Here is a 113,925-nt window from a genome sequence, read left to right as displayed (position 1 = left end):
CATCTCGGCATCGGCCAGGATCGAAAACGCCAGCGTTTGCAGCGCATCGCCGGCCAGGATCGCGTTGGCTTCGCCGAATTTAATGTGGCAGGTCGGCTGGCCGCGGCGCAGATCGTCGTCGTCCATCGCCGGCAGATCGTCGTGGATCAGCGAGTAGGCGTGAATGCATTCCACCGCTGCCGCCGGCGCGTCCAGGTTGGTCAGCGACACGCCGAACATCTGGCCGGTGGTGTAGACCAGGAACGGGCGCAGGCGCTTGCCGCCCAGCAAGGCGCCGTGACGCATCGCCGCCACCATGTTGCCGTCGTTGAACGGCAGCGGGGCGATGAAATCCAGCAGCGCGCGATCGGCGCGCTGGCGGAACATCTGCAGTTGATCGGCAAAAGCGGCCGATGGGGCGATCTCAGACATGTCGGTTACTCGGCATCCGGTGTGAAAGGCGCCAGCGCCGCATCGTCGGCGCTGTCGTTAAGAAGTATCTGCACACGCTGTTCCGCCTGTTGCAGTTTCTGCTGGCCCTGACGCGCCAGCTGTACGCCGCGTTCGAACTCGTTCAGCGCGTCTTCCAGCGGCAATTCGCCTGACTCCAGGCGCGTCACGATGCTTTCCAGCTCGCCGAGGGCGCTTTCAAAGCTGGCAGTTTGCTCTGTACTGGCTGATTGTGCTGGTTTTTTCGGCATAATTTTCTTTTTACGTCATCATGTGAACCGTGGCGCCAGAGCCTATCCTAGCGGATCTTGATTAGCAAATCATGGCGCTCATGTGTGGTTTTGTGCGCAGAGCGCGGCGATATGGTGATATACTCCGCGCCGTAATTCTTATCTGACAACAAAGACCGCCATGAAGTTTATCATTAAATTGTTCCCGGAAATCACCATCAAGAGCCAATCTGTGCGCTTGCGCTTTATCAAGATTCTCTCGACCAATATTCGCAACGTCCTGAAGCAGTATGATGAAACGCTGGCGGTCGTCCGTCACTGGGATCATATCGAAGTTCGCGCCAAAGATGAAAACCAGCGGCCGATCATTGCCGACGCCCTGACGCGCATTCCCGGCATCCACCATATTCTGGAAGTGGAAGACCGCGCTTATACCGACATCCACCACATCTTCGAGCAGACGCTGGAAGCCTACCGCGCCCAGTTGGAAGGCAAAACCTTCTGCGTGCGCGTCAAGCGCCGCGGCAAGCAGGCGTTCAACTCGCAGGACGTGGAGCGTTACGTCGGCGGCGGCCTGAACCAGCATATCGAGAGCGCGCGCGTTAACCTTAGCCGCCCGCAGGTCACGGTAAACCTGGAGATTGAAGACGACAAGCTGATGTTGGTCAAACGCCGCCTCGAAGGCATCGGCGGTTACCCGGTCGGCACCCAGGAAGACGTACTGTCGCTGATTTCCGGCGGTTTCGACTCGGGCGTGTCCAGCTATATGCTGATGCGTCGCGGTTGCCGCGTGCATTTCTGCTTCTTCAACCTGGGCGGCGCCGCGCACGAGATTGGCGTGAAGCAGGTGGCGCACTACCTGTGGAACCGCTTCGCCAGCTCGCACAAGGTGCGCTTCGTCGCCATCGACTTCGAACCGGTGGTGGGCGAGATCCTGGAGAAGGTCGACGATGGCCAGATGGGCGTGGTGCTCAAGCGCATGATGGTGCGCGCCGCTTCGCAAGTGGCCGAACGCTACGGCGTGCAGGCGCTGGTGACCGGTGAGGCGCTGGGGCAGGTCTCCAGCCAGACGTTGACCAACCTGCGCTTGATCGACAATGCGTCCGATACCCTGATCCTGCGCCCGCTGATCTCACACGATAAAGAGCACATCATCAAGCTGGCGCGCGAGATCGGCACCGAAGACTTCGCCAAAACCATGCCGGAATACTGCGGCGTGATTTCGAAGAGCCCGACGGTGAAAGCGGTCAAGGCCAAGATTGAAGAGGAAGAGAGCCACTTCGATTTCAGCATTCTCGACCGGGTGGTGAGCGAAGCGAAGAACGTCGATATTCGCTCTATCGCCGAGCAGGCGCAGGAGCAGGTGACCGAGGTGGAAACCGTCGCGGCCTTCGGCGCCGACGAGGTGATCCTGGATATCCGCTCCAACGACGAGCAGGAAGAGAAGCCGCTGCAGCTGGAACAGGTTGAAGTGAAAGCGCTGCCGTTCTACAAGCTGAGCACCCAGTTTGGCGATCTGGATCAGAGCAAAACCTACCTGCTGTATTGCGAGCGCGGCGTGATGAGCCGCCTGCAGGCGCTGTACCTGCTGGAGCAAGGCTTCAGCAACGTGAAGGTTTATCGCCCGTAACGCACGGAGTGGCATAAACGACAAGGGCTGAACCGACGTTCAGCCCTTTTTTTATCGGCAAGCCGCTCAGTCGCGGAAGTCGTACATTCCCGGGATCAGCACCAGCTGCGCAGCGATCTCCGCCGCCTTGGCCTTACCCAGCAGCAGGTCTATCAGCTTCAGCGCGAACTCCATCGCGGTGCCCGGCCCCTGGCTGGTGAGCAGGTTGACGCGGGCATCGTATACCACGCGGCGCTCCATCCATTTATCCGCCGGGATCTGGTCTTTCAGGCCAGGGAAGCCGGTCATGTTGCCGACCGGGAACAGATCGTGGTGCTGCAGCACCAGCGCCGGCGCCGCGCAGATGGCGGCGACGATGTTGCCCTGCAGATGCATCTGCCGCACCTTCTCCACCAGCAGCGGGCTGTCGCGGAAGCATTCTGCGCCTTTCAGGCCGCCGGGCAGCACGATGGCGTCGAACGGCTCATCGACGATCGCCACCAGCGGCGCGTCGGCCAGCAGTTTGACGCCGCGCGAACAGACGATAGTCAGCTCGCCGTCGCCGGCAACGCTGGCGGTAGTGACGTTTACGCCCGCCCGCACCAGTAGGTCGATGGTGGTGACGGCTTCGGTTTCTTCGCTACCAGGTGCCAGGCAGACCAGCGCCGATACGCTCATATTCATTTTCCTTTCGTTTAATCAGTTCAAACAGCCGCGCATTCTCCGGCAGCGTGAGGCCGTGGCTGCGCGCGCGGCGCAGCAGGTAACCGGTGATGTAGTCGATCTCGGTGTGCCGCTGGCTGCGGATGTCCTGCAGCATCGACGAAACGTTGTCGGCGGTGCTGTGGATCACGTCCATCACGTATTGCATCAGGCCTTCACAGGAGGTGTGGTAGCCCTCCATCGCCATCACGCTGGCGACTTCACGGCACAGCGTTTCGATCTGTTCCGGGTAGCGCTGCAGATCGCCGTTACGGCAGCCGTACAGCGCCGTCAGCGGGTTGATCACGCAGTTGACCGCCAGTTTGCGCCAGTTGGCCGAGGCGATGTTGTTGTGCCAGGCAACGTCGGGCAGCGCCTGATGCAGCACTTCCGCCAGGTGGCTGAGGTGCTGGGCGGCCGGCGAGGTCGGGCCGATGTGGGTGATGCCGGTGGCGACGTGAATAATGGTGCTGCCTTCGTGGCGAGCGGCGTGGGTGGTGGTGCCCTGCAGGATCGGCTGGCCGTTCGGCGGCAGCTCCTCCTGGGTGCCCATGCCGTTGTGCAGCAGCAAAATGGCGCACTGGGGGTTCAGCTTCGGCAGCAGCGCACTGACCGCGCTGGACACCTGCCAGGCTTTCAGCGTCACCAGCAGCAGCTCGCTTTGCGCAAGATGCTCCGGATCGTTGGTGGGCAAGTTGCGATTGAACGAGACGCCTTCCGGCTCTATCACGTTCACCGCGCAAAAAGGCTGAGGCACTCTTAGCCATCCCTGTACATCGTGGCCCTGCTGATACAGCCGGGAGAGCCACAGTTGTCCGAGCGCGCCGCAACCAAGAATGGTTATTTTCATTCAGTCTCCTTGGAAACACGGGAATACCGCTCAATTACCGTGAATTAACTATAGGCTTTATGGCAGCCCGAAGCGCTATCCCTGCGTGCGTTCAGCAGATTTTGTCTGAGGCGGCAAAGCGGTTATCATGCTCGGCATCAAAATCGCCTAAGCTATTAGGCACTCATTCAGGAGGAAGAAGTATGCCATCTTTCGACATCGTTTCCGAAATTGATATGCAGGAAGTGCGTAACGCCGTTGAGAACGCCACCCGCGATCTCGGCACCCGCTGGGATTTTCGCAACGTGCCGGCCAGCTTTGAGCTAAACGAGAAAGACCAAAGCATCAAGGTTGCCACCGAGTCTGATTTCCAGGTGCAGCAGCTGCTCGACATTCTGCGCGAAAAGCTGAGCAAGCGCAGCATCGACGGCGCCGCGCTGGAGATCCCGGAAGAGTTTACCCACAGCGGTAAAACCTACAGCGTGGAAGCCAAGCTGAAGCAGGGGATTGAAACCTCTGTGGCGAAGAAAATCGTCAAGCTGATCAAAGACAGCAAGCTGAAAGTGCAGGCGCAGATCCAGGGCGAAGAAGTGCGGGTGACCGGCAAGTCACGCGACGATTTGCAGAGCGTGATGGCGCTGGTGCGCGGCGGCGATCTGGGGCAGCCGTTCCAGTTCAAGAACTTCCGCGATTAATCTCTACGGGGCCGGCATTGCCGGCCCCGTTTCTTTACAGCGAATTGACCAGCGCTTCCAGCTGACCGCGATTGGTCTGCTTGGTATCCACCTTGACGTAGGCGCTGCGCTCTTCCGGCACCACGATCGCCTCGGCCACGCCGGGCTGCGCGTTCAGGCGGCTTTCCAGCGCCGAATCCTTCACCGCCAGTTCCGACAGCGTAATGCGCAGGCTGCTGACATACGGCGGCTCTTTCATGGTGCTGCTGACCAGGAACCAGACTGCGGCCAGCACGGCGCCGGCGATAAACACCAAGCCCGCCCCCTGCAAACCGTAAAGCCAGCCGCCGAGGCTGCCGCCGATCGCCACGCCGATAAACTGGCTGGTGGAGTAGACCCCCATCGCGGTGCCCTTGTAGCCGGCAGGCGATTCTTTGCTGATCAGCGAAGGCAGAATGGCTTCCATCACGTTGAAGGCCATGAAGAACAGCTGCACGCCGGCGATAATGCCCCACAGGTGTGCGCCGGAGAGCCACAGCAGCACTTCGGCGCAGAACAGCACCGCCACGCAGCCCATAAAGACCTGCTTCATGCGGCGATATTTTTCGGCATAGATGATGAAAGGCACCACGGCGGCGAACGATACCAGCATGGTGACCAGGTAGACGATCCAGTGCTCGCTGGCCGCCAGCCCGGCTTTTTCCATCGCCAGCGGCAGCGCCACGAAGCTCGACATCAGCAGGATATGCAGGCACATGATGCCGAAGTTGAGCTTCAGCAGGCGCGAGTTGCTCAGCACCTTGCGGAAGCTGCCGCGCACGATGCTGGACTCGCGGTTCAGCAGATGCGTGTCGGCGGAAGGCACTACCGCCAGGGTGATGACAATGCCGGCCAGCGCCAGTACGGCGATCATCCAGAACAGCGCGTGCAGACCGAAAGCGTGGGTGATGATAGGGCCCAATACCATGGCGATGGCAAAGGTGATGCCGAAGCTGACGCCGATAAACGCCATCGCCTTGGTGCGGTTCTGCTCGCGGGTCAGATCGGAGAGCAGCGCCATTACCGCGGCGGCGATCGCGCCGGAGCCTTGCAGCGCGCGGCCGAGGATCACGCCCCAGATCGAATCGGTCGCGGCGGCGATCACGCTGCCGAGGGCAAAGATCAGCAGGCCGCCGACGATCAGCGGCTTGCGGCCGATGCGATCGGACACCAGGCCAAACGGGATTTGAAACACCGCCTGCGCCAGGCCGTAGATACCGATGGCGATGCCGATCAGCGCTTCGCTGGCGCCGTTAAGCGCCATGCCATAGGTGGTCAGCACCGGCAGTACCATAAACATGCCGAGCATGCGCAGGGAGAATACGGTGCCCAATCCCCAGGTGGCGCGGCGCTCCTGCGGGGTCATTGAATTATCGTTCACATCAAACCTCGGTAAAAACCATGCCATCAGACGTTGAAACAGCGCCTGATGGCATGACTTCTGTAAAGCTGCGTCATTTTAGTGTGCAGGGCAGGGGGGGTAAATCGAATGTTGTTTAACAGATATTACAGTTCGGCCGCTTTTCGGCGTGACAAATAAAATGGGCCGCAAAAGCGGCCCATTCACAGATGATTTGGCTTACCAAACGTAGGTCACCAGCGCTTCAGGCGCCGCCGTGGCGCTGAAGTCGATCGACATCATCACGCTCAGCGAGGTGATGGCGACGATGGAGAACACGAACAGTTTACGCGCCCAGACGCTGTCGTTTTCGGTCTTGTAACCGCGCAGCGCCATGCCGAGCCACCATACGCTCACCGCCGCAGCGACGATCAGGTACTTGTAGCCGGCATAACCTACCAGGGTCAGCATCAGCGTGGCGATCATAAATGCCAGGATGTAGACCGTGATGTGGTTCTTGGCGACGGAAATGCCTTTCACCACCGGCAGGACCGGAATGTTGGCCGCCTGGTAATCTTTAAAGCGGAAGATAGCGATCGCATAAGAATGCGGCATCTGCCACAGGCTAAAGATAGCCAGCAGGATCAACGCGCCGGCGTCGAACTCGTTGGTCACCGCGCAGTAGCCGATAACCGGCGGCGCGGCGCCCGACAGGCTGCCGATCAGCGTGCCGTAGACCGAGTGGCGTTTCATGTACAGGCTGTAAACGCCGACATAAACCACGAAGCCCATCACCGCCAGCCACATGGCCAGCGGGTTGGCCGCGATATACAGCAACGCGAAGCCCGCAATACCCAACACGGTCGCATAAACCAGGGTGACACTCGGCGCGATCAGGCCTTTTACCAGCACCCGATTCTTCGTTCTCTCCATTTTCTTGTCGATGTCGCGGTCGATGTAGTTGTTAAACACACAGCCCGACGCGACCACCAACGAGACACCCACCAGGGTGGCGAGAAACAGGGGATAGTCGATGCTCCCTTTGGAAGCGAGCAGGAATCCCCCAACGACAGAAATTAAATTGCCGAAAATAATTCCTGGTTTAGTGACTTGCAGGTATTGCTTAATCATCACGTGCAGCTCAGCTCTTAATCGACCATCATATTGATGTTGAGGTTGTACATAATCCAGAGTGAACCTACAACAACGATACCGATGATCATAGCGGTGAACAGCAATGCCACCAGGTTCCAGCGCTCTTCCGATGAGGTGTTCATGTGCAGGAAGTAAACCAGGTGAACAATCACCTGGATAACCGCCATACCGACAACAACCGCCAGGATGGTGGAATGAGAGGCAGTGCCGTTCATTACCATCGCAAATGGAATTACCGTCAGGATGATCGACAGGATAAAGCCGATCAGGTATGACTTCACGCTGCCGTGGCTTGCGCCGCCGTGAGAGGTTTCATGGGATGAATGGCTCATTACATAACCCCCAGCAGGTAGACAACGGTAAATACGCAGATCCAGACCACGTCCAGGAAGTGCCAGAACAGGCTCAGGCACATCAGGCGGGTTTTGTTGGCTGAGGTCAGGCCGAACTTGCTCACCTGAATCATCATCACGACGATCCAAATCAGACCGGAAGTTACGTGCAGACCGTGGGTGCCGACCAGCGCGAAGAAGCTGGACAGGAACGCGCTGCGATCCGGACCGAAACCTTCGGCGATCAGGTGATGGAATTCATAGATTTCCATCGCCACGAAGCCCAGACCAAACAGGAAGGTCAGGAACAACCAGGTGTTTACACCGCCAACTTTACCCTTGTTCATGGCGATCATCGCCATGCCGTAGGTGATGGAGCTGAACAACAGCAGGAAAGTTTCGACCAGGACAAACTTCAGGTCGAAGATGTCTTTGCCTGAGGGACCGCCCGCGGTCCCGTTCACCAGGACTGCATAAGTTGCGAACAAGCTCGCAAACAAAATACAGTCGCTCATCAGGTAGATCCAGAATCCGAAGACTTTGGTCTCACCCGCATCGTGGTGCCCATGCTCTGCATGGGCTGCGTTATGATTGGTCAGAGTTTCAGTTGACATGGTTCACGCCTGCTTTACGGATTTGTTCGTAGTGTTGGTTCTCAATGCGCTCGATTTCATCAACCTGCACATAGTAGTCAACATCGTGATCGAAGCTCTTGCCGATCCAGACAACGATCATACCGATGAAGCCGGCCAGAGCCATCCACCAGATTTCCCAAATCATTGCGAAACCGAAGACCAGGCTGAAGAAGGCGATGATAACGCCGGCGCCGGTGTTCTTAGGCATATGAATCGGTTCGTATTTAGCCGGTTTCTTATACGCTTCGCCTTTTTCTTTCATGTCCCAGAATTCATCACGGTCGTGAATCTGCGGCACTACGGCAAAGTTATAGAACGGCGGTGGAGACGAAGTTGACCACTCCAGAGTACGAGCACCCCATGGGTCACCGGTCAGATCGCGGTTCTGTTCGCGGTCACGGATACTGACGAAGATCTGGATCAGCTGGCACAGGATGCCGCAGGCGATCAGCGCCGCACCGCCGGCTGCAACCAGCAGCAGAGGGTGGAACTCAGGGTTGATGTTCTGGCTGATACGACGGGTCATGCCCATAAAGCCCAATGCGTACAGCGGCATGAAGGCGGTGAAGAAGCCGATGATCCAGAACCAGAACGCGCGGATGCCCCATTTTTCGTTCAGCGTGAAGCCGAAGGATTTCGGGAACCAGTAGGTCAGGCCCGCGAAGCAACCGAACACCACGCCGCCGATGATGACGTTGTGGAAGTGAGCGATCAGGAACAGGCTGTTGTGCAGCACGAAGTTCGCGCCCGGCACCGCCAGCAGAACGCCGGTCATACCACCCACGGAGAAGGTGATGATGAAGCCAACGGTCCACAGCATCGCGGAGTTGAGCTTGATACGGCCCTGATACATGGTGAACAGCCAGTTGAAGATTTTCACCCCGGTCGGGATGGAAATGATCATGGTGGCGATACCGAAGAAGGCGTTAACGTTCGCGCCGGACCCCATGGTGAAGAAGTGGTGCAGCCAGACGATGAACGACAGAACGGTGATCGCGATGGTTGCCCATACCAGTGAGGTATAGCCGAACAGGCGTTTTCTGGAGAAGGTCGCGGTGACTTCGGAGAACACGCCGAACACCGGCAGAACCAGGATATACACCTCTGGGTGACCCCAGGCCCAAATCAGGTTGATGTACATCATCATGTTGCCGCCCATATCATTGGTGAAGAAATGGGTGCCCAGATAGCGATCCAGGGTCAGCAGCGCGATGGTGACGGTCAGAATTGGGAAAGAAACGATGATCAGGACGTTAGTACACAGGGCCGCCCAGGTGAACACCGGCATCTTCATCATAGGCATGCCAGGGGCACGCATTTTCAGAATGGTGGCGAAGAAGTTCACGCCGGTCAGCAGGGTACCCAGACCGGAAATCTGCAGACTCCAGATCCAGTAATCGACCCCGACGCCAGGACTGTACTCTTTACCCGACAGCGGCGGATACGCCAGCCAACCGGTCTGAGCGAACTCACCGACCCCCAGGGAGATGTTGATCAGCACAACGCCCACCACGAAGAACCAGAAGCTCAGGGAGTTCAGGAACGGGAAGGCGACGTCGCGCGCACCGATTTGCAGCGGCACCACGACGTTCATCAGGCCGACCACGAAAGGCATCGCCATGAAGAAGATCATGATAACGCCGTGCGCGGTGAAGATCTGGTCGTAGTGGTGCGGCGGCAGGAACCCGGCTTCGCCGGCGGACGCCAACGCCTGCTGGCTACGCATCATGATGGCGTCGGCAAAGCCGCGCAGCAGCATGACCATGGCCACGACGATGTACATGATACCAATTTTTTTATGATCGACCGAAGTCAGCCATTCGCTCCACAGCCACTTCCATTTGCCGAAATATGTCAGCAGCGCCAGCACTGCCAGGCCCCCGACAATAATTGCGGCTACGGTGACCATGATGATCGGTTCGTGGTACGGAACCGCATCAAGTGTTAATTTTCCCAACATCAGTTATTCCTCGGCTCCGGCGTGAGCAGCATGTTCACCCATGTCCATACCTTGGCTCATGTCCATGCCTTCGTGCGCGCCAGCGCCCTTGTGCATATCCATGTCGCCCATGAATTTGGCAATTGTTTCTTTGAACAAATTCGGTTTGACAGCGGCAAAGTACTCAACCGGGTTGTTTTCACTCGGCTCTGCCAGTTTGTTAAAGTCGTCGGTGGTGTTCAGGTTTTTAGACGATGCCTTCACCTTGGCCACCCACTGATCGAAGTCGCCTTCGGTCGGGGTAACGATCGCGGTGAATTTCATACCGGAGAAGCCTGCGCCGCTGTAGCTGCTGGAGATGCCCTTGTAGGCACCGGCTTCGTTGCCGATCAGGTGCAGTTTGGTCTGCATGCCGGCCATCGCATAAATCTGTCCACCTAACTGCGGGATAAAGAACGAGTTCATTACCGAGTTAGAGGTGATCTTGAATTCGACTGGAACATCTTTCGGGAACGCCAGCTCATTAACCGTCGCAATGCCTTGTTCCGGGTAGATGAACAGCCATTTCCAGTCGAGCGACACCACTTCGATCGTCATCGGCTTCTTGTCAGTGACAATCGGCTTGAACGGGTCGAGCTCGTGGGTAGTCTTCCAGGTAATGGTGCCAAGGATGGCGATGATAATGATAGGAATGGTCCAGACGACCGCTTCGATCTTGTTGGAGTGGGCCCAGTTCGGACTGTACTTGGCGTCTTTGTTGGAAGAACGATACTTCCAGGCAAAGGCGAACGCCATGAAGATAACTGGCACCACCACGATCAACATCAACGCGATTGCAGTGATAATCAGTGTCCGTTGCTCAACACCAATTGCTCCTTTGGGATTCATCAAAACCATATCGCAACCACTGAGCAATACAGTGGCTGCGATTAATGACAGGATCCCAATACTTTTATTGTATTTCTTAAGTCTCATCTAACGACCTCAATAACAAAGGCTCAATTGTCGTTTCATGTGTGCGGGCATTTTACGGGAAGGTTGCAGTACTGTAAACATGCTTAAGGGAGTGTCAGCGGCTTGTTGACACTTTCTGTTAAGGGGGTCACAGATGTAACCCTGCGTGACAATTTACCAATGACAACAACGCGTTGGCACGCTGAATCGTGACGAGCAGCCCGTATGTTAAGGAAAACTAAAGGTATGATGAATTTGGCGAAGAAATGCGCGGCGGGGAAATACGCAGAAAAGGTTTATTTAATGTAAAATAATTGTGTCTTAAAGGTGAATTTAATTTTATTTCCGAGCGCCGCAGTCGGATAAAAAAATAATTTCCACGCCGATTATCTTTTTTTAGCGAAATAAATATACCTGCGGATCGCTTTTTTTTTCGGCCGGCGAAATCGCCGGCCGGTCAGATTATGCCAAACGGGTGCGGCGCAACGCCAGGTAATCCAGCGTGCTGCCCATCGCGACGCCGAGCAGGCTCAGCGCGGCGCCGACCTGCAGCAGCCGATCGGCCAACAGCGGTGCCTGCGTCCAGCCCAGCGCATTGGCGACCAGCAACAGCAACCACAGCCCCAACAGCGAACAGCCCAGCGTCAGCAAGCGCAGCGCCCAACGGTAAGATCCTGAAAACTCGGTGCGCGGCATAAAGTCGCCGTGCTGCTGGGTGTGTTCCAGCGTCTGGCGGCAGAGGCCGAGCAACAGCAAGCCGGGCAGGGCGGCGGCGATCGAGAACAGGTAGAACAGCGGCCAGCCGTGGGCTTCGACGAACCAGCCGGCGATCGGGCCGACATAAACTCGGCCCACGGCGGACAGCGCCGACAACAGCGCAAACTGGGTGGCGGAGAACGAACGGTTGCACAGCGTCATCAGCAGCGCCACGAAGGCCGCAGTGCCCATGCCGCCGCACAGATTTTCGAGGAAGATGGCGCTGCCCATGGTGAGCAGGCTCTTGTCGGTCACCGCCAGGATCCAATACCCGAGATTGGAGACCGCCTGCAGGATGCCGAACAGCATCAGGGCGCGGAACAGGCTGAGACGCTGCATCAGCACGCCGCCGAACAGGGCGCCGACGATGGTGGCGAACAGCCCGAGGGTTTTGTTCACCAGCCCGACCTCACCGGCGTCGAATCCCACGCCGCGGATCAGGAAGGTGGTGCTCAGGCTGCCGGCGAAGGCATCGCCCATTTTGTACATCACAATCAGCAGCAGGATCAGCCAGGCGTTGTTGCGGCCGAAGAAGTCGCGCAGCGGCGCGACCACTGCCTGTTCCATGGTGCGCGGCGCCGGGATGCTTTCATCCGGCTCCGGTGCCAGCAGCGTGGCGGCCACGCCGATCAGCATCAATCCGGCCATCAGCCAGTAGGTGGCTTGCCAGCCGAAATAGCGATCCGCCAGCCACAGCGCCAGGCCGCCGGAAACCAGCATCGCCAGCCGATAACCCAGTACCGATATCGCCGCACCCGTGCCGCGTTCTTCGGCTTTCAGCAGGTCGGTTTTATAAGCGTCGAACACGATATCTTGCGAGGCGGAGCAGAACGCCACCAGCACCGCCAACGCCGCCAGCCACCACAGGTGCTGCGCGGGTTGCATGAAGCCCATCGCCACGATCGCGACCACCAGCAGTAACTGGCTGATCAGCAGCCAACCGCGGCGCCGCCCAAGGAACGGCGGGGTATAGCGATCCATGAAGGGGGACCAGAGGAATTTGAAGACGTAGGCCTGGCCCACCAGCGAGAAAATGCCGATGGTCTTCAGATCGATGTTTTCGACGGTCATCCAGGCTTGCAGCGTGCCGGAGGTCAGTGCCAGCGGCAGACCCGACGCGAAGCCCAGCAGCAGCAGAATGGCGGAGTTACGCTGGGTGAAGATGTTCAGATAGTGTTTCGACATGAGTTCCCTGTCTGCGCCGCCCGATCCGCCGGGCGGCGCAAGGCGCGTCGATTAGCGCGCGTTTTGCTTGATAAAGTCGTTGACGCTGGTGTCCTGGGCCATGTCGGCGATCACGTCGCCCAGCACGGAGTTGACGGCGTCGGTGATCTTCTCGTTGGTGGCCGTGAAGGCGCCCTGCACGTTATAGGTTGAGCGGTAATTTTTCACCTGCTTGTTGCCGTTCTTCGCCTGGGCGATGATCGAGATGTCGGCTTTGGTGGTGATGTTGTAGCGCAGGTTGCCTTCGGAGACGTCCGCGTACAGGTTATTGACGACGATCTGCAGCGCCACCGGGCCGTCGGCGCCGATCATGTAGCCGCGTGCGCCCATTTGTTTCTCCAGCACTTCCTGCAACAGGAAACGCAGATCGCGCGATGGCGTCAGCGTAACCAGCTGACCGTCGCGGTTTACCTTGGCCAGCGCCTGATCGGTACGTTGATCCGCGCCGTTGATGCTGATGGTGATGCCCTGCAGGGTAGGATCCTGCTGCGGCAGAACGATTTTCGGCGTGACGTTCAGGGTGTTGCTGCTGGTCGCACAGCCGGCCAGCAGCAGGGCGGCCAGCAAAGGAAGACAAAGTTTCTTTAACATGTTTTCTGTCTCATTCTCGATGGATTTAGCAATAATCAGAGCGGGATAGCCGACAACAAATTGCCGACATCATAGCATCGCCGCCGTGCGGTGGAAGCGCGGAAGGCGCCTGAGTGACAAATTTTTACCTGCCGTTGATAAAAACACGCTTTTTTGGCCTGCTCAATCGGATAATCCCCCAAGCGGCGGGGATAACGCTCATCATCTGACCGCAGAAAAGAGAAATTTGTCCAGGCGATGGTCTAAACGGGGGAAAACCGGCTAATATTGAACTAGATGGGCACGGTCCTCTGCCGGTGTTGTAAGGAGATCCTATGATTCGCGAGCAAATAGAAGCAAAGTTAAGGGCGGCGTTTGAGCCCGCGTATCTGGAAGTCGTTGATGAAAGCTATCGTCATAACGTTCCGGCGGGTTCAGAAAGTCATTTCAAAGTGGTATTGGTCAGCGATCGCTTCGTCGGCGAACGGTTTTTGACGCGTCACCGCTCTATCTACGGCGTACTGTCGGAAGAACTGGCCGATGGCGTACACGCGCTGGCGCTGCACACCTATACGCTCAAAGAGTGGGAAGGATTGCAGGATACCGTGCCAGCCTCGCCGCCGTGCCGCGGCGCCGGGACGCTGGCCTGAGGGGGAAATTTTCAGGTATCAGTGGAACTTTGCCCTCGAATTAGGGTATTACTACTGACGAATTTTGAAACGGCCTGCGGGCCGTTTCTGTTTTTGACGACGACACGGCCGATGCGCAATATGGCCAACGTTCGGTCTGTTTTGGCGGCCTTTTGCCGATTGAATCGGCAAAAGTGTGAGTTTTAGCGCGCCTGCGCCGCCTAGCTTTCCTCGACTCGCCATGCATGCGCCGCTATAATGTCGCGTCTTATTTTTCCGGAATGGTTTCGGGACGCTTCTGTCATCAGGGAACTCGGTTCTTATTTGTAGCCGTCCTGGTTCTTGGAACGGAGTTGACCGAGCACTGTGATTTTTTTGAGGTAACAAGATGCAAGTTTCAGTAGAAACCACTCAAGGCCTTGGGCGCCGTCTCTCTATTACTGTACCGGCTGATACTATCAAGCAGGCGGTGAAGAAAGAGCTGATCAACGCAGCGAAAAGCGTGCGTATCGACGGCTTCCGCAAAGGCAAAGTGCCGATGAACATCGTGGAACAGCGTTACGGCGCTTCTGTTCGTCAGGACGTGCTGGGCGAAGCGATGCAGCGCAGCTTCGTTGACGCGATCATCAAAGAAAAGATTAATCCGGCCGGCGCACCAAACTACGTGCCGGGCGAGTACAAAGAAGGTGAAGACTTCACTTTCGCCGTTGAATTCGAAGTGTATCCAGAAGTTGAGCTGAAAGGCCTGGAAAACATCGCGGTTGAAAAACCGGTGGTTGAAGTGAACGACGAAGACGTCGACGCGATGCTGGACACCCTGCGCAAGCAGCAGGCTACCTGGAAAGAAACCGATCGCGCAGCGGAAGCTGAAGATCGCGTGACCGTTGACTTCACCGGTTCTATCGACGGTGAAGAGTTCGAAGGCGGCAAAGCGTCCGACTTCGTACTGGCAATGGGCCAGGGCCGCATGATCCCAGGCTTCGAAGAAGGTCTGGTCGGTCACAAAGCGGGCGAAGAGTTCTCCATCGACGTGAACTTCCCGGAAGATTACCACGCGGAAAACCTGAAGGGCAAAGCGGCCAAATTCGCTATCGTGCTGAAGAAAGTTGAAGAGCGCGAGCTGCCGGAACTGACCGAAGAGTTCATCAAGCGTTTCGGCGTGGCGGACGGTTCCGTTGCCGGCCTGCGCACCGAAGTTCGCAAGAACATGGAGCGCGAGCTGAAAGGCGCCGTGCGTAACCGCATCAAGTCTCAGGCGATCGACGGTCTGGTGAGCGCGAACGAAATCGACGTGCCTGCTGCCCTGATCGACGGCGAAATCGACGTGCTGCGTCGTCAGGCTGCACAGCGTTTCGGCGGCAACGAGAAGCAAGCGCTGGAACTGCCACGCGAGCTGTTCGAAGAGCAAGCGAAACGCCGCGTAGTGGTTGGCCTGCTGCTGGGCGAAGTGATCAGCACCAACGATCTGAAAGCTGACGAAGACCGCGTGAAGACGCTGATCGAAGAAATGGCTTCTGCCTACGAAGATCCGAGCGAAGTCATCGAGTTCTACAGCAAAAACAAAGAGCTGATGAACAACATGCGCAACGTGGCTCTGGAAGAGCAAGCGGTTGAAGCCCTGCTGGCAAAAGCGAAAGTGACTGAAAAAGCCACTACCTTCAGCGAGCTGATGAACCAGACTCAACAGGCGTAATGCCGGCGTGCCGGGCGCGATGAACGGCGCCCCCGGTTTCGCCTGGCGAACCGGCGCACGATGAAAAAGCCCGCAACCTCAGGTTGCGGGCTTTTCTTTTTGCCACGTTGCTGATTAATCTCAGGTTAAGCGGGGCAATATGCACTATATTTACCCTGTTGCCTGGGGAACTGGCTGGCATGATAACGGTCAGAATAACGGCATCGTTTCCGGCGCGCGGAGAAAATCGACTTCTGGGCTTGAAATCGTGCCGGGATCCCCCAATCTGTAAAGAATAATTCTGGGGCTGTTTGCCAAAGTGCGCGGGATGAAATAACCGTCGGGTACGTGTGGCGCGGGTCGAATGCTTGAGCATAGTCATCATGGCCGTTCTCAAGTAGAATCGGCGTATTAGGGTGACACCCTGGCCGCCAAGGCAATTTCTATTAGGAGACGGTAATGTCATACAGTGGCGAACGAGATCAATTTGCACCGAACATGGCGCTGGTGCCGATGGTGGTAGAGCAGACTTCACGCGGGGAGCGTTCTTACGACATCTATTCCCGCCTGCTGAAAGAGCGCATCATTTTCTTGACCGGCCAGGTGGAAGATCACATGGCCAACCTGATCGTGGCGCAAATGCTGTTCCTCGAAGCGGAAAGCCCGGAAAAAGACATTTACCTCTACATCAACTCGCCGGGTGGGGTAATTACCGCGGGCATGTCGATTTACGACACCATGAAGTTCATCAAGCCGGACGTCAGCACTATCTGTATGGGCCAGGCGTGCTCGATGGGCTCCTTCCTGCTGACCGCCGGCGCCAAAGGCAAGCGTTTCTGCCTGCCGAACTCGCGCGTGATGATTCACCAGCCGCTGGGCGGCTACCAGGGCCAGGCGACGGACATCGAAATCCACGCGCGTGAAATCCTCAAGGTGAAAGCGCGCATGAACGAACTGATGGCTGAGCATACCGGCCAGCCGCTGGAGCAGATCGAGCGTGACACCGAGCGCGATCGCTTTATGACCGCGGAAGAAGCCGTGGAATACGGCCTGGTTGACGGCATTCTGACACACCGCAGCTAGAACCACGCGGCGCCGATGGACTATAGTAATCAGAGTGGGCAGGGGCTCGCTCTGTTGTGACCCTCGGCGTTCCCGATATGAGTTTGGGCGCACTGCCGCCGTGATTTTCCTGCGGGACAAGACTAAAGAAGAGGTTTGACTGATGACAGATAAGCGCAAAGACGGTTCAGGAAAGCTGCTGTACTGCTCTTTTTGCGGCAAAAGCCAGCATGAAGTGCGTAAGCTGATTGCCGGGCCGTCAGTGTATATCTGCGATGAATGTGTCGATCTGTGTAACGACATTATTCGCGAAGAGATTAAAGAAGTTGCCCCGCATCGTGAGCGCAGTGCGCTGCCGACGCCGCACGAAATTCGCCACCACCTGGATGACTACGTCATCGGCCAGGAGCAGGCGAAGAAAGTGCTGGCGGTTGCGGTGTACAACCACTACAAACGCCTGCGCAACGGCGATACCAGCAACGGTATCGAGTTGGGCAAGAGCAACATCTTGCTGATCGGCCCGACCGGCAGCGGTAAAACTCTGCTGGCGGAAACGCTGGCGCGTTTCCTGGACGTGCCCTTCACCATGGCCGACGCCACCACGCTGACCGAAGCCGGTTACGTGGGTGAGGACGTGGAAAATATTATCCAGAAGCTGTTGCAAAAATGTGACTATGACGTGCAGAAAGCGCAGCGCGGCATCGTTTATATCGATGAAATCGATAAGATTTCCCGCAAGTCCGACAACCCATCGATCACGCGTGACGTCTCGGGTGAAGGCGTGCAGCAGGCGCTGCTGAAGCTGATTGAAGGCACCATTGCCGCGGTTCCGCCGCAGGGCGGCCGCAAGCATCCGCAACAGGAGTTCCTGCAGGTCGATACCTCCAAGATCCTGTTTATCTGCGGCGGCGCATTCGCCGGCTTGGATAAGGTGATCGGTCAGCGCGTCAACACCGGCTCCGGCATCGGTTTCGGCGCGACCGTCAAGGGCGAGTCCGAGAAGGCCACCGAAGGCGAACTGCTGCTGCAGGCTGAACCGGAAGACCTGATCAAATTCGGTCTGATCCCGGAGTTCATCGGCCGTCTGCCGGTGGTGGCGACCCTGAGCGAACTGAGCGAAGACGCGCTGATTCAAATCCTGAAAGAGCCGAAGAACGCCCTGACCAAGCAGTATCAGGCGCTGTTCAATCTGGAAGGCGTGGAGCTGGAGTTCCGCGACGAAGCGCTGAACGCCATCGCCAAGAAAGCCATGGCGCGTAAAACCGGTGCCCGCGGCCTGCGTTCCATCGTGGAAGGCGCGCTGCTCGACACCATGTACGATCTGCCGTCGATGGACAGCGTAGACAAAGTGGTGATCGATGAGTCGGTCATCGCCGGCCAATCCAAGCCGCTACTGATTTACGGCAAGCCGGAAGCCCAGGCATCTGGCGAATAATTAGCCAGTTAAACCAGAGCGTTATCAGCAAAATGGGGGATTTCATCCCCCATTTCTTTTTCCTGCATTCTTGCCGTTGAATGTAAGAGATTCATCCCCATATACTCATTAACCAGATTTTATGAAACGTTAGATGCTTGCGTCTCATGAGATTCCCCCTCAACCTGGCGGAAATTAAACTAAGAGAGAGCTCTATGAACCCTGAGCGTTCCGAACGCATTGAAATCCCCGTCCTGCCATTGCGCGACGTGGTGGTTTATCCGCACATGGTGATCCCGTTATTTGTTGGCCGGGAAAAATCGATTCGGTGCCTCGAAGCCGCAATGGATCACGATAAGAAGATCATGCTGGTGGCACAGAAAGAGGCCTCAACGGATGAACCTGGCATTAACGACTTGTTCTCGGTTGGCACCGTAGCGTCTATCTTGCAGATGCTGAAGCTGCCGGACGGCACGGTAAAAGTGCTGGTCGAGGGGCTGCAGCGCGCGCGTATCACTACGCTGTCCGACAGCGGTGAGCATTTTGCCGCGCAGGCGGAATACCTTGATTCGCCAGCGATCGACGAGCGCGAGCAGGAAGTGCTGGTGCGCACCGCGATCAATCAGTTTGAAGGTTATATCAAACTGAACAAAAAAATCCCGCCGGAGGTGCTGACTTCACTGAACAGCATCGATGACGCCGCGCGCCTGGCGGACACCATCGCTGCCCACATGCCGCTGAAACTCAGCGACAAGCAGTCGGTGCTCGAGATGTCCGACATCACCGAGCGTCTGGAATACCTGATGGCGATGATGGAGTCGGAGATCGACCTGTTGCAGGTCGAGAAACGCATCCGTAACCGCGTCAAGAAGCAGATGGAGAAGAGCCAGCGCGAGTACTATCTGAATGAGCAGATGAAGGCGATTCAGAAAGAACTGGGCGAGATGGACGAAGCGCCGGACGAGCACGAAGCGCTGAAGCGCAAAATCGATGCGGCGAAAATGCCGAAAGAGGCGCGCGAGAAAACCGAAGCGGAACTGCAGAAGCTGAAGATGATGTCGCCGATGTCGGCGGAAGCGACCGTGGTGCGCGGCTACATCGACTGGATGCTGCAGGTGCCGTGGAACGCGCGCAGCAAGGTGAAAAAAGACCTGGTCAAGGCGCAGGAAGTGCTCGATACCGATCACTACGGCCTGGAGCGCGTCAAGGATCGCATCCTCGAGTACCTCGCGGTACAGAGCCGCGTCAGCAAAATCAAAGGGCCGATCCTGTGTCTGGTAGGGCCGCCGGGCGTAGGTAAAACCTCTCTGGGGCAGTCGATCGCCAAAGCGACCGGGCGCCAGTACGTGCGCATGGCGTTGGGCGGCGTGCGTGACGAAGCGGAAATCCGCGGTCACCGCCGTACCTATATCGGTTCGATGCCGGGCAAACTGATCCAGAAAATGGCCAAGGTTGGGGTGAAGAACCCGCTGTTCCTGCTGGATGAGATCGACAAGATGTCGTCCGACATGCGCGGCGATCCGGCCTCCGCTCTGCTGGAGGTGCTGGATCCGGAACAGAACGTGGCGTTCAACGACCACTACCTGGAAGTGGATTACGATCTGTCCGACGTGATGTTCGTCGCCACCTCAAACTCGATGAACATCCCTGCGCCGCTGCTGGACCGTATGGAAGTGATCCGCCTGTCGGGTTACACCGAGGACGAGAAGCTCAACATCGCCAAGCAGCACCTGCTGCCGAAGCAGCTTGAGCGCAACGCGCTGAAAAAAGGCGAGCTGACGGTCGACGACAGCGCCATCATCGGCATCATTCGCTTCTACACCCGCGAAGCCGGGGTGCGCAGCCTGGAGCGTGAAATCTCCAAGCTGTGCCGTAAAGCGGTGAAAACGCTGCTGATGGACAAGAAGCTCAAGCATATCGAGATCAACGGCGACAACCTGAAAGATTACCTGGGCGTGCAGCGCGTCGATTACGGCCGTGCGGATACCGAAAACCGCGTGGGCGAAGTTACCGGGCTGGCGTGGACGGAAGTGGGCGGCGATCTGCTGACCATCGAAACCGCCTGCGTGCCGGGCAAAGGCAAGCTGACCTACACCGGTTCTCTGGGTGAAGTGATGCAGGAATCGATTCAGGCGGCGCTGACCGTGGTGCGTGCGCGCGCGGAGAAGTTGGGCATCAACGCCGATTTCTACGAGAAACGCGACATCCACGTGCACGTGCCGGAAGGGGCGACGCCGAAAGACGGCCCGAGCGCCGGTATCGCGATGTGCACCGCGCTGGTCTCCTGCCTGACCGGCAACCCGGTACGCGCCGATGTGGCGATGACCGGCGAGATCACGCTGCGCGGCCAGGTATTGCCGATCGGCGGCCTGAAAGAGAAGCTGCTGGCGGCGCATCGCGGCGGCATCAAAACCGTGCTGATCCCTTACGAGAACAAGCGCGATCTGGAAGAGATTCCAGACAATGTTATCGCCGATCTGGAGATTCATCCGGTGCAGCGAATCGATGAAGTTTTGAACATTGCGTTGCAAAACCCGGCCTTCGGCGCACTGCCGGTAGCGGCAAAATAGTGACGAATCGCAAAAACCATTGATAAAACTTATACTGGCAAGCCATTTCGGACTTGCCAGTATTTTTTTGTACCGCTAAGTTAGATCTCTGTCGGCCCGCGTTTTGCCACCCAGTCGGTGGCTTGCCAAGGTTCGATGGGATTGATATAACAGCTGCGCTGTCGCAACCGTAGGGATTTTTCGGTGCGACGATAGAATTCTAGAGGGGATGATAGAGTGAATAAGTCACAACTGATCGACAAGATTGCCGCAGGTGCTGATATTTCCAAAGCGGCAGCGGGACGTGCTTTAGACGCAGTAATCGCTTCCGTTACCGACTCTCTGAAAGCAGGGGATGACGTGGCTCTGGTAGGTTTCGGTTCCTTCACCGTGCGTGAACGTTCGGCTCGTACCGGCCGTAACCCGCAAACCGGTAAAGAAATCAAGATCGCGGCAGCCAAAGTACCGGCCTTCCGTGCAGGGAAAGCGCTGAAAGACGCTGTAAACTGATTTGGCGTCTAACCGTTTAGCGTAACAGGGTTTTGTAATAAACAATCACCTGACGCAGCGGTGCTGGTAAGGTAAGATACAAGGCGCATCGGACTGATGCGCTTTTTTTATTTTTGTCGCAGGGAACGCGCCTGCACAAGGGTTGTTAATCCACATCACAGCGGAGTGTTGTCACACTATGATGGACAATTTACGCGCGGCTGCTAATCACGTCGTGCTCAAAATCATCCTGGCCCTGATCATCCTGTCATTCGTTCTGACCGGGGTGGGTAACTACCTGATCGGCGGCTCCGGCGATTATGCTGCGAAAGTAAATGGTCAGGCGATCGAACGTGCTCAACTGGAGCAGGCGTTCCAAAGCGAACGCAGCCGTATGCAGCAGCAGCTGGGTGACCAGTTCTCTGCGCTGGCCGGCAACGAAGGCTACATGCAGCAGATGCGTCGTCAGGTGTTGTCCCAGTTGATCGACAACATGCTGCTCGACCAATACGCCAAGAAGCTGGGTCTGGCGGTCAGCGACGATCAGATCAAAGACGCCATCCGCAAGGCGCCTTATTTCCAGACCAACGGCCAGTTCGATAACGCCAAATACCTCGATTTGATCGGCCGTATGGGCTATACCGCCGACAACTTCGCGCAGTCGATGCGCCAGCAGCTGGTCAATCAGCAACTGATCCAGGCCTTCGGCGAATCCGGCTTCGTACTGCCGTCCGAATCGCAAGCTATGGCGGCGCTGGTGCTGCAAGAGCGCGACGTGCGCATGGCAACTATCGATCTGAAGGCGCTGCAGGCGAAACAGAACGCCGGCGACGACGAGCTGAAAGCGTATTACGATCAGAACAAGAACAGCTTCATCGCACCGGAGCAGGTGAAGGTGAGCTATATCCCGCTGGACGCCGCGTCCATGCAGGACAAGGTGAAAGTGAGCGAAGAAGACATCAGCGCTTACTACGACCAGCACAAGAGTAGCTACGGCCAGCCGGAGCGTAAAAACTACAGCGTGATCCAGCTGAAAACCGAGGCGGAAGCCAATGCGGCGTTGGACGAGCTGAAGAAGGGCGCCGATTTCGCCACCCTGGCGAAAGAAAAGTCCACCGACATCATCTCACGCCGCACCGGCGGTGAGCTGGGCTGGCTGGAGCCGGAAACCACCGCCGACGAGCTGAAGCAGGCTAACCTGACTGAGAAAGGGCAGCTGTCCGGCGTGGTGAAATCCTCTGTCGGCTTCCTGATCGTGCGTTTGAACGACATCGAACCTGAGAAACTGAAACCGCTGAGCGAAGTGCATGACGCTATCGCCAAGCAGGTGCAGCAGGAGAAAGCGGTAGACGCGTATTACGCGCTGCAGCAGAAGGTGAGCGAAGCGGCGACCAGCGACAACGAATCTCTGGCCTCGGCTGAAGAAGCGGCCGGCGTGAAAGCGGCGCAAAGCGACTGGTTCACCCGTGACAACATTCCTGCCGCGCTGAACTTCAAGCCGGTCGTGCAGGCGATCTTCGACGGCTCGCTGATCGGCGAGAATGGCGCGCCGGGCAGTAACTCCGACGTGATCACCGTCGATGGCGACCGCGCCTTCGTGGTGCGCGTGAGCGGCCATAAGCCGGAAGGTATTGAGCCTTTCGACCAGGTGAAAGACCGCGTGGCCGAGCTGGTGAAGCGTAACAAAGCGGTGCAGGAAGCGAAACTGCAGGGTGAGAAGCTGCTGGTTGAGCTGAAGCAGGGCAAGGGCGACGAAGCGATGAAAGCCGCCGGCCTGAGCTTTGGCGCCGTGCAGAAGATGGCGCGCGCGCCGGAAGACAGCCAGCTGGTGGAGAGCGTATTCGCGCTGCCGCACCCGCAGGACGGTAAACCGGTGTACGGCATGTCGCAGGATCGTCAGGACAACGTGGTGCTGATCGCGCTCGATGCGGTGAAACCAGGTACGCTGCCGGAAGACGAAATGAAAACCTTCGTCGGCAAGATGGAAGAGGGCGCGACCGGCGTTTCCTTCGATTCGCTGCTGGCGAGCCTGCGTAAAGAAGCCAAGATCAAAATGGGCGCCGCTGAGCAACAGCCTCAGTAATCGCCGCATTTTTCTGCAACGCAGTGCAACAAACAAAGGCCGCTTTCGCGGCCTTTTCCACATCTGATATCCGCCGATTGCTGAATATTCGCCGCCGCGGCAAGGTAGCCGTGCTGTCACACACAAGGAGGATACAGCATGCAACATACAGAGAAAAAATCAGCGTTATCAGGTTATCAGCATCACATTAAAGCTGCGCTGACCGCGCTGCTGTTGTGCCTGGCGGGGCCGGTCGCTGCGGTGGATAAAACCGAGGCACCGGCGCCGATGCTCTCAACACCGGCGAGCAATGGCGGGCAATCGGTGATGACCAAGGCAACCGAAGAGGCGGCGGTCAGCATCAATCAGGCCACCGCCGAACAGCTGGCCGCTGCCTTGAGTGGCGTCGGTCTGAAGAAGGCGGAAGGCATTGTGCGCTACCGCGAGCAGAATGGGCCGTTCACCCAGGTTGAGCAGTTGCAGGAGGTGCCGGGCATCGGGCCGGCGCTGTTTGAGAAGAACCGCACCCGGCTGAAAATGTGATCCCGGTCGCGGCTGCGTGGCAAAATGCCGCTGAGGCCATGACTCCTCTGCTACATTTTACAGGTCTTACCAGTTTGGCGCGTTGACCAAACGGGCGAGGGAGCCTCTGCGGCTCCCTCTTTCTGTAATCACCAGGCAGGAGCGATCGTTCCCTATGCAAACCTTTATCAAAGTTCGCGGTTATCACCTTGATGTTTACCAGCACGTTAACAACGCCCGCTATCTGGAGTTTCTGGAAGAGGCGCGCTGGGAGTGGCTGGAAAACGAGGCCGGGTTCCGCTGGATGACGGAAAACAACATCGCTTTCATCGTGGTGAACATCAATATCAATTACCGCAGCCCGGCAGTATTGGGCGATAAGCTGCGTATCGACAGCCAGATGGTGCAGCTCAACGGCAAGAGCGGGGTGCTGAGTCAAAAGGTGACGCAGGATCCGGCCGGAACGCCGGTGGCCGACGCGCTGCTGACTTTCGTGTGCGTCGATCTGAAAACGCAGCGGGCGCTGCCGATTGAAGGCGAATTGCGTGAGCACCTGGAGGCGCTCACGCTGAAGGAAAATCCGCAGTAAGCTCACACGGGCGGCAGGAGCTGCCGCCGTCACTGCCTCAGGCCAGAGCGGCCTTCTGTTTCAACGCTGCCATCACTTCCGCCTGGTTGGCCCGGTACTGCATCAGGCCATTGGCGCGCAGGTTGCAGGCAGCGCATTCACCACAGCCGTCACCCTTGATGCCGTTGTAGCAGGTCAGCGTATCCTGCCGCACGCGATCCAACTGGTGGTAATAATCCGCCAGCGCCCAGGTCTCGGCCTTGTTCAGCCACATCAGCGGCGTTTCGAAGCGGATATCGCGAGCGATGCCCAGCACCACCGCCTTGTTCAACGCTTTGACGAACTCGTCGCGGCAATCCGGGTAGCCGGAGAAGTCGGTTTCACACACGCCGGTGATCACCGCTTCCGCTTCCACCTGGTAGGCGTAGATCGCCGCCAGCGTCAGGAACAGGATATTGCGGCCCGGCACGAAGGTGCTCGGCAACGCATTTTTCTGATTGGGATCGTAGGCGGGAACCGGAATATTGTCGCGCGTCAGGCTGCTGACGGCCAGCTCATTGAGCAGCGTTACGTCCAGCACCTTGTGCGCTTTGGCGCCGAGGGCTACCGACAGCTCTTGAGCCACTTCAATCTCGGCGCGATGGCGCTGGCCATAATCGAACGTGACGCAGTGAACTTCGTCATACTGTTGCAATGCCTGGATCAAGCAGGTCGTGGAGTCTTGTCCACCGCTGAAAACGACAACCGCGCGCTTCATAAAATCACCTTTTTGGACTTTGGCCATTCCCGATACACATTCGGGCGGCAGGATAAAAATTGCGTTGCGGCGACAATAGTAGCAGAAAGGGCCGCCAGGCGCAGGACGGTTCGGCTCAGGCCGGTGCGTCGTCCACCGGCGGCGGCAGCCACGCCTGGCAAAAATCGAACCAGCCGTGCGCGGTCAGCGTCACGCCATGCATGCGCGGCGGTGCGCTAATCTGATACTGGTAGTGAAACAGCGGCGTGATGATGGCGGCGGCCATCAGCTGTTGATAATAGGCCTGCAGCTGTTCGAAGCGCGGTTGCTGCGCCTGCAGCTGCTGGATCTGCTGCAGCGTATCCTGTTGATGCTGCCAGCGGCTTTCCGTCAGGATGCCGCGCCACAGCGTATCCTGACGCAGCCAGCTCTCCAACGTCGCCTCCGGCGCCTCGCCGATCAGGTTGTCCGCCAGCAGCAGGTCGGCCTGGGCGATCTGTTCCTCGCTTTGCCAGCGCTTGCCGGCGTAGTAGCGCACTTCCAGCTCGCAGCCGTGCTGCGCCAACAGTTGTTGCAGCGCGGCCGTCACCGTTTCCAGCTCGACCGGCGGCCGATACAGCAGCGTCAGCCGGGTGGGCAGGGGGACATCTTCTTCAATCCGTTGGCTGGGGATGCGCCAGCCGGGCAGCATTTCATGGCTGGGGGTGATCACGCTGTTGGGGATCGGCAGATGGTTCAGCAGGCCGGACTGCTGGATCAGCATCAGCAGCTTTTGCCCCTGGGCTTCGCTCAGCACGCCGTGGCGCAGGTTCAGCGCCAAATAACACCAGCCCAGACTCATGCTGCGCTGTACCGGCCGGGCCAGCGCCAAGTCGTCTTGCTGACCGATGGTGATGCGCACCGGATGCTGGCAACTGGTGTCGGCGCCGGCGGTGGGCAGATCGGGGGTGATCCAGTATTCGATGGTGTCCAGATACGGATGCTGCAGATGGTAACCGGCGTGCTGTTCCAGTCTCACCAACTGCGGTTCATTCAACGCCAGTTTGAACGGGCCGGCGCCGATGGTCGGCAGCTCCGGGTGGGTCATCAGACAAGGCAGCTCCGCCAGCCGGTGGGCCAGCCAATAGTCCGGCAGGTGCAGATCGAACTGAATGCACAGCGGATGCGGCAAGCTGATGTTCGCGACGTTGGCCAGGCTGGGTTGGCTGCGCGGGTGGCGCTGCAGTTTTTCCAGCGTTTGCAGCAGCTGTTGGCCGGTCAGCGGTTCACCGTTATGCCAACGCAGCTGGCTGCGCAGGAAGAAGCGCCAGCGCAGGCCGTGCTCGCCAATCTGCCAGTGGTGCGCCAGGTCGGGCTGCGGTTCCGGGTTACCGGTCATCAGGCGCGTCAGCCCGGCGTGCAGGGTCGACACCAGATGTTGTTCGGCGCGGCCGGTCAGCGTGAGCGGGTCGAGCGCTTCCAGCGTGCGGTAATAGGGAATGCGCAGCGTCGGGCTGCCGGCCTGCCATTGTCCGCCGAGGTGCGGGCTGAGCAGATCTTGCAGGTGCTGCGGATCGAGTTGCGCCATCTCCAGCGCCCCCTGATGATTGCCCTGTTGCAGCAGCTGTTGCAACAGCTGCGCGCGCAGCTCATCCGGGGTTTTCAGGCAGTGTAGGCGGGCGCGTTTGCCGCGGCCGGGCTGCGAATGCCAGCTCAACCAGCCCTGATCCTGCAGCTGCTGCACCAGCGTGCGGGCGTGGCGTTCGCTGCAGTAGAACATCGCCGCCAGCTCGCCGATGGTCGCGGCGACCGGCGCGCTGCCGAGCTGATGGTACAGGCGTTGATATTGGCTGAGACGGTGAACCAGGCGCATGGGCAGAAATCCGGAACAGTTTTCTCAAATTGTTCACTATTACTTCCGCAAATGCCATCCCATACTGCATTGATTGCAATCGCGTTCACATTCAAGAGGTCTTTATGTATCGCCTGGCAGCTTTCGATATGGACGGCACGTTGTTGATGCCGGATCACCGGATTGGCCTGGAAACGCTGGCGGTGCTGAACCAGCTGGTGGAGCGGGAGATGGTGGTGACGTTCGCCACCGGGCGGCATTACCTTGACGCGCAGCCGATCATGGCGCAGCTGGGGCTGCAGGGCTACCTGATCACCGGCAATGGTACGCGTGTGTATGACAACCGCGGCCAACAGCTGCATGCCACCGATCTGCCGGCAGCGGTCGCCGAAGAGGTGCTGCATCATCATTGGCGTACCCGCGCCAGCATGCATGTGTTCCGCGACGAAGGTTGGCTGACCGAATTCCCCGTGCCGGAAGAGATGCTGCGGGCACATCACCTGAGCGGCTTTCGTTTTCAGCTGGCTGACGTGCGCCGCCTGCCGGCGTTCGGTAACAGCAAGGTGTGTTTTGTCGCGCCGCATGAGGAGTTGCTGGCATTGCAGGTGCAGTTGCGGGCACAGCTGGGTGGTGAGGCCGATCTGTGCTTTTCCGCCTACGACTGCCTGGAGGTGCTGCCGCTCGGTTGCAACAAGGGCACGGCGCTGGACCGGCTGAGCCGCCATCTGGGGCTGACGATGGCCGACTGCATGGCGTTCGGCGACGCGATGAACGACAAAGAGATGCTGGGGGCGGTGGGACACGGCGTGGTGATGGGCAACGCCCTGCCGCAGTTGAAATCCCTGCTGCCGCAGCTACCGGTTATCGGCCATTGCCAACAGCAGGCGGTGGCCCACTATTTACAACATTGGCTGCGTTCACCTTGCCTCACCTATTCCCCCGAAGAATGAGGTTCTCCTTACAGCCGGCCGGGTATGACTACCCGGCTTTTTTTTACCTAACGCCTGGCGTTACAAATCCGCCAGCTGCGCCAGATACGGCTGCAGATCGCCGATGTTGTTGCTGACCCATTCCGGGTTGTAATAGGTATCCAGGTAACGCTCGCCGCTGTCGCACAGCAGGGTGACGATCGACCCTTGCTCGCCGTTTTCCCGCATCTGTTTCGCCAGCTGCAGCGCACCCCAGACATTGGTGCCGGTGGAGGCGCCAACCTTGCGGCCGAGCACGCCTTCCAGCCAGTGAATGGTGGCGACGCTGGCGGCATCCGGCACCCGCAGCATGCTGTCGACCACCGACGGGATGAACGACGGTTCGGCGCGCGGGCGGCCGATGCCTTCGATACGGCTGCCGCAGCTGCCGATCAGGGTGCGATCGCCGTGGTGGAAGCAGTCATAGAACACCGAGTTTTCCGGATCGACCACCGTCAATTGGGTGTCGTGCCCCTGATAGCGGATATAGCGCCCCAGCGTGGCGGAGGTGCCGCCGGTGCCGGCGCTCATCACGATGTGTTTCGGCACCGGGAAGGGTTCGCGCGCCATCTGGCGGAAGATGCTGTCGGCGATATTGTTGTTGCCGCGCCAGTCGGTGGCGCGTTCGGCGTAGGTGAACTGATCCATATAGTGGCCTTTCAGCTCTTGCGCCAGCTGTTCGGAGGCGGCGTAGATCTGAGCGGCATGATCGACGAAGTGGCAGCGGCCGCCGTAAAAGGCGATCTGCTCCACCTTGCGGCGCGCGGTGCAGGACGGCATCACCGCGATGAACGGCAGGCCGATCAGACGAGCGAAGTAGGCTTCGGACACCGCGGTGCTGCCGGAAGAGGCCTCGATGATGGTGGTGTTCTCGGTGATCCAGCCATTGCACAGGCCATAAAGGAACAGCGAGCGCGCCAGGCGGTGTTTCAGGCTGCCGGTCGGGTGGGTGCTCTCATCCTTCAGATACAGGCAGATGCCGGGAAACGCCGGCAGGTTCAGGCGGATCAGGTGCGTATCGGCGGAGCGCTGAAAATCCGCTTCTATTTCACCGATAGCATATTTTACCCAAGAGTTTGTCATGATTTGGCCTCAGAATAGGGGGCTGGTTTATGGCGTAGCATAGCCTGTCGGCAGGAAAAAAGGATTGCCATTTTTCCTGTTTAATCGCCTAATGAGAGAAAGTTTTTCTCCTGGTGGCCGATATGTTAGATAAAACAGACCGTAAGCTGCTGTGCATGCTGCAGCAAGATTGCACCCAGTCGCTGCAGACGCTGGCCGATGCGGTCAATTTGACCTCGACGCCGTGCTGGAAACGGCTGAAGCGCCTGGAGGACGAGGGCTATATCCGCGGCCGGGTGGCCTTGCTGGATAACGAAAAGCTCGGCCTGGGGCTGACGGCGTTCGTGCTGATCAAGACCCAGCAGCACAGCAGCGAGTGGTATCAGGCGTTTGTGCAGTTGACCAGCCAGATGCCCGAGGTGCTGGCGTTCTACCGCATGGCGGGGGAGTACGACTACCTGATGCAGGTCGAAGTGGCGGACATGAAAAGCTACGACGGCTTTTATAAGCGTCTGGTGAACGGCGTACCGGGCCTCATCGATGTCACCTCAAGCTTTGCCATGGAAAAAATCAAATACACCACCGCGCTGCCGGTACCGGAGTGAAAAGTTCACCGGACGGGCGGCTTAACGGTGGTATCCTGCTCTGCTGAAGCAGAAAAAGAGACAAATCCCATAAAACCCTGGAATCAAACTGCGTGAGATTATTTGCTCAAATTGGCTGGTACTTCCGCCGGGAGTGGCGCCGCTACCTCGGGGCGGTGGTGCTGCTGATCGTCATCGCCATCCTGCAACTGCTGCCGCCTAAGCTGGTCGGCATCATCGTGGACGGTATCACCGAAAAACAGATGTCCACCGGTGTGCTGATGGCCTGGCTCGGGCTGATGATCGGCACCGCGATCGTCGTTTACCTGCTGCGCTATGTGTGGCGGGTGTTGCTGTTTGGCGCGTCCTACCAGTTGGCGGTCGAGCTGCGCGAAAACTTTTACCGCCAGCTAAGCCGGCAAAACCCGGCGTTCTACCTGCGCCACCGCACCGGCGATCTGATGGCGCGCGCCACCAACGACGTGGACCGCGTGGTGTTCGCCGCCGGTGAAGGCGTGCTGACGCTGGTGGATTCGCTGGTGATGGGGTTGGTGGTGCTGGTGGTGATGAGCACCCAAATCAGCTGGCAGCTGACGGTGCTGGCGTTAATCCCGATGCCGCTGATGGCGATCGCCATCAAATATTACGGCGACCAGCTGCACCAGCGTTTTAAATCGGCGCAGGCGGCGTTTTCCAGCCTGAACGATCAGGCGCAGGAAAGCATGACCAGCATCCGCATGATCAAGGCCTTTGGGCTGGAAGATCACCAATCCAATCGCTTTGCCGAGGTGGCGGCGCAGACCGGGGCCAAAAACATGCATGTGGCGCGGGTGGATGCGCGTTTCGATCCGACCATTTATATCGCCATCGGCGCCTCTAACCTGCTGGCCATCGGCGGCGGCAGCTGGATGGTGGTGAACGGGTCGCTGACGCTCGGGCAGCTGACCAGCTTTGTGATGTATCTCGGCCTGATGATCTGGCCGATGCTGGCGCTGGCCTGGATGTTTAACATCGTCGAGCGCGGCAGCGCGGCCTACAGCCGCATCCGCAGCCTGCTCGACGAGGCGCCGGCGGTGCAGGATGGCCCGCAGGCGTTGCCGCCAGGGCGCGGCGTGCTGGACGTGGATATCCGCGCGTTCCACTACCCGGAAAACCCACATCCGGCGCTGCATGACGTGGCGCTGACGCTGAAGCCGGGGCAGATGCTGGGGCTGTGCGGGCCGACCGGCGCCGGCAAGTCGACGCTCTTGTCGCTAATCCAGCGCCAGTTCGACGTCGACCAAGGGCAGATCCGCTATCACGGCTTGCCGTTGCCGCAGGTCAAACTCGACGACTGGCGTTCGCGGCTGTCGGTGGTGAGCCAGACGCCGTTCCTGTTCTCCGATACCGTGGCGAACAACATCGCGCTGGGCCATCCGGGGGCGACGCAGGCGCAGATCGAACAGGCGGCGCGGTTGGCCAGCGTTCATGAGGACATTCTGCGGCTGCCGCAGGGCTATGACACCGAAGTGGGCGAACGCGGCGTGATGCTGTCGGGCGGGCAGAAACAGCGCATCTCCATTGCGCGTGCGCTGCTGCTGGATGCGGAGATCCTGATCCTCGACGACGCGCTGTCGGCGGTGGATGGCCGTACCGAACACCAAATCCTGCACAACCTGCGCAGCTGGGGGCAAGATCGTACGGTGATCATCAGTGCGCACCGGCTGTCGGCATTGACCGAAGCCAGCGAGATCCTGGTGATGCAGCACGGCGGCGTAGCGCAACGCGGCGACCCGGCGGCGCTGGCGGCGCAGCCGGGCTGGTATCGCGATATGTACCGTTATCAGCAGCTGGAAGCGGCGCTGGACGAAGCGCCGGAAAACGGCGAGGAGGCGTTGGCCGATGAATAAAGTGCAAAAGCTGTGGCCGACGCTGAAGCGGCTGCTGGCCTATGGCTCGCCGTACCGCAAACCGCTGGGGCTGGCGGTGCTGATGCTGTGGATCGCGGCGGCGGCGGAAGTCGCCGGGCCGATCCTGGTGAGCTATTTTATCGATAACTACGTCGCCAAAGGGCAACTGCCGCTGACGATCGTCGGCGGGCTGGCGGCGGCTTACATTCTGCTGGAGCTGCTGGCGGCGGCGCTGCACTACTTCCAGGCGCTGCTGTTCAACCAAGCGGCGGTGGGGGTGGTGCAGCGGCTGCGTACTGACGTGATGGACGCCGCGCTGCGCCAGCCGCTCAGCGCCTTCGACACGCAGCCGGTCGGGCAATTGATCTCGCGCGTTACCAACGACACCGAGGTGATCAAGGATCTGTACGTAATGGTGGTCTCCACGGTGCTGAAAAGCGCCGCGCTGATCGGCACCATGCTGGTGGCGATGTTCAGCCTCGACTGGCGCATGGCGTTGGTGGCGGTCTGCATCTTCCCGGCGGTGTTCGTGGTGATGGGCATCTATCAATACTACAGCACGCCGATCGTGCGCCGGGTGCGGAGCTATCTGGCGGACATCAACGACGGTTTCAACGAAGTGATCAACGGCATGGGCGTGATTCAGCAGTTCCGCCAGCAGGTGCGCTTCGGCGAGCGCATGAGCGCCGCCAGCCAGTCGCATTATCTTGCGCGTATGCAGACCCTACGGCTCGACGGTTTTCTGCTGCGGCCGCTGCTCAGCCTGTTTTCGGCGCTGGTGCTGTGCGGCCTGTTGATGCTGTTCGGCTTCAGCGGCGAGGGCGTGATTGGCGTCGGCGTCCTCTACGCCTTCATCAACTACCTGGGGCGCCTGAATGAACCGTTGATCGAGCTGACGTCACAGCAATCGATCCTGCAGCAGGCGGTGGTGGCCGGCGAACGCATTTTCGAGCTGATGGATCGCAGCCAGCAGAGTTACGGTATTGACGATCGTCCGTTGGCCGGTGGCCGCATCGACATCACCGATCTGAGCTTCGCTTACCGTGCGGACAAAAAGGTGCTGCAGCATATTTCGCTGGCGGTGCCATCACGCGGCTTCGTGGCGCTGGTCGGGCATACCGGCAGCGGCAAGAGCACCTTGGCCAACCTGCTGATGGGTTATTACCCGGTCAGCGAGGGGGAAGTGCGTCTCGATGGACGCCCGATCTCCAGCCTGTCGCACCGCACGCTGCGTCAGGGCGTAGCGATGGTGCAGCAAGATCCGGTGGTGATCGCCGATTCGGTACTGGCCAACGTCACGCTGGGGCGTAACATCGAGGAAGACGCCGTTTGGCGGGCGCTGGAAACGGTGCAGCTGGCGGATCTGGTGCGCGGCTTCCCGCAGGGTATTCACACCCGGTTGGGGGAGCAGGGCAATAACCTGTCGGTCGGGCAGAAACAGCTGCTGGCGATGGCGCGGGTCTTGGTGCAGGCGCCGCAGATTCTGATCCTCGACGAGGCGACTGCCAATATCGACTCGGGCACCGAACAGGCGATCCAGCGCGCGCTGCGTGCGATCCGCGAGCACACCACGCTGGTGGTGATCGCCCACCGGCTGTCGACCATCGTCGATGCCGACTCCATCCTGGTGCTGCATCGCGGCCAGGCGGTGGAGCAGGGCAACCATCAACAGCTGCTGGCGCAGCAGGGGCGCTACTACCAGATGTATCAGCTGCAGCTGGCGGGCGAGCAGTTGGCGGAAGCGGTGCGCGAGGAGAGTCAACCCGCCTGATCCCAGGGGCCGCGATCGCGGCCCTTGTTTCTTTCCCACGCACCACAAGCAGGCAACCCGCCTGTGCCATGCCCCCTTTCTGCACTTTTTCGACGCGATGCGCACCAAATCAGTGCGCATTATTTAACCCATTCAAGGTATCGGTGCTGTGCTGCGTCGCGGCGGCGCCCGCGTGTGCGCTAATCCGCTGAATCGTCATGCAAAATTAAATTTGGCACAGCCCTTGCTACATATGACGCGTACCAGGGGTGAGTTTGGGCTTAATTCGTGGAGGGGCAATATGAAGCTGGTGACCGTGGTAATCAAACCGTTCAAGCTGGAGGATGTGCGCGAGGCTCTGTCCTCCGTGGGCATTCAGGGGTTGACCGTAACCGAAGTGAAGGGCTTTGGCCGCCAGAAGGGGCATGCCGAGCTGTATCGCGGCGCCGAATATAACGTCAACTTCTTGCCCAAGGTCAAAATCGATATCGCTATCGCCGACGATCAGTTGGATGAAGTGGTTGATGTGATTAGCAAAGCCGCCTACACCGGTAAAATCGGCGACGGCAAAATTTTCGTTGCCGAGTTGCAACGCGTGATCCGCATTCGCACCGGCGAAACCGACGAATCGGCACTGTAACCACGAACTCAGTTAAGCAATGGGGATGGATTGATAATGAAAAGACTGTTATCCATGTTGGGCCTGAGTTCGGTAACCCTGGTTCCTTCTTTGGCCCTGGCCGCCCCGGCGGTCGCCGATAAGGCCGACAACGCCTTTATGATGATCTGCACCGCGCTGGTGCTGTTCATGACGCTGCCGGGCATCGCACTGTTTTACGGCGGCCTGCTGCGTGGCAAAAACGTGCTGTCGATGCTGACGCAGGTCACCGTCACTTTCGCGCTGGTCTGCGTGCTGTGGGTGCTGTATGGCTACAGCCTGGCGTTCAGCGAGGGCAATGCGGTATTCGGCGGGTTCGAAACGGCGATGCTGAAAGGCATCAGCATCGACAGCGTTACCGGCAGCATCAGCCAGATGATCCACGTCGCCTTCCAGGCGTCCTTCGCCTGCATTACCGTGGCGCTGGTGGTGGGCGGCTTCGCTGAACGCATTCGCTTCTCGGCGGTGCTGATCTTCGCGATCGTATGGTTCACCCTGTCTTACCTGCCGATCGCGCACATGGTGTGGGGCGGCGGCTATCTGGCCACCGACGGCGCACTGGACTTCGCCGGCGGCACCGTGGTGCACATCAACGCCGCCAGCGCCGGGCTGATTGGTGCCTATCTGATCGGCAAACGCGCCGGCTTCGGTAAAGAAGCGTTCAAACCTCACAATCTGCCGATGGTGTTTACCGGGGCGTCCATCCTGTATATCGGCTGGTTCGGCTTCAACGCCGGTTCCGCCAGCGCGGCCAACGGCATTGCGGCCCTGGCATTCCTCAACACGGTGGTTGCCACCGCGGGCGCCATTCTCTCCTGGACCTTCGCCGAATGGGTGCTGCGCGGCAAGCCTTCGCTGCTGGGCGCCTGCTCCGGCATGATCGCCGGGTTGGTTGCGGTGACGCCTGCGGCGGGCACCGTGGGCGTGGGTGGGGCGTTGATCATCGGCCTGGTGGGCGGCGTCGCCGGCCTGTGGGGCGTCGTGACGCTGAAGAAATGGCTGAAGGTGGACGACACCTGCGACGTGTTCGGCGTGCACGGGGTGTGCGGCATCGTCGGCTGCCTGCTGACCGGCGTGTTCACCGCCTCTTCGCTGGGCGGCACCGGCTACGCCGAAGGGGTGACGATGGGCCATCAGGTCTGGATCCAGCTGGTGAGCGTGCTGATCACCCTGGTGTGGTCGAGCGTCGCCGCCTTTATCGCTTTCAAGATCGCGGGCGCGATGGTGGGCCTGAGAGTACCGGAAGAACAGGAACGCGAGGGACTGGACGTCAACAGCCACGGCGAGAGCGCCTACAACCAGTAAGACTCGAAGCAGGGCAGTGCGCTAAAGACTAAAATAATGATGAAGCCGAAAGGGGCGATGGAAACATCGCCCCTTTCTTTATGCTGAGGATCAGGCGTCGCGCTGGCGAATTACCCCTTCCTGCACGGTGGTGGCGACCAGTACACCGTCGCGGGTGTAGATCTGGCCGCGCACAAAGCCACGTGCGCCAGAGGCAGAGGAACTCTCCACCGCGTACAGCAGCCAGTCATCCATGCGGAACGGACGGTGGAACCACATGGAGTGGTCAATGGTGGCCACCTGCATGCCCGGCTCGAGGAAACCTACGCCGTGCGGCTGCAGCGCGGTCGGCAAGAAGTTAAAGTCCGACGCGTAGCCCAGCAGGTATTGGTGGATACGTTGATCGTCCGGCATATTGCCGTTGGCGCGGAACCAGACGTAGCGATGCGGTTCTTCCACGCTGCCTTTCAGCGGGTTGTGGAATTTCACCGGGCGCATTTCGATCGGCTTCTGGCCGATAAATTTTTCGCGCACTTTTTCCGGCAGCATATGCGCCAGCTTCTGGGCGATCTCTGATTCGGACAGCAGTCCTTCCGGCGGCGGCACGTCCGGCATCAGGTTCTGGTGCTCGAAACCTGCTTCCGGGCTCTGGAAGGAGGCGGTCATATAGAAGATGGGTTTGCCGTGCTGGATGGCACTGACGCGGCGGGCGCTGAAGCTGTTGCCGTCACGCAGGGTTTCCACGTCGTAGACGATGGGTTTACTGCTGTCGCCCGGACGCAGGAAGTAGCTGTGGAACGAGTGCACGCTGCGATCATCCGGCACCGTCTGTTTGGCGGCGTAGAGCGCCTGACCGACCACCTGCCCGCCGAACACCTGGCGTAACCCCAGATCTTCGCTCTGACCGCGGAACAGCCCTTCTTCGATTTTCTCCAGACCCAGCAGATCGAGGAGGTTTTGTAATGCCTGGCTCATAAAATTGTTACCTTTCTAATAATCATTTTGCGCAGTGTGCGGAATATCACGGCGCGGCGTCAACATCTTGCGTTAAAGGGCCGATGAGAATGCTCTTAATAGTGAGCGCATTGGGCAGGCTAAGTGATTAATAGGCGGAGCAAAGTGGATTTATCAGTGTTTTGTGCTAACTTTAATGGGTGCGGTGGTGAAAGCCACCAACGTGTTGATAATAAAAAAGGAGACCGATCCATGAAACTCTGGCAAATCGTAGGCGGTGCCGCGGCACTGACGATCACGCTGGCAGGATGCGCGCAAAAGAGTGCTGATGTGCCTACACCGGCTGCCGGCAACCCGGCGGCTGCGCAAACGCAGATTCAGGGCCCGGCGGTGACAGGTTCGGTTAATATACGTCAGCGCATTGCGCTGCCGCCGGACGCCGTACTGACGGTCACTCTCTCTGACGCCTCGCTGGCGGATGCGCCGTCTAAAGTGATTGCACAGCGCGCAGTACGCACTGAAGGGCAACAGGCGCCGTTCAGCTTTACGCTGCCGTATAACCCGTCCGACATCCAACCGAATGCGCGTATCATTCTGAGCGCGGCGGTGACGGTCAACGGGCGACTGATGTTTATTACCGACACCATCCAGGAAGTGGTCAATCGCAACGGCACGCGTGCCGATCTGCTGCTGGTTCCGGTTCAGGGTGTGCCGATTCAGGCTGCGCCAACCGCCATGCAGTAATCTTACTGCGGTACAGCAAGATGAAATCAAACAGCCTTTGCGCTTCGGCCAAAGGCTGTTTTGTTTTACCAGCGCCAGCCGTAGCGATCGAAATCGACCGTGCTGTGCGGGCCGAAAATAATCCCCTCCGCCAGCAATGCCTGCCGCTGCCGTTGAAAATCCTCCCCCTGCTGCGATATCTGCCCGTGGCGGTTGATCACCCGGTGCCAGGGCAGCGTGCTGCCTTCCGGCAAACGCCGCAGTACGCCGCCGACCTGACGCGCGGCGCGCGGTGAACCGGCCAGCCGGGCGACTTCGCCGTAGGTGGTGACTTTGCCGTAAGGAATGGCGGCCACGATGTGGAATACCCGCTGGCTGAAAGAGGCGTCTTCTGGTTGCATGTTGCGGTTCCTGCTCGAGTCAAAACCCAGGCGGAGAGTGTGCCACAGCGCAGGTGGGTAAGAAAACAGCGGTTAGTCCCGGTTGGCTTGCTATTTGGTAGGGCATCACCGATAATGCCCACCGCTTCGGAGTACAGAAGCCGTCAATGGGGGCCCTGTTGGTTCTCCCGCAACACTAACTTGTGAACTCGGTCAGGTCCGGAAGGAAGCAGCCGCAGCAGGTGACGTGTGTGCCGGGATGTAGCTGGCAGGGCCTCCACCCATTTGCGGCCCGCAAAAACGCTTTTCCCCGTTATTCTTCCTGTCGACAGCTGCACAAGCGTCATTCCGCACGCCGCGAGCGAGCGTCTTTTCCTCTGCGCCGTTTTGCCCTTCTCCGCCTGTAGAGTTGCCAACAGATCCGATGACGGTGAAAAAAATAGCGTTTATATCGTTATTTGTGGGACAAATAATGGCGGAGATATAGGGAAAATTCTTAAAGTTGCACGCCTGTTGGGATGGCGTTAGTATTGTTTATTCTCTATGCGAAAAAACTATCCGCGCTTCGCGGCGGTCGTCGAACTGGCTGAATAAGTTTAAATAATAACCCGTGTGCGCTGTCAGGCTGAACATGATTTATATCATTGATAAAGATATTACATTTAACACTGAAAACGGTTCATTGAAGAGTATAAAGAAGGGACGAGAAGTTTTCTTATCCAGCGTTAATTCTAGAGTATTCAAATGTTTGCTTGAGCATGGCCACGAGGCGGTGAGCCGGGATACGCTGTTGCAGCAGGTGTGGACCGATCACGGCCTGAGCGCCTCTTCGGCGACGTTAAATCAATATATCAGCCTGACGCGGCGGGCATTGACGTCTGTCGGTTTCAATGAACGGCTGATCGTTACCCTCTCTAAAAAGGGGTATAGACTCAATAGAATAATACCGATCGACCGACTGCGGATTGATTTACCCGAGCCCCCACCGCTTGCCGATGCCCCGACGCCCTCGGCTGCGCCGACCGCAACGTCAAAAAACACCCACCACTATTTTTTTATTCTGCTGCGCAGCTTATCGATCGTCGTGCCATTATCATTTCTGGCGCTGTGCTTCATCTATTACAAACATCATCGCGACAGTGAAAAGAAGCAGGTATTGTCTTACGTCGGTACGGTGAACGGCTGCCCGATCTACTATGCCGGGAATTTTTTGGAGAATCACCAGGACGACTATTTGCAGTTCTTGGTCAGGAAGGATCTTTATGGCCAACGCTGCCGCCCCGGTGAGATTGTCATTACCAAGGTTAACCGTTCTCATAATGCCAATGAAGACAGCGGACGCCAGTTTATCGCCAAATGCACGAAGGACAGTGCGGCCGTTTTGCATAATTGTGAGAGCGAGTACATCCGGGCATGGAAAAAAAATTAAATATTTTGTCAGCCACGCTGGTCGGCCTGTGCGTGTTGACGGGCAGCGTGGTGTATTCCCTGGTCCGCAGCCATCATGAATTCGGTGAATTTTCCTGTGAAGCGAACGCCACGTTCAATTATTTCAATTCGCTGGATGTGCAGGCGGCACACGATGACATCCAGCTGTCGCTAAAAATAAACTACATCTTTTTGTCCGGTGATAAAGGCGTGATGATCCTGTCGGGCCTGGCCAACGACGGCGAAGAGACGTATTTCGTCAACCGACGGGTTAACTTCAGCTATGTGTCGCAAGGCAGTTTCTATCGTTTCCACTATGGTGAGGTGAATTATTCGCCGAGAGATACCTTGCCGGAAGACGTGTATACTTACTTTTTCAGCAATGAATCGACGTTTTATCATATTCGCAGCGTGGACAAGAATACGCTGATGTTTAGCAATGCCTACTCGCCGATGTTTTTATGTAATATTGAGTCCTGATTTTTATCTCGTTTTTTATATGAGCTTAAGGTGTATTTATGTTACCCTTTACATCCTCGCCTTCTGCCTTTTTAGCACGCAACTAATAACATGGGTTATTATGCGTGAATGTCTATTTTCTTCATCATTAATCAAATTTAATGGTGATTTAGTTATTTTATAAAACCCGCTATCATCATGTTTTTAAATGATTTAATGAATCTAAGGTGATGTGACGTGGCCATATTAATTTTATATTGTTTATTTTAAAGAAATAAGTTGCATGAATGTTTTTTGCATGATTAATTGAGGCCGCTCTTGAAACGGCGAACCACTAATTTTCATTGAAAATGCATCTCGCCGCATGCGTGCAAAGGTGATGGCACAGAGAGCCTTTGAACTTCATTAAACTGATAGGCGAGAGATGGACATACATAACATTGCCCTGAACGAGACTCTGTTGGAAAATGAGTTGGTGATATTAAACAACAATGAAAAAACGCTGTTGTTTAAAAAAGAGAATGTGCTCATTGAAATGACCGAATTACAGCGGCGCTTCATGCTGTGCCTGTTGAGCGGTATTTATAAGAAGAACGACATTATTCGCGCGGTCTGGTTTTGCAACCATGAGACCATCAGCGACAATAACTATTATCAGATGATATTCCAATGCCGCTCTTTGCTCTCCCGCCACGGTATTCCCGGCGAGGTGATCAAGACCATTCCCCGATTTGGCGTGATGTTGAGTTTTCAAGCCTGCGAGCGCGCGTCCGCTAATTTGCAGGAGGGATGCCCGCCATCGGCTAATAAGCGCCGGCGAACGTGGCTGGACGCCGTGAATTATAAAGTGGCTCTGGTCATCACGCTGCTGTTTTCCGTCGCGATGGTGGTCGGTATTTCCGCTTAGCGTTGGCACCGTTGAATAACCGGGGGTGCCGTGAGCAAACGGTTGATAGACTTTTTTATGCTTCTTTTTTTTCTGACGAATCTGGTGTTCATGCTTCAGCTGGGATGGCGAATGATGGCCGGGGATGGCGCGCCCGTTGAATCGAGCCGTGAAAACGCGCGCGGGCCGGCGCGTCATATTGTCTTTCCTCAGGAAGAGGACATCGGGAAAATTAATGACGCGCACTGGTTTGGGCGCTATCAAGCGGCGAAAGACGGCGAAAAGGCGCACGGGTATAAAGTCGGCGAATGGGCGATCGGTGCCGAACTGCTGGCTAACGCCCCGGAAGCCGCTGCGCTTGGCAAGATAGCGGGCCTGCTGTTCAGCGATAACGCCCAAAAAAGCCTGGTCATCGTCGAGCATGGCGGTAAGCAAACCGGTTATGGCGTTGGCGACCGTCTGGCCGGCAGCAATGCCGTCATCGTGCGGATAGTGAAAAATAAAATACTGCTCGACGAAAACGGCTATTACGCCACGCTGACGTTTAAAGAGTAGCCGGCGCGCCGTTTCGGCGCGGGGTGTTTTATAGCATAAGGCGACATTGTGATTACGCATTTTATTTATCGTTCTGGCCCAGGCTGGAGCGCCGGCTTATGGCGCGCGTTAGCGGCGGTGGCCGCCATGATTGTGCTGGCTGGCGCGGCGCACGCAGAGCAATTCTCCGCCAATTTCAAAGGCACGGACATTCAGGAATTTATCAATACGGTCAGTAAGAACCTGGGCAAAACCATCATTATCGATCCGGCGGTGAAAGGTAAGGTCACGGTACGCAGCTATGAACAGCTCGATGAGAAACAGTATTACCAGTTCTTTCTCAACGTATTGGATGTTTATGGCTATACGGTCATCGGCATGCCCAACAACGTCTTGAAGGTGATCGCCGCCAAAGAGGGAAAAAGAGCCGCGCTGGCACAAAACGGCGGCGAGACGATCGCCGAAGGGGATGAAGTGGTGATGCGCGTGGTACCGCTGCGCAATATCGCGGCCAAAGACGTTTCACCGATATTGCGCCAGCTCAACGACAGCATCGGCGTGGGCAGTGTGGCGCATTACGAGCAGGGGAACGCGCTGTTGATCACCGGCCGGGCCAGCGTGGTCAACGGCCTGCTCGAGCTCGTCAGGGAGATGGATCAGGACGATGGCAATCGGGTCGAGACCCTCGCGCTGAAGCATGCGGCGGCGCCGGAGATCGCGCGCATGGTGAACGAACTGTTTCGCGAAGAGGGCAAGCGGCGCACGGCCGGCGCGAGCTCGCTGCGGCTGGTGGCGGATGAGCGGACCAACAGCGTGATGATCGCCGGGGATGACCGGAGCCGCGAACACGCCAAAGAGCTGATTGACCAGCTGGATAACAAGAGCGTCACCCAGGGCAATACCCAGGTTATCCCTCTCAAATACGCCAAGGCGCAGAGCCTGGTCGAGGTGCTGACCGGCGTGAGTGCGGGTCTGCAAAATGAGAAGGAGAGCGCCGCCGCCAACGTGGCGCTGCTGAAAAATGTGGTGATCAAGGCCGATGAGCAGACCAATGCGCTGATCATCACCGCCGCGCCGGATGTGATGCGCGATCTGGAGGCGGTGGTCGCCAAGCTCGATGTGCGCCGCGCGCAGGTGCTGGTCGAAGCGGTGATCGTCGAAGTGCAGGATGGGCAGGGGCTGAACATCGGCGTGCAGTGGGCCAACAAATACGGGGGCGGCACGCAGTTCGCCGGCTCGGCGCCCGGGGTGTCGGCGGGGTTCGAAAACGGCATGAGCGACGTGTTCGGCAAGGCCAACGGCCTGATGACCGGTTTCTACAGCGGTAACTGGGGCGTATTGCTGACCGCCATCGCCAGCAACAATCAGAACAATATTCTGGCCACGCCGAGCATCGTCACGCTGGATAACGCCGAGGCGGAATTCAGCGTCGGGCAGGATGTGCCTATCCTGACCGGTTCGCAAACCACCAATAGCGATAACGTCTTCAATACCGTGTCGCGCAAGACGGTGGGGATCAAACTCAAGGTCAAACCGCAGATCAACCAGGGCCAGTCCGTGCTGATGCAGATCGAACAGGAGGTCTCCAGCGTTGCCGACAGCGCCGGCGCCACGCCGGATTCGCTGGGAGCGACCTTCAATATCCGCACGGTCAACAATACGGTGCTGGTGGACAGCGGCGAAACCGTAGTGGTGGGCGGCCTGTTGGACAAGTCCAACTCGGAGCTGGAGAGCAGCGTGCCGATCCTGGGCAAGATCCCGCTGGTGGGGGCGCTGTTTCGCTCGACCGCCACCAAAGCGAGCAAGCGTAATTTGATGCTGTTTATCCGCCCGACCATCATTCGCAGCACCGAGGGGTATGCCCGACAGAGTCAACGCAAGTTAGGCAAGTTCGACGCCGAGCAACAGGACGATCGTGAGCTGAATAACGCACTGCGTGGCGAGATCGCCGGCGATAAGAAGGCGATCGACAATCGGGCGTTTCTCGCGACCGTTGCAAGTATCGACGCGTTTTATCCGCGGGGAGTACGCCCGTGAAGCCACGCTCTGCGGGGCCGCTGCTGCCTTTTTCCTGGGCGCGCCAGCATGGCGTGCTGCCCGTTGACGGGCAGCACGGTATCCAAATTTATTGTCGCCCTGACACGAGCCACGCCGCATTGATGGAGGCCTACCGCTGCCTGCCCGGCGAGCCGGCGCTGGCCCGGCTGGAAGCGGAGGTCTTTGATCAACGGCTGGTGGCGCACTACCAGCAGGAAAGTGGCCAGGCGCAGAAAATGATCGACGATCTGGGCGGCGAACTGGATTTTTACGCGCTGGCCGAGGAGCTGCCGCAGCAGCAAGACCTGTTGGACGAACAGGATGATGCGCCGATTATCCGCCTGATCAACGCCTTACTGAGCGAGGCGATCAAAGAGCGCGCCTCCGATATCCACATCGAAACCTACGAGAGCGAGCTGGTGATCCGTTTTCGCATCGACGGCGCGCTGCGGCGGATTTTGGCGCCGCAGCGCAAGCTGGCGGCGCTGCTGGTGTCGCGCATCAAGGTGATGTCGAAGCTGGATATCGCCGAGAAGCGCGTGCCGCAGGATGGACGCATGGCGCTGAAGGTCGGCGGGCGGGCGATTGACGTGCGGGTGTCGGTGATGCCGGCCAGCCACGGCGAGCGCGTGGTCATGCGCCTGTTGGACAAACAGGGCGTGCGGCTCGAACTGCCCAGCCTGGGCATGACGCCGGCACATCAGCAGGCGTTGCTGCGCCTGATCCGCCAGCCGCACGGCATTATTTTGGTCACCGGGCCGACCGGCTCCGGCAAAAGCACCACGCTCTATACCTTGCTCAGCCAGATCAACGATGAACAGCGCAACATCATGACGATCGAAGATCCCGTCGAGTATGAGTTGGCCGGCATTGCGCAGACGCAGGTGAATCCCAAGGTGGACATGACCTTCGCGCGCGGGCTGCGCGCGCTGCTGCGTCAGGATCCCGACGTGGTGCTGATCGGCGAGATCCGCGACGGTGAAACGGCGCAGATCGCGGTGCAGGCCTCATTGACCGGGCATCTGGTGCTGTCGACCCTGCATACCAACACGGCGATCGGCGCCGTGACCCGGCTGCGGGACATGGGAGTCGAGCCGTTTCTGCTTTCGAGCTCGCTCAGCGGCGTGTTGGCGCAGCGCCTGGTGCGCCGGCTGTGCCCGCAGTGCCGTGAGCCTTATGCGTTGCCTGACGCGCAGCGGCGCCTGCTGGGGCTGCCACCGACGCCGGCGGTGACCTGCTGGCGCCCGTTGGGGTGCGAGGCCTGCGGTGGGCAGGGATATCACGGCCGAATCGGCTTGCACGAATTGTTGGTGCTGGATGAACCGATGCGCATGGCGATCCATCGCGGTGAGGGCGAGTTGGATATCGCGAAACTGGCCGCCGAACGCTATCTGCCGCTGCGCCAGGATGGTATCGCCAAAATGCGCGCCGGGGAGACCAGCCTGGAGGAAGTGCTGCGAGTGACGCGCGAAGGGGACGGCGATGAAGTTTGATTATCGCGCCTGCGATCGTGAGGGGCGCGCCCAGCGCGGCGTGTTGGAGGCGGATTCTCTGCGCCACGCCCGCGATCGCCTGCGTGAAAAGGGGTGGCAGGTGCTGGCGGTGCAAGCGCGCAGGCGGCCCGCTTTCGCCGGCATGTTTGCCGGCCGCTGGATGAGCGGCGTGAGCAGTGGCGATGTGGCGCTGTTGACCCGGCAGCTGGCGACGTTGCTGTCCGCTGCGCTGCCGCTGGAGGAAGCGCTGATGGCGGTGGCGCGGCAAACGGAGAAGAAAGGTCTGCAGGCGGCGTTGGTTCAGGTGCGGCAGCGCATCCTGGAGGGCTTCCCGCTGGCGCAGGCGCTGGGACAGTATCCGCAGATTTTTGACCGCCTCTATTGCGCCATGGTGGCCGCCGGTGAGATTTCCGGCCATCTGGCGCCGGTGCTGGAACGGCTGGCCGACTACGTCGAACAGCGCCAGCAAATGAAGAACAAAATCGTGCAGGCGCTGGTGTACCCGATGGTGCTGACGGCGGTGGCGATCGGCGTGGTGGCGATCCTGTTGACGGCGGTGGTGCCGAAGGTGATCGAACAGTTTGTGCATATGAAGCAGACCTTGCCGCTGTCGACCCGGATGCTGCTCGGCGCCAGCGACGGGCTGCGCCGATGGGGGGCGTTGGCGCTGATATCGGTGCTGACGGGCCTTGGCGCTTTCCGCTATCGCCTGCGGGATCCGGCGCGACGCGTGCGCTGGCATGCGTTCATCCTGCGGTTGCCGGTGGTCGGCAAGCTGTCACTGGCGGTGAATACGGCGCGCTACGCCAAAACGCTGAGCATTTTGAACGCCAGCGCGGTGCCGTTGCTGGAGGCGATGCGCATCAGCGCCGGCGTGTTGGGCAATGATGCCGCCCGCAAACGGCTGCTGGCGGCGATGGAGCGAGTGCGGGAGGGCGAAGGATTGTCGCCGTCGCTTGAGGGCACCGCGCTGTTCTCACCGATGATGCGGCACATGATCATGTCCGGCGAGCGCAGCGGTGAGCTGGACATGATGCTCGAACGGGCGGCGACGATGCAGCAGGAGGCCTTCGGCCGGCAAGTCACGCTGGCGCTGGGGCTGTTTGAGCCTTTATTGGTGATCGCGATGGCCGGCTCGGTGCTGTTTATCATCTTGGCCATCCTGCAGCCGATATTGCAGCTCAATAATATGGTCGGCTAATCATGCCGTTAATGGAGAGTAAAGTGAGTCATATCAGCAAGATGCGCAGGTCGCGGCAGCGGGGGTTTACGCTGCTGGAAATCATGGTGGTGATCGTCATTCTGGGGCTGTTGGCCAGCCTGACCATTCCCAGCCTGATGGGAAACAAGGAGAAGGCCGATCGACAAAAGGCCGCCAGCGATATCGTCGCGTTGGAGAACGCGTTGGATATGTACAAGCTGGACAACGGGCGTTATCCCAGCGCGGAACAGGGGCTGGCGGCGCTGGTGACCCGGCCGGCGCTGGCGCCGATCCCGAGAAATTATCCCGAAGACGGTTATATCCGCCGGTTGCCGCAAGATCCCTGGGGGCAGGAGTATCGTCTGCGTAATCCGGGGCGTCACGGCAAGCTGGACGTGTTTTCTCTGGGCCCGGACGGCATCGCCGACACCGATGACGATATCGGCAACTGGGTGGCCGACGCCGACGCGCCATGAGGCGCACGCGCGGCTTTACGCTGCTGGAGATCATGCTGGTATTGCTGCTGCTGGGGGTAACCAGCGGCCTGGTGATGCTGAGTTTTCCGGCGGATGAGAAAGCGTTGGCACGGCAGGGGGAGCGGCTGAATCATTGGCTGAATGCCCTCGCCGAGCGGGTCGAGCGCGAAGGGGTGAGTTATGGCGTGGCGTTCGGCAGCGGCGGTTGGCGCAGCGTTGCCGCCACGGGGCAGGAACGTCGGGAGGAATATGCCCTGCCGGACGGCATCGCGCTGTGGCTGAGCGTTGAAGGGCAAACCGTCGCGCTCGATGACGCGGCGGAGCGGCCGCCGCAGGTGTGGCTGTATCCGGGGGGCGAAACCACGGCGTTCAGCGTAGCGCTGTCGCAGGGGCGGTGCCTGTGGCGATTGCAGGCGCCCGGTTACTTCGTATTTGAAACGACGGACATTCGTTGCGATGACGCGGAAAATGAGACGCCAGCAGGGCATGACGCTGCTGGAAGTGATGGTGGCGTTGATGATCTTCGCCATCGGTTGTCTGGCACTGATCAACAGCACCGGCGGCCAGGTGCGTAGCCTGAGCGAGATCGAAGCCAAGACCGTTGCGCTGTGGGTCGCGGACAACCAGCTGACGCTGCTGCAGCTCGATCCGCATCCGCCGACGCTGGCCTGGCATTCGGGTACCACGGTGATGGCCGGTGAGGCCTGGTACTGGCGTTATCGCGGGCAGGAGACCAGCGACGCCGGAATGCGGGCGATCGCGATCGAAGTCAGGCGCGATCCGCAGGATCGCAACGTGTTGGCGGCGTTGCAGGCTTACCGGGAGTTGCCATGACTCGCGCTTTGCAACGCGGTTTTACGCTGGTGGAAATGCTGCTGGCCATCGCCCTGTTCGCCATGCTGTCGCTCACCGCCCTGGCGGTCTTCAGGGGCGTGCTGAAAAACGACGAAATTACCCAGCGTAAATCGACGCAGCTGACCCAGCTGCAACGGGCGCTGGCGATCGTCGAGCGTGATTTTGCTCAGGCGCAGGTGCGTGCGCCGATCGGTGATCAACGCAGGCCGGCTGCGCCGGAATTCGCGGTGCTGCAGACGGCGGAGGGGGAAGACGCGGATTTTCAGCTGTTGCTGATCCGAAGCGGCTGGCCGAATCCGCAGGCCCGGCTGCCGCGTGCCACGCAGGAACGGGTGGCCTATCGCCACCGGCAGGGGCGGCTGGAGCGCCTCAGTTACCCGAATTTGAGCAGCCCGCAGGCGATGGCGCGCAGCGTGCTGTTGCTGCCGGAGGTGACGCGGTTCCGCCTGCGTTTTTACCGGCAAGGCGAATGGTTGACGGCCTGGCGCGCCGGTGGGCTGCTGCCGCAGGCGGTGGAGATTACCGTCGAAACCCCCGCGTTGGGGGAAATACGGCGCATCATCGCGCTGCCCTCGGCGAGGCCATGATGAAAAAACAACGTGGTATGGCGCTGTTGATGGTGCTGCTGATGATGTCGCTGATGGCGATCGTGGCGGTCAATATTAACGACAACTGGCAGCGTTCGCTGGCGCGCACCCAGTCTCAGCAGGATCGGCTGAGAGCGAAATGGCTGCTGTTGGGCGGGGAGATCTACGCCCAACAGCGGTGGCGGCAGGCAGGAGAGCAGCGCAAGGCCTGGGGAGCCTCTGGGGCGGCGTTCAGTATGCGTACCGAAGAGGGGGAGGTGGCAATACGCCTGCGCCGGGCCGATGCCTGTTTTAACGTGAACGCCCTGATCCGCGCCGCCGGCCCAACGGAGGTCGGGGATAGCGAGGGGGCACCCCCCAATAAGGAGAGGCGGATATTCATGCTGTTACTGAACAACCTGGGGATCGCCGACGCGCAGGCGGGCGCGATTGCCGATGCGATCGTCGCCCGGGCTTATGGCGAAGGGTATCTGATGGGGGATATCAGCGAACTGCGGGAGCTGGCCGGCATCGATCGTGAGCTTTACCTGCGCCTCGCGCCGCAGCTTTGTGCGGTGCCGGATGCTGAATTGCAGATCAACCCGGACGCCGTGGATGAGGCCCGCTTGCCGCTGCTGCGGGCGATGCTGATGAACGCCCTGAACGGTGAACGGCTGCGGGCGTTGCTGGCGGTTCGCCCGCCGCAGGGTTGGCAGACGCTGACGTTTTTGTCGCAGGAAAAAGCGCTGCAAGCCTTGGATGACGACGCTCTCGACGAGCGATTGAGGTTCGACGACAGCCGCTGGATTGCGCAGCTGCAGCTGACGCTGAACGACGGGCACTATCGGCTTGTCAGCGCGTGGCAACCGGGTCCGTCAGGCGTCACGGTCAGCGGACGCCGGTTCGACAGAGGGGAGGGATAAACGGTGGCGAACACAATCCTGCTTATCGCGCTGAGCGAAGACTCGATGGCCGATGTGCGCTGGGGCCACGTCGGCGAGACGCGCTGCCGCTTTGGCGCCCGCCTCGATCTGACCGACGGCGGCGGCGAGTTGGCGGCCATGGCGCAGGGCAGCCGAGTCGTGATACTGGTGCCTGCCCGTCATGTGGTGCTGAGACAAACGACATTCCAGGGCAAGGCCCGGCAGGCGACGCCGCTGGCGCTGGCCTACGCCCACGAGGCCGGGCTGTTGACCGATACCGAGCAGATGCACTGGGCGGTGCTGGGCAAGGCGCAGCGTGACTTCACCCTCGCCGGCGTCGCGCTGGCGCAGATGCAGGGCTGGGTCGAGCGCCTGAGCGCCTGCGGCATTCGCGCCGATAAAATGCTGCCCGACGTGCTGGCATTGCCGCTGCCGGGCCAATGCAGCGCGCTGCGCTGGCGCGATCGCTGGCTGATCCGAACGGGGAATGGGCAGAGCATGTCGCTGCCCGATGCCTGGTGGGATTGCACTCCGCTGCCGACGCCGGATTGGTGTCTGCACTGCGGCGGGGAGATTCCGGCGGACTGGGAAGCGGTGCGCATTGACGAGGATCCGCTCTGGCAACTGGCGCAAGAGGCCTGGAGCAGCCCCGCCACGCTGCTGCAGGGGCGTTTCAAACCGAGCGTACGCTGGCCGCGCCGTCTGCCCGATAAGACCGCCTGCGCGCTGCTGTTGCTCAGCGGTTCGCTGCTGGTGGGCGGTTTGCATCACCAACAGATGGCCCGGCAGAACGAGAGCCGGATAGCGGTACTGTCTCAGCGCCTGCTGCCTGGTCAGACCGCGCCGGCGTTGGTGGAACAGGTGGCTAAAGCGCAGGTGCGGCGTATGCAAGACGCCCTGAATGCGCCGCAGCTGTTCAGGCTACTGCCCTACGCGGCCGGGGCGCTCGCTTTATGGGCGCCCCCGCAGCTGCAGGCGCTGGCTTTCGACGCTGCCGACGACCGTCTGGTGGTGACGGTGAATAGAAACGACGTGCCATTGCCGGCGCCGGTTAACGATGGCGAGGTCAGCATGACGTTCAGCGAAGGCGGTGCGCCCAACCAGGCGGTCCTGACGGTGAGAGGTGAGCGATGAATATCGGGTGGCGCGATAAGGCATTGCGGCGGGCGGTGCTGTTAAGCCTGTTGCTGTTGGTAGCCTGCGGCTACTGCCTTTATCAGTTTTCACAGGCGCAGAAAAGCGCACAACGGCTGGCGGCGCTGCAGGGGCAGGCACGCGTCATCCAGCAACTGCAGGCTCGCTTGCCGCCGGGCGCCGCTGCGCGCGAGCAACTGCCGGAGCGGCTGCGGCAGAGCGCGCAGGCGCACCGCATTCCCATCGCCGACCTGACGGAAAGTGACGTGGAGATGCTGGTGAGGCTGCCGCCTGTGCCGTTCGAAAGCCTGCTGTCGTGGCTGGCCGCCCTGCAACGCGAGCACGGTATCCGCGTGCTCGCGCTCGCCGTGGAGCGCGCGGGGCAGGCGCCGGGCGTAGTGCAGGTCAGCCTGCTGCAGGTGACAACGCAGCCGTCGATGTAACCCACGCTAACGAATCATCAGGAATCAGAAAAAATCATGCTATTCGCCCTAAACGCGGCGGCGGATGAACACTGGCTGTTATTTAGCGCCGTGTTGAGTCTGTGCGTCGGCAGTTTTATTAACGTGGTCGTTTATCGGCTGCCTATCATGCTTGAGCGTGAAATAGAAACGACGCAGGCCGAGCGGTTTGATCTCGTTTGGCCGCGTTCATTTTGCCCGTCATGCACAAAACAATTATCGGCGTTCGATAATATTCCTTTATTAAGTTGGCTGCTGTTGCGTGGCCGCTGTCGTTATTGCCGCAGCCCTATTTCCGTGCGTTATCCACTGGTGGAGTTATTTCTGATGCTGATGGGAATCATGCTGGCCTGGCATCTCGGCATTGGGCTGGATTGGTTTTTCATGCTGGCGTTTGTTGCGTTGTTGCTGGCGCTGGCGGCGATTGACAGCGAGCGCCAACTCCTGCCGGATTGCCTGACGCTGTCGCTGTTGTGGGGCGGGTTGCTGTGGCATTGCCTCGCGCACCCGGCCTTTTTGCCGGCGGCGGTTGTCGGCGCGATGGCGGGCTATCTGACGTTGTGGCTGCTGTATTGGGTATTTCGTCTGGCGACTGGCCGTGAGGGGCTGGGATACGGCGATTTTAAACTGTTGGCGGCGCTTGGCGCCTGGGGCGGCTATGCCGCTTTGCCGTCGATCCTGCTGTTCGCCTCCGCCGGCAGCCTGCTATGGCTGTTGCTGCGCGTATGGCGCGGCGGTGATGGAACTCAGCCCCTGCCTTTCGGGCCGGGGCTGGCGACGGCGGGCGCAGGCGCGGTCGCCTGCCAATGGTTTGTGCTGCCGCTGGGGGGCTAACGGCGCTGGGCTAAAAAGGGCGCCAGTGACCGATTGAATTCGCTGCACTTCTCCTGCAGCGGCGTGGTGTCGGCCGCCAGCTGTGCGGCGACGTGTTGACCTGCAGCAAGCAACTGGGCGCGATTGAGCGCCGGCGACCAGCCTTTTTTCTCTGCTTCCTGCAGCGCCGCCGCCGTGAGCTTATCGTCGGCCGGGATGTCGGCGCGATTGCAACGCTCTCTCAAAAACAAGCCGGCGCCAACCAGCGACGACAGCTGGTCGCGTTGGGCGGCGGCGTCAGGGGCGGATTTGGCGGCGTGCTGGCAGCCGGAGAGCAGCAGGGAGGCCAAGACCGCTGCGGCGATATTTTTCAATGTCACGTTATTCTCTCTGTGGAATAGGAACGGTGCGCTTATTTCTTTCGCCGCACGGCGGCGCTTCACGATTTCCGGATTATTTTAAACGTTTGTCATGTCATTTAATATCTTGGTCGTATTAGGTTTTATTATTTTAATGCATTCTAAGTGCCGGGCGTTCAGGGCTTCTACTTATTATTCCTCTCGCGGTATCGCCGCACCTCTTTGAGTTTCTTCTCACTCAGTTGGAATCCAATAAATTTAACTGGAGTCGTAATGAAATTATCCAAAATCGCCCTGATGATGGCAACGCTCGCTGCCTCGTCGGCCGCCTGGTCGCATGGGTATATCGAAGTTCCCGAAAGCCGCGCCTACAAGTGCAAGCTGGGTAGCAATACCGACTGCGGCCGGGCGCAGTGGGAACCGCAAAGCGTTGAGCAAATTTCCGGCTTCCCTGGCGGCGCTACGCCGCTCGACGGTCAGCTGGCCAGCGGCGGGGTTAATGGCTTCGAACCGCTGGATCGCCAGGGCGTCAACGTCTGGGCGTTGAACACCATGAAGCCGGGGCCGCAGACGTTCACCTGGTACCACACCGCCAAGCATAAAACCAATAACTGGCGTTACTACATCACCAAACAAGATTGGGACGTGAACAAACCGCTGTCGCGCGAGGCTTTCGAAAAAGAGCCGTTCTGCGAAGTTGATGGCCATGCTCAGGCGCCAAAAGATCGCGAAGTGCATCAGTGCGTGGTGCCGGAGAGAACCGGCTATCAGGTGATTTACGGCGTGTGGGAAATCAATGACACGGTAAACAGTTTCTATCAGGTGGTTGACGTTAACTTCGAAGACGACGGCGTCGTATCCGAATGGCGCAAGCAGCTGCAGGGTTCCCTCACCGGTAAAAACCTGCAGGTTGGCGACAAAGCGATCGCTCGCTTCTTCGACGCAAACGGTGAAGTGCTGGCGATGAAAACCGAGCTGGCGATCGACAGCGAGGCGCTGACCGACAAAAACCGCTGGAGCCACGCACTGGCTACCAAGATCAACGCCGAACAGAAAGCGGTGCGCGCCGGGGTGAAGGACGGCAAAGGTAACGTCAACCCGGTATTCGGCAATAACGCGGTCTTCGCCAAGCAGGGCAGCACGATGAAGAGCGTGGTGATTTCCTATGATGAAAATACACCTGAGATTACCGAAGAGATTCGTATTGGCAATCTGTCCAGCACCAAGATCAAGGATGGTAAAGCCCAACTGACCTTCAATGCCGAGGTTAAAGGCAAGCTGACGGTTGAAGCGCGCGTTTACGATCACGGTCAGACGGAGAAAGGCTATGTGAAAGAGACGCTGGAAGACGCAAGCCAGCCGCTGACCATCGCGCTGAGCAACGTCAGCGAGGGCCACCACATGCTGAAAGTGATCGCCAGCAACGATAACGGGCAGAGCATTCAGCCTGATATCGAAAACTTCAATCTGGAAGCCGACTCCACCGGCGGTGGCGGCAATGGCGACTACAACTTCGTCTTCCCGAACGAGCTGAGTAAATACACCGCCGGCACCACGGTGCTGCAGCAGAAGGACGGCAAGGTGTATCAGTGCAAACCTTTCCCTTACAGCGGTTACTGCATGCAGTGGAACAGCGGCGCGACTCACTATGAGCCGGGCGTGGGATCCAACTGGCAGGATGCCTGGGTTCTGAAAAAGTAAGCGTAAATCGGATAGCCAAGCGGCCAGCGATGGCCGCTTTTAAAGGAGTTTTATGTCACACGAACCTGCCCGTTACGATCTTTTCAGTCGGTTACTGCATTGGGGCATTGCCGCGGTCATGATCTACGTAATGATTGTCGGTTATTCGCTGCATTTTATGACGGATGCGCGCATCTTCGCTTTTTTCTCCGTGACCAATATGTCGTTGGCTTTGGTGCTGACACCGCTGATGGCGGCGCGCTTTATCTGGCGCTTTTTCCGGCCGAAGGTGCCCTATGGCGATATGCTGCAAGGGCACGAGAAGGGATTGGTGCATTTGCTGCACGAAATATTCTACCTGCTGATTTTCGTGGTGCTGATCAGCGGATTCCTCATGCTGGAGCACGGCTTTGCCGTTTTCGGTGCGATTGACTTCCCACGCCCGATTGCAAATCTCGACGTTAACCGCTTCTTTTTCGCCGTGCACCGCTATTCGTGTATCGCGCTGTCGGCCATGATCGTGCTGCACGTTGCGGCGGTGATTAAACACCACTGTTTTGCCCGGCAGGCGATTTTGCGCCGCATGCTCTGATTTTAAGGGGCGATCACGCCGCCCGGCGAGGCAGTGCGGCGGCGTGGCCGCGAGGGGTATAGGTTAGGAGGGATTGGCTGCATGGCCGTTACGCTGGTGGCCGTTAAGAAGGGGGCGAGAGTCATCACGCGTTAATCGCGTTATACCCCGAACAGGAACAGAGAAGTGTTGCTATTTATTATTAACGATAAAGATGAACGTAATTAACATTTCATTGTCAATAGGAAAAATACGTATTTAACGTGGACATTGAAGCCGATAAAAGCATCGGCTCAACGCGTTGGGGTCTGATTACCTGACATATTTCCAAACGGAGGTGGGGATTTTGTCATACAGTTTGTTCATGGTGAGCTCCGCCAGACGGTGATCGGCCGCTGAGTAAAACAGCTCCAGTTCATCATCGGAAAGCTCGTACTTATTTTTCTCAATAACACGTTCGAGAGTATCAATCGTGGTGCATTTACGTAAACGCATCAGATAGTCGGTTTTAGTCATGGTGGCCTTTTAGTTTAATAACCGTAAAATAGCTCGGGAATAATTATCCCCTAAGTTTTCATTGTCGTACAGATGTCCTCTCCTGAGAACATTCTGAATAATCTCGCCTTGGTCTTTTGCCAGCGGCGCAGGTCGGAATCATTGATACCGTAGCTGCTGAACAGCGTATAAGTATCGTCGAGATATTCTTCGACTAACTCCGACAGGTCTGATTCGTCCATGTATTTAATTTTATAACTCATCACAAACGAAGCGATATGTTCGATCAACTCATTAAGCTGCAGGTTGACGGAGGATGTCGGATCGTTGACCCACCCGTGGTGGCTGTCTCCCAGGGTAGCGATACCTTCATCATACAAATTTTCGCACAAGAATTTGAGCTGAGCAATGTCGTGTCGCTTAGGCGAATACTCATCCATATCATCCCCTCCGTAAGTCTTAATTGCGGTGTGATAACACTATGTGAGTAAGCTGATTTACATCATGAACGGAGGCAGCTTAACGGTGGTTAAATAAACTTCCCGTAAAATGAATATAAATCATTTTTTCGCGTTTGGCCTGCAGTTATTACGTAAACTTACAATTCATCCGCAGTTGATGGACGTGAGTTATCAATGATGTCGAAGATTAAACCCCGCTCCGTCACTCGAAACCGGACGCTGTCGTTGATGATATCTTCGCTGTTGATATCCAGACAGGCATTAAAAATGCCCCACTTATAGCGATAACTCATTGAATAACCGCCGTCACCTTGTTGCACTATATCAAGTATTTCTAATGAATCTTCGGCATAGCGTGCGCTTTCAGAATAAAAACTGAGTCCACTGGTCAGCGCCGGCACTAACTCCGCTATATTGTCATTAATCACTTTCTTTAATTTTTTAACAGAAAGTGCGTTGACGTCCAGGCTACAGGCAAGGGTAACAAGCATTAAGATCGGCCAACAGCAATGTTATCTGCTTATCTTACTCCTTTTCCACACGCGCCGGTAAATTTTTCGATTTACCGCTGTTCTTTACCCTATGCCAACATTTCTGTTGAACGGGAATATCCCTGAGATTGATAAGGGGAGCGTGGCGGGGGAGAGCCGCTGCGCGGGGCTGTTACGTTCCGTTGCATTAATTGGCACGGCAGGGCTTGAGACGTTGTAGTGAGTGTGATGTTATATTGTAACCATTATTCCATCGCGTTGGTCACGACATTGACTCCCTCTTCACAACATGACGCTGCGTCGTCACTGAATTCGTTGTTTACCACCTCCGCTGCCGTGCGCTGTTCGGGGGCCGTTGTGCTGCTGGCCCTGTTGTGGCTCGGCATTTTCTGGGCGGTGTCGCTGCCATGATCACCTTGCGTCAGTTGGCGATAGGCTATGGGGCCACGCCACTTTTCCCGCCGCTGAGCGGGCAGTTTACTGCCGGATCGTTAACCGCGGTGGTGGGCGTCAACGGGGCGGGTAAGTCGACGCTGCTGAAAACCTTCGCCGGATTGTTGCCGCCGTTGGGGGGCAGCCTGAGTTTTAGCGGCGGAAAGCCACCGCGCAGAGCGTATTTACCGCAGCAGGCGGAACTGGATCGGCAGTTCCCTATCGCGGTGAGCGATCTGGTGGCGATGGGCTGTTGGCCGCAAAGCGGCATGTTCGGCGGCATGAACAAGCGTGCGACGAGCCAGGTCAATGAGGCGCTGGCGAACGTTGGCATGAGTGCGCTGGCGCGCAGCCCGGTGGGCGAGCTGTCCGGTGGCCAGCTGCAGCGAGTGCTGTTTGCGCGCCTGCTGGTCCAACAGGCGCCGCTGATCCTGCTGGATGAACCTTTTACCGGCATCGACAGCGCCACCACGCAGATTTTGCTGCAGGCGATTGCGCAACTGCACCGGCAGGGGAGAACGGTGATTGCCGTGCTGCACGATATGTCGATGGTTGCCGAGCATTTCCCGCAGGCGCTGTTGCTGACGCCGCAGGCTTGCCACTGGGGCGCGGCTGAGCGGGTGCTGGAGCAGGTGCCGAGGTATCGCGCCGAACGGCAGCCGGATCTGCGGGCGGTGGCGCCATGATGCTGTTGCATGGGCTTATCGATCCTTTCCTCTCTTTCGGTTTTATGCGCCGTGCGCTCATGGCGTGCCTGGCGCTGTCGCTCAGCGCAGCCCCGCTGGGCGTGTTTCTGCTGCTGCGCCGCATGAGCCTGGTCGGGGACGCATTGTCCCACGCGGTGTTGCCGGGCGCGGCGATCGGTTATCTGATCTCCGGCATGTCGCTGGTGGCGATGGGCGTGGGCGGCTTTATTGCCGGGCTGGCGGTGGCGATGCTGTCCGGCCTGGTGAGCCGCCGCACGCCGTTAAAAGAAGATGCCAGCTTCGCCGGGTTCTATCTGGGGTCGTTGGCGCTGGGAGTCACGCTGGTCTCGCTGCGCGGTTCCAGTGTGGATCTGCTGCACGTGCTGTTCGGTTCGATTCTGGCGGTCGATGCGCAGGCCATGCTGATGGTCGGTGCAATCGCCTCGGTTTCGCTGCTGGCGCTGGCGGCGCTGTATCGCGCGTTAGTGATCGAATCCTTCGACGTGACTTTTCTGCGCGTCAATGCGCCGCGCCGGTTGGCGCTGATCCACGGCCTGTTTCTGGCGCTGGTGGTGGTCAATCTGGTGGCGGGATTCCAGATCCTCGGCACCCTGATGTCGGTGGGGCTGATGATGCTGCCCGCCGCCAGCGCGCGCTTCTGGGCGCGCAATCTGCCGCAGACGCTGGCGACGGCGATGGGCATCGGCGCGCTTTCCAGCGTGATTGGGCTGGTGTGGTCCTATTACGCGTCATTGCCTGCCGGCCCGGCGATCGTGCTCAGCGCCAGCGTCATCTTTTTCGTCTCGATCCTGTTTGGAACGCGCGGAGGCATTTGCGCCTTCGCGCGCCGTTGAGAAGTGCCCTTTGCAAGGAGAAAGTATGAAACGTTTACCTATATCGCTGGCGGTTGCTGCTCTGCTGGCCAGCCCATTGGCGATGGCGAAGACCGTCGACGCCGTCGCCAGCTTTTCCATTCTGGGCGATATCGTCAAACAGGTGGGAGGCGATCACGTCAAGGTTAGCACGCTGGTGGGGCCGGATGGCGATCCGCACAGTTTCGAGCCTTCGCCGCAGGACGGCAAGACGCTGGCTCAGGCTGATGTGGTGTTCGTCAGCGGCCTGGGACTGGAAGGGTGGATCGATCGTCTGGTCAGCGCTTCGGGTTATAAAGGGCAGGTGATCACCGCTTCACAGGGGATCAGCACCCGCCAAATGGAGGAGGACGGCAAACCGATTACCGATCCTCACGCCTGGAACAGCATGAAAAACGGCGTGCAGTACGCCACCAACGTGATGAACGCCCTGATTGCCGCCGATCCCGAAGATGCCAACTATTTTCGCCAGCGCGGAGCCGAATATATTCAGCAACTGCAAAAGCTGGACCTGTGGGCCAAAACCCAGTTCGCGGCAGTACCGCCACAGAAACGCAAGGTGCTGACCAGCCATGATGCGTTTGGCTACTTTGGGCAAGAGTACGGCGTCACCTTCCTTGCCCCGGTCGGGTTTTCCACCGAGGCCGAAGCCAGCGCCAGCGACGTGGCGGGCCTGATCAAGCAAATCAAACAGGAAAAGGTCAACGCTTACTTTATCGAAAATCAGACCGATCCGCGGTTGGTGAAACAGATCGCCGCCGCCACCGGCGCCAAGGCGGGCGGCGAGCTGTACCCTGAAGCGCTCTCCCGCGCGGGCGGCCCGGCGGCCACCTATGAGCAGGCGTTCAAGCACAATGTCGACGCACTGCTGAGCAGCATGAAGTAATCTCTGCCCCCGCCTGCCGGCGGGGGACGGCTTGCAGGCACTTTCTCGCCATAAAAAAAAAGCCCCGTTGAGCTGCAACGGGGCTTTGCGACAGATGACACTTTGGAGTTAACGCTTTTTCTTACGTCCCTGTACCGCTTTGAATCGCGGATTGCTTTTACAGATCACATAGATGCGGCCACGACGGCGCACGACTTTGCAATCAGGGTGGCGGTTTTTCGCCGAACGCAATGAACTCAATACCTGCATGGGATTTCCTTGTTACTTATTGCCGATAAAGCGGCCAAAGCGCTGCTGGAAGCGCGCCGTGCTGCCTTCTTTGGAATAGTCTTTCTGCTTGCCGGTGTAATACGGATGCGAAGCAGAAGAGACGTCAAGGGTGACATACGGCCAGCTTTCGCCGTCCAGCTCGATGGTGCGATCGGTTTTGATGGTCGATCCCACTTTGAAGTAGGCATTGGCGCTAACGTCGTGGAACACCACGGTGCGATAATCGGGATGGATGCCGGGTTTCATAATGGCTCTCTCTTGTAATGTTATACTATAACAGTAATTATGCGCCGACCTGGCATCGCGATCAAGCGCAAATTGCACACAAGAGTGAATTAATGAGAACGGTTTGCATTAAGCAACTGAAGCAAAAGAAAAAGGCCGCATGCGCGGCCTTTTCGATTATCGGGTGGAGCTCACATCACTGAGCGATCAGTGGTGCTCTACCGGATGGCTGTGTTCCAGGTCCTCGTTCTTCTTGCTGAAGCGGCGGCGAACCACCACGAAGAACACCGGTACGAAGAAGATCGCCAAGACGGTGGCGGTGATCATCCCGCCCATTACGCCGGTACCTACCGCGTTCTGTGCGCCGGAGCCTGCACCGCTGCTGATAACCAGCGGCAGAACCCCGAGGATGAAGGCCAGAGATGTCATCAGGATTGGGCGCAGACGCATACGCACCGCTTCCAACGTCGCTTCGATCAGACCTTTGCCTTCTTTCTCCATCAGATCCTTGGCGAACTCAACGATCAGGATGGCGTTCTTCGCCGATAGACCTATGGTGGTCAGCAGCCCCACCTGGAAGTACACGTCGTTGTTCATGCCGCGCATCGTCGCGGCCAGCAACGCACCGATAACCCCCAGCGGCAATACCAGCATGACCGAGAACGGCACGGACCAGCTTTCATACAGCGCTGCCAGACACAGGAACACCACCAGAATCGAGATGGCGTACAGCGCCGGCGCCTGGTTGCCCGACAGACGTTCCTGATAGGACATACCGGTCCAGTCGTAACCGATGCCGCTTGGCAGTTTGGATGCCAGCTGTTCCATCAGGTTCATCGCTTCACCGGTACTCTTGCCCGGTGCGGCCTGGCCCAGAATTTCCATCGACGGCAAGCCGTTATAGCGTTCCAAGCGCGGTGAGCCGTATTCCCATTTCGCCGAAGAGAAGGCGGAGAATGGCACCATCTGGCCGCTCGTGCCGCGCACGTACCATTTGTTGATGTCTTCCGGCAGCATACGGAACGGCGCCTCGGCCTGCACGTACACCTTCTTCACACGACCGCGGTCGATGAAGTCGTTGACGTACGAACCACCCAGGGCGGTGCTCAGCGTGCTGTTGATGGTGGTGATGCTGACGCCCAGCGCCTTGGCTTTCTCCTGATCGACGATCAGTTTGAACTGCGGCGTATCTTCCAGGCCGTTCGGGCGCACGCCCACCAGCACGTCCGGATGCTGAGCAACCATGCCCAACAGCTGGTTACGCGCTTCGGTCAGTTTTTCGTGCCCCAGGCCGCCCTGGTCAATCAGCTCGAAGTCGAAGCCGGTTGCGGTACCGAGTTCGATAATCGCCGGCAGGTTGAACGGGAACACCAGGCCTTCTTTAATCTGCGAGAACGCACCCATGGCACGGCCTGCGATCGCCTCGACCTTGTTCCCGGCCCCTGGACGTTCACCCCAGTCCTTCAGGCTGACGAATGCCAGGCCGTTGTTCTGGCCGTTACCGTTGAAGCCGAAGCCCGCGACGGTAAACACCGAAACCACGTTGTCCTTTTCCTTGTTCAGGAAGTAGTCGGAGACTTCTTCCAGCACTTTGTTGGTACGGGACTCGGTGGCACCGGCAGGCAGCTGCACCATGGTCAACAGGATGCCCTGATCTTCGTCCGGCAGGAACGAGGAAGGCAGGCGCAGGAACAGCAGGCCCATGCCAACCACGATCAGCAGGTAGATGATCAGGTAGCGACCGGTGCTGCGCAGGATGTTGCCCACGCTGTCGGTATAGTGATGCGTGCTCTTCTCAAACATGCGGTTAAACCAGCCGAAGAAGCCTGTTTTAACCCCGTGATCGCCTTTCGGGATCGGTTTGAGCATGGTGGCGCACAGCGCCGGCGTCAGGATCAAGGCCACTAGCACCGACAGCGCCATCGCGGACACGATGGTGATCGAGAACTGGCGATAGATAGCGCCGGTTGAACCGCCGAAGAACGCCATCGGCACGAATACCGCCGACAGCACCATGGCGATACCCACCAGCGCGCCCTGGATCTGGCCCATCGATTTACGGGTCGCTTCTTTCGGCGGCAGCCCCTCTTCGGACATAACGCGCTCGACGTTTTCCACCACTACGATGGCGTCATCCACCAGCAGGCCGATCGCCAACACCATGCCGAACATCGTCAGGGTGTTTATCGAGAAGCCAAACGCCGCGAGGATCGCAAAGGTCCCCAGCAGTACTACCGGCACCGCGATGGTTGGGATCAGCGTCGCGCGGAAGTTCTGCAGGAACAGATACATCACCAGGAATACCAGGATGATGGCTTCGATCAGCGTTTTCACCACTTCGTTGATGGAGATTTTAACGAACGGGGTGGTGTCGTACGGATAAACCACTTTCATCCCTTGCGGGAAGAAGGGCGCCATCTTGGCCAACTCGTCTTTCACACCTTTGGCGGTGTTCAGGGCGTTGGCGCCGGTTGCCAGTTTGATACCCAGACCGGCGGCCGGCTTGCCGTTGTAGCGAGCGGTAACGGCATAGCTTTCCGCGCCGCGCTCGATATGAGCGACGTCGCGCAGGCGCACCTGGGAACCGTCGGTATTTACCTTCAGCAGGATCTTGCCGAACTCTTCCGGCGAAGTCAGACGGGTCTGCGCGATGATCGAGGCATTCAACTGCTGCCCCGGCACCGGCGGCAGGCCGCCCAGCTGGCCTGCGGCGATCTGGTTGTTCTGCTCGGTGATGGCGGAGGTCACGTCCGTGGTCGTCAGCTGGTAGTTGTTCAGCTTGTTCGGATCCAGCCAGATACGCATCGCGTACTGGGCACCGAACAGCTGCACTTCACCCACGCCGGACGAACGGCTGATCGGGTCCTTGATGTTGGACGCCACGTAGTCCGCAATATCGTCCTGAGTCATGTTCGGATCGTCGGAAACGAAGCCGGCCACCATCAGGAAGCTGCTGCTGGATTTTTCTACTTTCAGGCCCTGTTGCTGAACTTCTTGCGGCAGCAACGGGGTGGCCAACGACAGTTTGTTCTGGACCTGAACCTGCGCGATGTCAGGATCGGTGCCGGAATCAAACGTCAGGGTAATGGTGACGCTACCAGAGGAATCACTGGTGGAGGACATGTACATCAGGTTATCGATACCGTTCATGTTCTGTTCGATAATCTGCGTGACGGTATCCTGCACCGTTTTGGCATCTGCGCCCGGGTAGTTGGCGGAAATGCTCACCGCCGGCGGTGCAATAGTGGGATACTGCGCGATAGGCAGTTTCATTATTGCAAGCACCCCCGCCAACATGACGATGATGGCGATTACCCAGGCGAAAATCGGGCGATCTATAAAGAACTTAGCCATGTATTACAGGCTCCTTTTTATGACTTCTGCGCTTCAGACTGCGGCTGTTTTTGCGCCTGAGTGTCAACTTCCTGCACTTTTACCTGCGCGCCCGGATGCACTTTCATCAGGCCGGAGACGATCACGCGATCGCCGGCTTTCAGGCCATCGGTAACCAGCCATTTGTCGCCAATCGCCTGGTCTGCCTTCAGCGTGCGCAGCTCAACTTTGTCGTCTGCCCCTACCACCAACGCCGTCGCGTCGCCGCGCGGGTTGCGGGTAACGCCTTGCTGAGGCACCAGCAGTGCATCGCTGCGCACGCCTTCGTCCAGACGGGCGCGCACGAACATGCCCGGCAGCAGCGTATCGTTCGGGTTAGGGAACAGGGCGCGAATGGTGATGGAGCCGGTGGTCTCATCGACGGTGACGTCGGAGAACTCCAGCGTGCCTTCCTGCGCGTATTCAGCGCCGTTTTCCAGCATCAGTTTCACCTTGGCCTTGCCGTTTTCCTGCTTCAGCGCGCCGCTGGCCAGTTCTTGCTTCAGGCGCAGGAAGTCGGTGCTCGACTGGGTGACGTCGACATACATCGGATCCAGCTGCTGCACGGTGGACAGGGCGGTCGCCTGGCCGTTGCTGACCAGTGCGCCTTCGGTCACGGCGGACTTGCCGATGCGGCCGGAGATCGGGGAGGTCACCTTGGTGTATGCCAGGTTGATGCGCGCGGTTTCCACGGCGGCCTTGGCGGCCACGACGGCGGCGTCCGCCTGCTGCAGCGTGGAGACGGCGTTGTCGTAGTCCTGTTTACTGATGTAGCTCGTGCCCAGCAATGGCTTGTAGCGGTTTACCGTCACGCGTGCGATGGAAGCGCTGGCCTGCGCTTTGGCCAAATCGCCTTTCGCGCTGTCGTAGCTGGCCTGATAGGTGGCGGGATCGATTTGGTACAGAGACGTCCCGGCTTTGATATCGCTGCCTTCAACGAAGTTGCGCTTCAGGATGATGCCGCTGACCTGAGGGCGAACTTCGGCGATGCGATACGCAGCGGTGCGGCCAGGAAGATCGGTAGTGATGTTGAGAGGCTCGGCTTTCAAGGTCACTACGCCCACTTCAGGAGCCTGCTGGTGGGCGCCTTGCTGTTGGGTTTCTTTATCGTTACATCCTGTTAGCACTAAGCTGCCTGAAAGCATCAGAACGGCCGCCAGAGGCGTTAACCCTCTGTTTTTGTTCATAGAAAAACCTCAAGTGTCCGATTTCAAAATGATCAATGGATCACAAGCTTTAAAACCCATTGCTGCGTTAATTATATGTGCGTGCTATGGTACATACATTCGCGAATGTATGTAAATCACACTCCCCCTAAATAACAATGCCATGGCACGAAAAACCAAACAGCAGGCGCAAGAAACCCGACAGCAAATCCTTGATGCTGCGGTGAGAGAGTTCTCTGAACGTGGCGTTGCTGCAACGTCACTGACAGATATTGCCACCGCTGCCGGGGTTACGCGTGGAGCCATCTACTGGCACTTCAAGAATAAGGTAGACCTGTTTAATGAAGTTTGGGAATCTACCGAGCCGAAAATTGACCAGCTCGAAACAGAGTATCAGGCAAAGTTTCCCGATAATCCACTGCGGGTTATCCGAGAAATTCTGATTTACATTCTGACGTCTACGGTTGAAGACGGCCGCAGGCGGGCGTTGATGGAAATTATATTCCACAAATGCGAGTTTGTCGGTGAAATGATGCCGCTGCTGGATTCGCGCAAGGTGCTGTACCTCGCCGGCTACGAACGCATCGAAGCGGTACTGTATAACTGCATTCACCACGGGCAATTGCCCGCCGATTTGCATACCCGCCGTGCGGCGATCATCCTGCGCGGTTATATCACCGGCCTGATGGAAAACTGGCTGTTTATGCCGGAAAGTTTCGATCTGCGGGCCGAAGCCGAAGCGCTGGTGGACGCGTTTTTGGAGATGCTGCAGTTTTGCCCCACCTTGCGCCTCAAACCCGACGCGGCGACGCCTGACGTCGACCGCCTTCCTTTATAAGGAGAGATTTCATGTCATCCATCGTTCTCATCGCCAATGGCGCCGCCTATGGCCATGAATCCTTGTTCAATGCGCTGCGGTTGGCCATCGCCATGAAAGAGCAGCAGAGCAGTCTCGACCTGCGGCTGTTTCTGATGTCCGACGCGGTGGTGGCCGGGCTGGCCGGACAGCAGCCGCACGAAGGGTATCACCTGCAGCAGATGCTGGAGATCCTCACCGCGCAGCAGGTGCCGGTCAAGCTCTGCAAGACCTGCGCCGACGCGCGCGGCGTCAGCCGCTTGCCGCTGGCGGACGGCGTGGCGATCGGTACGCTGGTCGAGCTGGCGCAGTGGACGCTGGCGGCGGAGAAAGTGCTGACTTTCTGATTTCGCGACAACGAGACATCACCGGCAACGTTTTTGTTGTTCGTTGCCCGCCGGCGGTCGTGATAATCTTCAGGCTTCTTTACCGATCCGAAGCCAAATCATGCATCGCTGGTTGACTCTGCCTTCTCTGACGCCGCTCACGTTTGTCGGCGCATGCCGGCGGCGCATCGCCGCCGTGACACTCCTTTTCCTGATTTTTGCGTGTTGCTTGCCGGCACAGGCGGCGCTGAACGGCGATCTGCCGCAGCGCAGCGAAGTGCAAAGCCAGCTGGAAACGCTGAACAAGCAAAAAGCCCTGACGCCGGTCGAAAAGCTCTCCCAACAGGATTTAACCCGTACGCTGGAGCTGCTGGACGCCATCGAGCGCAACCGGCAGGACGTCGCACAGCTCAAACAGCAGGTGCAGCAGGCGCCGGCGAAGCTCAATCAGGTCACCGCCGAACTGGATGCGCTGAAGCGGCCGACGGACAACGTGGCCGCGCGCGCCGCGCTGTTGCCGCTGTCGCTGCGCCAGCTGGAAAGCCGGCTGTATCAAACGCTCGACGAGCTGCAAAGCGCGCAGGAGAGCCTCTCGACCTACAACAGCCAACTGGTGTCGCTGCAAACCCAGCCTGAACGGGTGCAGAGCACCATGTACGCCGCTTCGCAGCGCTTGCAGGAGATCCGCAGCCAGCTCAGCGGCCAGACGCCGGGGCAAGATTCGCTGCGCAACAGCCAGCAGGTGATGCTGAACACCGAACAGGCGCTGCTCAACGCGCAGCTGGAGCTGCAGCGCAAGAGCCTGGAAGCCAACACCACGCTACAAGATCTGCTGCAAAAACAGCGTGATTACACCACGGCGCATATCGACGCGCTGGATCGGTCGGTGCAGCTGCTGCAGGAGCTCGTCAACAGCAAGCGCCTGACGCTGTCTGAAAAAACCGCCAAAGAGGCGCAGAACCCGGAAGACGCCACCGATATCCAGCACGATCAGTTGGTCAGCAAGCAGCTGGACGTCAACCGCCAGCTGAGCCAACAGCTGATTGCCGCCACCGAAGAGAGCAACACCCTGTTCCAGCAGAATATTCGGGTCAAAAACTGGCTCGATCGCGGTCTGCAGGCGGAACGTAACCTGAAAGAGCAGATCCAGGTGCTGAAGGGCAGCCTGGTGCTGTCGCGCATTCTGTATCAGCAGCAGCAGAGCCTGCCGCAGGGTACGCTGCTGGCGGATATAGACACGCGCATCGCCGATCTGCGGCTGGAGCAGTTCGATATCAATCAGCAACGCGACGATCTGTTCAAGGGGGAGGATTACATCAACCAGCTGGTGGCCGAAAGCAAGGAAAAGGCCGGCCCGGAAGTGATCGACGCGCTGAACGAGATTGTCGACATGCGCCGCGAGCTGCTGGATCAGCTGAACAAGCAGCTCAGCAACCAGCTGTCGCTGTCGATCAACCTGCAGATCAACCAGCAGCAGCTCACCAGCGTCTACGGCTCGCTGCAGGATACGCTGACCCAGCAGATTTTCTGGGTCAACAGCAACAAGCCGGTCGATCTGGCGTGGCTGAAGGCGATGCCTGAGGCGGTGCGCGATCAGCTCGCCGGGCTCGATATCAAATTCGACGGCGGCAAGCTAGTGCAGGGCGGCTTGAATGCGCTGGTGTTCCTGATCCCGATGCTGCTGGCGATCGGGCTATTGCGCTGGCGCTACCGGCTGATCGACGGCCATCTGCAAAAACTGGCCAACGACGTGGGGCAGCTTAAACGCGACGGCCAGCTGCATACGCCGAAGGCCATCGCGCTGACCTTGCTGAAGGTGTTGCCCGGCGCCGCGCTGCTGCTCGGCGTCGGTTTCTGGATGTATCGCGCGGATTTGGGCATCAGCGACTTTATCTGGGCGCTGTCGCAGCAGCTGGCGTTGTCGTGGCTGGTGTTCGGTTTCAGCTACCGCATGCTGAAGCCGGGCGGCATAGCCGAGCGGCATTTCAACTTCGGCGCCAACCTGTGCGCGCATTATCGTCGCCAGACGCTGCGGCTGGGGCTGGCGCTGCAGCCGTTGATCTTCTGGTCGGTCTTGGGCGAGAAAGCGCCGCTGCGTTTGGTGGAGGACGTCATCGGGCAGATCGTGGTGATGTTGACGCTGGCGCTGCTCACGGTGCTGGTGTTCCCGCTGTGCCGCGACAGCTGGCGCGAAAAGGGCTCGCACGCCGTGCGGCTGGTGGTGGTCACCGCGCTCGCCGCCACGCCGCTGATCCTGCTGGGGCTGATGTTTGCCGGCTACTTCTATACCACGCTGCGGCTGGCCAGCCGCTGGATAGACAGCCTGTATCTGTTCTTCCTGTGGAATATCGTGTACCTGACCGCGCTGCGCGGCCTGAGCGTGGCGGCGCGGCGTCTGGCCTATCGGCGCGCGTTGGCGCGGCGGCAAAATGTGGCGAAGGAGGGGGCCGAAGGCGGTGAAGCCGTGGTGGAAGAGCCGCCGTTGGCGCTCGATCAGATCAACCAGCAGTCGCTGCGCCTGACCACCCTGGTGCTGTTCGCCATCTTCGCCAGCGCCTTCTACGCCATTTGGTCGGATCTGGTGACGGTCATCGCTTACCTGGACAGCATCACGCTGTGGCATTACACCAGCACCGTGGCGGGCAGCAGCGTGTCGCAGGCGGTGACGCTGGGCAACATGATGGTGGCGATCGCCGCAGTGATCGTCGCCTACGTGCTCACCCGCAACCTGCCCGGTTTGCTGGAGGTGGTGGTGCTGTCGCGGCTGCAGCTGCGGCAGGGGGCATCCTATGCCATCACCACCGTGCTCACTTACCTGATTACCGCCGTGGGCGCCGTGGTTGCGCTGGGATCGCTCGGCGTCTCCTGGGACAAACTGCAATGGCTGGCCGCCGGCCTGACGGTCGGGCTGGGCTTCGGCCTGCAGGAAATCTTCGCCAACTTCGTTTCCGGCCTGATCATTCTATTCGAACGCCCGATCCGCATCGGCGATACCATCACCATCGGCACCTTCTCCGGTTCGGTCAGCAAGATCCGCATTCGCGCCACCACCATTACCGACTTCGATCGCAAAGAGGTGATCATTCCGAACAAGGCGTTCGTCACCGAGCGGCTGATCAACTGGTCGCTGTCCGACACCATCACCCGCGTGCTGATCAAGGTGGGCGTGGCCTACGGTTCCGATCTCGACAAGGTGAAAAAGGTGCTGCTGCAGGCGGCGCACGACAACCCGCGGGTGATGACCGATCCCGAACCGCAGGTGTTCTTCCTCAACTTCGGCGCCAGCACGCTGGATCATGAACTGCGGCTCTATGTGCGCGAACTGCGCGATCGCAGCTACACCGTAGACGAGCTGAACCGCTCAATCGACCGCTTGTGCCGGGAAAACGACATCGACATCGCCTTCAATCAGCTGGAGGTCTATCTGCATAACCAGCAGGGCAACGAAGTGCAGGAAGTGAAAAGAACGCTGTCGCCGGATGAAGGCGGCCAGACGGCGAACTGAGAAGCTAATGAGAGGCAAAAGGGACAGCGGCGCTGTCCCTTATTATTGTCCGGCAGGCAGATAGGGAGAGGTGACGCCGGTGCGCTGCAGCTTTTCTTGATAGTCCCGTTTGACGATATCCAGCGCCGCCAGCGCGGTGGCCGGATCGATCTCGTTGCATTCCAGCAGGTAAATCAAGTCTACCGCCAGTTGCAGTTCGGGTGAGGCGTTTTCCAGAGACATAGTACCTGCGCTTATATTAATTAATGGAATGAATAACTCGCGTACCGGCAGAGTATAGTGAACCCGGCGCGCAACCGGGAATAATCATTAAAATATTGTGATAAATCTTCAAAAACCGTTTTCTTTGCGCTCGATATTGCGCTCGATGCGCGCCAGCGCCTGACGGCAGCGCATCAGTCTCCCCTCCAGCGCCGCCAGCTCATGCTGCAGCTTTTGCTGCGCCGCCAGCGTGGTCTGGCGCCCCAGCAGGCTTTCCCGATCCTGAATCATGGCGATCAGCCGGCGTTCGTAGTCCTGATGCTCGGCCAGCTTGTGGTACAGATCGGCCTCGGGGGCTTCTTTCGGCTGGTTCTTGCGCTGCAGCGCCTGGGTTGCCAGCTCGCGCTGCAGGGCAGAGATTTGAGCCACCAGTTTTTCGGCCAGAAAGGCCACCTGGCTGGTGCGGCTGTCGTTGGCGGCGCTTTGCAGCTGGGCGAAATTCTTCTCCACCTCGGCCAGGTAGTCGCGCAGCCGCGTGCCGCGGTTGGCGAACAGGGCGGCGTCGAAGCGCGCCTGCGGGATCGGGGCGTCGCCGCGCGGGGTGACTTCGGCCGCCAGCGCCGCGATCTGCTGCGCCAACACCTGTAATAGACGCTGAGTGCTCACATAAGCTCCCTCTTGATTTCAACAGGCGTAAGCTTGCCCGCGATCCTGCCGTGAAACAAGCGCCGTACGCATATTCCGCCGGCGCGGCGCCGATGCTACAGTAGGCGGCAACCGATTGAGGAGCGAAGAGCCGCATGACGCGTGGGTTATTGATCATTTTGGGCTGGCTGGCGGTGGTGCTGGCGACGTTGGGCGTGGTGCTGCCGCTGTTGCCGACCACGCCGTTCCTGCTGTTGGCCGCCTGGTGTTTCGCCCGCTCTTCGCCGCGCTTTCATCACTGGCTGCTGCACCGCTCCTGGTTCGGCCCGTACCTGCGCCATTGGCAGCAGCATCGCGCGCTGCCGCCGGGGGCGAAGTGGAAGGCGGTGCTGGTGATCGTGCTCACCTTCGCCTGTTCGCTGTGGCTGGTGAAAATCTGGTGGGTGCGCGGGCTGTTACTGCTGATGCTGGCCATTTTGCTGACCTTTATGCTGCGCCTGCCGGTTATTGATCTGCCGCAACAAAAACAGCGCTGATTGTACCTTAAACTCCTCAATAGCTTTCAAGCCGCTGCCAGGCGACAAACGCAGGCATCCCCGGGAGCTTACTGAGGTAAGTGATCGGGGGGAATGCGTGCGGTCAACAACGCTGCGGCTTGAAAGATGCAGGGGAGAGTTGCATTCTTCCGCCAGTTTGCATAGATTTGGGCGTTTTCGTGCGCGGATTGCCTGCCATTCCTTCTCCGGTGTGTTTCACCCGGCGGCGGCGGGTGAGCGGCGCGCCGGTTTTCAGGCAGCTTTATCAGGCAACAATTATGACCGCTACTGCGCAGCAGCTTCAGTTTATTAAAGACAGTATCAAAACCATCCCGGATTATCCGAAGCCGGGCATCCTGTTCCGCGACGTGACCAGCCTGCTGGAAAACCCGTTGGCCTACGCCGCCAGCATCGAGCTGCTGGTTGAGCGCTATCGCGAAGCGGGCGTGACCAAGGTGGTGGGTACCGAAGCGCGTGGTTTCCTGTTCGGCGCGCCCGTCGCGTTGGCGCTGGGCGTCGGTTTTGTGCCGGTGCGCAAACCGGGCAAACTGCCGCGCGCCACGCTCAGCGAAAGCTATGAGCTGGAGTACGGCACCGACAAGCTGGAGATCCACACCGACGCCATCACCGCGGGTGACAAAGTGCTGGTGGTGGACGATCTGCTGGCGACCGGCGGCACCATCGAAGCGACCACCAAGCTGATCCGCCGCCTGGGCGGAGAAGTGAAAGACGCCGCGTTCATCATCAACCTGCCGGATCTGGGCGGGGAAGCGCGTCTGAACAAGCTGGGCATCGACTGTTACTGCCTGGTGGACTTCGCCGGCCATTGATGCGGCATCGCCCCTTGGGCACAACGGCCTCGCGGATCGCCGCGGGGCTGTGTTAGCATGACCCTCCAGATTCCTCGACTTCTCCGGTATTAATGAGCTATCAGGTTCTCGCCCGTAAGTGGCGCCCTCAAACGTTCGCAGACGTGGTCGGCCAGGAACATGTCCTGACCGCGTTGGCCAATGGCCTCTCGCTGGGGCGGATCCATCACGCCTATCTGTTCTCGGGCACGCGCGGCGTGGGGAAAACCACCATCGCGCGCCTGCTGGCCAAAGGCCTGAACTGTGAAACCGGCATTACCGCCACGCCGTGCGGCCAATGCGACAACTGCCGCGAGATCGAGCAGGGGCGCTTCGTCGATCTGATCGAGATCGACGCCGCTTCCCGCACCAAAGTGGAAGATACCCGCGATCTGCTGGACAACGTCCAGTACGCGCCGGCGCGCGGTCGCTTCAAGGTCTACCTGATCGATGAAGTGCACATGCTCTCGCGCCACAGCTTCAACGCGTTGCTGAAGACGCTGGAAGAGCCGCCATCGCACGTGAAATTCCTGTTGGCCACCACCGATCCGCAAAAGCTGCCGGTGACCATTCTCTCGCGCTGTCTGCAGTTCCACCTCAAAGCGCTGGACGTCGATCAGATCCGCCAGCAGCTGGAAACGGTGCTGACGGCGGAGCAGATCACTAGCGACGCCCGTGCGCTGCAGCTGCTGGCGCGTGCCGCCGACGGCAGCATGCGCGATGCGCTGAGCCTGACCGATCAGGCGATCGCCATGGGGCAGGGGCAGGTGACCGCCGCCACCGTCAGCCAGATGCTCGGCACGCTCGATGACGAGCAGCCGCTGGCGATCCTCGAAGCGCTGGTCAGCGCCGACGGCGAAAAGGTGATGGCGCAGGTCGCGCAGGCCGCTTCGCGCGGCGTGGACTGGGAAAACCTGCTGGTGGAGACGCTGGCGTTGCTGCACCGCATTGCGATGGTACAACTGCTGCCTTCGATGCTCGACAACCACTACGCCGCCGTGGAACAACGGCTGCGCGAGCTGGCGCGCACCCTGCCGCCGGCCGATGTGCAACTTTACTACCAGACGCTGTTGGTGGGCCGCAAAGAGCTGGCCTATGCGCCGGATCGCCGCATGGGGGTTGAGATGACCCTGCTGCGCGCGCTGGCGTTTCACCCGAAAGCGGTGATCCCGGAGCCGGTGGCGTTGGTGCAGACCGCGCCGGCGCCGATGGCGCAGCCGCAGGCCGCCGCATCGCAACAGCCGCCGCAGTTTCAGGACGCGCCGCCGCCGCTAGGGCAGCCGGCCGCGCCACCGCGACAATCATCGGCCCCATTACCGGATGCCACCGCCCAGCTTTTAAAAGCGCGGTCCCAGCTGCAGCGGCAGCAGGGAGCATCCACACCAAAAAAGAATGAGCCGGCGGCGCCAGGAATAGCGCGGCCGGCAAACTCGGCGCTGGGGCGTTTGGCTTCGGTGACCGAGCGTAGCCAGCAGCGCCTGGCGGAGAAGAAGGTGCCGGAAAAACCGGCGAAGCCGGAAGCCTATCGCTGGCGCGCGCAGACCGAGCCGGAAGCGGCGCCGGAACCGCTGGCGACGCCGAAAGCGTTGCGCACGGCGTTGGAGCACGAGAAAACGCCGGAGCTGGCTGCCAAGCTGGTGGTGGAATCGCTGGAGCGCGACGCCTGGGCGGCGGAAATCGATAAGCTCAAGATCCCGAAACTGGTGCAGCAGCTGGCGTTGAACGCTTTCAAGCAGCAGCCGGAACCGGGCAAGATTAACCTCCATCTGCGGTCTTCGCAGCGCCATCTGAATTCGCCTTCGGCGCAGAAGACGCTGGCCGAAGCGCTCGGCGAGCTGTACGGCAGCCCGGTCGAGCTGACCGTGGTGGAGGACGATAATCCGGCGGAGCGCACCCCGCTGGAATGGCGACAAGCCATCTATGAAGAAAAGCTGGCGCAGGCGCGCCAGTCCATCGTTGCGGATACCCATATTCAGACGCTGTGCCGGTTCTTCGACGCGGATCTGGATGAAGAGAGTATCCGCCCCCTTTAAACGCCGCGCGAGGTGCGCGGCCCTAGCGACGAGAGACGACTATGTTTGGTAAAGGCGGTCTGGGCAACCTGATGAAGCAAGCCCAGCAAATGCAAGAAAAAATGCAGCAGATGCAGGAAGAAGTCGCCAAATTGGAAGTGACCGGCGAATCTGGCGCGGGCCTGGTGAAAGTCACCATCAACGGCGCGCACAACTGCCGCCGCGTGGAGATCGATCCTAGCCTGATGGAAGACGACAAAGACATGCTGGAAGATCTGATCGCCGCCGCGTTTAACGACGCCGCGCGCCGTATCGAAGAGACCCAGAAAGAGAAAATGGCCTCCGTCTCCAGCGGCATGCAGTTGCCGCCTGGCTTCAAGATGCCATTCTGATGCAAACCAGCCCGCTCCTTGAATCCCTGATGGAGGCGCTGCGCTGCCTGCCGGGTGTCGGCCCGAAATCGGCGCAGCGCATGGCGTTTCAGCTGCTGCAGCGCGATCGCAGCGGCGGCATGCGCCTGGCGCAGGCGTTGACGCGCGCGATGTCGGAAATCGGCCACTGCGCCGACTGCCGCACCTTCACCGAGCAGGACATCTGCACCATCTGCGCCAATCCGCGCCGTCAGCAAAACGGCCAGATTTGCGTGGTGGAGAGCCCGGCGGATATCCACGCCATCGAGCAGACCGGCCAGTTCGCCGGGCGCTACTTTGTGCTGATGGGCCATCTGTCGCCGCTGGACGGCATCGGGCCGGGCGATATCGGTCTCGATCGCCTGGAGCAACGGCTGGAAAAGGAAAGCATCACCGAAGTGATCCTCGCCACCAACCCGACGGTGGAAGGGGAGGCGACCGCCAACTACATCGCCGAGATGTGCGGCCAGTATGGCGTACTTGCCAGCCGTATCGCCCACGGCGTGCCGGTGGGCGGCGAGCTGGAGATGGTCGACGGCACCACGCTGTCGCATTCGCTGGCCGGGCGTCACGCCATCAAGTTCTGATGTTTTCCCGGACGGGGCCATTCGGCCCCGTCGTTTTTTTGCCAAAAATTTCCCGCCGTCCGCTTGAAAAACAAGACCCTGACCCTCATCTGATCCTCATTGTTCGATTTTGGTAGCCATTGTCTTTGAGGTAATCAATGAGTATGAAAGGTCAAGAAACCCGCGGGTTCCAGTCTGAAGTAAAACAGCTGCTTCATTTGATGATCCATTCGCTGTACTCCAACAAAGAAATTTTCCTGCGCGAGCTGATTTCCAACGCCTCTGACGCTGCCGACAAGCTGCGCTTCCGCGCCCTGTCCGCACCAGAGCTGTACGCCGGCGACGGCGAGCTGCGCGTACGCTTGTCCTTCGATAAAGAGCAGCGCACCCTGACCATCGCCGACAACGGCATCGGCATGCGCCGCGAAGAAGTGATCGAAAACCTCGGCACCATCGCCAAGTCGGGCACCAAAGCGTTCCTGGAATCCATCGGTTCCGACCAGGCGAAAGACAGCCAGCTGATTGGCCAGTTTGGCGTCGGTTTCTACTCGGCGTTCATCGTGGCGGATAAAGTGACCGTGCGTACCCGCGCCGCCGGCGCTGCCGATGATGAAGGCGTGTTCTGGGAGTCCGCCGGCGAAGGCGACTACACCATCGCCGACATCACCAAAGAGACCCGCGGCACCGAAATCACCCTGCATCTGCGCGAAGGCGAAGATGAGTACCTCGACGCCTGGCGCCTGCGCTCGGTGATCGGCAAATATTCCGATCACATCGCCCTGCCGGTGGAGATCGAAAGCAAAAACGAAGAAGACGACACCGTCACCTGGGAGAAGATCAACAAGGCGCAGGCCCTGTGGACCCGCAGCAAGGCTGACGTGACCGACGAAGAGTACAAAGAGTTCTACAAGCACATCGCCCATGATTTCACCGATCCGCTGAGCTGGAGCCATAACCGGGTGGAAGGCAAGCAGGAGTACACCAGCCTGCTGTATATCCCGGCGCAGGCGCCGTGGGACATGTGGAACCGCGATCACAAACACGGCCTGAAGCTGTACGTGCAGCGCGTGTTCATCATGGACGACGCCGAGCAGTTCATGCCGAACTACCTGCGCTTCGTGCGCGGCCTGATCGATTCCAACGATCTGCCGCTGAACGTGTCGCGCGAGATCCTGCAAGACAGCCGCGTGACGCAAAACCTGCGCGGCGCGCTGACCAAGCGCGTGCTGCAGATGCTGGATAAGCTGGCCAAAGACGACGCCGAAGGCTACCAGAAATTCTGGCAACAGTTCGGTCTGGTGCTGAAAGAAGGCCCGGCGGAAGACAACGGCAACCAGGAAGCGATCGCCAAACTGCTGCGTTTCGCCTCCACCCACGGCGACAGCTCGGCACAGACCGTGTCACTGGAAGAGTACGTCGGCCGCATGGCGGAAGGGCAGGAGAAGATTTACTACATCACCGCCGACAGCTACGCCGCCGCCAAGAGCAGCCCGCACCTGGAGCTGTTCCGCAAGAAAGGCATCGAAGTGCTGTTGCTGTCCGATCGCATCGACGAGTGGATGATGAGCTACCTGACCGAGTTCGACGGCAAGCCGTTCCAGTCGGTCAGCAAAGCGGATGAAACGCTGGATAAACTGGCGGATGAAACCGAAGAGCAGAAGGCCGCCGAGAAGCAGCTGGAACCGTTCATCGAACGCGTGAAAACCCTGCTGGGCGAGCGCGTGAAGGATGTGCGCCTGACGCACCGCCTGACCGATACGCCGGCGATCGTGGTGACCGACGCCGACGAAATGAGCACCCAGATGGCCAAGCTGTTTGCCGCTGCCGGTCAGCAGGCGCCGGAAGTGAAGTACATTTTCGAGCTTAATCCAGCGCATGCGCTGGTCAAACGAGCATCCGATGTGGGCGATAACGAACATTTTGCCGAATGGATCGACCTCTTATTGGATCAGGCGCTGCTGGCTGAACGCGGCACGCTGGAGGATCCGAACCTGTTCATCCGTCGTATGAATAAGTTGCTTTCCGCCTAAAAGCTGAAGATATGCGCCCTTAACGGCACCGTTAGGGGCGTATTTCCGCTTTTTCCCCGTTTTTTCTTGCCTTTTGTTCGTCCGTTTTTTTGCACATTCCGCAATCGATTTCCTTCGCGCGCCTTGAGCCTGCCCCCCCTGAAATGGTATCGTTGAGCGTTTTCGCAATTTTATAAAAACTACATAGCAAGGGGATTTACGCAATGCGTATCATTCTGCTGGGCGCTCCGGGCGCTGGTAAAGGTACTCAGGCTCAATTCATCATGGAGAAATACGGCATTCCGCAAATCTCCACCGGTGATATGTTGCGCGCAGCCGTGAAGGCCGGCAGTGAACTGGGCAAGCAGGCGAAAGAGATCATGGACGCCGGCAAGCTGGTGACCGATGAGCTGGTGATCGCGCTGGTCAAAGAGCGCATCACACAGGAAGATTGCCGCAAGGGCTTCCTGTTGGACGGTTTCCCACGCACCATTCCGCAGGCCGACGCGATGAAAGAAGCCGGCATCAACGTGGACTTCGTGCTGGAGTTCGACGTGCCGGACGAGCTGATCGTTGACCGCATCGTTGGCCGCCGCGTGCACGCGCCGTCCGGCCGCGTCTACCACGTGAAGTTCAACCCGCCGCAGGTGGAAGGCAAAGACGACGTGACCGGCGAAGAGCTGACCACGCGCAAGGACGATCAGGAAGAGACCGTGCGCAAGCGCCTGGTGGAATACCATCAGATGACCGCGCCGCTGATCTCTTACTACAGCAAAGAAGCGGCAGCGGGCAACACCCAATACCGTAAAATCGACGGCACCCGCAAGGTAGCCGAAGTGAGCGCAGAGCTGGCGACCATCCTCGGTTGATCGCAAGCGCATTGTGCATGACGCCGGGCCTGTGGTCCGGCGTTTTTTTTTGCCGTTTTCCCGCCAAATTGTGATCGCGGCAGCTTGTTGCGGCCGTGCCCGTTAATCGCCCGCGCCAAATGGCGTATAACAAGCCTGCGTTTTCACCCTCAGCAGGGAGCCGGGCATGCTCAGACAAACCAATCTTCTGGCGGAAGCCACCGCGCGCCAGATCGTCCAGCGGGCGATGGGCATCATCAGCCATTCCGTCAACGTGATGGACAGCAACGGCGTGATCATCGCCTCCGGCAACCCGCAGCGCCTGTTCCAGCGCCATGAAGGCGCGGTGCTGGCGCTGGCCGAGAACCGGGTGGTGGAAATCGACCGCGCCACTGCCGAGCACCTGAAGGGCGTGCGGCCCGGCATCAACCTGCCGTTCAGCTTTCGCAACCAGCGGGTGGGGGTGATCGGTATCTCCGGTGAACCGGCCGAGGTGCGCGCCTACGCCGAACTGGTGAAGATGGCGGCGGAGATGATGGTGGAGCAGGCGGCGCTGCTGGATCAGCACCAGTGGGAAAAACGCTACCGGGAGGAGCTGGCGAACCAGCTGCTGCAGCCCCAGCCGAACACCGCGTCGCTGGAAGCGATGGCGGCGTATCTGGGATTGGATCTGCGCCAGTCGCGCATCGTCTGGATAGTCGAGCTGCAAGAGGCGCAGCCGCACCTGCTGCGCGAGCTGCTGGCGGAGCTGGAGGCCACCCAGCGCGACGCGTTGATCGCCATTACCGGCTTCAATGAAATGACCCTGCTGCGCCCGGCCTGCATGGCGCAGGGGGAATGGAGCCTGAAGCTGGAACGCCAACAGGCGCAGCGTTTGCAAAACCAGCTCAAACACCGCTTTCGGGTGCGGCTGATCGTCGGCGGTTTTTATGACGATCCGCAAAGCGCCTACCGCTCCAGCCTGACGGCGCGTGCCACCCAGGCGATGGCGCAGCGTCTGAAACTGCGTCACGCCACGCTGTTCTACCACGACTATCCGCTGCCGTCGCTGTTGTGCGATCTGGGGGAGGACTGGCGCGCGCAGGAGCTGGGGCGCCCCTGGCGGACGCTGGGCGAACAGGACGAAAAAGGGGTGCTGCGCGGCACGCTGCGCCACTATTTTTCGCAGAATTGTGATCAGACGCAGACCGCCGCGCAGCTGCATATCCACGTCAATACCCTGCGCTATCGCCTGCAGCGCATCGAAGCGATAACTGGTATGAAAATCAATCAATTAACCGACACTCTGCGGTTGTATATCGGCATGCTGATGCACGACTGAGTTGTGCCAACCCACAAATTCCACGCCGCTCCGCCGGCGATTTTTTGTTGTTTCCCCTCAGGCCAACGCCGGGCGCGCGGGATATGTTGGCCTGCACATCAACCACGGAGAAAACAACAATGACAACCGTATCCACGCTGGGAGCGCTGGTGGCGTTAGCCGTCGCCATCGTCCTGATTCTACGCAAGGTGCCACCGGCTTACGGCATGATCGCCGGCGCGCTGGCGGGCGGGCTGTGCGGCGGCGCCGACCTGGTGCAGACCGTAACGCTGATGATCGGCGGGGCGCAGGGCATCACCAACGCCGTGATGCGCATTCTGGCGGCGGGGGTGCTGGCCGGGGTGCTGATCGAATCCGGCGCGGCGCACACCATCGCCGAAACCATCGTGCGCAAGGTGGGTGAAACCCGCGCGCTGCTGGCGCTGGCGGTGGCTACACTGATCCTGACGGCGGTGGGGGTGTTTATCGACGTGGCGGTGATCACCGTCGCGCCGATCGCGCTGTCGATCGCCCAGAAGGCCGGCATTTCACGCGCGGCGATCCTGCTGGCGATGATCGGCGGCGGCAAGGCCGGCAACGTGATGTCGCCCAACCCGAACACCATCGCGGCGGCGGACAATTTCCACGTGCCGCTCACTTCGGTGATGATGGCCGGCATCGTGCCGGGGCTGTGTGGCCTGGTGGTGGCCTATCTGCTGGCGCGTCGCCTGAGCGATAAAGGTAGCAAAGTGATGGCCGAAGAGCTGACTCAGCATGGCGAAGGGGCGCGGCCGGGCTTCGCTGCGGCGATCAGCGCGCCGCTGGTGGCGATCCTGCTGCTGTCGCTGCGGCCGATCGCCGGTATCGCCGTCGATCCGCTGATCGCGCTGCCGGCCGGCGGCTTGGCGGGCGCACTGCTGATGGGGCGCATCCGCCAGTGCAATCAGTTCATGGTCTCCGGCCTGTCGCGCATGGCGCCGGTGGCGATCATGTTGCTCGGTACCGGCACGCTGGCGGGCATTATCGCCAACTCGGCGCTGAAGGATGTCTTGATTAACGGCTTAACGCACACCGGGCTGCCGGCCTGGCTGCTGGCGCCGCTGTCCGGCGCGCTGATGTCGATGGCGACCGCGTCGACCACCGCCGGCACCGCCGTGGCTTCCGGGGTGTTCAGCTCCACGCTGCTCGAACTGGGCGTGAGCGGGTTGGCCGGCGCGGCGATGATCCATGCGGGCGCTACGGTGTTGGATCACCTGCCGCACGGCAGCTTCTTCCACGCCACCGGCGGCAGCGTCAATATGGCGGTGCACGAACGGCTGAAGCTGTTGCCGTATGAAACGCTGGTGGGATTCACCATCGCGGCAATCTCGGCGCTGATGTTTGGCGTGTTTAACCTGGCGGGATAAGGAACAGTGATGAAAACGCTGAAAAAAGTGGTTATTGCCCCGGATTCTTTCAAAGAGAGCCTGAGCGCGCTCGGCGTTGCCGACGCCATCGAGCGGGGATTCCGCCAAATTTATCCGCAGGCGCACTACGTGAAGCTGCCGATGGCGGACGGCGGCGAAGGCACGGTGGAGTCGATGGTGGCGGCCACCGGCGGCGAAATCGTCCAGGTGACGGTCACCGGGCCGCTGGGGGAGCCGGTGCAGGGGTTTTATGGCCTGCTGGGCGATGGCGAAACCGCAGTGATTGAAATGGCCGCCGCTTCCGGGCTGCACCTGGCTCCGCCCAACCGGCGCGATCCGCGCATCACCACCAGTTACGGCACCGGCGAACTGATGCTGGCGGCGCTGGAGCGCGGCGTGAAGGCGATCATTCTCGGCATCGGCGGCAGCGCCACCAACGACGGCGGCGCCGGGATGATGCAGGCGCTGGGCGTGAAGTTGCTGGATAAGGAGCGCCGGCCGCTGCCGGTGGGCGGGGCGGCGTTGGCGCAGCTGGCGCATCTTGATCTCGCCGGGCTGGATGCGCGTTGGCAACGGGTGAGCGTAACCGCCGCCTGCGACGTCGATAACCCGCTGTGCGGCGAAAAGGGCGCCTCGGCGGTGTTCGGGCCGCAGAAGGGGGCGACGCCGGAGATGGTGGCACAGCTCGATGCGGCGCTGCATCATTATGGCGAACTGCTGGAACGGGAAACCGGCCGCGCCGTGCTCACTCAGCCGGGCGCGGGCGCGGCGGGCGGCATGGGGGCGGCGCTGCTCGGCATGCTCGACGCGCGCTTGCGACCGGGCATCGAGATTGTCACCGAAACCCTGCGCCTGGATGAGGCGGTGCGCGATGCCGATCTGGTGATTACCGGCGAAGGGCGGCTGGACAGCCAGTCGATCCACGGCAAAACGCCGATCGGCGTGGCGCGGGTGGCCAAGCGCCACGGGGTGCCGGTGATCGCCATCGCCGGCAGCCTGACGCCGGATTATTCGGTGGTGCATCAACATGGCATCGATGCGGCGTTTTCGGTACTCGATCGCATCGTGACGCTGGAAGACGCGCTGGCGAGCGCCGATCGCAATCTGCAGGTGACGGCGCGCAACGTGGCGGCGGTATGGCAACTGGCGCAAGGGGGAAGCCCACAGGCATAGCCTGTTGCTGTTATCGGTTTCGATGCAGGACTTTTCCGTTACAATAGCCGGCATTAATGGCTGCTGACATCCCGACCCAGAACGGAATGCCGGCCGGAAAGGAAATGAGGGGAACTGAGATGAAGCAAGAGAAACACGGCGTATTGCTGGTGAACCTGGGCACACCAGATGCGCCGACCTCGTCGGCGGTCAAACGCTATCTGAAGGAATTCCTCAGTGACGATCGCGTGGTCGACACGGCGCCGCTGATCTGGTGGCCGATCCTCAACGGCGCGATCCTGCCGATCCGCTCGCCGCGCGTGGCGAAGCTCTATCAGTCGGTGTGGATGGAAGAAGGCTCGCCGCTGCTGGTATACAGCCGCCGCCAACAGCGGGCGCTGGCGGCGCGCATGCCGAATACGCCGGTGGAGCTGGGAATGAGCTACGGCTCGCCAAGTTTGGCGGAAGCCATCGACAAGCTGCTGGCGCAAGGTGTGACCAACCTGGTGGTGCTGCCGCTCTACCCGCAATACTCCTGTTCCACCAGCGCGGCGGTATGGGATGGCGTAGCGCGAGTGCTGAAAGGCTATCGCCGCTTGCCGTCGGTGGCCTTCATCCGCGATTACGCCGAACACCCGGCCTATATCGCCGCGCTGCAGCAAAGCGTGGAGCGCTCGTTCGCCGAGCACGGCCAGCCGGATCGGCTGGTGTTGTCGTTCCACGGCATCCCCAAACGCTATGCGCGCCTGGGCGATGACTACCCGCAGCGCTGCGAAGATACGCTGCGTGCGCTGAGCGCCACACTGCCGCTGGCGCCGGAACGCGTGATGATGACGTACCAATCGCGCTTCGGCCGCGAGCCGTGGCTGACGCCGTACACCGATGAGACCCTGAAGGGGCTGCCGGCGCAGGGCGTGAAGCACATTCAGCTGATTTGCCCCGGTTTCTCGGCGGACTGCCTGGAAACGCTGGAAGAGATCAAAGAACAGAACCGCGAGATCTTCCTCAAGGCCGGCGGCGAGAAGTTTGAATATATCTCGGCGTTGAACGACGAGCCGGCGCATATCGATATGATGCAGCAGCTGGTGGCGCAGCGTCTGTAATCATCCATAATCTGTCTATTAGATGCATCGTGATCGGGCGGGGATGTGTTAACATTCTCCGCTTGTTAAACCGTCACCACCGCCAATCACATGAAATTTCCTGGTAAACGCAAGTCCAAACACTATTTCCCGGTGAGCGCCCGCGATCCGCTTCTGCAGCAGGCCCAGCCCGAAAGTGAAATCAGCACCTCGTATATCGTCGGCATCGATCAGACGCTGGTGGATATCGAGGCGAAAGTGGACGACGCTTTTGTCCAGCGCTACGGCCTGAGCCTGGGCCACTCTCTGGTGATCGAAGACGACGTCGCCGAGGCGCTGTATCAGGAACTGAATGAAAACAACCTGGTCACCCATCAATTCGCCGGCGGCACCATCGGCAATACCATGCACAACTATTCGGTGCTGGCGGACGATCGCTCGGTGCTGCTCGGCGTGATGTGCAGCAACGTGAAAATCGGCAGCTATGCCTACCGTTATCTGTGCAATACCTCCAGCCGTACCGATCTTAACTATCTGCAGGGCGTAGACGGCGCCATCGGCCGCTGTTTCACGCTGATCGGTGAAAGCGGTGAGCGCACCTTCGCCATCAACCCTGGCCAGATGAACCAACTACGCCCGGAAAGCATTCCTGAAGAGGTGATCGCCGGCGCATCGGCGCTGGTGCTGAGCTCTTATCTGGTGCGTTGCAAGGAAGGGGAGCCGATGAAGGCCGCTACCCTGCAGGCGATCGAATACGCCAAAAAGCACGACGTGCCGGTGGTGTTGACGCTGGGCACCAAGTACGTGATCGCTGACAACCCGCAGTGGTGGCGCGATTTCCTGAAGGAAAACGTGACGATTCTGGCGATGAACGAAGACGAAGCGTTGGAGCTGACCGGGCTGAGCGACCCGTTGACCGCCTCGGATATGGCGCTGGAGTGGGTGGATCTGGTGCTGTGCACCGCCGGGCCGAGCGGCCTGTATATGGCGGGTTACACCGAAGAAGCCAACAAGCGTCAGACCCAGCATCCGCTGCTGCCGGGGCATATCGCCGAGTTCAACCGCTACGAGTTCAGCCGCGCTATGCGCCGCGAGCACTGTGAACATCCGCTGCGCGTTTATTCGCACATCGCGCCTTATATGGGCGGCCCCGAGAGGATCATGAACACCAACGGCGCCGGCGACGGCGCGCTGTCGGCGTTGCTGCACGATATCGCCGCCAACGGCTATCACCGCCACAACGTGCCGAATTCCAGCAAGCACGTGCGCAGTTACCTGACATACTCCTCATTGGCGCAGGTGTGCAAATACGCCAACCGCGTCAGCTACCAGGTGTTGAACCAGCATTCGCCACGACTCACTCGCGGCCTGCCGGAGCGCGAAGACAGCCTGGAAGAGTCTTACTGGGAGCGTTAACCCGCTGAAAAAGAAAAGGTCCGGCAATGCCGGACCTTTTTTTATGCGCGCGTGGCGTTTCAGATCGGGCAGCCGCCCATTTTTTCTTCTTCGCTCAGGGTGTCCAGCTGCAGGATGTTCAGCATGCTGTTGGCGATCTCCCGTTCGCCCATCACCACCTGATTGGCGCCGCGATCGGTGATGTAGGCCACTTCGTCGTCGTAGTGGGCGCGGGCGATGATTTCGATGTTCGGCCGCTTGGCGCGCGCCGAGGCGACGATCTCGCCGGCCTCATAGCCGTTGGGGATGGTCAGCAGCAGCCAACGCGCGCAGTCGAGCCGCGCCAGGTCCATCACTTCCGCATTGGCGGCGTTGCCCAGCACCGTCTTGATGCCTTGCTCGCGCAGCGCTTCCACCCGCGGGCGGGAGTTCTCGATCACCACCAGCGGGATGCCCGCCTCGGCCAGTTTGCCGCCCAGCAGGCTGCCGACGCGGCCATAGCCGACCACCAGCGCATGGTTGCACATTTCTACCGGGATCTGCTTTTCTTCTTCCACCGCCTCTTCGAGGATTTGCTCTTCGATGGTTTCGGTCTTGGCCAGATAGCGCTCCAGCAGGGTGAACAACAGCGGGTTGAGCATGATCGACAGGATCGCGCCTGCCAGCACCAGATTGCGACCGTGTTCCGACATCATGCCGAGCGTGATGCCGAGGCCCGCCAGAATAAAGGCGAACTCGCCGATCTGCGCCAGGCTGGCGGAGATGGTCAGCGCGGTGCGCTTGGAGTGGCCGAACATTTTCACCAGCAGGAACGCGGCGGCGGATTTGCCGAACACGATGATTGCCAGCGTCGCCAGCACCGCCAGCGGTTCGTTAATCACGATCATCGGATCGAACAGCATGCCGACCGAGACGAAGAACAGCACCGCGAACGCGTCGCGCAGCGGCAGGGTGTCGTGCGCCGCGCGGTGGCTCAGTTCGGACTCGTTCAGCACCATGCCGGCGAAGAAGGCGCCCAGGGCGAAGGAGACGTCGAACAGTTTCACCGCACCGTAGGCGATACCGAGCGCCAGCGCCAATACCGCCAGGGTGAACAGTTCGCGCGAGCCGGTGCTGGCGGTTTTCGACAGGATCCACGGCACCAGACGGCGGCCGACCACGATCATCAACGCGATGAAGGCGATGACTTTACCGATGGTCAGCGCCAGCTCCATCAGCAATTGGCCGCTGCTGGCGTTGTTGTTGCCCAGCATGTTGCCGAAGGCCGGCAGTAACACCAGCGTCAGCACCATCGCCAAATCTTCGACGATCAGCCAGCCGATGGCGATTTGCCCGCGCTGGCTGTCGATCAGCTGCCGTTCTTCCAGCGCGCGCAATAACACTACGGTACTGGCGGTGGAGAGACAGAGGCCGAACACCAGCCCGGAGATCAGATCCCAGCCGAGCAGCTTGGACAGCCCCATGCCGAGCAGGGTCGCGACGGCTATCTGCGCCACGGCGCCGGGTATGGCGATAGATTTTACTGCGAGGAGGTCTTTCAAAGAGAAGTGCAGGCCAACACCGAACATCAACAGGATAACGCCGATTTCCGCCAGTTCCGGCGCCAGTGAAGTATCGGCGACGAAACCGGGGGTGAACGGGCCGGCGAGCACCCCTGCGGCCAGATACCCCACCAGAGGGGAGATGCGCAGGCGGTTCGCCAGCATGCCGAGGAGGAAGGCGAGTACTAACCCTCCGACGATGGTGGTGATGAGCGGTGTTGAATTATGCATCCATACTCCTTCTGGCTATGCATCGCGGCACGGGAGAAACGCAACAAAGTTACGAAAAGATACATTTAGTTTATTGCATTTGTTCGCGGCTTGCTTGGCTAATTTGGCCTTTTTTGTAAAAAAGCAGAGGATTTCACTTAAGGCGCGGCAATGAGGAGATTTTGTGTCAGATAAGCCAAATAACATTGGTTTATCCGTGGGATAACCCGGATGAATAAATAATTTCATCCGGGCATTCAGCGGGGTTATTGCGCTTTATGCTCCATATTGGGCAGTAGCGCAGTGATAATGCCGATCAGCGGCAGGAAAGCACAGATTTGGTAGACCAGCTCGATACTGGTCAAATCGGCGACATAACCAAGAACTGCCGCACCTAATCCGCCCATACCGAAAGCAAAACCGAAGAATAAACCGGAAACCATGCCGACTTTACCGGGGATCAGCTCCTGTGCGTAGACCAGAATGGCGGAGAACGCCGAGGCGAGAATAGCCCCGATGATCACCGTCAAAATGCCGGTCCAGTACAGGGATGCATAGGGTAAAATAAGCGTGAAGGGTGCGGCGCCGAGGATGGAGCCCCAAATAACATATTTACGCCCTATTTTGTCGCCAAGAGGCCCGCCGATAATGGTGCCGGCCGCCACTGCGAACAGGAAGGCGAACAGGTGAATTTGCGCATTCTGCACCGAAACGCCGAACTTATGTATCAGATAAAAGGTGTAATAGCTGCTGATGCTGGCCAGATAGAAGTATTTGGAGAAAATCAGCACCAGCAGAATGCCCAGCGAGTAGGCTACGGTACGTTTTGGCAGCGGTTTCAACACCGAAGGGCTTTTCGGCAGCCCTTTAGTTGCCCGATGCTGATGTTGATACCATTTGCTGACCTGCAGCAACACCACGATCGCCAGCAGCGCCGCCAGCGTGAACCAGGCGACGTTGCCCTTGCCGTAAGGCGCGATGATCAGCGCGGCCAGTAGCGGGCCGAGCGAGCTGCCGAAGTTGCCGCCGACCTGGAACAGCGACTGCGCCAGGCCGTGCCGCCCGCCGGAGGCCATGCGCGCCACGCGCGAGGATTCCGGGTGGAACACCGATGAGCCGGTGCCCACCAGCGCCGCCGCCAGCAGCACCAGCGGGAAGGTGTTCGCCACCGACAGCAGCAGCAGGCCGGACAGGGTAAAGCCCATGCCGATCGGCAGCGAGTAAGGCTGCGGATGTTTATCGGTGTAATAGCCAATCAGCGGCTGCAGCAGGGAGGCCGTCAGCTGATAGGTCAGGGTAATCATGCCGATCTGCACGAAGCTGAGGTGAAAATCGGCTTGCAGGATCGGGTAAATCGCCAGGATCAGCGATTGGATCATATCGTTGAGCAGGTGAGACACGCTGATGGCGCCGAGGATGGAGAAGGCGGTTCCCTTCACCGCGCTGCCCTTGGCGGGCGGCATCGCGCTTTGGCTACTGTCGGTCATATTATTATTAGCCTGATAAGTTGTTGAGCACAGAGATGACATCTTAGGCAGGGCGCGCAATTTTTACCATATCTGAAATAATCAGACTCACATCGCAAAAATTTGAAATCAGCTGTCATTAATTCGCGCTACAATTTCGCCCTCATCATAAAAGCCATTTAATACACGGAGATCCGCCATGCGTTTTTCGCTGAAAACCACCGCATGCGCGTTGGCCGTTTCCCTGACGTTGCTGTCGGGGGCCGCCAGTGCCTGGGAAAAGGATAAGACCTACGCCATCACCATTCTGCACACCAACGATCATCACGGTCACTTCTGGCAGAACGATCACGGCGAATACGGCCTGGGCGCGCAGAAAACGCTGGTGGACGGCATTCGCCAGGAAGTGGCGGCGCAGGGCGGCAGCCTGCTGCTGTTGTCCGGCGGCGATATCAACACCGGCGTGCCGGAATCGGATCTGCAGGATGCCGAGCCGGACTTCCGCGGCATGAACCTGGTGGGTTATGACGCGATGGCGATCGGCAACCACGAATTCGATAACCCGCTGAGCGTACTGCGCCAGCAGGAGAAATGGGCGACCTTCCCGCTGCTGTCCGCCAACATCTATCAGAAAAGCACTGGCCAGCGCCTGTTCAAGCCTTACGCCTTGTTCGACAAGCAGGGCATCAAGATCGCGGTGATCGGCCTGACGACCGACGACACCGCGAAAATGGGCAATCCGGAGTACTTTACCGACATTGAATTCCGCGTGCCGGCGCCGGAGGCGAAGCGGGTGGTGGAGCAATTGCGCAAGGACGAGAAGCCGGACGTGATCATCGCCGCTACCCACATGGGGCACTATGACAACGGCGAACACGGCTCCAACGCGCCGGGCGACGTGGAGATGGCGCGCAGCCTGCCGGCCGGGTATCTCGACATGATCGTCGGCGGCCACTCGCAGGACCCGGTGTGCATGGCCGGCGACAACCGTAAGCAGGTGGACTATGTGCCGGGCACGCCGTGTTCGCCGGATCGCCAGAACGGCACCTGGATCGTGCAGGCGCATGAGTGGGGCAAGTACGTGGGCCGCGCCGATTTCGAATTCCGCAACGGAGAGCTGAAGCTGGTGCATTATCAGCTGATCCCGGTGAACCTGAAGAAGAAGGTGGAGAAGGCGGACGGCACCAGCGAGCGAGTGTATTACACCCAGCAGATCGCGGAAGATCCGACCATGATGAAACTGCTGACGCCGTTCCAGGAGAAGGGCAAGGAGCAGCTGAGCGTGAAGATCGGCAGCGTTAACGGCAAGCTGGAGGGCGATCGCAGCAAAGTACGCTTCGTGCAGACCAACCTGGCGCGGGTGATGTTGGCCGCGCAGAGGGAGCGCGCCGATGCCGACTTTGCGGTGATGAGCGGCGGTGGGGTGCGTGACTCCATTGAAAGCGGCGATATCACCTACAAAAACGTGCTCAAGGTACAGCCGTTCGGCAACACCCTGGTGCATGTCGATATGAAAGGCAGCGAGATTGAGCAGTACCTGGCGGTAGTGGCCAACATGAAGCCGGATTCCGGCGCCTACGCCCAGTTCGCCAACGTCAGCCTGGTGGCGGACGGCAAGGGCGTCAGCGAGGTGAAGATCAACGGCCAGCCGCTGCAGGCGGATAAAACCTACCGCATGGCGACGCTGAACTTCAACGCGCTGGGCGGCGATGGCTATCCGAAGCTGGACGGGCTGCCGAGCTACGTCAACACCGGCTTTATCGATGCCGAGGTGCTGAAGCAGTATATCGAGAAACACTCGCCGCTGGATGCGGCGGCTTACGAACCGAAGGGCGAGATCGTTTATCGCTAATCGCCACCGCAGCGGCCTGCTCCCCCATGGGCGGGCCGCCTGTTTTCCTGCCGAAAACCCTGCCTCAAACGCACGCAAAAGTCGCCGCCGCCGCCTTCCAATGATAGCCTGAGCAACAATTTGATTTTGATAACGCAAGCAGGGAGATGACATGTTGAAAACCGCAGGCTGGCTGCTGCCCGCCATCCTGGCGCTGGCGGGGTGTTCGTCATCCGGCCAACGCCATGAGCAAACGCTCAGCCAGGCGTTGACGGCCATCGGCCAAGACAAGGCGCTGGTTGGCGCGTCGAGCGGCGTGATGGTGCGCGATGCCGACAGCGGTACCGTGTTGTATCAGGCGCACGCGGAGCAGCGCCTGGCGCCGGCTTCCAACATGAAGATGTTCACTTCTCTGGCGGCGTTCGGCGTGCTGGGGGCGGATTACCGGTTTGAAACCCGGCTGCTGACCACCGGCGAGCAGCGCGGCGACACCTTGCAGGGGGATCTCTATCTGCAGGGCAGCGGCGATCCGACGTTGCATCCTGACGATCTCAACACCTTCGCCGCCACGCTGGCGCAGCGCGGCATTCGCCAGATTCATGGGCGGCTGATCCTCGACGCCAACGCGTTCGATCAAACCCCCTTCGGCGCCGGCTGGAGCTGGGACGACGAACCCTTCGCCTTCGCCGCGCCGATCTCGGCGCTGAACTACGCCTTTACCCCCGGCGGCGATATCAACGTGGTGCGGGTGGACGTGCAGCCGGGCAACCGCGCCGGTGCGCAAGGGCGGGTGAGTGTCTATCCCGCCAATGATGCGGTGACGCTGGTCAACCGCACCACCACCGGCGGCGACACCGCACTGACGTTCGATCGCCAGCCGGGCAGCAACCGGATCGTGGTCAGCGGCACCATCGCCGCGCAGGCGGAGACCCGCTCGCGATTGATCACCGTCGATCAACCGGCTCGCGTGATCGGCGCCTTATTGCAAAATGCCCTGCGCGCGCAGGGCATCGCGCTGCGCGGCAACGCGGAAGAGGGCGTGACGCCTGCGGGCGCTCGTCTGCTGACCGAAAAAACCTCGCCGCCGCTCTCCCGCCTGGTTGTCACCTTCCTGAAAGTGTCCAATAACGGTTACGGCGAGGTACTGACCAAGGCGATGGGCCGCAAGACGCAGGGTAAGGGGGATTGGGCCGCCGGCCTGCAGGCGATCGGCCAGTTTGTGCAAAGCCAGGGCATCGAGGCCGGCGCGTACCGTCAGGTAGACGGTTCCGGGCTGTCGCGCATGAACCAAATCACGCCGCAGCAGCTGACGACGCTGCTGTTGGCGGCCAGAAAACAACCGTGGTTTGCCGACTGGTATCGTGCCTTGCCCATCGCGGGCCAGCCGGGGTTGTTGGTGGGCGGTACGCTGCAGAGCCGCATGGTGAAGACTGCGGCAGCCGGGCGCGCCCACGCCAAGAGCGGCTCCATGACCGGGGTCTCGTCGCTCAGCGGCTATGTCGATTCGGCGACCGGACGGCCGCTGGCGTTCGCCATCATCAGCAACAACTATCTGGTGCCCGGCGCGGAGGTGAAGGCGCTGGAGGACCGCCTGGTCGAGACGCTGGCGGCCTGTGACGCCACGGTGGTGTGCCGCTGAGCGCGCGGCGTCAGTCGCGCTTGGCGATATCGGCGAAGCTGCCGGCCAGCAGGCGGCACAGATCGGCGGCGGCCAGCTCGATGTCTAGCCCGCGTTTGCCGCCGGAAACGTAGATGGTGGCGAACGCTTGCGCCGGGCTGTCGATCACCGTCGGCAGTCGTTTTTTCTGCCCCAGCGGGCTGATGCCGCCCACCAGATACCCGGTGACGCGCTGCGCCAGCTGCGGATCGGCCATCTCGGCCTTTTTGGCGCCGAGGGCGCGGGCGACCTTTTTCAGATCCAGCTGGGTGGCGACCGGCGTGACCGCCACCGCCAGGTGTTTGGCGTCGCCGTTCAGCGCTACCAGCAGCGTTTTGTAAACCCGATCGGCATCCAGCCCCAGCTTTCTCACCGCTTCGTCACCGAAGTTGGTTTCGTCGCTGTCGTGGTGATACGGATGAAGGGTAAAGGCGACCTTTTGTTTCTCAAGCAGAACGACTGCGGGCGTCATGATGTGTTGTCCAGAATGTCCCCTGCGGGGAAAGGGTGATAACCAGCCTTAAAAATACAAAAATCCGACCTGCCCGGCAACCTGAGCGGCTGTTACATAAAGCGGGTTGCCAAGATATTCACCGGGTTGCTACCCTGTTTACTGTAACCGTTAACACGGTTGCTATGCGTATAACTAGAATACAAGAAATTCCTCTTTGACTGGCCAATAGCGATATTGGCCTCTTTTTTATCCCTGCGGCTGCAGCATCGCCGGCAGGTTATCCTCGCCATACAGGTGCAATGCGCCAACCGCCACCACATAGTCCCCGGCCGGCAGCGCCTCCAGCTGTTGCCGCCAGTCGCGATTGCGCTGGTGCATCAGCACGTCGTACAGCCCGGCGCTGAAGGTGGCGGGCAAGGTGTCCAGCGTGCCGCGCGGTTTGGCGTCCAGCCACCAGCTCACCATGGTTTGCAGCAGCCGCGCGTTGGTGTGCCAGTGCTCCAGCGTATCGCGCAGCAGCGCAATGCCGCCTTCCGGCAGCTGTTCCAGCATCGTCAGCTGCTGCTGCGTCCCTTCCAGTTCGATCACCGGTTTGTCCTGCGCCCGGGCGGCCTGCAGCAGCTGATAGTCCACGCCATACTCTGCTCGCAGCCCCAGACGCTGAGCCTGGCGCGCCTGCATCATCAGCGCCACCTGCCAGCCGGGCAGGGTGGCGAAGGCGTGCGGATCGGCGCCCAGCTCATGGCACAGCGCCAGCAGCCGTTGATATTCTTCGGCGGACAGGCGCTGTTCCAGCTCCGGCTGCAGCTCGGCGTGGTCGAAAGGCGAGGCGGCGTCGGTGATATCGGCTTCGACGATCAGTGCGTCGGCCTGTTGCAGCCGGGCGGCCAGCCGGGGCGGCAACGGTGACATATCGACGGTGCCCATATGGATGCTGCCCACCAGATGCAGCCGACGATCGCCCGGCAGAGTGATGTCCAGCGCCGGATAGGCGTAACGTTTGGGCGAGATCAGGCCGAGAAAGGCGGCGAGACGGCGTAACAGTTGACCCATACGGCGTGGCTCCTGAATAACGGGTGCGCGTTTCAGCATGAAAAGCGAGGGAAAATCGTCATTCATGCTAAACGCTATCCGCCGCGCAGGGAAGCCCGGAAAACAGCGGGGCGCCATGACGGCGCCCCGGCGATCACTTCCTGGGTTTAAAACGCAGCAGCCGGTTGGCGTTGCTGACCACGGTAATCGACGACAGCGCCATCGCCGCGCCCGCCACTACCGGGCTGAGCAGCGTGCCGGTCAGCGGGTAGAGCACGCCGGCGGCGATCGGGATACCCAGCGTATTGTAGATAAAGGCGCCGAACAGGTTCTGCTTCATGTTGCGCAGCGTGGCCTTCGACAGCGCTACCGCATCCGCCACGCCGTGCAGGCTGTGGCGCATCAGGGTGATGGCGGCGGTCTCGATGGCGATGTCGCTGCCGCCGCCCATCGCGATGCCCACGTCGGCCTGCGCCAGCGCCGGGGCGTCGTTGATGCCGTCGCCGACCATCGCCACGCGCTGGCCCTGCGCCTGCAGCTGCTTGATCGCCGCCGCTTTGCCGTCCGGCAGCACCCCGGCAATCACCCGATCGATACCGGCCTCTTTGGCGATGGCGTTGGCGGTCACCGGATTGTCGCCGGTCAGCATTACCAGCTGATACCCCTGCTGGTGCAGGCGCTGCAGCGCCGCGACGCTGTCCTCGCGCAGCGGATCGCGAATGGCGAACAGCGCGGCCGGTTTACCGTCAACGGCCAGCAGCACCGGCGTCACGCCGCGTTCGGCCTGGGCGCGCATCGGCGCATCCAGCTCGGCGGTTGCGACCTGATGCTGTTCCAGCAGCGCGGCGTTGCCCAGCAGCAGCTGCACGCCGTCGATCTCCCCGCTGACGCCGGCGCCGCGCAGGGTGCGGAACTGCGTGACCTGCGGCAGCGTTTGCCCGGCAGCGCGTTCCATGATGGCGCGCGCCAGCGGGTGGTTGGAGCCTTGCTCCAGCGCCGCGGCCCAGCCGATCGCCTGCTGCTCGCTGACCTGATTGAAGGTCAGGATCTCCACCACCTGCGGCTTCCCTTCGGTCAGGGTGCCGGTTTTGTCGAACACCAGGGTGTCCAACTGGCTGGCCTGCTGCAGGGCGTCGGCGTCGCGTACCAGCACGCCGAACTCCGCCGCGCGGCCGACGCCGGAGATGATCGACATCGGCGTTGCCAGGCCCAATGCGCACGGACAGGCGATGATCAGCACCGTGGTGGCGATCACCAGCGTATAGACCAGCTGCGGCTGCGGGCCGAAGAAGTACCACACCGCCGCGCTGAACAGGGCGATCGCCACCACCGCCGGCACGAACACCGCCGAGACGCGGTCGGCCAGTTGGCCAATCGCCGGTTTACTGCTCTGCGCCTGACGCACCAGTTTGATGATGCGCGCCAGCGTGGTTTGGCTGCCGATGGCGGCGGCGCGGAACAGCACGCTGCCGTCGTCGACCACCGTTCCGGCATGCACCGTATCGCCGGGGCCTTTTTGCTGCGGCACCGCTTCGCCGGTCAGCATCGCTTCATCGAGCCAGACTTCGCCCTGCACGATTTCACCGTCGACCGGCACGCGATCGCCGGTGGTCAGCCGCAGCGTCATGCCGAGCTGCACCTCCGCCAGCGGGATATCGCGCTCGCCGTCGTCAGTCACCCGCCGCGCGGTGGGCGGCGTCAGATCCAATAACCGCTCCAGCGCCTGCGAAGAACGCTGACGAGCGCGCTGCTCCAGCGCATGGCCGAGGTTGATCAAACCGATGATCATCGCGCTGGCCTCGTAATAGAGGTGGCGAGCCTCCATCGGGAAGAAATCGGGCCAAATGTTGACGGCGATCGAGTAAAGCCAGGCGGCGCCTGTACCGAGCGCCACCAGGGTATCCATGGTGGCGCTGACGTTCATCAGTGCGCGCCAGGCGTTGCGGTAGAAGTGCCCGCCGGCGAATACCATCACCGCCAGGGTAATGACGCCGACCAGCAGCCAGGGGCGCTGGGTTTCCGGCGTGAGCGTCATGCTGCCGCCGAACAGTCCCCAGGCCATCAGCGGGATACCCAAGGCCAGGCCCAGCGCCGCCTGCCAGCTAAAGCGCCTCATGTTGGCGCGTGCGGTCTGCTGCTGGCGCTCGCGGCGTTCGGTCTCGTCCTGAATCATCTCGGCGCCGTAGCCGGCTTTTTCCACTGCCGCCACCAGCGCCTGCGCATCGGCGGCGCCGGTCACCAGCGCGCTGCGTTCCGCCAGGTTGACGCGCGCATGCTCTACGCCGGGAACGCTTTGCAGCGCCTGCTGCACTTTATTGACGCAGCTGGCACAGGTCATGCCGCTGAGCAGCAGCTGTACGCTGTCGTCCGCGCCGTCGGTTGCCGGAAGGGAAGGTTGCGCCGCTGGCTGAACGTCCGGCAACGAAGGTGTTGCGTCAGTCAACGGCTCAGTTTTTGGGACGACGGCACCCGCCACGCTGGCGTGATAACCGGCATCTTCCACCGCGGCGATCAGCGCCTGCGGATCGGCATCGCCGTACACTTTCGCGCTGTCGATCTCGACGTCGGTAGCGAACACGCCCGGCACGGCTTCCAGTGCCTTGCGGGTGGTGCCGACGCAGTGCATGCAGCTCAGGCCGCTCAGCTGCAGCTCGGTATCGGCGTGTGGCGCGACTTCGGCCTGATAGCCGGCGGCAATCACGCTCTCGATCAACGCGCTGTCCGGCGCGTCGCCGGTCACTTTGGCGTAATGCACGTTAACCTCGGCCTGTTCGACATCGCTGCGGCTTTCCAGGGCTTTTTTCACCCGCTGCGCGCAGTTCATGCAGGACAGCCCCTGCAATGCCAGCATAGTGGTGTGTGACATGGTTGGACTCCTTGCTTAAAGGGCGGTGTTTAAAGGTTGACCGCCGGACCTGTTTTCACTAAGAATGGAGCTTAAACCTTCCAGCAAGGGTAAGGTCAAGGAGGGAAAATGAATATTAGCGACGTCGCGAAAAAAACCGGGTTAACCAGCAAGACGATTCGTTTTTACGAAGAGAAAGCGCTGATTACCGCCCCGATCCGCAGCGACAACGGTTACCGCCACTATTCCGCCAGACACGTTGAAGAGCTGACGCTGCTGCGCCAGGCGCGGCAGGTGGGCTTCAACCTGGACGAGTGCCGTGAGCTGGTGGCGTTGTTCAACGATCCGGCCCGCCACAGCGCCGACGTGAAGGCGCGCACGCTGCAGAAGGTGGCGGAGATCGAAAGACACATCAGCGAGCTGGGAGAAATGCGCCAGCGCCTGCTGACGCTGGCGGAACAATGCCCGGGCGACGAGGGGGCGGAGTGCCCCATTATCAATAATCTGGCGGGGTGCTGTCGTTCGAATTAACGGCTGATGGCGCGGATCACCAGCGTGACCCCTTCTACCGCCACCACTTCCACTTCGGTGCCGGCGGGCAGATCTTCTGCCGCCTGCGCGCGCCAACTGCTGTCGCCGATATTGATGCGCCCCATGCCGTTGTGCATCGGCTCCGTCAGCGTGGCGCGGGTGCCGATCAGCTGGCGGTTGCGCTGGTTGAGCACCGGCGACCCGCCGGATGCGGCCGCCGGGCGCCGACGCAGCCAGTACCACCACAGGTAGGCGACGACGACGGTCAGGACGGCGAAGATCATGCCTTGCCACGCCCAGGAAAGTTGCGGCAGCAGCCAGATCAGAGCGCCGACCAACAGCGCCGCCACGCCGCTCCACAGCAGGTAGCCGCCGGCGCCGAGCATTTCCGCCGCCAGCAACACGCCCCCGAGGGAGAGCCAAAACCACAGCGGATTCGCCGCGATCAGTTCGAGCATGATTATTTGCCTTTGCTTTCTTTCAGCAGCTCGGTAATGCCGCCGATCGAGCCGAGCAGGCTGCTGGCGTCCAGCGGCATCATCACCACCTTGCTGTTGTTGGAGGAACCGATCTTCTGCAGCGCGTCGGTGTATTTCTGCGCCACGAAGTAGTTCACCGCCTGAATGTTGCCGCTGGCGATGGCGTCGGACACCAGCTGGGTGGCGCGCGCCTCGGCCTCTGCGGCGCGCTCACGCGCTTCCGCCTGCAGGAACGCCGACTGGCGTTCGCCCTCGGCCTTCAGGATCTGCGATTGTTTCTCCCCCTCGGCGCGCAGAATGGCCGCCTGACGCACCCCTTCCGCCTCGAGGATGTCGGCGCGCTTGGTGCGCTCGGCCTTCATCTGGGCGTTCATCGAGGCGATCAGTTCCGCCGGTGGCCGCACGTCGCGGATCTCGATACGGGTGATTTTCACCCCCCACGGATTGGTCGCTTCATCGACGATGTGCAGCAGGCGACTGTTGATGCTGTCGCGCTGCGACAGCATTTCGTCCAGCTCCATCGAGCCGAGCACGGTGCGGAAGTTGGTCATGGTCAGGTTGACGATCGCCTGTTCAAGGTTGCTGACTTCGTAGGCGGCGCGCGCCGGGTCGACCACCTGGATAAAGCACACCGCATCGATGGCGACGTTGGCGTTATCGCGGGAAATCACTTCCTGCGAAGGAATGTCCAGCACCTGCTCCATCATGTTGATTTTGCGGCCGATGCGGTCCATGAACGGCACCACCAGGTTCAGCCCCGGCATCAGCGTTTTGGTGTAGCGGCCGAAGCGTTCTACCGTCCATTGGAACCCCTGCGGCACAATTTTGACGCCGGCGAACACCACAATCAGTGCGACGACGATCACGATGGGAATAAAAGTAAGCATGCAAACCTCCTGTCAGACATATGTAAACAGATATTACGACAGCGCCGGAAAAATGCCTACTGATACCGCGACTTAATCCAGGGCGCCGACCAAACCCGCGATCAGCGGATCCCGCGTCTGGAACAGGCTGATAAGGGTACGCACCGCTTCGCCGCCGCGAGCGTCGGACCAGGCCAGCGACAGGGGAGAGGGCTGGCGCGGATATTTGAGCTGCTTGGCCACCAACTCGCCGCTATCAAGATAAGTTTGGCACAGTTGGCGCGGAAGGAAACCGATCCCGAGGCCGCGCAGATGGCACTCCAGCTTGGTGCGCAGATCCGGCACCTTGATCTCCTGTTGGCCCGACAGCAGCCAGGCGGTGCGCTTGGCCAGATGGCGCGCGGTATCTTCGACGTTGATCGCGGCGTAAGGGCGCAGCTGCGTTTCGTTCAACGGATCGGCGGCATTGGCCAGCGGGTGTGTCGGCGAGATGGCGAATACCCAATTGACCTTGCCCAGCGGCAGCACCTTGATGCTGTTTTCCAGCGATTCATTGCCCGCCGCGCCGATCGCAAGATGGCAGTCCTCATTCAGCAGCGCATCCCACACGCCCATGTACACCTGGCGGGAAATGTGGAATTGGGTGAACGGGTATTTGTCGTGCAGGTGGGTCAACAGCCCGGCCACGGCGGCGGCGTCGTACAGCAGGTTGTTGATCACGATATTCACCTGATGCTCTACGCCGTCGTTGATTTGCCGCAGTTCGCCCGGCATGGCGTCCAGCCAGGTGTGCCACTGGCGGCAGCGCTCCAGCAAATACTCCCCGGCCGGCGTCAGGTTGACGGTGCGGGTGGTGCGGATAAACAGCTGCGTACCGATGCTCTCTTCCAGCGTTTTAATGCGGTAGCTGATGGTGGCGGTGGTTTTATGCAGCAATTCTGCCGCGCGCGAGAAGCTTTGGCACTCGGCAACTTTGATAAACGAACGAATGGTTTCGTGATCCAGCATGTGGGGTCCTTGGCTGACACCGCCTTTTCGGTTATCGGTGAGAAGAATCTACTGATGTTGCGGCGCGATAGGCAGCGGCAAAGCCCAACCCCACGATCCCGGTCACAGAATCATCCGATAGCGATGAACGTGCGCCGCCCCATTTTACCCGATGGTGAATTAGGTGGTTTTTTAATTCATTGATTTAAAGCAACTAATATTGCTCTTCGATCGTAAAGTGTGCTGATGATCTTATTGTGGAAAAATTTTCCAAAAAAATGCTGTCAAATTCGCCAAGCGCTGTCTAGAGTGAAGGCGTTGGGTGAAATATCGCCGTTCAATCGTCGCTGGGTCATGCGCTTGGGAGAATCACATGGATTTAGTCATCGAAGAATTAACGCCGGCGGCCTTTGCGCCTTATGGCGATGTATTGCAGATAGAGGGCTCGCGCTTCTTTCATATCAATGACGGGAAAACCGAGCGTTATCATGATCTTGCCAAGATAGAGGTATCCGACGGCAACCGGGTGCTGGCCAGCATCAACCGGGCGGAACCCAGCGAGCTGCCGATGACCTTTTCCCTGTTGGAAAAGCATCCGCTCTCGTCGCAGGCCTTTGTGCCGATGAACGGCGAACGCTTCGTGGTGATCGTCGCCGAACCGGGCGACACCATCCCCGTCGGCACGCTGCGCGCTTTTATCACCAACGGCAAACAGGGGATCAACTACCATCGCAACGTCTGGCACCATCCGCTGTTTGCCTATGCGAAGGTCACCGACTTTTTCACCATCGATCGCGCAGGCGCTGACAACTGCGTGGTCAGCCGCTTGCCGGAGCCGTATCGCATAGTTTTGGCATAGCGCTGGCCGCACGCCGCGCAGGGCGTTTATCATAGCGTCACCCATGCCGTTACTGACAAAGGAAGCTTGAATGACCGAATTACGCAGGAAAGGACGACCCGCCACCGAAGCCGGCGCTACCAAAGGGGCGCAGGCGTTGGATCGCGGGCTGGAGATCCTCCAGTATCTGGCCAACGCCGGGGGGAGTTCGTCGGTTTCCGTGCTGTCCGAAAAGCTGGAGCTGCCGCTGTCCACTACCTTCAGATTATTGAAAGTGTTGGAGAAATCGGAATTCGTCTTTCAGGATCCGCAGCTGGGCTGGTGGCATATCGGCATTCAGTCGTTCACCGTCGGTTCCGCTTACATGAACGATCGCGACGTAGTATCGGTCGCCGGGCCGTTCATGCGCCGGCTGATGCTGCTGTCCGGCGAGACCGCCAACCTGGCGATCCGCAACAATTTCGACGCGGTGCTGATTCGTCAATGCGAGTGCCAGGCGATGGTGCGCATGTGCGCGCCGCTGGGCAGCCGCTTGCCGCTGCACGCCTCGGGCGCCGGCAAGGCGCTGCTGTACCCGCTGGCGGAAGAGGAGATGCTGGATCTGATCGTGCGTTCGGGGCTGCAATCCTACACGCCGAAGACGCTGACCAGCGTGAACCTGCTGCGTAAGGATCTGCATCAGTCGCTGGCGCAGGGCTACACCATCGACGATGAAGAGCACGCGCTCGGCCTGAACTGCCTGGCTTCGGCGATTTTCGATCGCAACAACAACGTGATCGCCGCCATTTCCATCTCCGGGCCCAGTTCGCGGGTCGGCAAGGAGCGGTTCAAGGAGCTGGGCGAACTGGTGGGTGAGGTGGCCAGAGACATCAGCGCCGCGCTGGGCGAATCGCGCAGCAAGGCATAAACGTCGCGCGCCGGGCTGAACCGGCGCGGAGCAAGACTCCCCGTTTGATGAGCAAACGGGTTTTTTTGACCGTAATTTTAAGTTGGAAAAATTTTCCAATAAATTAAGGAGAACATCACATGGCAATTATGCGAGCGGTAGACGCGGCAATGCACGTGCTGGAAAAAGAAGGGATCACCACCGCGTTCGGCGTGCCCGGCGCGGCGATCAACCCGTTCTACGACGCGATGCGGCGGCACGGCGGCATCAAACACTACCTGGCGCGACACGTGGAAGGGGCCTCGCACATGGCGGAAGGCTACACTCGCGCCGCCGCCGGCAACATCGGCGTGTGCATCGGCACTTCCGGCCCGGCGGGCACCGACATGATCACCGGCCTTTACTCCGCCTCCGCCGATTCGATTCCGATCCTGTGCATCACCGGCCAGGCGCCGCGCGCGCGTTTGCACAAAGAGGATTTCCAGGCGGTAGACATCGAATCGATCGCCAAGCCGGTGACCAAGATGGCGGTCACCGTGCAGGAACCGGCGCTGGTGCCACGCGTGCTGCAACAGGCGTTTCACCTGATGCGTTCCGGCCGACCGGGGCCGGTGCTGATCGACCTGCCTTTCGACGTGCAGATGGCGGAGATCGAGTTCGATCCGGAAACCTACTCTTCACTGCCCGCTTATAAGCCGGCGGCTACCCAGGCGCAGATCGACAAAGCGCTGGATCTGCTGTGCGCGGCGAAAAAGCCGTTGATCATCGCCGGCGGCGGCATTCACAACGCCGATGCGGCGGATCTGCTGCAGCAGCTGGCGGAGATCTGCAACGTGCCGGTGATCCCGACGCTGATGGGCTGGGGCGCCATTCCGGACGATCACCCGCTGATGGCGGGTATGGCGGGCCTGCAAACCTCGCACCGCTACGGCAACGCCAACCTGCTGGATTCTGATCTGGTGTTCGGCATCGGTAACCGTTGGGCCAACCGCCACACTGGCTCGGTGGACAAGTACACCGCCGGGCGCAAGGTGGTGCATATCGATATCGAGCCGACGCAAATTGGCCGGGTGATCTGCCCGGATCTGGGCATCGTTTCCGATGCGCGCATCGCGCTGCAAATGCTGGTGGACACGGCGCAGCGCCGCTTCGAGCGCGGCGAGTTGCCGAATCGCGACGCCTGGTGCGCCGCCTGCCTGCAGCGCAAGCAAACGCTGCTGCGCAAGACCCACTTCGAGAACGTGCCGGTCAAGCCGCAGCGGGTGTATGAAGAGATGAACCGCGCCTTTGGCCGCGATGCCTGCTATGTCACTACCATCGGGCTGTCGCAGATCGCCGCCGCGCAAATGCTGCACGTTTTCGAACCGCGCCGCTGGATCAACGCCGGCCAGGCCGGCCCGCTGGGCTGGACGCTGCCTGCGGCGCTGGGCGTATGCGCCGCCGATCCGCAGCGCAAGGTGGTCGCGCTGTCGGGCGACTATGATTTCCAATTTATGATTGAAGAGCTGGCGGTCGGCGCGCAGTTCAAGCTGCCTTATATCCACGTGTTGGTGAACAACGCCTATCTGGGGCTGATCCGCCAGGCGCAGCGCGGGTTCGATATGGATTACTGCGTGCAGCTGTCGTTTGAAAACATCAACAACGCGGAGATTGGCGAGTACGGTGTCGATCACGTCAAGGTGGCGGAAGGGCTGGGCTGCAAGGCGCTGCGGGTGTTCAAACCGGAAGAGATCGCGCCGGCGTTCCGTCAGGCCCAGGAACTGATGCAGCAGCACCGGGTACCGGTGGTGGTGGAAATCATCCTGGAGCGCGTCACCAATATTTCCATGGGTACCGAGCTGGATAACGTCAATGAGTTTGAACCGGTGGCGGCAACGCCGGAAGACGCACCGACCTCGGTCAACTTCTTTGATTACCGTTGAGGAATCTCGCCATGCCGAAATTTTCAGCCAATCTGTCCATGCTGTTCACCGAAGTCGATTTCCTGCAGCGCTTCCGCCGGGCGAAGGAGCAGGGCTTCAGCGCGGTGGAATATATGTTCCCTTACGACTACCCGATCGCCGCGCTGCGCAGCGAACTGGAGGCGCATCGCCTGAACCAGGTGCTGTTCAACCTGCCGGCCGGTGACTGGGCGGCGGGCGAACGGGGCATCGCCTGTTTGCCGGGGCGCGAAGCGGAGTTCCGCGACGGCGTCGGGCGCGCGATCGAGTATGCGCAGGCGCTGGGCTGCGATCGCATCAACTGCCTGATCGGCAATCCGGATCCCGCCGTCAGCCGCCACACCACCGACGAACGGGTGAAGGAGAACCTGCGCTACGCCGCCGACACTCTGGCGCAAAAGAATATCCGACTGCTGATCGAACCGATCAACCGCTACGACATGCCGCAGTTCTACCTGCAAACCTCCCGGCAGGCGATCGAACTGATCGAAGCGATCGGCAGCCCCAACCTGTATCTGCAGTACGACCTTTACCACATGCAGCGCATGGAGGGAGAGCTGACGCAGACCCTCGAGCGCCTGCTGGCGAAGATCGACCACATTCAGGTCGCCGACAACCCGGGGCGTCACGAGCCGGGCACCGGCGAAATCAACTGCGAGTTTATCTTCGCGCAGCTGGATCGCATGGGTTACCGCGGCTGGATCGGCTGTGAATACAAACCGCTCACCACCACGGAAAGCGGCCTGTCATGGATTAAAAAATACCTGTCTTGAGGAGATGAAAATGAACGTGGGATTTATTGGTCTGGGCATCATGGGCGCGCCAATGGCGGAAAAGCTGCTGGCGGGCGGGCATACGCTTTATGCCCACACCCGGCATGAGGTACCGGCGGCGCTGCTGCAGCAAGGGGCCATCGCCTGCCGCGATCCGCAGCAGGTGGCGGATGAGGCGGACGTGATCTTTATCATGGTGCCGGATACGCCGCAGGTGGAGGAGGTGCTGTTTGGTGAACGCGGCTGCGCCGCCGGCAAGCTGAACGGCAAAGTGGTGGTGGACATGAGCTCCATTTCACCGCTGGAGACCAAAGTATTCGCGCAGCGCATCAACCAGCTGGGCGCCCAGTACCTGGACGCGCCGGTTTCCGGCGGCGAAGTGGGCGCCAAACAGGGCACGCTGACCATCATGGTGGGCGGCGAGGAAGCGACCTTCGAACGGGTGAAGCCGCTGCTGGCGCTGATGGGCAAGAACATCACGCTGATCGGCGGCAACGGCGACGGGCAAACCTGTAAGGTCGCCAATCAGATCATCGTGGCGCTGACCATTGAAGCGGTCAGTGAAGCGTTGGTGTTCGCCTCGCGCGCCGGTGCCGATCCGGCCCGGGTACGTGAAGCCCTGATGGGCGGCTTCGCCTCGTCGCGTATCCTCGAGGTGCACGGCGAGCGGATGATCAAGCGGGCGTTCGCGCCGGGGTTCCGCATCTCGCTGCACCAGAAGGATCTCAACCTGGCGCTGCAGGGCGCGAAGGCGCTGGCGCTCAGCCTGCCGAATACCGCCACCTGCCAGGAGCTGTTCAACGTCTGCGCCGCCAATGGCGACGGCGAACTGGATCACTCCGCGCTGGTGCGGGCGCTGGAAATCATGGGCAACCACCGGGTAGCCGGCTAAGGCGCCCGCCGGCATTTAATTTGCCGGCTTATCATTAGAATCAGAGATGTTCGACATTAATAGCGCCCTCTTTATGATAAATAAAGAGGGTCCCCGCCAATCCAATAAAAATGATTCAGCACAATAAAAAGTAAAAAGCAGGATGCCAACCCAAGGAGACACTGAATATGGCAACCGATAATGCTGTTATTGATAAAGATATTCTTACCGCCCCTGACAAAAGTCGTTTATATCGAAAAATCGCCTGGCGCATTATGCCCATTCTATTAGTGAGCTATATCGTCGGTTATCTCGACCGGGTGGGGATTTCGTTTTCGAAATTCCAAATGATGCCCGATATTCTGAACGGCAACGTCTCGATGGCTGAAGCCGTTTACGGGCTGGGGGCCGGGGTATTTTTCATTGGCTATATCATCGCCGGGGTACCCAGCAACATTCTGCTGAGTCGCTATGGTGCCAGAAAGATCATCGCGCTGCTGATGGTGGTGTGGGGGGCGATCTCGATGCTGAGCGTCTTTATCACCAACCCCTGGCAATTCTACCTGGCGCGTTTTCTGCTGGGGCTGGCGGAGGCCGGTTTTTACCCCGGCGTGATCCTCTACCTGACGCTGTGGTTTCCCTCCAGCCAGCGCGCCAAGATGACGGCGCTGTTCGTGTGCGGCATCCCGGTCAGCAACATCATCGGCGGCCCGCTGTGCGGGTGGATCATCGAGCACATGAACGGCCTGATGAATCTCTCCGGCTGGCAGTGGCTGTTCTTTATCAGCGGCCCGCGCGCGCTGCTGATCGCCATTGTCATCTTCTGTTTCCTGGATAATACCTATCAGAGCGCCACGTGGCTCAGCCCGCAGGAGAAGGCATTGATCAAAGAGGATATGGCGCAGAGCGCGCCGCGCCAGGGCGCCGCCGGCGGGCAGGAGTGGACGATGAAGAGCATGCTGAGATCGTCCGCGTTCACCAAAATGTGGCTGATTTGCTTCTGCACCGTGATGGGCCAGGGCGGGCTGGCGTTTTGGGTACCGACCATCATTCGCGACACCGGCGTGACCTCGGTGATGGATATCGGGTTGCTGACCATGCTGCCTTATATGCTGGCGGTGGTGGCGATGCTGGTGGCCGCGCGCAGTTCGGACAAGCATCGCGAGCGGCGCTGGCACATCATCGTACCGTTCTGCATCGCCGCAGTGTCGCTGATCTTCATCGGCCTGTTCCCGGACAACAAGCACGTGGTGATGGCGGCGCTGTGCGTGGCGGTGGCGTCGAGCCTGGTGCCGTCGCCGCTGTTCTGGAGCCTACCGAACGCCATTTTTACCGGCACTTGCGCTGCGGCGGGCATTGCGCTCATCAATTCCATCGCCAATATCGGCGGCTTTATTTCGCCTTATATCATCGGCTATTTCAAACAGCTGACCCACAGTAATTTAGTGGCGATGTGCGTCTTATCGACAATGATGATACTGGGGGCGATATTAACCTATAGCGTGCCGGCAAAATGGGTCAATAAATAACACTTCTCGTCATCTTCATTAAATAGTCGGCAACAGTTTTATTTTATTTCGCCATGCATTTCTCATCTGATTAATTCAGCGGGGGAAGGCATGGCCATTTTTATTTCGTCTCGAATAAAGGATGCGTCATGAAAATTGTTATTGCACCGGATTCATTTAAAGAAAGCGTTAGCGCGAAACGGGCGGCGCGGGCGATCGCGCGCGGTTTTCACGAGGTTTATCCCGATGCCGAGTGCGTCTGCCTGCCGATCGCCGACGGCGGCGAAGGCACGGTGGACGCGCTGGTGGCCGCTACCGGCGGGCGCAAGGTGAGCGTGAGCGCCACGGGGCCGCTGGGGGAACGGGTGGCGGCATTTTATGGCGTCAGCGGCGACGGCAAAACGGCGGTGATCGAAATGGCGGCGGCCAGCGGGCTGATGCTGACGCCGGCGGAGCGTCGTAACCCGCTGCTGGCGACCAGCTACGGCACCGGCGAACTGATCCTGCATGCGCTGGATCAGGGCATTCGCCACCTGATCCTCGGCATCGGCGGCAGCGCCACGGTGGATGGCGGTGTCGGCATGGTGCAGGCGCTGGGCGGGCGTTTCTACCGCCCGGACGGCAAGACGCTGCCGTGGGGCGGCGGCGAGCTGGCGACGCTGAGCGGAATCGATCTCAGCATGCTGGACGCACGCCTGCGGCAGTGCCGGATTGAGGTCGCCTGCGACGTAGACAATCCGCTGGTGGGACCGCGCGGCGCGGCGGCGGTGTTCGGGCCGCAGAAGGGCGCGACGGCGGTGATGGTGGCGCAGTTGGAGCAGGGGCTGGCGCAGTATGCCGAGGTGATCCGCCAGAGCACCGGCCACGACGTGCGGCAGGTCGCCGGCGGCGGGGCGGCGGGCGGCATGGGGATCGCCTGCCAGGTGTTTCTCGGCGCAACGCTGAAGCCGGGCATCGAGATCGTGATGGCGGCGCTGGGCCTGGAGCAGGCGCTGGCGGAGGCCGATCTGCTGATCACCGGCGAAGGGCGCATCGACAGCCAAACGCTGGGCGGCAAGGCGCTGTCCGGCGTCGCTCGTCTGGCGCGGGCGCGCGGCCTGCCGGTCATCGCGTTGGCCGGCGTGGTGGAGGAAGGGGCAGAGGCGCTGCACGCGCAGGGAATCGACGCGATGTTCAGCATTCTGCCGCGTCTGAGTACGCTGGAGGTCGCGCTGTCGCAAGGGGAACTCAACCTGCAGCGCAGCGCTGCCAACGTAGCCCGCGTAATGCGCATCGGCCGGCGATTGGGATAAAAAAAGAAGGCCACGCTGCGCGAGCAGGTGGCCTTGGTTTTGGCGGCGAAGCGCTTACGGCTCGACGTCGCGGTTGCAGTCCTTGGAGTAGATGTAGCTGAAGGTTTCCTGGCCCACCGCATAGCCCGCCTGCTGCACATAGGCGCCCATGAAGATGTAGTCGCCTTGCTTCACCGGCATCCATTCATTGTCCAGGTTGTACACGCCGGCGCCGCTGAGAATGTAGGCGCCATGCTCCTGCACGTGGGTCTCGATGTAGCCGTGGCTGGCACCGGGGGCGAAGGAGAGGATGTGCATGTTCATGTCGAAGCCCAGATCTTTCGGCAGCAGATCCTGCAGGATCACCTCGCTCATGCCCTCGTAGTGGATCTGCTCCAGGTTGGCGACGTTGTTGCTGACCACGTGCGCCTCGTAGCCTTTGATGCGCTGATAGCGGCGTTTGTAGAGGAACAGGCGGCTGGATTGGCCACCGTTGGCGTTTTCCAGCCGCAGGGTGACGCCCGCCGGGCAGTAAAGGTAGCCGCCGGCGGTCAGCGGGTAGTCGGTGGCGTCGGCGGAAGCGGTGATGGCGCCGTCGATGACGTACACGAAGGTTTCGAGCTCTTCGCCGCCAAAGCCTTTGGTATTGCGGCCGCAGTCGTGCAGCGTCACCAGATAATCGACGAAGGTGGCACCCAGTTTCGGCGTCGACAAGATGGTGACGTCGCAGTTTTCAAAACCGGGAATGACGTTGCGCACCAGGCCGTTCGGCGGGATCAGCGCATAGTTGCCGCGTTTGATGATGGCGCGCGTTGACAGAATGTCGGTTGGATAACCGGTTTGATTGTTGAAGTAACCCACGTTGATTCTCCTGATCGTTGAAAGGGCGCCGCGGCGGCGCCCGGTAAAAAAGCGCCGTCAGGCCTCGGTGGCCGTTCGGGTTGGCGTAGTGCGTTTCATCAAGACGTTGACGGTGAAGAAAATGGCGGTGCCCACCAGCAGGATGGCGGCGGAGATGTAAAAGCCCATCACCTTGGAGCCGGTGCTGTCGGAGATCACGCCGGTGAGGAAGGGGGCGATCACCGACGAGGACATGCCGAAGAAGTTGAACACGCCGAAGCTGGTGCCATAGCCTTTCTTCGGCGCGTTGTCGGCGACGAAGGAAATCATGATCGGATCGACCGCCAGCTTACCCAGCAACCCGTACAGGATCAGGCTGATCAGCAGCATGGTGGAGTCCGGCGAAATGACGGTGCAAACCAGCATCACCGCCGCGCACAGCTCGAGGAAAATGATCAGCTGCACCTTCTTGTTGCGGAAACGGTCGGACATGCGGCTGAAGAACAGCGCGCCCGGCACCGAGGCGAACGCCACCAGCGCGGAGGAGAAGCCGATGGCCACCCCTTCAAAGCCGCGCTCTTGCTGCAGGAACGAGGGCAGCCAGGTGACTATCATGTAGTAGCCGTAGCAGGTGGCAAAGTACATCGCGTAGGCGGAGATCATGCGCAGGCTGAACAGGCCGCTGGCCTGGCCGTCCTCTTCGGGCGCGATCGCCGTCGGTGCAACGGTCTGGCTGACGGCCACCGGGGCTTGGGGCTGCGAGCCTTTGATGACCACGGCGAACACCAGCGTCATCACCACCAGCAGGCCGGTGATGATGAACAGCATGATCTGCCAGTTCATGTTGAAGCTTTTCACCAGCAGGCTGGAGGCGATCAGGCCGATCGCCATGCCGAGCGCCGAGCCGCTGTTGATCACCGCGGTCGCCAGGCCACGGCGTTCCAGCGGGATATTCTCCGACGACAGGGAGTAGGCCGAGCCGTAATAAGAGCCGCAGCCCATGCCCGCCAGCAGGCTGCCGGCATAGACCATGGTCAGACTGGTGGCGTTGCCGATCAGCAGCGTGGCGATGATGAACAGGCAGAAGCCCGGGATCAGCACCACCTTCTTGCCGAATTTGTCCACCAGGATGCCCGCCGGGATCTGCATCCCGGTGTAGGCGAAGAAGTAGAAGCTGGCGATCAGCCCCATTTCCGCATTGGAGTGCGCGCCGATGGTTTGTTGGATCTCGGGGAAGATCGGCGTCAGGACGGTGCGATAGATCCAGATCACCGCCCAGCCCAGACAGAGCACGACGACGATCTTTTTCCAGTAGCGCGGGTCGATATCGTTGCTCATGCCTCGGCCCCCTGTTCGGTGTAGGCCAGCTGATACAGCGTCTGCGCCAGGATTTTCACCCCTTCGTTCAGATCGGCGACGGCGGTTTTTTCCGCCGGGTTATGGCTGATGCCGGCGATGCTCGGCACGAACATCATCACCGTCGGCACGCGCGGGGCGAAGATTTGCGAGTCGTGTCCGGCGCCGCTGTGCATCATGCGGTAATTCAGCCGCTGCGTTTCGCACAGGCGGCTGACGCAGGCCACCAGCTGTTCGTTCATCGGGATCGGCGCTTCGTCCATCCACAGATCGATCTCGACCTCGATGCCCATCTCGGCGCAGATGCGCTGGATATCCTGCTCGATCTCCTGCGTGAAGCGCAGCAGTGCGGCCTGATCGGTGTGGCGACAGTCGAGGGTGAAGTGGGTGAAGCCCGGCACCACGTTGACGGTGTTTGGCTTCGGCTCCACCTTGCCGAAGGTCAGCACCAGCGGATCGCCTTCGGCGCGCGCCTTGGCGATCGATTCGCAGCAGATGCGGCTGAAGGCGTGCACGGTATCCCGGCGGTAGCTCATCGGGGTGGTGCCGGCGTGGTTGGCTTCGCCCTGCAGCCGCACGTCATAGCGCCGTTGGCCGACGATGCTGGTCACCACGCCGATGGTTTTGCCTTCGGTTTCCAACACCTTGCCCTGCTCGATGTGGATCTCGACGAAGGCCGCGATGTCGCTGCGCAGCGGCTGATGCGGCGGAGGGAAATCGAAGCCGGCGTCGCGCATGGCGTTGACGAAGCCGACGCCCTTGGCGTCCGTAATGTGCTGCACGTCTTCCCGCCGGGCCAGGCCGACGATGTTCTTGCTGCCCCAGAACACATAAGGAAAACGGCTGCCTTCTTCTTCCGCCAGCGCGATGACTTCCAGGCTGCGCAGCGGCGGGCCGTAGGTGTCCTTGAGGTGTTTGATCGCCATGAAGGCGGCTTCGATGCCGAACTGGCCGTCGAGGTTGCCGCCGTTGACCACCGTGTCGATGTGCGACCCGGAGAGAATCACCTGGTCGGGGTATTTGCTGCCCTCCAACCGGCCGAACAGGTTGCCGACTGCATCAAAATGGGTGTTCAGCCCGGCGGCCTCGAAGGCGTTTTTCAACGCGTGCTGCGCTTCGATCCATTCCGGGGTATAAAGCAAACGCGTCATGCCGCCGCTGGGGTCGGCGCCGATTTTCGATAACCAGCCGGAAATATCACGGATTTCTTGTTGGAAGTCTTTCATGTTTACCTGCCCGCATGTTGTGTCTCAGCGGCGATGCGGTCAGGGCGGGGATATACGCCACCGGCCGACCTATTGCGCTGAGCGCGCTGATGAAGGTTTTCTTTTTCTCCCCGGCTCTGACATATCAACCGCGAGCCGCGGCGCAAAAAGCCCACGATAATAAGAGTGCGTTAACTGGCGAAGGGATCTTTATGGTCGTAAGAGCGCTGGTAAATAGCATTTGAAATTAAGTATTGATAAATATCGTCGACGATTTCGATACCGTTTTTCTCGCTTTCCATTTCACGCGCATGGCTATTCTGCCCCGGGTAAAGCACTTTGCTGACGCCTGGCGCCGGTTTAACGGCATTCAATTCTTTCATGACCTGACTGATATTTTTACGGAATGCGGATTCGTTGGTGAAATAACCCGGGTTCAGCACGATATGCAATTGGCCCAATTCCCGGCCGGCGCTGAGATCGTGATACATCGAGCTGACGTGTTTGCCGAACGGCAGGCCGAGCAAAATGCCCGACAGCACGTCGACCATCATCATCAGGCCGTAGCCTTTCGGCCCGGCGATCGGCAGCAGCCCGCTGACGGCGAACGGATCGGTGGTGTGCTTGCCCTCGGCGTCCACCGCCCAGGTGTCGGGAATGGCGGCGTTGCGCGAACGGGCGTCCAGCACTTTGCCCCAGGCCTGCACGGTGGTGGCCATATCGAAGGTGATCAGCTCGTCGCCTTCGCCCGGCGCGGAGAAGGCGATGGGGTTGGTGCCGTAGTAGACTTCGGCGCCGCCGTACGGCACCACCATCGGATCGGACTGGCACAGCGAAATGCCGACCATGCCGGCGCGCGCCGCCTGCTGCACGAAGTACGACAGCGCCCCGCTGTGGCCGATGCGGCGCACGCCCACTACCGCCACGCCGTTCTCTTTCGCCATCTCGATGGCGCGATCCATGCTCAGCTTGGCCGCCACGTGCCCGGCGCCGTTGTCGCCGTCGAAAATGGCGCTGCAGGGGCCGGTTTTTTCAAAGGTGAAATGCGGGTGATTGTTGGTGCCGCCTTTGCTGATACGTTCGGAATAGTATTCGACCCTGACCGCGCCGTGGGAGTGGATGCCGCGCGCATCGGCATGAACCAGCACATCGGCGACGATGCCGGCGTGTTCCTGGCTCAGGCCGGCGGCGTGAATTTTTTGCTGGATAAGCTGATGTAATTGTTGTTTAGAGACCTTCATATACAGTCCTTTTATCACTACGGTTTATTTAATTCGCCTCTGCGTTGTAATGTATAAATACCGGGGGGGAATAATGTGATCCAGATGCGTTTTATCCGATTGGATTAAAAATTCGTTGAATTAAATTGCCATTGTTAGAAGTTTTTTTATAAATGCTTTTCCCCGTCTGGATTAACTAATATTCAGGCGATTAAGTTATTTTTTCTAACAATAGATAAAGTGTGACCGTACTCACCTCTGGGCGTGATTTTAATTTGTAGCTTGATAATTAACCTTTTCGCTGGATTCAATGCATCGCCGTGCCGCCGGTGCGGGAAATATTGCCGATATTATTAAATGCTGTCTTAAGGATATCACCATGATCCATGCTTTTATTAAAAAGGGGAGCTTTCAGGATTCCGTCAGCCTGATGTTGATCTCCCGCAAACTCAGTGAATCTCCCAAGGTCGAGGAAATATCCGTCATGATGGGGACGCCGGCCAATAAATCCTTATTGGAGGTGACCGGTTTCTGGCACCCGCAGTTTAGCGAAGCGACGCCGAACGATATTTGCGTGGCGATCAAAGCGGAGTCCGCCGACGAGACGATCGCCGAGGAGATCGGTGTGGCGCTGGAGACGGCGCTCAAGGCGATTGCGCAGGGGAGCCAGGGCGGCAAAAAACTGCTGCGGGCGCGCAGCTGGCGCACCGCCAGGCAGAAGCTGCCCGCCGCCAATCTGGCGCTGATCTCGATCGCCGGCGAATACGCGGCGGAGTTGGCGGATAGCGCGCTGGAAGACGGCTGCAACGTGATGATGTTCTCCGACAACGTCAGCCCGGCGCAGGAAGTGGCGCTGAAAACCAAGGCGCGTGAACGCGGGCTGATCGTGATGGGGCCGGACTGCGGCACCGCCTGCATTGCCGGCGCGCCGCTGGCGTTCGCCAACGTGGCACCCGCCGGATCTATCGGCGTGGTGGGCGCCTCCGGCACCGGCATTCAGGAGCTTATTTCGCAAATTACCCTGGCGGGCCAGGGCATCTCGCACGCTATCGGCCTCGGCGGGCGGGATTTGACGGCGGAGATCGGCGGCATCAGCGCCATCAGCGCGCTGCGCATGCTGGCGGCGGATCCGCAGAGTCTTGTGCTGGCGTTCGTGTCCAAGCCGCCGGCGCCCGAAGTGCGCCAGCGGGTGATCGACGAGATGAAAGCGCTCGGCAAGCCGGTGGTGGCGCTGTTCCTCGGCGCGCAGTCTGCCGTGCGCCAGGAGGGCAACATCACGTTCGCCGCCACGCTGGATGAAGCGGCGCGGCTGGCGGCGATGCTGGGCTGCGTGCAGCAACAGGCGGCGCAACAGCCTGCGGTGCCCGGCGGCAAAATCGCCGGGCTGTACGCCGGCGGCACGCTGGCGGCCGAATGCGCGATGCTGCTGACGGAAAAACTGTCCCTGCCGGTGGATAGCGAGCATCCGCGCGGCGCCATGCTGGTGGCCGACGGCCATCGCATCATCGACATGGGTGATGACTTTTATACCCAGGGGCGCCCGCACCCGATGATTGACCCGACCGCCCGCAATCAAGAGATCGCCCGCCTGGCGCAGCAGCCGCAGACCGGCGTATTGCTGCTGGACGTGGTGATCGGCTTCGGCGCTCAGGATGATCCGGCGGCGTCGCTGGCGGCCGAGGTGGCCAACGTGCGCGCGGCGCGCGGCGCGGCTCACCCGCTGGCGGCGATCGCCACCGTCACCGGCACCGAACAGGATCCGCAGCAGCGTTCGCGGCAAATCGCCACCCTGCAGGAGGCCGGCATCGCGGTAATGCCGTCGCTGCCGGCGGCGGTCGCGCTGGCGCATCAGCTGATTACTCCCGTCTTACCCGCACCTGAACGCGAACGGCCGGCCTTGCTGGACGGCGTCGCGGTGATCAACGCCGGGCTGCGCAGCTTCGCCGATGACCTGCAAACCAGCGATATCCCGGTGGTGCATTACCAGTGGGCGCCGGTGGCCGGTGGCGATCAACGATTAGCCAACATCTTGAAAAAATTAAAGTAAGGAACCGCTATGTACGCAACGATTGAGCAAGCAAACGCCGCCGTTATCGCCCGTATCCGCGAGGCGCGCCCGCACTGGCAGGATGTGGATCTGGCGCACCGGTTGATCCCGCAGCTGGCCGAAGGGCGCAAGCTGCTGCACGCCGGCCCGCCGGTCACCTGGCAAGAAATGAGTGGCCCGGTGCGCGGCGCCTGCATCGGCGCCTGCCTGTTTGAAGGCTGGGCGCAGGATGAGCAGCAGGCGCTGACGCTGCTGGAGCAGGGGGAAATCGAGTTTATCCCGTGCCACAGCGTGAGTGCGGTGGGGCCGATGGGCGGCATCACCTCGGCCCACATGCCGATGGTGGTGGTCAGGAACACCGTTCACGGCAATTACGCCTACTGCAACATGAACGAAGGCATCGGCAAAGTGATGCGCTTCGGCGCCTACGGTGAGGACGTGCAGCAGCGCCTACGCTGGATGCGCGACTCGCTGGCCCCGGTGCTGAAAGCGGTGCTGGCGACGCTGGACGAAGGGATCGATCTGACCGCCTTGATGGCGCAGGCGATCAGCATGGGGGACGAATTCCACCAGCGCAATATCGCGGCCTCGGCGCTGTTGATGCGCAGGCTGGCGCCGGAGATTAGCCTGCTGCCGCGCGATAAGGCGGAGCTGGCGCAGGTGATGCAGTTCCTCAGCATCACCGATCAGTTCTTCCTCAATCTGGCGATGGCCTACTGCAAGGCGGCGATGGACGCCGGGGCGGAGATTGAACAGGGCACCATCGTCACGGTAATGACCCGCAACGGCAAGAATTTCGGCATCAAGATCAGCGGCATGGGCGATCGGTGGTTCACCGCGCCGGTGAACACGCCGGAAGGGCTGTTCTTCTCCGGCTTCAGCCAGGCGGACGCCAACCCGGACATCGGCGACAGCGCGATCACCGAAACCTTCGGCATTGGCGGCGCGGCGATGGTCGCGGCCCCGGGCGTGACGCGCTTTGTCGGGGCTTCCGGCGGCATGAGCGCCGCCACCGACATCTCTGAGGAAATGGCGGAGATCTACCTCGAGCGCAACATGATGCTGCAGATCCCGACCTGGGACTTCCAGGGCGCCTGCCTGGGGCTGGATGCGCGCCGGGTGGTGGAAACCGGCATCACGCCGCTGATCAACACCGGCATCGCCCACCGCGAAGCCGGGGTCGGGCAAATTGGCGCCGGCACGGTGCGTGCACCGCTCGGCTGCTTCGAGAAAGCGATCGAAGCGCTGGCCGATAAGCTCGGCATTACGGCGTAAGCAAACGGAGGGGCGTATGGACATTATCGCGTTGGCCGGCAGCCGCCATGCGACGCAGGATTACGGCGCGCTGCGCTGCGTCGGCAGCTTCAACAACGCGATCAATTTCCTGACGGAAAACGCGCGGCTGCTGACGCTGCACCGCGCCGGCAGCGGCCTGAGCCCAATGGGGTGGCAGCTCGGTACGCGGGATTTCGACCGCGTGCGTCATGCGGCGCCGTCCGCGCGACGCTGCGCTTTCTCCGCCGCCGGCATCACGTTGGATGCGCTCCTGGTTCGGCCCGCCGCGGCGGCGCGGGATCTGGCGTTGGTACTGCGCGCGGCCATTGCCGATCGCCCGCTGACGGCAGTATTGCAGCGCTGCACGGCGCAGTGCGGGTTGCACGGCGAGCTGGGCCGATTGGTGAGGCAACCGTTAACACCGGAGCCGGCCGCGCTGGTGCGGGAGTTCTCCCGTTGGCTGCGGGGCGACACGGTCGACTGGCGTCAGGCGCTGGGCAAGGGGCCGGGGCTGACGCCGAGCAACGACGACACCCTGCTCGGCCTGCTGCTGAGCGCGCACCTCGACAGCCGCATCCCTGTCACCGGGCTGGCCCCCTTTTTCGCCCAGACGCCACCGCTGGACGCGCTGACCACGCTGGTGAGCGCGCACTACCTGCGTTACGCCGAGCTGGGCGTGTTCGCCACGCCGCTGCATGCGTTGGCGCAGGGGCTGCGGGCGCCTGAAGACGTATCGGCGGCGGTGGCGGCGGTGCTGAGCCTGGGGCACTTTTCGGGAGCGGACACGCTGCTGGGCGTGTGGCTGGGGGTGACGACGATTAACGCACTGTGCGGCGCGCGGTGTGAATACGAGGGCCGGATCGCGGATCCGGCCGGGACGGTATGATTTCAACTACGGGTGCAAACCATGAAAACCTTGGTCATTGCGTTGGGCGGCAACGCCCTGTTGCAGCGCGGAGCCGTGCTCTCTGCGGAAAATCAGTATAAGAGCATCGCCCTCATCGCCGACGCCATCGGCAAGCTGGCGCAGAAATACCGCATCGCCATCGTGCACGGCAACGGCCCGCAGGTAGGGCTGCTGGCATTGCAGAACCTGGCGTACCGCGACGTGCCGCCCTATCCGCTGGATATTCTGGTGGCCGAAAGCCAGGGCATGATCGGCTATATGCTGGCGCAGCAGCTGATCGCCAGCCATCCGCAGCAGCCGGTGTCCACGCTGCTGACGCGGGTGCTGGTGGATGCGCAGGATGCGGATTATCAGGCGCCGAGCAAGTTCATCGGGCCGGTGTATGCGCCGGAACAGCGGCAGGCGCTGGAGGCCAAATACGGCTGGACGCTGAAGGCGGACGGTAACTACATTCGCCGGGTGGTGCCTTCGCCAGCGCCGCAAAAGATCCTCGACATCGAGGCGATCACGCTGCTGCTGTCGCAGCGGCACATCGTGATCTGCAACGGCGGCGGCGGTATCCCGATGATCGCCGGCGAGCATGGGCTGACGGGCAGCGAAGCGGTGATCGACAAAGATCTGGCTGCGGCGCTGTTGGCGGAGCAGGTGGGGGCCGATCATCTGGTGATCCTCACCGATGCCGACGCGGTGTACCAGGAGTGGGGCACGCCGCGCCAGCGCGCCATTCGCCGCGCCACCACGCAGGAGCTGGCGCCGATGGCGGTGGCGGACGGCGCCATGGGGCCGAAGATCATGGCGGTCAGTCGCTTCGTCGATCGCACCGGGCGGACGGCGCATATCGGTGGCCTGCAGGATATCGACGCGGTGCTGGCGGGCCAGGCCGGCACCTCTATTTTACCTTAGCCGCCGTCGGTTTATCCGCGCCCACGTTGGCGCGGGTAAGTATGCCTAAATGGCATGATTTCAATAATTTTTATTCATTTCATGATGTTGCTCGCCTTGGCTAGAGTAAAAACACCCGCGTATTTACCGTCAAAAATTTGTCATTTTTATTTGCGACTATGCTTTTTGAAATGACATTTCGGCCAAGGATTGTTATGGATTCGCTCAGTGTTGATGAACTCGCCCAGAAGAAGGATCGCTGGTATCGCATTGTGGAGGAGATGTTGGCGGAAGCCGGCGTCGCCATCAACGGCCCGCGCGCCTGGGATATCCGGGTGCATAACCCGGCGCTGTTCAAACGCATTTTGCAGGAAGGCTCGCTCGGCTTCGGCGAAGGTTATATGGACGGCTGGTGGGAGTGCGAACGGCTGGATATGCTGTTCACCCGCATTTTGCAGGCCGGCGTCGATGAGCGGCTGCCGAAAAGCCTGAGCGACATCGCGCGCATCGCCTATGCCCGGCTGTTCAACCGCCAATCGCGCAAGCGCGCCTGGCAGGTGGGCAAAGAGCACTACGACATCGGCAACGACCTGTTCCGGGCGATGCTTGACCCTTACATGCAATACTCCTGCGGCTACTGGAAAGAGGCGCAGACGCTGGAGCAGGCGCAGCAGGA

The 113,925-nt window shown here is 60.1% G+C and carries 107 protein-coding genes, 1 other RNA gene and 1 other annotated feature (1 of these 109 cut by a window edge); of the genes, 69 read left to right on the top strand and 39 right to left on the bottom strand.

Going from position 1 to position 113,925, the window contains the following annotated elements:
* Together ispA and xseB are read right to left on the bottom strand one after the other, a co-directional pair.
* Positions 1 to 411, bottom strand: partial view of a (2E,6E)-farnesyl diphosphate synthase gene (gene ispA, locus FUU19_RS09915; RefSeq protein WP_141970673.1) — the 5' portion only. The gene continues 510 nt to the left of window position 1, outside the view; 411 of the gene's 921 nt are visible here — the first part of the coding sequence; it begins with the start codon at positions 409 to 411; the stop codon falls past the left edge of the window.
* A 5-nt stretch (positions 412 to 416) separates the two neighbouring features.
* Positions 417 to 680 (bottom strand): exodeoxyribonuclease VII small subunit, encoded by a 264-nt coding sequence (gene xseB / locus FUU19_RS09910; protein WP_015376838.1) that lies wholly within the window; start codon positions 678 to 680, stop codon positions 417 to 419.
* A 160-nt stretch (positions 681 to 840) separates the two neighbouring features.
* Between xseB and thiI the strand changes: the two genes are divergently transcribed.
* Entirely contained in the window at positions 841 to 2,289 is a 1,449-nt protein-coding gene (gene thiI, locus FUU19_RS09905) for a tRNA uracil 4-sulfurtransferase ThiI (RefSeq protein WP_141970671.1), read from the top strand.
* Between the two features lie 66 nt (positions 2,290 to 2,355).
* On the opposite strand, the gene yajL is transcribed toward thiI, so the two are convergent.
* Together yajL and panE are read right to left on the bottom strand one after the other, a co-directional pair.
* Positions 2,356 to 2,946, bottom strand: a complete 591-nt coding sequence (gene yajL, locus FUU19_RS09900; protein ID WP_073529227.1) for a protein deglycase YajL — start codon at positions 2,944 to 2,946, stop codon at positions 2,356 to 2,358.
* Positions 2,909 to 3,820 carry a 2-dehydropantoate 2-reductase gene (panE, locus tag FUU19_RS09895; RefSeq protein WP_033647309.1) on the bottom strand — a complete coding sequence of 304 codons (912 nt, stop codon included), beginning with the start codon at positions 3,818 to 3,820 and terminating at the stop codon, positions 2,909 to 2,911. Before panE ends, yajL begins: the two co-directional genes overlap by 38 nt.
* 182 nt (positions 3,821 to 4,002) lie before the next feature.
* On the opposite strand from panE, the gene FUU19_RS09890 reads away from it, so the two are divergent.
* Positions 4,003 to 4,494 (top strand): YajQ family cyclic di-GMP-binding protein, encoded by a 492-nt coding sequence (locus FUU19_RS09890; RefSeq protein WP_025301759.1) that lies wholly within the window; start codon positions 4,003 to 4,005, stop codon positions 4,492 to 4,494.
* A gap of 34 nt (positions 4,495 to 4,528) precedes the next feature.
* Here the strand turns inward: FUU19_RS09890 and FUU19_RS09885 are convergent, their stop codons facing one another.
* From FUU19_RS09885 to FUU19_RS09850, 8 genes are all read right to left on the bottom strand, one after another.
* Entirely contained in the window at positions 4,529 to 5,893 is a 1,365-nt protein-coding gene (locus tag FUU19_RS09885) for an MFS transporter (RefSeq protein ID WP_230490068.1), read from the bottom strand.
* Positions 5,894 to 6,091: 198 nt separating this feature from the next.
* Positions 6,092 to 6,982, bottom strand: a complete 891-nt coding sequence (cyoE, locus tag FUU19_RS09880) for a heme o synthase (RefSeq protein WP_015376842.1) — start codon at positions 6,980 to 6,982, stop codon at positions 6,092 to 6,094.
* A 17-nt stretch (positions 6,983 to 6,999) separates the two neighbouring features.
* A complete protein-coding gene (locus FUU19_RS09875; protein WP_004940369.1) occupies positions 7,000 to 7,338 on the bottom strand; it encodes a cytochrome o ubiquinol oxidase subunit IV in 339 nt (112 codons plus the stop codon).
* The gene (locus FUU19_RS09870) at positions 7,338 to 7,952 is read right to left on the bottom strand and encodes a cytochrome o ubiquinol oxidase subunit III (RefSeq protein ID WP_141970665.1); all 615 of its coding nucleotides are present in this window, start codon (positions 7,950 to 7,952) and stop codon (positions 7,338 to 7,340) included. Before FUU19_RS09870 ends, FUU19_RS09875 begins: the two co-directional genes overlap by 1 nt.
* Positions 7,942 to 9,933: a cytochrome o ubiquinol oxidase subunit I gene (cyoB, locus tag FUU19_RS09865; RefSeq protein WP_141970663.1), complete on the bottom strand. Its 1,992-nt coding sequence runs from the start codon at positions 9,931 to 9,933 to the stop codon at positions 7,942 to 7,944. Before cyoB ends, FUU19_RS09870 begins: the two co-directional genes overlap by 11 nt.
* Positions 9,934 to 9,936: 3 nt before the next feature.
* Positions 9,937 to 10,887, bottom strand: coding sequence for a cytochrome o ubiquinol oxidase subunit II (gene cyoA / locus FUU19_RS09860; protein WP_230490069.1), 951 nt, complete (start codon positions 10,885 to 10,887; stop codon positions 9,937 to 9,939).
* 441 nt (positions 10,888 to 11,328) lie between these two features.
* The gene (gene ampG, locus FUU19_RS09855) at positions 11,329 to 12,807 is read right to left on the bottom strand and encodes a muropeptide MFS transporter AmpG (RefSeq protein WP_230490070.1); all 1,479 of its coding nucleotides are present in this window, start codon (positions 12,805 to 12,807) and stop codon (positions 11,329 to 11,331) included.
* A 51-nt stretch (positions 12,808 to 12,858) separates the two neighbouring features.
* Positions 12,859 to 13,437, bottom strand: coding sequence for a lipoprotein (locus FUU19_RS09850; RefSeq protein ID WP_025160064.1), 579 nt, complete (start codon positions 13,435 to 13,437; stop codon positions 12,859 to 12,861).
* 314 nt (positions 13,438 to 13,751) lie between these two features.
* Between FUU19_RS09850 and bolA the strand changes: the two genes are divergently transcribed.
* From bolA to FUU19_RS09805, 9 genes are all read left to right on the top strand, one after another.
* Positions 13,752 to 14,066, top strand: coding sequence for a transcriptional regulator BolA (bolA, locus tag FUU19_RS09845; protein ID WP_004940361.1), 315 nt, complete (start codon positions 13,752 to 13,754; stop codon positions 14,064 to 14,066).
* Positions 14,067 to 14,433: 367 nt separating this feature from the next.
* Complete coding sequence (tig, locus tag FUU19_RS09840; RefSeq protein ID WP_141970659.1) at positions 14,434 to 15,738, top strand: trigger factor; 1,305 nt, start codon at positions 14,434 to 14,436, stop codon at positions 15,736 to 15,738.
* A gap of 438 nt (positions 15,739 to 16,176) precedes the next feature.
* Complete coding sequence (gene clpP, locus FUU19_RS09835) at positions 16,177 to 16,800, top strand: ATP-dependent Clp endopeptidase proteolytic subunit ClpP (protein ID WP_004940356.1); 624 nt, start codon at positions 16,177 to 16,179, stop codon at positions 16,798 to 16,800.
* Positions 16,801 to 16,942: 142 nt separating this feature from the next.
* Entirely contained in the window at positions 16,943 to 18,214 is a 1,272-nt protein-coding gene (gene clpX / locus FUU19_RS09830) for an ATP-dependent protease ATP-binding subunit ClpX (RefSeq protein ID WP_004940354.1), read from the top strand.
* A gap of 194 nt (positions 18,215 to 18,408) precedes the next feature.
* A complete protein-coding gene (gene lon / locus FUU19_RS09825; protein WP_230490071.1) occupies positions 18,409 to 20,763 on the top strand; it encodes an endopeptidase La in 2,355 nt (784 codons plus the stop codon).
* Positions 20,764 to 20,979: 216 nt separating this feature from the next.
* Positions 20,980 to 21,252 (top strand): nucleoid-associated protein HU-beta, encoded by a 273-nt coding sequence (gene hupB / locus FUU19_RS09820; protein WP_004940351.1) that lies wholly within the window; start codon positions 20,980 to 20,982, stop codon positions 21,250 to 21,252.
* A 178-nt stretch (positions 21,253 to 21,430) separates the two neighbouring features.
* Positions 21,431 to 23,314, top strand: coding sequence for a peptidylprolyl isomerase (gene ppiD, locus FUU19_RS09815; protein ID WP_141970655.1), 1,884 nt, complete (start codon positions 21,431 to 21,433; stop codon positions 23,312 to 23,314).
* A gap of 138 nt (positions 23,315 to 23,452) precedes the next feature.
* Positions 23,453 to 23,836, top strand: coding sequence for a ComEA family DNA-binding protein (locus tag FUU19_RS09810; RefSeq protein ID WP_197833089.1), 384 nt, complete (start codon positions 23,453 to 23,455; stop codon positions 23,834 to 23,836).
* A 154-nt stretch (positions 23,837 to 23,990) separates the two neighbouring features.
* Positions 23,991 to 24,404 (top strand): acyl-CoA thioesterase, encoded by a 414-nt coding sequence (locus tag FUU19_RS09805; RefSeq protein WP_025301769.1) that lies wholly within the window; start codon positions 23,991 to 23,993, stop codon positions 24,402 to 24,404.
* A gap of 37 nt (positions 24,405 to 24,441) precedes the next feature.
* Here the strand turns inward: FUU19_RS09805 and queC are convergent, their stop codons facing one another.
* Together queC and FUU19_RS09795 are read right to left on the bottom strand one after the other, a co-directional pair.
* The gene (gene queC, locus FUU19_RS09800) at positions 24,442 to 25,140 is read right to left on the bottom strand and encodes a 7-cyano-7-deazaguanine synthase QueC (RefSeq protein WP_049296013.1); all 699 of its coding nucleotides are present in this window, start codon (positions 25,138 to 25,140) and stop codon (positions 24,442 to 24,444) included.
* Between the two features lie 115 nt (positions 25,141 to 25,255).
* A complete protein-coding gene (locus FUU19_RS09795) occupies positions 25,256 to 26,971 on the bottom strand; it encodes an SgrR family transcriptional regulator (RefSeq protein ID WP_197833088.1) in 1,716 nt (571 codons plus the stop codon).
* A 104-nt stretch (positions 26,972 to 27,075) separates the two neighbouring features.
* Here FUU19_RS09795 and cof point away from each other — a divergent pair, with 104 nt between their 5' ends.
* Entirely contained in the window at positions 27,076 to 27,900 is an 825-nt protein-coding gene (gene cof, locus FUU19_RS09790; protein WP_230490072.1) for an HMP-PP phosphatase, read from the top strand.
* A 60-nt stretch (positions 27,901 to 27,960) separates the two neighbouring features.
* Here the strand turns inward: cof and FUU19_RS09785 are convergent, their stop codons facing one another.
* The gene (locus FUU19_RS09785) at positions 27,961 to 29,001 is read right to left on the bottom strand and encodes a PLP-dependent cysteine synthase family protein (protein ID WP_230490073.1); all 1,041 of its coding nucleotides are present in this window, start codon (positions 28,999 to 29,001) and stop codon (positions 27,961 to 27,963) included.
* A gap of 122 nt (positions 29,002 to 29,123) precedes the next feature.
* On the opposite strand from FUU19_RS09785, the gene FUU19_RS09780 reads away from it, so the two are divergent.
* From FUU19_RS09780 to amtB, 5 genes are all read left to right on the top strand, one after another.
* Positions 29,124 to 29,585 carry an Lrp/AsnC family transcriptional regulator gene (locus FUU19_RS09780; protein ID WP_141970646.1) on the top strand — a complete coding sequence of 154 codons (462 nt, stop codon included), beginning with the start codon at positions 29,124 to 29,126 and terminating at the stop codon, positions 29,583 to 29,585.
* Between the two features lie 92 nt (positions 29,586 to 29,677).
* A complete protein-coding gene (gene smdA, locus FUU19_RS09775; protein ID WP_230490074.1) occupies positions 29,678 to 31,453 on the top strand; it encodes a multidrug efflux ABC transporter permease/ATP-binding subunit SmdA in 1,776 nt (591 codons plus the stop codon).
* Positions 31,446 to 33,224 carry a multidrug efflux ABC transporter permease/ATP-binding subunit SmdB gene (gene smdB / locus FUU19_RS09770; protein WP_197833085.1) on the top strand — a complete coding sequence of 593 codons (1,779 nt, stop codon included), beginning with the start codon at positions 31,446 to 31,448 and terminating at the stop codon, positions 33,222 to 33,224. Before smdA ends, smdB begins: the two co-directional genes overlap by 8 nt.
* A 280-nt stretch (positions 33,225 to 33,504) precedes the next feature.
* Positions 33,505 to 33,843 carry a P-II family nitrogen regulator gene (glnK, locus tag FUU19_RS09765; RefSeq protein WP_004940327.1) on the top strand — a complete coding sequence of 113 codons (339 nt, stop codon included), beginning with the start codon at positions 33,505 to 33,507 and terminating at the stop codon, positions 33,841 to 33,843.
* Between the two features lie 36 nt (positions 33,844 to 33,879).
* On the top strand, positions 33,880 to 35,166 hold the full coding sequence (amtB, locus tag FUU19_RS09760; protein ID WP_230490075.1) for an ammonium transporter AmtB: 1,287 nt from the start codon (positions 33,880 to 33,882) through the stop codon (positions 35,164 to 35,166).
* Positions 35,167 to 35,256: 90 nt separating this feature from the next.
* Here amtB and tesB read toward each other — a convergent pair whose 3' ends face one another.
* Positions 35,257 to 36,120 (bottom strand): acyl-CoA thioesterase II, encoded by an 864-nt coding sequence (gene tesB / locus FUU19_RS09755; protein WP_230490076.1) that lies wholly within the window; start codon positions 36,118 to 36,120, stop codon positions 35,257 to 35,259.
* 231 nt (positions 36,121 to 36,351) lie between these two features.
* Between tesB and FUU19_RS09750 the strand changes: the two genes are divergently transcribed.
* Positions 36,352 to 36,843 (top strand): YbaY family lipoprotein, encoded by a 492-nt coding sequence (locus FUU19_RS09750; protein ID WP_180548179.1) that lies wholly within the window; start codon positions 36,352 to 36,354, stop codon positions 36,841 to 36,843.
* A 65-nt stretch (positions 36,844 to 36,908) separates the two neighbouring features.
* Here the strand turns inward: FUU19_RS09750 and FUU19_RS09745 are convergent, their stop codons facing one another.
* A complete protein-coding gene (locus FUU19_RS09745; protein ID WP_033642088.1) occupies positions 36,909 to 37,223 on the bottom strand; it encodes an MGMT family protein in 315 nt (104 codons plus the stop codon).
* 156 nt (positions 37,224 to 37,379) lie between these two features.
* Between FUU19_RS09745 and ffs the strand changes: the two genes are divergently transcribed.
* The 16 genes from ffs to FUU19_RS09665 all read left to right on the top strand — a co-directional run bounded on the left by ffs (position 37,380) and on the right by FUU19_RS09665 (position 50,489).
* An RNA gene (gene ffs, locus FUU19_RS09740) (signal recognition particle sRNA small type) lies at positions 37,380 to 37,476 on the top strand.
* Between the two features lie 357 nt (positions 37,477 to 37,833).
* Entirely contained in the window at positions 37,834 to 38,631 is a 798-nt protein-coding gene (locus FUU19_RS09735; protein ID WP_230490077.1) for a winged helix-turn-helix domain-containing protein, read from the top strand.
* On the top strand, positions 38,616 to 39,110 hold the full coding sequence (locus FUU19_RS09730; RefSeq protein ID WP_197833084.1) for a FidL-like protein: 495 nt from the start codon (positions 38,616 to 38,618) through the stop codon (positions 39,108 to 39,110). Before FUU19_RS09735 ends, FUU19_RS09730 begins: the two co-directional genes overlap by 16 nt.
* Before the next feature lie 439 nt (positions 39,111 to 39,549).
* Complete coding sequence (locus tag FUU19_RS09725) at positions 39,550 to 39,996, top strand: winged helix-turn-helix domain-containing protein (RefSeq protein WP_230490078.1); 447 nt, start codon at positions 39,550 to 39,552, stop codon at positions 39,994 to 39,996.
* Positions 39,997 to 40,026: 30 nt separating this feature from the next.
* Entirely contained in the window at positions 40,027 to 40,530 is a 504-nt protein-coding gene (locus FUU19_RS09720) for a type II secretion system protein N (protein ID WP_230490079.1), read from the top strand.
* 126 nt (positions 40,531 to 40,656) lie between these two features.
* Positions 40,657 to 42,546, top strand: coding sequence for a type II secretion system secretin GspD (gspD, locus tag FUU19_RS09715; protein WP_230490346.1), 1,890 nt, complete (start codon positions 40,657 to 40,659; stop codon positions 42,544 to 42,546).
* Complete coding sequence (gspE, locus tag FUU19_RS09710) at positions 42,543 to 44,039, top strand: type II secretion system ATPase GspE (protein ID WP_230490080.1); 1,497 nt, start codon at positions 42,543 to 42,545, stop codon at positions 44,037 to 44,039. The genes gspD and gspE overlap by 4 nt, the downstream gene beginning before the upstream one ends.
* A complete protein-coding gene (gspF, locus tag FUU19_RS09705; protein WP_141970624.1) occupies positions 44,029 to 45,240 on the top strand; it encodes a type II secretion system inner membrane protein GspF in 1,212 nt (403 codons plus the stop codon). Before gspE ends, gspF begins: the two co-directional genes overlap by 11 nt.
* Before the next feature lie 41 nt (positions 45,241 to 45,281).
* Complete coding sequence (gene gspG / locus FUU19_RS09700; protein WP_047730782.1) at positions 45,282 to 45,716, top strand: type II secretion system major pseudopilin GspG; 435 nt, start codon at positions 45,282 to 45,284, stop codon at positions 45,714 to 45,716.
* Positions 45,713 to 46,291: a prepilin-type N-terminal cleavage/methylation domain-containing protein gene (locus tag FUU19_RS09695; RefSeq protein WP_230490081.1), complete on the top strand. Its 579-nt coding sequence runs from the start codon at positions 45,713 to 45,715 to the stop codon at positions 46,289 to 46,291. Before gspG ends, FUU19_RS09695 begins: the two co-directional genes overlap by 4 nt.
* Positions 46,203 to 46,550, top strand: a complete 348-nt coding sequence (gspI, locus tag FUU19_RS09690; protein WP_230490082.1) for a type II secretion system minor pseudopilin GspI — start codon at positions 46,203 to 46,205, stop codon at positions 46,548 to 46,550. Before FUU19_RS09695 ends, gspI begins: the two co-directional genes overlap by 89 nt.
* Positions 46,547 to 47,158 (top strand): type II secretion system minor pseudopilin GspJ, encoded by a 612-nt coding sequence (gene gspJ / locus FUU19_RS09685; protein WP_141970617.1) that lies wholly within the window; start codon positions 46,547 to 46,549, stop codon positions 47,156 to 47,158. The genes gspI and gspJ overlap by 4 nt, the downstream gene beginning before the upstream one ends.
* Positions 47,158 to 48,060, top strand: coding sequence for a type II secretion system minor pseudopilin GspK (gene gspK, locus FUU19_RS09680; RefSeq protein WP_230490083.1), 903 nt, complete (start codon positions 47,158 to 47,160; stop codon positions 48,058 to 48,060). The genes gspJ and gspK overlap by 1 nt, the downstream gene beginning before the upstream one ends.
* Before the next feature lie 3 nt (positions 48,061 to 48,063).
* Positions 48,064 to 49,194, top strand: a complete 1,131-nt coding sequence (gene gspL, locus FUU19_RS09675) for a type II secretion system protein GspL (protein WP_230490084.1) — start codon at positions 48,064 to 48,066, stop codon at positions 49,192 to 49,194.
* Entirely contained in the window at positions 49,191 to 49,637 is a 447-nt protein-coding gene (locus tag FUU19_RS09670; RefSeq protein ID WP_230490085.1) for a type II secretion system protein M, read from the top strand. Before gspL ends, FUU19_RS09670 begins: the two co-directional genes overlap by 4 nt.
* 36 nt (positions 49,638 to 49,673) lie before the next feature.
* The gene (locus FUU19_RS09665; protein ID WP_230490086.1) at positions 49,674 to 50,489 is read left to right on the top strand and encodes a prepilin peptidase; all 816 of its coding nucleotides are present in this window, start codon (positions 49,674 to 49,676) and stop codon (positions 50,487 to 50,489) included.
* Here the strand turns inward: FUU19_RS09665 and gspS are convergent.
* Entirely contained in the window at positions 50,486 to 50,848 is a 363-nt protein-coding gene (gene gspS, locus FUU19_RS09660) for a type II secretion system pilot lipoprotein GspS (protein WP_197833076.1), read from the bottom strand. The two genes, FUU19_RS09665 and gspS, sit on opposite strands and share 4 nt — an antisense overlap.
* Positions 50,849 to 51,100: 252 nt before the next feature.
* Between gspS and gbpA the strand changes: the two genes are divergently transcribed.
* Positions 51,101 to 52,528: an N-acetylglucosamine-binding protein GbpA gene (gene gbpA / locus FUU19_RS09655; RefSeq protein WP_197833075.1), complete on the top strand. Its 1,428-nt coding sequence runs from the start codon at positions 51,101 to 51,103 to the stop codon at positions 52,526 to 52,528.
* A 52-nt stretch (positions 52,529 to 52,580) separates the two neighbouring features.
* On the top strand, positions 52,581 to 53,099 hold the full coding sequence (locus FUU19_RS09650; protein WP_197833074.1) for a cytochrome b: 519 nt from the start codon (positions 52,581 to 52,583) through the stop codon (positions 53,097 to 53,099).
* A gap of 291 nt (positions 53,100 to 53,390) precedes the next feature.
* On the opposite strand, the gene FUU19_RS09645 is transcribed toward FUU19_RS09650, so the two are convergent.
* The 3 genes from FUU19_RS09645 to FUU19_RS09635 form a co-directional block, all read right to left on the bottom strand.
* The gene (locus FUU19_RS09645; RefSeq protein ID WP_004940313.1) at positions 53,391 to 53,594 is read right to left on the bottom strand and encodes an HHA domain-containing protein; all 204 of its coding nucleotides are present in this window, start codon (positions 53,592 to 53,594) and stop codon (positions 53,391 to 53,393) included.
* Positions 53,595 to 53,644: 50 nt separating this feature from the next.
* Positions 53,645 to 54,013, bottom strand: a complete 369-nt coding sequence (gene tomB, locus FUU19_RS09640; protein ID WP_004940312.1) for an Hha toxicity modulator TomB — start codon at positions 54,011 to 54,013, stop codon at positions 53,645 to 53,647.
* Between the two features lie 158 nt (positions 54,014 to 54,171).
* Positions 54,172 to 54,525 (bottom strand): hypothetical protein, encoded by a 354-nt coding sequence (locus FUU19_RS09635; RefSeq protein WP_197800119.1) that lies wholly within the window; start codon positions 54,523 to 54,525, stop codon positions 54,172 to 54,174.
* Positions 54,526 to 54,932: 407 nt separating this feature from the next.
* On the opposite strand from FUU19_RS09635, the gene FUU19_RS09630 reads away from it, so the two are divergent.
* From FUU19_RS09630 to FUU19_RS09620, 3 genes are read left to right on the top strand one after another with little or no spacing between them, the layout of a single operon-like run.
* Positions 54,933 to 55,643: a metal ABC transporter ATP-binding protein gene (locus FUU19_RS09630; protein ID WP_141970591.1), complete on the top strand. Its 711-nt coding sequence runs from the start codon at positions 54,933 to 54,935 to the stop codon at positions 55,641 to 55,643.
* Positions 55,640 to 56,497 (top strand): metal ABC transporter permease, encoded by an 858-nt coding sequence (locus tag FUU19_RS09625; RefSeq protein WP_043135664.1) that lies wholly within the window; start codon positions 55,640 to 55,642, stop codon positions 56,495 to 56,497. Before FUU19_RS09630 ends, FUU19_RS09625 begins: the two co-directional genes overlap by 4 nt.
* 25 nt (positions 56,498 to 56,522) lie before the next feature.
* A complete protein-coding gene (locus FUU19_RS09620; RefSeq protein WP_197833073.1) occupies positions 56,523 to 57,401 on the top strand; it encodes a metal ABC transporter substrate-binding protein in 879 nt (292 codons plus the stop codon).
* Between the two features lie 108 nt (positions 57,402 to 57,509).
* Here FUU19_RS09620 and ykgO read toward each other — a convergent pair whose 3' ends face one another.
* The 4 genes from ykgO to sdeX form a co-directional block, all read right to left on the bottom strand.
* Positions 57,510 to 57,650, bottom strand: a complete 141-nt coding sequence (ykgO, locus tag FUU19_RS09615) for a type B 50S ribosomal protein L36 (RefSeq protein WP_004940304.1) — start codon at positions 57,648 to 57,650, stop codon at positions 57,510 to 57,512.
* A 12-nt stretch (positions 57,651 to 57,662) separates the two neighbouring features.
* Entirely contained in the window at positions 57,663 to 57,917 is a 255-nt protein-coding gene (locus FUU19_RS09610; protein ID WP_004940303.1) for a type B 50S ribosomal protein L31, read from the bottom strand.
* A 186-nt stretch (positions 57,918 to 58,103) separates the two neighbouring features.
* Positions 58,104 to 61,250 (bottom strand): multidrug efflux RND transporter permease subunit SdeY, encoded by a 3,147-nt coding sequence (gene sdeY / locus FUU19_RS09605; protein WP_060423439.1) that lies wholly within the window; start codon positions 61,248 to 61,250, stop codon positions 58,104 to 58,106.
* A gap of 17 nt (positions 61,251 to 61,267) precedes the next feature.
* Positions 61,268 to 62,455, bottom strand: coding sequence for a multidrug efflux RND transporter periplasmic adaptor subunit SdeX (sdeX, locus tag FUU19_RS09600; RefSeq protein WP_049199912.1), 1,188 nt, complete (start codon positions 62,453 to 62,455; stop codon positions 61,268 to 61,270).
* A gap of 142 nt (positions 62,456 to 62,597) precedes the next feature.
* Between sdeX and acrR the strand changes: the two genes are divergently transcribed.
* The 3 genes from acrR to mscK all read left to right on the top strand — a co-directional run bounded on the left by acrR (position 62,598) and on the right by mscK (position 67,121).
* Positions 62,598 to 63,272 (top strand): multidrug efflux transporter transcriptional repressor AcrR, encoded by a 675-nt coding sequence (acrR, locus tag FUU19_RS09595; RefSeq protein ID WP_141970587.1) that lies wholly within the window; start codon positions 62,598 to 62,600, stop codon positions 63,270 to 63,272.
* 11 nt (positions 63,273 to 63,283) lie between these two features.
* Positions 63,284 to 63,637, top strand: coding sequence for a DsrE/DsrF/TusD sulfur relay family protein (locus tag FUU19_RS09590; RefSeq protein ID WP_033647269.1), 354 nt, complete (start codon positions 63,284 to 63,286; stop codon positions 63,635 to 63,637).
* A 100-nt stretch (positions 63,638 to 63,737) separates the two neighbouring features.
* Positions 63,738 to 67,121, top strand: a complete 3,384-nt coding sequence (gene mscK, locus FUU19_RS09585) for a mechanosensitive channel MscK (protein WP_230490087.1) — start codon at positions 63,738 to 63,740, stop codon at positions 67,119 to 67,121.
* A 42-nt stretch (positions 67,122 to 67,163) separates the two neighbouring features.
* Here the strand turns inward: mscK and rsmS are convergent, their stop codons facing one another.
* Together rsmS and priC are read right to left on the bottom strand one after the other, a co-directional pair.
* Entirely contained in the window at positions 67,164 to 67,343 is a 180-nt protein-coding gene (gene rsmS / locus FUU19_RS09580; RefSeq protein WP_141970583.1) for a pleiotropic regulatory protein RsmS, read from the bottom strand.
* A gap of 108 nt (positions 67,344 to 67,451) precedes the next feature.
* Positions 67,452 to 67,988, bottom strand: coding sequence for a primosomal replication protein PriC (gene priC / locus FUU19_RS09575; RefSeq protein WP_230507116.1), 537 nt, complete (start codon positions 67,986 to 67,988; stop codon positions 67,452 to 67,454).
* 134 nt (positions 67,989 to 68,122) lie between these two features.
* Between priC and FUU19_RS09570 the strand changes: the two genes are divergently transcribed.
* From FUU19_RS09570 to FUU19_RS09515, 12 genes are all read left to right on the top strand, one after another.
* A complete protein-coding gene (locus tag FUU19_RS09570; RefSeq protein WP_004940275.1) occupies positions 68,123 to 68,503 on the top strand; it encodes a DUF454 family protein in 381 nt (126 codons plus the stop codon).
* Between the two features lie 278 nt (positions 68,504 to 68,781).
* Positions 68,782 to 69,333, top strand: coding sequence for an adenine phosphoribosyltransferase (apt, locus tag FUU19_RS09565; RefSeq protein ID WP_019454166.1), 552 nt, complete (start codon positions 68,782 to 68,784; stop codon positions 69,331 to 69,333).
* Positions 69,334 to 69,425: 92 nt separating this feature from the next.
* On the top strand, positions 69,426 to 71,384 hold the full coding sequence (dnaX, locus tag FUU19_RS09560; protein ID WP_141970579.1) for a DNA polymerase III subunit gamma/tau: 1,959 nt from the start codon (positions 69,426 to 69,428) through the stop codon (positions 71,382 to 71,384).
* Positions 70,717 to 70,781 (top strand) — a sequence feature (DnaX frameshifting element). It overlaps the preceding gene by 65 nt.
* Positions 71,385 to 71,425: 41 nt before the next feature.
* On the top strand, positions 71,426 to 71,755 hold the full coding sequence (locus FUU19_RS09555; protein ID WP_025301790.1) for a YbaB/EbfC family nucleoid-associated protein: 330 nt from the start codon (positions 71,426 to 71,428) through the stop codon (positions 71,753 to 71,755).
* Positions 71,755 to 72,360, top strand: coding sequence for a recombination mediator RecR (gene recR, locus FUU19_RS09550; RefSeq protein ID WP_025301791.1), 606 nt, complete (start codon positions 71,755 to 71,757; stop codon positions 72,358 to 72,360). The genes FUU19_RS09555 and recR overlap by 1 nt, the downstream gene beginning before the upstream one ends.
* A 143-nt stretch (positions 72,361 to 72,503) precedes the next feature.
* Positions 72,504 to 74,369, top strand: a complete 1,866-nt coding sequence (gene htpG, locus FUU19_RS09545) for a molecular chaperone HtpG (RefSeq protein WP_049272283.1) — start codon at positions 72,504 to 72,506, stop codon at positions 74,367 to 74,369.
* Between the two features lie 203 nt (positions 74,370 to 74,572).
* Positions 74,573 to 75,217, top strand: coding sequence for an adenylate kinase (gene adk, locus FUU19_RS09540; RefSeq protein WP_025301793.1), 645 nt, complete (start codon positions 74,573 to 74,575; stop codon positions 75,215 to 75,217).
* Positions 75,218 to 75,383: 166 nt separating this feature from the next.
* On the top strand, positions 75,384 to 76,517 hold the full coding sequence (locus FUU19_RS09535; protein ID WP_230490088.1) for a sugar diacid recognition domain-containing protein: 1,134 nt from the start codon (positions 75,384 to 75,386) through the stop codon (positions 76,515 to 76,517).
* 119 nt (positions 76,518 to 76,636) lie between these two features.
* Positions 76,637 to 77,902: a GntP family permease gene (locus FUU19_RS09530; RefSeq protein ID WP_197833069.1), complete on the top strand. Its 1,266-nt coding sequence runs from the start codon at positions 76,637 to 76,639 to the stop codon at positions 77,900 to 77,902.
* A 9-nt stretch (positions 77,903 to 77,911) separates the two neighbouring features.
* Positions 77,912 to 79,075, top strand: coding sequence for a glycerate kinase (locus tag FUU19_RS09525; protein ID WP_197833068.1), 1,164 nt, complete (start codon positions 77,912 to 77,914; stop codon positions 79,073 to 79,075).
* A gap of 119 nt (positions 79,076 to 79,194) precedes the next feature.
* Complete coding sequence (hemH, locus tag FUU19_RS09520; RefSeq protein WP_004940253.1) at positions 79,195 to 80,157, top strand: ferrochelatase; 963 nt, start codon at positions 79,195 to 79,197, stop codon at positions 80,155 to 80,157.
* 90 nt (positions 80,158 to 80,247) lie between these two features.
* Positions 80,248 to 81,552 (top strand): inosine/guanosine kinase, encoded by a 1,305-nt coding sequence (locus tag FUU19_RS09515; RefSeq protein WP_202668987.1) that lies wholly within the window; start codon positions 80,248 to 80,250, stop codon positions 81,550 to 81,552.
* Between the two features lie 59 nt (positions 81,553 to 81,611).
* Here the strand turns inward: FUU19_RS09515 and ybaL are convergent, their stop codons facing one another.
* Positions 81,612 to 83,303 (bottom strand): YbaL family putative K(+) efflux transporter, encoded by a 1,692-nt coding sequence (gene ybaL / locus FUU19_RS09510; RefSeq protein ID WP_141970568.1) that lies wholly within the window; start codon positions 83,301 to 83,303, stop codon positions 81,612 to 81,614.
* A 245-nt stretch (positions 83,304 to 83,548) separates the two neighbouring features.
* Positions 83,549 to 84,769, bottom strand: a complete 1,221-nt coding sequence (locus FUU19_RS09505; RefSeq protein ID WP_230490091.1) for an MFS transporter — start codon at positions 84,767 to 84,769, stop codon at positions 83,549 to 83,551.
* Positions 84,770 to 84,947: 178 nt separating this feature from the next.
* Here FUU19_RS09505 and ushA point away from each other — a divergent pair, with 178 nt between their 5' ends.
* Positions 84,948 to 86,600: a bifunctional UDP-sugar hydrolase/5'-nucleotidase UshA gene (gene ushA, locus FUU19_RS09500; RefSeq protein WP_194571505.1), complete on the top strand. Its 1,653-nt coding sequence runs from the start codon at positions 84,948 to 84,950 to the stop codon at positions 86,598 to 86,600.
* Positions 86,601 to 86,751: 151 nt separating this feature from the next.
* On the top strand, positions 86,752 to 88,218 hold the full coding sequence (dacB, locus tag FUU19_RS09495; protein WP_230490092.1) for a D-alanyl-D-alanine carboxypeptidase/D-alanyl-D-alanine endopeptidase: 1,467 nt from the start codon (positions 86,752 to 86,754) through the stop codon (positions 88,216 to 88,218).
* A gap of 10 nt (positions 88,219 to 88,228) precedes the next feature.
* Here dacB and ybaK read toward each other — a convergent pair whose 3' ends face one another.
* The 3 genes from ybaK to copA form a co-directional block, all read right to left on the bottom strand.
* The gene (gene ybaK / locus FUU19_RS09490; RefSeq protein WP_004940240.1) at positions 88,229 to 88,708 is read right to left on the bottom strand and encodes a Cys-tRNA(Pro)/Cys-tRNA(Cys) deacylase YbaK; all 480 of its coding nucleotides are present in this window, start codon (positions 88,706 to 88,708) and stop codon (positions 88,229 to 88,231) included.
* A 228-nt stretch (positions 88,709 to 88,936) separates the two neighbouring features.
* Entirely contained in the window at positions 88,937 to 89,743 is an 807-nt protein-coding gene (locus FUU19_RS09485; protein ID WP_197833065.1) for a TraB/GumN family protein, read from the bottom strand.
* Positions 89,744 to 89,876: 133 nt separating this feature from the next.
* Entirely contained in the window at positions 89,877 to 92,588 is a 2,712-nt protein-coding gene (copA, locus tag FUU19_RS09480; RefSeq protein WP_230490093.1) for a copper-exporting P-type ATPase CopA, read from the bottom strand.
* Positions 92,589 to 92,696: 108 nt separating this feature from the next.
* On the opposite strand from copA, the gene cueR reads away from it, so the two are divergent.
* Entirely contained in the window at positions 92,697 to 93,098 is a 402-nt protein-coding gene (gene cueR / locus FUU19_RS09475; RefSeq protein ID WP_015376888.1) for a Cu(I)-responsive transcriptional regulator, read from the top strand.
* On the opposite strand, the gene FUU19_RS09470 is transcribed toward cueR, so the two are convergent.
* From FUU19_RS09470 to allS, 3 genes are all read right to left on the bottom strand, one after another.
* Positions 93,095 to 93,556 carry an NfeD family protein gene (locus tag FUU19_RS09470; protein ID WP_197833063.1) on the bottom strand — a complete coding sequence of 154 codons (462 nt, stop codon included), beginning with the start codon at positions 93,554 to 93,556 and terminating at the stop codon, positions 93,095 to 93,097. The genes cueR and FUU19_RS09470 overlap by 4 nt on opposite strands.
* 2 nt (positions 93,557 to 93,558) lie before the next feature.
* A complete protein-coding gene (locus FUU19_RS09465; RefSeq protein WP_004940203.1) occupies positions 93,559 to 94,464 on the bottom strand; it encodes an SPFH domain-containing protein in 906 nt (301 codons plus the stop codon).
* Positions 94,465 to 94,536: 72 nt separating this feature from the next.
* Positions 94,537 to 95,451: an HTH-type transcriptional activator AllS gene (allS, locus tag FUU19_RS09460; RefSeq protein ID WP_141970554.1), complete on the bottom strand. Its 915-nt coding sequence runs from the start codon at positions 95,449 to 95,451 to the stop codon at positions 94,537 to 94,539.
* Positions 95,452 to 95,803: 352 nt separating this feature from the next.
* Here allS and FUU19_RS09455 point away from each other — a divergent pair, with 352 nt between their 5' ends.
* The 7 genes from FUU19_RS09455 (at position 95,804) to FUU19_RS09425 (ending at position 103,538) form a co-directional block, all read left to right on the top strand.
* On the top strand, positions 95,804 to 96,289 hold the full coding sequence (locus tag FUU19_RS09455) for an ureidoglycolate lyase (protein WP_141970552.1): 486 nt from the start codon (positions 95,804 to 95,806) through the stop codon (positions 96,287 to 96,289).
* Between the two features lie 70 nt (positions 96,290 to 96,359).
* On the top strand, positions 96,360 to 97,175 hold the full coding sequence (allR, locus tag FUU19_RS09450; protein ID WP_038875050.1) for an HTH-type transcriptional repressor AllR: 816 nt from the start codon (positions 96,360 to 96,362) through the stop codon (positions 97,173 to 97,175).
* Positions 97,176 to 97,294: 119 nt separating this feature from the next.
* Complete coding sequence (gene gcl / locus FUU19_RS09445) at positions 97,295 to 99,076, top strand: glyoxylate carboligase (protein ID WP_230490094.1); 1,782 nt, start codon at positions 97,295 to 97,297, stop codon at positions 99,074 to 99,076.
* An 11-nt stretch (positions 99,077 to 99,087) separates the two neighbouring features.
* On the top strand, positions 99,088 to 99,867 hold the full coding sequence (gene hyi, locus FUU19_RS09440; RefSeq protein WP_141970550.1) for a hydroxypyruvate isomerase: 780 nt from the start codon (positions 99,088 to 99,090) through the stop codon (positions 99,865 to 99,867).
* A 10-nt stretch (positions 99,868 to 99,877) separates the two neighbouring features.
* Positions 99,878 to 100,759 carry a 2-hydroxy-3-oxopropionate reductase gene (glxR, locus tag FUU19_RS09435; RefSeq protein WP_230490095.1) on the top strand — a complete coding sequence of 294 codons (882 nt, stop codon included), beginning with the start codon at positions 99,878 to 99,880 and terminating at the stop codon, positions 100,757 to 100,759.
* A gap of 254 nt (positions 100,760 to 101,013) precedes the next feature.
* Positions 101,014 to 102,267 carry an MFS transporter gene (locus tag FUU19_RS09430; protein WP_230490096.1) on the top strand — a complete coding sequence of 418 codons (1,254 nt, stop codon included), beginning with the start codon at positions 101,014 to 101,016 and terminating at the stop codon, positions 102,265 to 102,267.
* A gap of 128 nt (positions 102,268 to 102,395) precedes the next feature.
* Complete coding sequence (locus FUU19_RS09425) at positions 102,396 to 103,538, top strand: glycerate kinase (protein ID WP_230490097.1); 1,143 nt, start codon at positions 102,396 to 102,398, stop codon at positions 103,536 to 103,538.
* A gap of 54 nt (positions 103,539 to 103,592) precedes the next feature.
* On the opposite strand, the gene allE is transcribed toward FUU19_RS09425, so the two are convergent.
* The 4 genes from allE to allD form a co-directional block, all read right to left on the bottom strand.
* Positions 103,593 to 104,378, bottom strand: coding sequence for a (S)-ureidoglycine aminohydrolase (allE, locus tag FUU19_RS09420; protein ID WP_096241984.1), 786 nt, complete (start codon positions 104,376 to 104,378; stop codon positions 103,593 to 103,595).
* Positions 104,379 to 104,435: 57 nt separating this feature from the next.
* Entirely contained in the window at positions 104,436 to 105,695 is a 1,260-nt protein-coding gene (locus FUU19_RS09415; RefSeq protein WP_096241985.1) for an MFS transporter, read from the bottom strand.
* Positions 105,692 to 106,939: an allantoate deiminase gene (gene allC / locus FUU19_RS09410; RefSeq protein WP_197833059.1), complete on the bottom strand. Its 1,248-nt coding sequence runs from the start codon at positions 106,937 to 106,939 to the stop codon at positions 105,692 to 105,694. The genes FUU19_RS09415 and allC overlap by 4 nt, the downstream gene beginning before the upstream one ends.
* A gap of 170 nt (positions 106,940 to 107,109) precedes the next feature.
* Positions 107,110 to 108,159 carry an ureidoglycolate dehydrogenase gene (gene allD, locus FUU19_RS09405; RefSeq protein WP_015376901.1) on the bottom strand — a complete coding sequence of 350 codons (1,050 nt, stop codon included), beginning with the start codon at positions 108,157 to 108,159 and terminating at the stop codon, positions 107,110 to 107,112.
* 358 nt (positions 108,160 to 108,517) lie between these two features.
* Here allD and FUU19_RS09400 point away from each other — a divergent pair, with 358 nt between their 5' ends.
* The 5 genes from FUU19_RS09400 to FUU19_RS09380 all read left to right on the top strand — a co-directional run.
* Positions 108,518 to 110,185, top strand: a complete 1,668-nt coding sequence (locus FUU19_RS09400; protein ID WP_230490098.1) for an acyl-CoA synthetase FdrA — start codon at positions 108,518 to 108,520, stop codon at positions 110,183 to 110,185.
* Between the two features lie 9 nt (positions 110,186 to 110,194).
* Positions 110,195 to 111,460, top strand: coding sequence for a YlbE family protein (locus FUU19_RS09395; protein WP_116286602.1), 1,266 nt, complete (start codon positions 110,195 to 110,197; stop codon positions 111,458 to 111,460).
* Between the two features lie 16 nt (positions 111,461 to 111,476).
* Complete coding sequence (locus FUU19_RS09390) at positions 111,477 to 112,346, top strand: oxamate carbamoyltransferase subunit AllH family protein (RefSeq protein ID WP_230490099.1); 870 nt, start codon at positions 111,477 to 111,479, stop codon at positions 112,344 to 112,346.
* Positions 112,347 to 112,367: 21 nt separating this feature from the next.
* Positions 112,368 to 113,270, top strand: a complete 903-nt coding sequence (locus tag FUU19_RS09385) for a carbamate kinase (protein WP_197833056.1) — start codon at positions 112,368 to 112,370, stop codon at positions 113,268 to 113,270.
* A gap of 194 nt (positions 113,271 to 113,464) precedes the next feature.
* Positions 113,465 to 113,925: class I SAM-dependent methyltransferase (locus FUU19_RS09380; RefSeq protein WP_230507115.1), on the top strand; the 461-nt coding region annotated here is incomplete at its 3' end.

This window comes from Serratia montpellierensis (assembly GCF_020858655.1).
In the GTDB taxonomy this organism is placed as follows: Bacteria; Pseudomonadota; Gammaproteobacteria; order Enterobacterales; family Enterobacteriaceae; genus Serratia; species Serratia montpellierensis.
This window is presented reverse-complemented; position numbering and strand designations above follow the sequence as displayed.

What these genes read in the sequence shown, in the direction of transcription:
- xseB (WP_015376838.1), bottom strand. Translation starts at nt 680, where the DNA reads ATGCCGAAAAAACCAGCACAATCAGCCAGTACAGAGCAAACTGCCAGC.
- thiI (WP_141970671.1), top strand. Translation starts at nt 841, where the DNA reads ATGAAGTTTATCATTAAATTGTTCCCGGAAATCACCATCAAGAGCCAA.
- yajL (WP_073529227.1), bottom strand. Translation starts at nt 2,946, where the DNA reads ATGAGCGTATCGGCGCTGGTCTGCCTGGCACCTGGTAGCGAAGAAACC.
- panE (WP_033647309.1), bottom strand. Translation starts at nt 3,820, where the DNA reads ATGAAAATAACCATTCTTGGTTGCGGCGCGCTCGGACAACTGTGGCTC.
- FUU19_RS09890 (WP_025301759.1), top strand. Translation starts at nt 4,003, where the DNA reads ATGCCATCTTTCGACATCGTTTCCGAAATTGATATGCAGGAAGTGCGT.
- cyoE (WP_015376842.1), bottom strand. Translation starts at nt 6,982, where the DNA reads ATGATTAAGCAATACCTGCAAGTCACTAAACCAGGAATTATTTTCGGC.
- FUU19_RS09875 (WP_004940369.1), bottom strand. Translation starts at nt 7,338, where the DNA reads ATGAGCCATTCATCCCATGAAACCTCTCACGGCGGCGCAAGCCACGGC.
- FUU19_RS09870 (WP_141970665.1), bottom strand. Translation starts at nt 7,952, where the DNA reads ATGTCAACTGAAACTCTGACCAATCATAACGCAGCCCATGCAGAGCAT.
- cyoB (WP_141970663.1), bottom strand. Translation starts at nt 9,933, where the DNA reads ATGTTGGGAAAATTAACACTTGATGCGGTTCCGTACCACGAACCGATC.
- cyoA (WP_230490069.1), bottom strand. Translation starts at nt 10,887, where the DNA reads ATGAGACTTAAGAAATACAATAAAAGTATTGGGATCCTGTCATTAATC.
- ampG (WP_230490070.1), bottom strand. Translation starts at nt 12,807, where the DNA reads ATGTCGAAACACTATCTGAACATCTTCACCCAGCGTAACTCCGCCATT.
- FUU19_RS09850 (WP_025160064.1), bottom strand. Translation starts at nt 13,437, where the DNA reads ATGTTAAAGAAACTTTGTCTTCCTTTGCTGGCCGCCCTGCTGCTGGCC.
- bolA (WP_004940361.1), top strand. Translation starts at nt 13,752, where the DNA reads ATGATTCGCGAGCAAATAGAAGCAAAGTTAAGGGCGGCGTTTGAGCCC.
- tig (WP_141970659.1), top strand. Translation starts at nt 14,434, where the DNA reads ATGCAAGTTTCAGTAGAAACCACTCAAGGCCTTGGGCGCCGTCTCTCT.
- clpP (WP_004940356.1), top strand. Translation starts at nt 16,177, where the DNA reads ATGTCATACAGTGGCGAACGAGATCAATTTGCACCGAACATGGCGCTG.
- clpX (WP_004940354.1), top strand. Translation starts at nt 16,943, where the DNA reads ATGACAGATAAGCGCAAAGACGGTTCAGGAAAGCTGCTGTACTGCTCT.
- lon (WP_230490071.1), top strand. Translation starts at nt 18,409, where the DNA reads ATGAACCCTGAGCGTTCCGAACGCATTGAAATCCCCGTCCTGCCATTG.
- ppiD (WP_141970655.1), top strand. Translation starts at nt 21,431, where the DNA reads ATGATGGACAATTTACGCGCGGCTGCTAATCACGTCGTGCTCAAAATC.
- FUU19_RS09810 (WP_197833089.1), top strand. Translation starts at nt 23,453, where the DNA reads ATGCAACATACAGAGAAAAAATCAGCGTTATCAGGTTATCAGCATCAC.
- FUU19_RS09805 (WP_025301769.1), top strand. Translation starts at nt 23,991, where the DNA reads ATGCAAACCTTTATCAAAGTTCGCGGTTATCACCTTGATGTTTACCAG.
- queC (WP_049296013.1), bottom strand. Translation starts at nt 25,140, where the DNA reads ATGAAGCGCGCGGTTGTCGTTTTCAGCGGTGGACAAGACTCCACGACC.
- FUU19_RS09795 (WP_197833088.1), bottom strand. Translation starts at nt 26,971, where the DNA reads ATGCGCCTGGTTCACCGTCTCAGCCAATATCAACGCCTGTACCATCAG.
- cof (WP_230490072.1), top strand. Translation starts at nt 27,076, where the DNA reads ATGTATCGCCTGGCAGCTTTCGATATGGACGGCACGTTGTTGATGCCG.
- FUU19_RS09785 (WP_230490073.1), bottom strand. Translation starts at nt 29,001, where the DNA reads ATGACAAACTCTTGGGTAAAATATGCTATCGGTGAAATAGAAGCGGAT.
- FUU19_RS09780 (WP_141970646.1), top strand. Translation starts at nt 29,124, where the DNA reads ATGTTAGATAAAACAGACCGTAAGCTGCTGTGCATGCTGCAGCAAGAT.
- smdB (WP_197833085.1), top strand. Translation starts at nt 31,446, where the DNA reads ATGAATAAAGTGCAAAAGCTGTGGCCGACGCTGAAGCGGCTGCTGGCC.
- glnK (WP_004940327.1), top strand. Translation starts at nt 33,505, where the DNA reads ATGAAGCTGGTGACCGTGGTAATCAAACCGTTCAAGCTGGAGGATGTG.
- amtB (WP_230490075.1), top strand. Translation starts at nt 33,880, where the DNA reads ATGAAAAGACTGTTATCCATGTTGGGCCTGAGTTCGGTAACCCTGGTT.
- tesB (WP_230490076.1), bottom strand. Translation starts at nt 36,120, where the DNA reads ATGAGCCAGGCATTACAAAACCTCCTCGATCTGCTGGGTCTGGAGAAA.
- FUU19_RS09750 (WP_180548179.1), top strand. Translation starts at nt 36,352, where the DNA reads ATGAAACTCTGGCAAATCGTAGGCGGTGCCGCGGCACTGACGATCACG.
- FUU19_RS09745 (WP_033642088.1), bottom strand. Translation starts at nt 37,223, where the DNA reads ATGCAACCAGAAGACGCCTCTTTCAGCCAGCGGGTATTCCACATCGTG.
- FUU19_RS09735 (WP_230490077.1), top strand. Translation starts at nt 37,834, where the DNA reads ATGATTTATATCATTGATAAAGATATTACATTTAACACTGAAAACGGT.
- FUU19_RS09730 (WP_197833084.1), top strand. Translation starts at nt 38,616, where the DNA reads ATGGAAAAAAAATTAAATATTTTGTCAGCCACGCTGGTCGGCCTGTGC.
- gspD (WP_230490346.1), top strand. Translation starts at nt 40,657, where the DNA reads ATGATTGTGCTGGCTGGCGCGGCGCACGCAGAGCAATTCTCCGCCAAT.
- gspF (WP_141970624.1), top strand. Translation starts at nt 44,029, where the DNA reads ATGAAGTTTGATTATCGCGCCTGCGATCGTGAGGGGCGCGCCCAGCGC.
- gspG (WP_047730782.1), top strand. Translation starts at nt 45,282, where the DNA reads ATGCGCAGGTCGCGGCAGCGGGGGTTTACGCTGCTGGAAATCATGGTG.
- FUU19_RS09695 (WP_230490081.1), top strand. Translation starts at nt 45,713, where the DNA reads ATGAGGCGCACGCGCGGCTTTACGCTGCTGGAGATCATGCTGGTATTG.
- gspI (WP_230490082.1), top strand. Translation starts at nt 46,203, where the DNA reads ATGACGCTGCTGGAAGTGATGGTGGCGTTGATGATCTTCGCCATCGGT.
- gspJ (WP_141970617.1), top strand. Translation starts at nt 46,547, where the DNA reads ATGACTCGCGCTTTGCAACGCGGTTTTACGCTGGTGGAAATGCTGCTG.
- gspK (WP_230490083.1), top strand. Translation starts at nt 47,158, where the DNA reads ATGAAAAAACAACGTGGTATGGCGCTGTTGATGGTGCTGCTGATGATG.
- FUU19_RS09670 (WP_230490085.1), top strand. Translation starts at nt 49,191, where the DNA reads ATGAATATCGGGTGGCGCGATAAGGCATTGCGGCGGGCGGTGCTGTTA.
- FUU19_RS09665 (WP_230490086.1), top strand. Translation starts at nt 49,674, where the DNA reads ATGCTATTCGCCCTAAACGCGGCGGCGGATGAACACTGGCTGTTATTT.
- gbpA (WP_197833075.1), top strand. Translation starts at nt 51,101, where the DNA reads ATGAAATTATCCAAAATCGCCCTGATGATGGCAACGCTCGCTGCCTCG.
- FUU19_RS09650 (WP_197833074.1), top strand. Translation starts at nt 52,581, where the DNA reads ATGTCACACGAACCTGCCCGTTACGATCTTTTCAGTCGGTTACTGCAT.
- FUU19_RS09645 (WP_004940313.1), bottom strand. Translation starts at nt 53,594, where the DNA reads ATGACTAAAACCGACTATCTGATGCGTTTACGTAAATGCACCACGATT.
- tomB (WP_004940312.1), bottom strand. Translation starts at nt 54,013, where the DNA reads ATGGATGAGTATTCGCCTAAGCGACACGACATTGCTCAGCTCAAATTC.
- FUU19_RS09635 (WP_197800119.1), bottom strand. Translation starts at nt 54,525, where the DNA reads ATGCTTGTTACCCTTGCCTGTAGCCTGGACGTCAACGCACTTTCTGTT.
- FUU19_RS09630 (WP_141970591.1), top strand. Translation starts at nt 54,933, where the DNA reads ATGATCACCTTGCGTCAGTTGGCGATAGGCTATGGGGCCACGCCACTT.
- FUU19_RS09625 (WP_043135664.1), top strand. Translation starts at nt 55,640, where the DNA reads ATGATGCTGTTGCATGGGCTTATCGATCCTTTCCTCTCTTTCGGTTTT.
- FUU19_RS09620 (WP_197833073.1), top strand. Translation starts at nt 56,523, where the DNA reads ATGAAACGTTTACCTATATCGCTGGCGGTTGCTGCTCTGCTGGCCAGC.
- ykgO (WP_004940304.1), bottom strand. Translation starts at nt 57,650, where the DNA reads ATGCAGGTATTGAGTTCATTGCGTTCGGCGAAAAACCGCCACCCTGAT.
- FUU19_RS09610 (WP_004940303.1), bottom strand. Translation starts at nt 57,917, where the DNA reads ATGAAACCCGGCATCCATCCCGATTATCGCACCGTGGTGTTCCACGAC.
- sdeY (WP_060423439.1), bottom strand. Translation starts at nt 61,250, where the DNA reads ATGGCTAAGTTCTTTATAGATCGCCCGATTTTCGCCTGGGTAATCGCC.
- sdeX (WP_049199912.1), bottom strand. Translation starts at nt 62,455, where the DNA reads ATGAACAAAAACAGAGGGTTAACGCCTCTGGCGGCCGTTCTGATGCTT.
- acrR (WP_141970587.1), top strand. Translation starts at nt 62,598, where the DNA reads ATGGCACGAAAAACCAAACAGCAGGCGCAAGAAACCCGACAGCAAATC.
- FUU19_RS09590 (WP_033647269.1), top strand. Translation starts at nt 63,284, where the DNA reads ATGTCATCCATCGTTCTCATCGCCAATGGCGCCGCCTATGGCCATGAA.
- mscK (WP_230490087.1), top strand. Translation starts at nt 63,738, where the DNA reads ATGCATCGCTGGTTGACTCTGCCTTCTCTGACGCCGCTCACGTTTGTC.
- rsmS (WP_141970583.1), bottom strand. Translation starts at nt 67,343, where the DNA reads ATGTCTCTGGAAAACGCCTCACCCGAACTGCAACTGGCGGTAGACTTG.
- FUU19_RS09570 (WP_004940275.1), top strand. Translation starts at nt 68,123, where the DNA reads ATGACGCGTGGGTTATTGATCATTTTGGGCTGGCTGGCGGTGGTGCTG.
- apt (WP_019454166.1), top strand. Translation starts at nt 68,782, where the DNA reads ATGACCGCTACTGCGCAGCAGCTTCAGTTTATTAAAGACAGTATCAAA.
- dnaX (WP_141970579.1), top strand. Translation starts at nt 69,426, where the DNA reads ATGAGCTATCAGGTTCTCGCCCGTAAGTGGCGCCCTCAAACGTTCGCA.
- FUU19_RS09555 (WP_025301790.1), top strand. Translation starts at nt 71,426, where the DNA reads ATGTTTGGTAAAGGCGGTCTGGGCAACCTGATGAAGCAAGCCCAGCAA.
- recR (WP_025301791.1), top strand. Translation starts at nt 71,755, where the DNA reads ATGCAAACCAGCCCGCTCCTTGAATCCCTGATGGAGGCGCTGCGCTGC.
- htpG (WP_049272283.1), top strand. Translation starts at nt 72,504, where the DNA reads ATGAAAGGTCAAGAAACCCGCGGGTTCCAGTCTGAAGTAAAACAGCTG.
- adk (WP_025301793.1), top strand. Translation starts at nt 74,573, where the DNA reads ATGCGTATCATTCTGCTGGGCGCTCCGGGCGCTGGTAAAGGTACTCAG.
- FUU19_RS09535 (WP_230490088.1), top strand. Translation starts at nt 75,384, where the DNA reads ATGCTCAGACAAACCAATCTTCTGGCGGAAGCCACCGCGCGCCAGATC.
- FUU19_RS09530 (WP_197833069.1), top strand. Translation starts at nt 76,637, where the DNA reads ATGACAACCGTATCCACGCTGGGAGCGCTGGTGGCGTTAGCCGTCGCC.
- FUU19_RS09525 (WP_197833068.1), top strand. Translation starts at nt 77,912, where the DNA reads ATGAAAACGCTGAAAAAAGTGGTTATTGCCCCGGATTCTTTCAAAGAG.
- hemH (WP_004940253.1), top strand. Translation starts at nt 79,195, where the DNA reads ATGAAGCAAGAGAAACACGGCGTATTGCTGGTGAACCTGGGCACACCA.
- FUU19_RS09515 (WP_202668987.1), top strand. Translation starts at nt 80,248, where the DNA reads ATGAAATTTCCTGGTAAACGCAAGTCCAAACACTATTTCCCGGTGAGC.
- ybaL (WP_141970568.1), bottom strand. Translation starts at nt 83,303, where the DNA reads ATGCATAATTCAACACCGCTCATCACCACCATCGTCGGAGGGTTAGTA.
- FUU19_RS09505 (WP_230490091.1), bottom strand. Translation starts at nt 84,769, where the DNA reads ATGACCGACAGTAGCCAAAGCGCGATGCCGCCCGCCAAGGGCAGCGCG.
- ushA (WP_194571505.1), top strand. Translation starts at nt 84,948, where the DNA reads ATGCGTTTTTCGCTGAAAACCACCGCATGCGCGTTGGCCGTTTCCCTG.
- dacB (WP_230490092.1), top strand. Translation starts at nt 86,752, where the DNA reads ATGTTGAAAACCGCAGGCTGGCTGCTGCCCGCCATCCTGGCGCTGGCG.
- ybaK (WP_004940240.1), bottom strand. Translation starts at nt 88,708, where the DNA reads ATGACGCCCGCAGTCGTTCTGCTTGAGAAACAAAAGGTCGCCTTTACC.
- FUU19_RS09485 (WP_197833065.1), bottom strand. Translation starts at nt 89,743, where the DNA reads ATGGGTCAACTGTTACGCCGTCTCGCCGCCTTTCTCGGCCTGATCTCG.
- copA (WP_230490093.1), bottom strand. Translation starts at nt 92,588, where the DNA reads ATGTCACACACCACTATGCTGGCATTGCAGGGGCTGTCCTGCATGAAC.
- cueR (WP_015376888.1), top strand. Translation starts at nt 92,697, where the DNA reads ATGAATATTAGCGACGTCGCGAAAAAAACCGGGTTAACCAGCAAGACG.
- FUU19_RS09470 (WP_197833063.1), bottom strand. Translation starts at nt 93,556, where the DNA reads ATGCTCGAACTGATCGCGGCGAATCCGCTGTGGTTTTGGCTCTCCCTC.
- FUU19_RS09465 (WP_004940203.1), bottom strand. Translation starts at nt 94,464, where the DNA reads ATGCTTACTTTTATTCCCATCGTGATCGTCGTCGCACTGATTGTGGTG.
- allS (WP_141970554.1), bottom strand. Translation starts at nt 95,451, where the DNA reads ATGCTGGATCACGAAACCATTCGTTCGTTTATCAAAGTTGCCGAGTGC.
- FUU19_RS09455 (WP_141970552.1), top strand. Translation starts at nt 95,804, where the DNA reads ATGGATTTAGTCATCGAAGAATTAACGCCGGCGGCCTTTGCGCCTTAT.
- allR (WP_038875050.1), top strand. Translation starts at nt 96,360, where the DNA reads ATGACCGAATTACGCAGGAAAGGACGACCCGCCACCGAAGCCGGCGCT.
- gcl (WP_230490094.1), top strand. Translation starts at nt 97,295, where the DNA reads ATGGCAATTATGCGAGCGGTAGACGCGGCAATGCACGTGCTGGAAAAA.
- hyi (WP_141970550.1), top strand. Translation starts at nt 99,088, where the DNA reads ATGCCGAAATTTTCAGCCAATCTGTCCATGCTGTTCACCGAAGTCGAT.
- glxR (WP_230490095.1), top strand. Translation starts at nt 99,878, where the DNA reads ATGAACGTGGGATTTATTGGTCTGGGCATCATGGGCGCGCCAATGGCG.
- FUU19_RS09430 (WP_230490096.1), top strand. Translation starts at nt 101,014, where the DNA reads ATGCCCATTCTATTAGTGAGCTATATCGTCGGTTATCTCGACCGGGTG.
- FUU19_RS09425 (WP_230490097.1), top strand. Translation starts at nt 102,396, where the DNA reads ATGAAAATTGTTATTGCACCGGATTCATTTAAAGAAAGCGTTAGCGCG.
- FUU19_RS09415 (WP_096241985.1), bottom strand. Translation starts at nt 105,695, where the DNA reads ATGAGCAACGATATCGACCCGCGCTACTGGAAAAAGATCGTCGTCGTG.
- allC (WP_197833059.1), bottom strand. Translation starts at nt 106,939, where the DNA reads ATGAAAGACTTCCAACAAGAAATCCGTGATATTTCCGGCTGGTTATCG.
- allD (WP_015376901.1), bottom strand. Translation starts at nt 108,159, where the DNA reads ATGAAGGTCTCTAAACAACAATTACATCAGCTTATCCAGCAAAAAATT.
- FUU19_RS09400 (WP_230490098.1), top strand. Translation starts at nt 108,518, where the DNA reads ATGATCCATGCTTTTATTAAAAAGGGGAGCTTTCAGGATTCCGTCAGC.
- FUU19_RS09395 (WP_116286602.1), top strand. Translation starts at nt 110,195, where the DNA reads ATGTACGCAACGATTGAGCAAGCAAACGCCGCCGTTATCGCCCGTATC.
- FUU19_RS09390 (WP_230490099.1), top strand. Translation starts at nt 111,477, where the DNA reads ATGGACATTATCGCGTTGGCCGGCAGCCGCCATGCGACGCAGGATTAC.
- FUU19_RS09385 (WP_197833056.1), top strand. Translation starts at nt 112,368, where the DNA reads ATGAAAACCTTGGTCATTGCGTTGGGCGGCAACGCCCTGTTGCAGCGC.